The sequence below is a fragment of the Acidovorax sp. FG48 genome (assembly GCF_057809085.1).
Genome location: NZ_JBMDJH010000016.1, coordinates 1 through 113,514, shown reverse-complemented (window position 1 = coordinate 113,514; position 113,514 = coordinate 1). Strand labels below are relative to the sequence as shown.

Sequence of the window (113,514 nt, the reverse complement as noted above, 5' to 3'; positions counted from 1 at the left end):
ACTTACTTGTCTGGGCCTACCTTTTGGCAACGTGCACTTCGTTGTTTAAACCGCCCTTGGTCCAAGTCTGAACGGCTCAGCGAATACCGATTGGCCTATGACGTACTCGAGTCAGCGGGACCAAGGGCTGAGTGCACAGTCGACGCAGCTCGAGCTGCAATCCTGCTGTTGGCTGTGCTGACCAAGCGGCTGGAACCTGTTCCGGAGCAGTGCGCCAAGGTCCTCGGACCGTCTGCGTTGCATCCGTACGTGCAGTCGCTGCACTCTGAGCTTCGATTCTTTGAACAGCACGCAGGCGATTCCTTGCCCAGTCTGCTGCAAACGCTGTTGAAGCGACGAATCATCGACCGCCATCTGTGGGTCGCTTTCCAAAAGCTGCGCTTCCAACGGGGCTACACCTTCCTTCTCGAAAGCCAGGATGGTTTGCTGCGTACGCGGAAAGTGGACGGCCCAGTACTCACGAATCCTCGATTGGAATCAACCGTGGACTTTCTAAGGGACATAGGCTTGGTCCAGCGCAAAGGTCTTACTGCTGCTGGTCGTTCCCTGTTGGAGATGCTGTGAAGCTATTTAAGGCTTTCGAGGACAGGGGGTTCCATTCCAGCATCTGCACGACGTTCGACGTTGATTTTGGTGCTTATGAGACTGTGGCGCTGAGCCGCCTTCGCGGCGTCCTGTGCAACAACAATATCCTCCTCACCGACTCCAGAATGCTGACGTACTCAGTGGACGGTCGATACTTGCCCCGCTTGGCCGGGAACATGTACTCAGTCGTCGGCGTCACTCCGACTAGAGGAGGGGTATTTCATCCCAAGCTCGTTCTTCAGCTGGGCGAAAAGACCGGCCGACTGCTTGTCGCCTCCGCCAACATGACTTCGGCGGGCCTTGGTGGCAATCTGGAGGTCGTTGGCGAGGTCACACTGAGCACACCTGATGGACCTGAGGTAGGCCTGCTGCGCGCGGTGTTTGATTACCTGTGCGCGCTCATTCCGCCCGAGGAAGTGGCTGCGCACGAGCAGCTTAAGTGGGCTCTTTATAAGACGCCTTGGCTGAAAGATGTCGCACCCACTGCAAAATTGATGGACCCCGAAGGCGTTGTCTATGCCCGCTTCCTCGCGCATTCGCCGGCTGCAAGCATCGGCTCACGTTTTTTTGAGGCCGTCGGAGGCGAGGCGATTCGGCGGCTCATCGTGATATCACCTTTCTGGGACGAGAACCTGCAAGCGTTGAGCTGGTTGCGCGACGAGCTTCAACCGGAGCGCGTTGCAGTCCTGTTACAGCGCGAAGCCGCTCTCTTCCCTAAACAAGCCTTGAGCACGATGCAGCCGGTCGATGTGTACCCGTTGCTGGCGGGTGCTAGCGCCAAGGCTTCGCGATTTGTGCACGCCAAGCTCGTCATCGCACAATCCGACACAGCTGACCATGTGCTTTTTGGGAGCACGAACTGCACCATCGCCGCTTTAGGGGCGCCTTCGTTCAGCGGGAAAAATCAAGAGGCGGCCTTATACCGCAGAATGGCCCCAGGTGAGGCCGTGAGGCTCCTTGAACTGGATTCTTCGCTGGCTGCAGACCGAGCGGTTTCGCCGGACTCGTTGCCTAACCTTGAGGCACGTGACGAAATCCCGCTCGACGAGTGCTCCCGTAGGAGCTCTGGCCAATTCGAGCTGAAGAACAGCGTCCTGACCTGGCGGCGTCCAGGAGCACTTACCGCGGGAGAAGGAGCAATAGAGCTATTGGATTCATTTGGTGCACCGATCTCGTTCGCGCTGAAGCAGACTGACGAAACCGGAGTCGTCGCCAGGTACGCGTTAGAAGCAGTACAACAGCCGTCCTTTGCGCGGCTTATCCACAATGGAGAGCGCTTCGCGCCGTCAGTGGTGCAGTGTGCCGAAGCTTTGCGCTTCGCGAGACTTTCCGGATCCTCCCAATCGACCGAGACCACCATCCAGTACCTCGAAAGTCCCGAGGCAGTTGAAGACCTCAAGCTCCTCGAAATTCTTAGCGAGCTTGTGCGCCTTGACCAGGAAGCAGTGACTGCAGCCGAGGTTAGCGGCATTGTTTATAGCGCGCCGCCGAAGGAAGCAGATCCTGAACCGTCGAACGTCTTGTCCTACGATGAGTTCATTCGGCGTCGCAGCTGCTTGACGGGTGGCAGTCTTGCAGCAAGCTCGACGGAGTCGGGACTTTCCAACATCGTGCGGCAGATGCTCAATAGAACCTTGGATATCCGCGGCCTGCCAGCGCAAGGTCAGAAGACTGACGACGTCTTGGCAATTGGTGCCGTCTTGAACCTGGGTGATGAGACCGCCAAGCGCAAATCGGCCGTAGAGAATGGCCAGGAAGCCACCAATGCAAAGTCGAAAGAGCAGAGGCAGGCAGACAAACGACTCAAGGCAGTTCGCAAGATGCAAGAGCCCTTTAAGCAGACGCAGCGAACCATCGTTAACGCGGTGAACAAGTACAAGAATGATGAACGCAGGATTGCACTCACATCGGACTTGACACCAGTCAGCCTTTTGAAGCTACGTGTGCTTCTATCTGTCATCCTCGCCACCGGATGCACTTCGGAAAATCTAGAGGTCAGAGCAGCGGGCGGCCAACGCTTGGTAGCCGCGCTGCTCCCCTGCCGCGGTGAGAACAGCTGGCAATGGCTCGTAGGGCAACTGCTGTTCGACGTATTTCGCTGGCGTGCGCCCATAGCTGCAGAAATCGAACCTCAATATCGACCGCTCATTTCGTTTTTGAAACTGCCTGTACAAAATGGAGTCACAAAGCTCCCCGTCGACGTCGCAGAATGCCTCTTCCTTTGTCAATGGGCGGTTCAGTCGATTTGCTGCGGGACTGACGAGAAAGCAGCCACGGTGCCCCCTCCATCAAGAAACATAGCTCAACTCCGAGCCGATGTGTACATGGCCAGCGATAAACTCATTGGCGACGGCGCGTATGACACGATGCGCCAGCAGGCTTGGGATGGTCTTGACCGCAGATACGGTAAGCAGTTGGGAGTTGATGCCCACAAGATTCGCCTTCTCCACACTGAATCACTCAGGGCGCTAACCGCCGCATCCTTGGCCGCCGCCTAACGGCCCGCAAGGCCTGACCCACGTCTGAGCAGCACCCCAGGCGCCCAGCCAATGAACACGATCCTCGCCCAGTCGCGGGTAAAGCAGCGCCGCCACCTCATCAACCGTAAAACCGAGCGAATAGGCCTGCTCGGTGCGCAAGCAATAGCGCTTGCAATGGATTCCGCTCACGGACCTGGTCCAGCAACCGTGTGGCGAGTTTTATGACTGAATCTAGTACTGGATTTTATGCAGCCTGCATGCCATTGAACTAGGCTACGAGCCTCTTTCCTTGATTTCTTCGTGCCAACTAGACCGCAAGCGCCGGATAGGGCCTGCGGCTTGGTGCGGTCTACACTCTTTTAGGCGTCACGAAGCAGAAGCCAAGTGCCAGAGCTTTCAGAGGCCATTCACACCGAAATTCAGCGCCTGTCTGCCAAGGGTGACGCTTTTTGCCTGCGAGCAAAAGTATTCGGAAGCAATCCCCTTGTACTGGCAAGCCTGGGATCTCTTGCCTGAGCCAAAGACCCAATGGAACGCTGCTACCTGGCTGCTTGCAGCTATTGCCGATGCCAACTTTCTTGGCTACATCAGCGGTTGGGTCAGTGCCATCTCGATCTCGACGCTCTAGATCTTGCGGCCGAGGAGCTCATGCGTGCATATGTGGGTGCGGGAGCAGAGACCTTCAAAGACCAAGACACGAAGTACCTGCGCCTCTTGCAAAGCAAGGCCAAAGGTGTTGAAAGGCCGAAGAAACCGTGGCAGTTCTGGAAGTGACGCCTAACCTTTGCCTCGAGAGGACATCACAAGGGCTGAGCCCGTGCGCTGCCTCTCTTGACAGACGTTCGGCGCCATCACAAAACACCGGAAAATGAGTTAATCTTTAAGTCGAATAATTTTTCAACAACGCTCAAGTAGGAGGAGCACTTAATGGCAAAAAAGCCCGGCGACAACAATCATTCTCTCCGCGAGAAAAAGCATTTGGCACAGATCGAAAAGTTGAAGGCTGACGTGAATGCAGCAAAAGCACACACCAAGGTTGTGCAAGCTCAACTAAAGGAAACGTCCGCTAAGCTCAAAGCAGCACTCAGCGACGCAAAGACTGCGGCAAAACCTGCACCGAAGAAAAGCAGTTCCCCTGCAGCGAAAAAGACGAGCAAGTAGTCTTGTCGAGCAAACCCGCGTAGCCGCTTAGCTGGACGGTTAAGCGGACGCCAACAAGGGCCAACCTTTCTGCATGTTTATGGCCTTTGTTGGTGCCCCACGGACCCTCGGTGCTCCGGCGCCGCTTACCTTGGACATTCGGGCTCACAGCCATGTCACTGGAACGTCTCAACCGGGCCTTCGAACTGTCATATGAATGTCTGCGCCTGAAGATCAACGGCCAGCGGATTCGAGTCGAATCGGAAGCATCGCTACAGCTACAGTTTGCATCTATCTTGAAGACTGTCGGCGAGCTACTCGAAGTCGATCGTGACGAGTATTTCTCTATCGAGTTGGAGAAGCCTGTAGTTCATGCGGATAGTGTCTTCGGTAAGAGTGGATCAAAGAAGGCCAAGATCGACGTCTACTGCTCCTACACCAATCTGAGAACGAGAGAGTCAACAGGCTGTGCAATCGAGATTAAGTTTTTCAAGCAGAAGAATCATCGGGAGCCGAACAACAGGTATGACGTTTTCGCTGATCTGCACAACCTAGAAAATTACGGATTGTTTGCTGACTGTTGCTTCATGGTTGTAGCTACGGACCATGATCACTATGTGTCTCAAGCCGCATATTCGCCGGACACTGCAGACTTTGACTTTCGCGAAGGAACCAAGCACCAAGCTGGCACTGTCTGTACCTATCGAACATTGGAGCCCTACGGCCCGCCCATTGCGCTCGCGAGGTCGTACGACTTCAAATGGGACACAGCGGCAGGTGGCCTTCACTTTCTCCGGGTCCCAGTCCTGCCGCAACGGTGAGCCCTAACCCTTTGCTCGAGCTGCCCCGCTCCGGCGAGGCACGCTGGCCGCTCAAAGCCCAGTAGCATATTGCTCCGGTCGGCCTGGGCACCTTGCCTCCACGGTTGGCTTAGCTCAAACGTTGAGCGTCTGCTTCCATTCGCTTGCACAAGCTGCATATGGCCGATAGTACTAATTCGCGGGCGCGTCCCGTATGTCCACAACCAGCCTGAAGCCGCCGCGTTGGCGGTCTGTGGTGCAGCGGTTGCAGCCGGTATCAGCCGCAGATGATTTACTGCTTTCCGGCACGAAGCAGTCTTTCGCTCCGTCGATCCTCATCGCTTCAGTAGGAGCAATACGCACTTCGCCAAGCCGCGCATTTATCAGCGTGACTTTGAGAATTGTTGTTGCACAATGTTTCTGAACACGAGATTCAGGACCGGAGGGAGACATGGCTCGCACGAACACAATGTTCGCCTTGATCGAGGTCAATGGCGGGGTGTCCATTGGCAGGCAATCTTTGCAGACGCTCGGGTGATGTACGCACCTCGGGTTATGCTGGCCAGGCACCGCCTACTTCCCGATGGTCACATCGTTGTGACCGGAGCGGCCGGGGACTTTGCGTTCTTTGACAGTGAGGAATTTGATCGATTTTGCGCATCCCCGCAAAAGCTCGACCTTCGAAAACAAGCCGATTTGCGTGCCCGCTTTTTGCTCACTGATGGTGCTATTTCAAGGGGCATGCAACGCTTGCTAGCGTCGCGTATAGCCGCGAAGCGAGAGACTGTTACCGCAGGTCCATCGCTTCATATCATCGTGCCCACCCTGCAATGCGCCCACTCCTGCCAGTATTGCCAGGTAAGCAGGTCTCTCGACGACGAGGGGCATACGATGTCGCTCTCGGATCTGAATGCAGCATGCGACACCATTCTCGAAAGCAAATCCAATCAGCTCACCGTCGAGTTTCAAGGCGGCGATCCGCTGCTGCGATTTGACCTGGTCAAGCACACCATTCTACGCATCCGCGAGGGAGCAGCGGCGAATCGTCGAATTCGCTTTGTAGTCGCTTCAACGCTCCATCAGCTCGACGACGCGATGTGTGCCTTTTTCAAGGAACAAAACGTCTACATGTCGACCAGCTTGGATGGGCCTCGCGCACTACACAACGCCAATCGACCGACCCCAGGTCGAAATGCTTACGAACGTACCCTGGCTGGCATCCAACTGGCACGAGAAAAAATAGGTGCTGATGCCGTTGCCGCCTTGATGACGACAACCAAAGCGTCTTTGGCTTTCCCTGAGGAGATCGTGGATGAATATGTTCGCCAGGGGTTTCGGGAGATCTTTCTGAGACCGCTCAGCAGCTATGGGTTCGCCAAACGCAATCAAAACCTGCTTGGTTACTCTGTCCAGGATTTCCTGAACTTCTACCGGCGCGGTCTGGATCGCATCATGCACTGGAACCAGCGCGGTGTAGCGCTGCGAGAGGTCTACGCATCTATCCTGCTGAACAAGATGCTTTCCACCTTTGATGCGGGCTACGTGGATCTTCAAAGCCCCACAGGCGCAGGCTCAAGTGTCCTGGTCTATAACTACGATGGGTTCGTGTATCCCAGCGATGAAGCGCGAATGCTCGCAGAGACAGGGGATCGATCGCTGCGAATGGGTCGCATTGGTGAATCTTTGGACGACCTTCTGAACTCCCCGGTGCGGCACGAATTAGTAGAGGCCAGCGACGTTCGATCCATGAGCGATTGCCGCGACTGCGCCTACAACTTGTACTGTTCACCCAATCCCGTCGATGCCCAGGCTCAACACGGAACAATGACCGTCGCTGCGGGAGCAACCGAGCACTGCCAGCGGCATATGGCGCTCTTTGATGCCATGTTCTCTACCCTGCGCGCTGCCGACGAGGATACGTCTACGCGATTGCACGAGTGGGCGCAAGTGCGGGAGTCATGCGCCAATGCGTAGAGTGTCTGCCGACCTCGATGAGAGATGCGGTGCACGTGTGCGTCGGGTAGTGGATTTCGAGGGCTTTGCGGCTCAGTGGGAACCGTCTCTCCATTTCCTGGTGCGAGTCCAGAGTCCCGACGAAAGGCGTTCGATTGAGGACTTGCAGCACACAGGCCTCGACAACCTCGCCTGGGCCGTAAGCGATCAGCTGGAGATTGGTGACATCGTTGTCGCGCGCCCATTCAAGGGAGAGTTGATCGTCCTGCTACGTGAAGCTGATACCCATCACGCGCTGCTCCTCACAAATCGATGCAACAGCAATTGCTTGATGTGCTCCCAACCGCCGACCAAAGAAGACGACAGCTGGCTCGTTGAGGAAGCCCTGGAGGCCATCCGGCATCTGAACTGGCATCCTCGGACTATCGGTCTCACTGGCGGCGAGCCATTGTTGTTGGAAGCAGGCCTGCGGAGGGTTCTGGATGTCATTGGCAAGAGTCTTCCCCAGACAGCGGTAGAAGTCTTGACCAACGGCCGGTTGTTTGCAGATGCCTCTGTGGTGCAGAAGGTGTTGACCGGCCTCACTACGAAGGTCCGTTGGTTGGTGCCTCTGTACGGGCATGCCAACTTTTTGCATGACTTCGTGGTGCAGGCCCCCGGCGCCTTTGACGAGACCATTGATGGATTGCTCACGCTTCAGGAGTACCAACAGGAGATCCAGTTGCGCTCCGTGCTGATTTCTCCGGTCTTGGAGGTTCTGCCGGAGCTAGCCCTCTTCATCGCCCGAAACTTCCCATTCATCCGGGAGTGGGCATTGATGGGATGCGAGCCGATCGGATTTGCTATTGCCAATAGAGACGCATGCGAAGTGGACCTGGCCGCTTGGAGCACGACACTGGAGCAAACCCGCAGGGTGCTTCGCACCTACAGGATTCCCCACGTTTGGATGAACGCGCCTTTGTGCGCATTGCCTCAGCCTCTTTGGCCTCAGGCTCAGAAAAGCATTTCCGATTGGAAAAATGTTTTCGCACCCGAATGTGAGGGTTGCGCAGCAAAGAAGAACTGCTCCGGTCTGTTCGCCTGGCATGAGCGAGGTTGGAAACCGGCCCCCCTAAGAACAATGGAGACAACCGAGGTCAATTTATGAGCAAGTTCGTCCGAAACCTCTCTCTTTTCGTGGCGGGGTTGCCTTTACTGGTCACCAAGAGCGTATCAGCAGCACCCGCACCCAGAGCAGAGATGGAGCCGCTCGACTCGACCGGTGCCGTGCCGTTGCGCCCATTGAACTTGGAATCGGACAATCTTTTTGCAGGGCATCGCTCGCATTCCAGCCACAGATCGCACTCAAGCCACAGCTCTCACTACTCAGGCTCCAGTGGGAGCTCTAGCTACCGTGCCCCTGCGTATGTAGCGCCAAGCCCGGCTCCATCGTACGTAGCACCATCGCCTGCCCCAGCATCTCCTCCCGCGACGAACCGCTACGTTCCGGAGTCTGCGCCAGCCCCGGGAGCACCTCGACAGTTTCTGGATTCGAACAACGCATCGGGATCCAACACCCCTGCGAAGAATGGCGTGTCCCAGTCATCACAACTGGGCAAGCAGCCCCAAGCGTCAGATGAGCTGACTCATCCAGAGAAGCTGCGGCTCCAGATCATGCGAGTTCAGATCAAGCTTCGCAGCCTGGGCCTCTACGAGGGATCGATTGATGGGGTGATGAATGACGGCTTGCGTGAGGCGCTCCAGCACTTCCAAGAGCTGAAGGGATTTCCTAAGACTGGGACCATGACAACGCCTACGCTGAATGCTCTTGGCATACCTGCCGTGAACTGATGGCGCATGCAGACGGGCGCTTTGATGAACTACCTGCTAACCGTGCCTGTTGTGGCCAGGTCCGTCGACAACAATCGCAAATCATGAAACTCCCCTATCGCAGTTCGATCGCAATCATTGGTTTCTGTAGTACGTTCATTTCCGCATCGGCTATCGCGCAATCCAGCGTGGGCGCCGCGCCAAAGGGTGATGCGAAAGTCGTGGCTAGCAGGATCATCAAACACAATTTTCCGAGTTGCAGAACCGTCTCCAACGCCGTTAGAGCGCCTGATGGATCGATTCGTGCTCGGTGCGATACGAGCAACTACATGGTTTTCACGATCTTCAACGCGAAGGAAGGAAAGACCTCTGAGATCGCGTTGAACTGCACTGCGGCAAAGAAGCTCTTGAACATAGATTGCTGACGATTCGTGGCCTCGCACGTCCGCAGTCGATACAGCGAGTCCCGAGGCTAGCCGTCGCCAAGATACCGCTGAGCTTTCAGGCGCACCCACACTTGCTTCAAAAAAGAACCAACGCACGGGGAGGAAATCATGGCCAGACGCAAGAAAACCAGTCCTTTGGAAGACATCCTGGACTTGCTGTCCCTGCTTCCATGGTGGGTCTGTTTGGTGCTGGCTGCGGTCAGCTACATCGTGCTTAGCAACTTGGCAGTACCTATCAAACCCTCCGATATCCAAGGCCAAGGTGGCGCGATGGTGGGTGCCATGATGCAAAAGGCCATCATCCATGGACTAGCGACGATCGGCCAGTATCTCGTTCCCTTGATGTGCCTGATCGCTGCAGCGATCTCTGCCTGGCGACGCAAACAACGCAGGGAACTGATTGCCGGCGTTTCGGAAGCTGAAAGCGCGGATGCTCTGGACGGCATGAGCTGGAGAGAGTTTGAAATCCTCGTGGGGGAATCCTATCGACAGCAGGGCTACCAGGTTGCCGAGTTAGGGGGAGCCGGCCCAGATGGTGGGGTGGACCTCGTACTCACAAAAGGCAATGAGAAATTCTTCGTGCAGTGCAAACAGTGGAAGGCGTACAAGGTGGGGGTGACCACCGTCCGCGAACTCTACGGTGCCATGGCAGCCAAGGGCGCCACGGGCGGATTCGTGGTGACCTCGGGACGCTTTACAGCCGACGCAGTGGAGTTTACGCAAGGTCGAAACATTGAGCTGGTCGACGGTCCTCGTCTCTTCGCAATGATTCAGCGTGCACGGCGGACCGGAGCGTCTTTGACTCCATCAAATGCAGCGGATGCTCCGGCGCAGGCTCAGCAGCCCGAAGCCACTGCGGTCACCACGGCACAGACCTCTTCGCCGGACTGTCCACGCTGCGGTGCATCCATGCAGTTGCGCACCGCTCGTCATGGCGCCAACGCCGGAAGCAACTTCTGGGGGTGCACAACCTATCCGAAGTGCCGAGGAACGCGCGCTGCTGGCTGACAGTAGGTCATTGGGACGGAGCGAATATGAATCAGACAACACTCCACCCAGCTGACTGTTTGCGCGACAGTGCCACAGCCATGCTGCCGGACCCGCGCACGGTCACATGGGCAGCGCCGGCACCACCCTCGCTGCCTGCGCATCACGCTGGAGTTGCCGCCATCCAAATCAGTTCCGCCGTTCCTGAGCCGGTAGCGACTCAGTTTGAGAACGCTCGGAACCTCTACCTCTACGCCTGGTACGTATACCGCTTTTACATGCCAGCAACGGCGGCAGCATTGGCTGCGCTTGAGTTCGGTCTGCGGGAACGGCTGCGCACCATTCTTCCGGAAAAGGAACAGGGTAAGAAGCTCATGCTCAAAAGACTGCTCCGCATGGCGGTGGACCATGGACTGGTAAGAAACGAGGGATTTCGACGTTGGCACCACGCGGCACAGGTCAACGCGCGAGAGCGGTTGTCCATGGAAGCTTTGAAAGCAATGATCGATAACGAGCTGGACAGCCTGGAATACCTGATACCGGAGTTCCCCGAGATATTCCCTGAGGATCAGCAGTGGGATCTGGTAGGAGGACTTCCAGATGGCCTGCCAACTATTCGCAATGAGTTAGCGCATGGAAGTTCGATGCTGACCAGGCAAGTGTTGGGAATTATCGAGTTGGTCGCCGAGATTCTGAATCAACTCTACCCGGGTCCCCTCATGATGGAAAGCGCAGATCGGTTGTCTTGAGAATATTCCAGCCTTGATCAACAAGAGCGCCGGCGCTGTACGAAGGCCGCGATCAGGCAGAAGCAGTTGTTGCCGAGCCTGAGTAGTTGGAGGCTGCAATTGAAATCCTGGCCAAATGGCGCCCTATGCAACCACAAACAACGTGCATTGCGGAATTAGATGCTGTCCCCGTGTGTTGGGATGGCTTGTTCTTGCATGAACTGCAACACTCGCTCGTCGCCGTTTTCAAGAAGATCGAGAGGAGTGCGGTCTTCGTAGAACCTGTTTGGCTTGGTGAGCCATTTGAATGCCTTTGCTCTGCTCCCGAGGTGTTCCGTTCCCAATTCCAGGGCGCGTGCGAGCAGATCCGGACGGGCGTACCAAGACTCAGGTTTTGATATAGCGGCCTTCTTGCCATCAGGAATCACAAGCGGCAGTTGCGACGCGTGAAGTTCTGCGGCGGTGATGTGTGACCGAACCCAATGAGCATGCCGTGCCAGGCTGGTGTTTGGCTGCCGCTGGTGATCAGTCGTCGGAACGATAAGACCTACCGCAGTTTTGGTGTGCGCGCGGATCATCTTCAACGCCGGTTCAATGTCCGTGTCGTTCGTGACAATGACTACATGCTCAATGCCATCCGACAGGGCGTCCACGACCGCGTGCAGAGACAGATTCACATCACTCTGCTTTTCTTCCAATTTCCAGATAGGCGTCTCGATGCAATCGCGCGGCCACTTCTTTGGATCTTGCGCATCGATGACCTTAGCCCTAGCCTCCGTGAGGGAGTAGTACCCTTTAATGATCGCCATGCGGCCCTGCAGATGTTTGTTCAGCGCCTTGTGGTACTTCTCCTGGCAGCGAAGGGAGTCCTCCGCCTTGGCGGCCTTCTCAAGAATGGGCGCGGTGAAGAATTTGACGGCTAGCGGGTCTAGGTCACTCGTGAGCACACCGAGGTGGTCGATAGTTGCCGTGACGGTGAGAAGGATGCGCTCGAAGAGAGACAGCGGATCAAGCCACTTGTGGGGTGTACCCTTGAGACAGCCATAGTAGAGGTTGTACCCATCGACATAGACTCGCGTTCGCAAAATTCCCCCCAGAAACGAAAAAACCGGCTTGCGCCGGCTTTTCCCCCCGCGCTTCAGGTGGTCGAACCACACAGCCATCGCGGATTAGTTGTTGGATTGAATATAGCACCTTATTGACGGTATGGTCAATAACGGATTCAGCCTAGTTACGCTCGTTGGTTGACAGTTCAGTCGGCCCCCCTCAGCGCTCTTCCCTTCGAGGGTTGATAGTGCAGGAGATGTAGAGCTGGGAAGCATCGCCTCCAGCCGAATGTGCTGACCCACAGCAGTCTAAGCAGCGACAGTCGTGGCACCCAAAGTGTGTACCAATGAGTTAACCGACGATTGTGCCCAATCATCGCCCGCTAAAAGTGGCATGTCAAACCCAAAATCGATGGCGCAGGTGCCTCCTACAGATCGACAGAGACTACCTTGAGCTGCTGAAGCCGAATCGACATCGCTTGCTCGCTTACGACAAAGGTTTTAGCCAATGCTGCCACGTCGAACTCGTCCCTCATGTCGCGCTCCAGCGCGGCTCGCGTAACGAGAGGAGCTGGCATCAACAACGCAGCTGCGAACAAGTTCGCTTCCCGTTCCTGTCTAGCATCAGTGAGCGAGCCGGGATGGGAATAGGCGCTTGAGCTGGCTTCGCCAACGCGTTGGTACACGCGCATCTGGTGATCAATGAACATGCGGTCAGCATTGCTGTCATGCAATAGCAGGTGGCCGATTTCATGCGCGAGCGTGAATCGCGCTCGTTGCAGAAAATGATCTTTATTGACGAGTATGTGGCGCTGCTGTCCTTGGACTATGAGCACCCCCGACACATCATCTTCCATCTTTTCGTAATGAACCTTTACACCAAGCGAGGCTGTAACTTTCTCTAAGTCGACAGGCACAGCCAATGCCCCAGCCTTTCGCAAAGTTTCCTGAGCTGCAAGTTCCACGGTTTCAGTTGTGTGGAATGCCATTCTTCGTTCCTGTGTTCAACAACTCCTGCACCAATTTATGAACAAGCGGTGGCGTGTCGTACGCCTTTCCTCCCAAAAAGAAACTCTCCGTCTCAACCTCTCTGACTTCTTCAACTTCTGCCATCGAAGGCAAAAGCTCAACCAGCGTTGCACCCAATGCAATGCAGATCCTGTAGAGCACATGTAAGGGCACTTTTTGAGACCCACGCTCAATGTTCGTGATGGAAGTTCGCTCCAGCCCTACGCTAGCAGCAAGCTCAGCTTGTGTCATGCGCTTTGGCGTAGCCTGTTCGCGCAGATTCCGGATTCGCTCACCGATTAGCGCGTATAGACGCTCGTCGTCGATCATGTGTTCCTTAGAAAGTACAAGCAATTCTAATGCGTCGCAGCAAAAATGTCAACCGCAATGACATTTTAGGCTGATGAAAAGGCAGTAATGTCAACTTGGAAAACATTTCACGGATGGATTGTGGGATTTGAAAACATTCATGTACAATTTCAGCATCACCCACTCCAAGGAAGCATCTATGCATAACACAAAATAAAACAGGGGATCAATCCGTGAAGACTGACCCCCTGAGTGATCTTGCGCTTTCACGCTCGACCGGTTTGGCGACTGCGAGTTTGAGCCAAGGCTACACAGGTGTCAACTTTTTGCGGAAAACCTAGGAGCCGTCGGGGCACACCGTCGGCCTGGATTTTTTAGTCTGAGGACACACCATGCCTATTCAAAAAGTGGCTATTGAAGTTGATCGCCAAGCGCGGTCCATCGTCCCTGGTGCTGCGCGCGGCCAGGACATCATCGACCTTGCCGGTATCACTGGCACCGAACAGGTGTTGCTCGAAGTGCAGGGGGACGTAGATATCCCACTCTCGGCCAGCGACATCGTTTTCATCCGAGGCGGCGAAAAGTTCAGCGTCGGTGATGGCTCTCCCGTCGTCGATGACAACCCGTCTATCCGTAAACCCGTGCAACTCGCGCTGGACGATCAGGTTCTGACCTTGGGTGGCCCGCCTTTCAAGGCCAAGATCATCGTTCGCGATCTCAAGGCCATCATTGGCGCCGGCAACCACGACCTGTGGGCCGACCTGGACGGCTTGGCGGACGAATTGCTGGAAGACGACGACCGCCTCGTACTGCAGCCGCAGGATAAGTTTTTCACCGTCCCCTTGGGCGGCCAGGATCGCTTCTACGAAGTGACGGTGATTTTGGACGGTGAAGCTCGCCAACGTCGCTTCCCCTACAACATGACTGTCTTGGAGGCGACCCGCCGCAGCCTGCCGCCGCGTGACCGCAGCAGCGTGGCTGACTTCGACATGGTGGATGCAGATATCGGCACCGCACCACTCGCTCCAGCGCTGACCCTACAGGCGGCTGGCATTCGCGACGGGCACGTGCTGTCCATCACGAAAAAGAACGGCGGCGGCGGATGAACACGGCGGTCATCGTCCACCCGAAGCTTGCACAGGCCTGCTTCGAAAACGCGATCCGACCGCTTCTCACTACCCCGGAAGTGTTCGAGAAGCTGGGCATCAAACTGCTCAGTTTCTCGTTCCCGTTCCTCGACCTTCAGCTGGACTGGCATGCAACAAACAAGTCAATTTTGCTGAGGGTCGACGGAACGGATTTCCCGTACCGGCCAGTGGGAGGATGGTGGATCGATCTACAAGGAAACGTGCTGTTGCCAGGTGGTAGTGGCGTTCCAAATTCGCTGGGGTTTCATGTCCCCAATCCACCCCACCGACCCAACTGCTGGTTTTGCTTTCTTGGATGGCGCGAGTACCACGATCACCCTAGTCATCAGGACCGCTCATGGGCATCCCTCAGGACGGACCCACGCTATAGCGTGCTGCAGCTTGTGCTGCAACTCCAACGAGACCTCAACAAACCAGGCACAGGCGTCGCATGAAATACCGCAATTGGAAAATTCCGCAGAGTGTGATGAATCAAACCATGGCATCGTTCAAAGTTGGGCACCATGAAGTTTTCGCCATCTGGACAGCTGCCGTTGCCGACGATGCCGTCACGACCGCAGAAATCCAAAGATGCATCATTCCGCAGCAAACTCCTGGAGCCTCCCCAACCGGAGTCTGGGTGCATATCCCAGGGGCAGAATTGCAGCGAATCCAGCTAGACAATTTTCGCAACAAGGAGCGGGGCGTTATCCAACTTCACACTCACCCGGGCAGAGATGTCACCATGTCGGCACTCGACCGCGAGTGGGAGGTAGTGCGGCATGTCGGAGCACTTAGCATTATCGTTCCCCACTACGGCTTGCAAGGGCTGCAGCTCTATGAGGGAGCCAATGTCTATGAGCGCGAGGACGGTGACTGGCGTTTGTGGTCCAGGGCCGAGGCGAAGGCAAGGTTGGAGACTGTATGAGCTCGGCACACGAAAAGAATGCCCAGGCACTGAGGTCGCTGTTTGGCGACTCCGCCCTGGCCCATCGCCTGTCGTCCGCAAAACTGGCCGTCGTCCTTCCAGCGCAGGAGTGTTCGGCTAGTGCGAGGCTTCTGTACGCAGCACTCAGTGATTCGCTCGCAAGACTTTGGCCCAACATTGATTTCTCGGGTGCCGACGCCTTTGATGCACAACGCATCGCAAGAGACGCAGCAATTGCAGGCCAGGGCCCAACCGACTCATTGCAGGTCGGCTGGCATCCACCCTACGACGTCGTCGTGGCCATAGGATGTGACGTGCCAGAAGGCAGCAAAAAAATGCTGCGAGTCGGGGCAGACGGTTGGATGGCTGAGTTAGGCCCCTCTGCGGCATGTGGATCTGACGACAACCCTATTGGTCCAGCCTTCGCGGCAGCCCTCGCCGCAGCCCAGGTTTTCTATCATGTGTTTTCGACTGAACTCTCCGGAATGGATTGCACGCCGATCGAACAGTGGACTGGTGACCTGCGAGAGCTGTTCAGCGCAGTAGATCTGAAGGTGCAAGACATCGATGTTGGAGACTCTCATGTCTTTGGCGTCGGTGCGGTGACCCATGGACTCGTTTGGCTGATGGAACGTTGGCCAGCTGCTTTGGTTGGAAAGCTAAACCTCGTGGACCAGGACAAATACGGCCATTCCAATGGGCAGCGGTATTGCTTTATGCCCCCAGGCGCCGCAGGTCAGCTCAAGGTCGATGCCGTGAAAACCCGGCTCAACATCGCACATCCAGGCCTTGAGGTGCATGCGTGGCCGATGGACCTGAACTCGTATTGCGCCAGCCGCGGTTACGAAACACCGCTGCAGCGGGCAATAGTCGGTCTGGACTCTGCGGAAGCACGCAGGCATGCTGCGATGAAGCTGCCCACTACGGCCATCAACATGTGGACAGGAGGCGAACGTCTTGGGGCCGCCAGGTACTTTCCTTCAGAGGGGGCTGCGTGCCTCGCATGCGACTACATGGAAAAGAAGGAAATACTACTGGATGAGGTGGGACACCTGCACCAACAGACTGGTCTGGAGCCGAGGGTTATCCGCGACCTGTTGGACAGCGGGCGCGGAATGACAGGTGACGAAGCCCGCGAACTTGCAGCGAGATGGCAAGTTTCCGCAGCAAATCTTGTCGCAGAGCCGCTCAGGTCCGCACTACCACTTGTGTGTGCCACCGGAAGACTGGCGTTTCCTGGCAGTGGCGAAGCAGTAGATGTGCCGTTTTCCTTTGCCTCCTTTTTTGCAGGTATTGCAGGCTTCATCATGCTATTGAAGGATTTGCAGGCTCCTGCCCAGGCGAGCGAGGGTTGGACTCAGCACAATTTTAAGGCCCCAACCGTGCATCTCTACAGCACGCTGCACCAGCGCGCTGATTGTGTGCGGTGTGCCATGGAAGCCGACGCCGGGCTTATCTGATCCTCTAGAGGGCAGTTTGTAGGCTCTACCAGGGAGTCGGCTGGTGTATCCCCCGCACTAAGTAATTCGGGGGCTTGCAATCGACCATCTGCTCAAGCATCCTTCAGGCGACTACAACGAGACCCAGAGAGACACTCGCATGGCTACAGCTTCAGTCGCAACGATCACCCCAGCAGGGCAGCTTCTAGGTATCACATTACAGACGGGATGGAAACTGGTTCAAAAGCTCCAACGCGTTCCCGGCGGTTCTGGCTCAAATTTTGGTGTTGGCTATAAGGCCGAGCGCCAGGTAGGCAGTGTCACGGAGCGTGCCTTTGTCAAGGCGATTGATTTCGTGAAGGCGCTGAACGCGGCGGACCCATTCGTGGAACTGTTGAAGTTGACCACTCAGGCGGTATTCGAGCGTGAAGCGATGGAACTGTGCGAAGAGCGCAGGCTCTCTCGTTTGATCAAGCTGAAGTCCTCCGAGTACGTCAACCTTGATCCCGGGAAGAATCCTATGAACCAGGTTTTGTGCTTGGTGATGGAAGACGGGCACGGAGACATCAGACGTCAAATCACGCAGGTGGGCGGCCTTCCATCCAGTGTAGTGCTGCACGTGCTCGAAGACATGGCGCTCGGGCTGGCTCAGTTACATCGTCATGGTGTTGCTCATCAAGACGTGAAGCCCTCCAACGTCATCACGATGACCGACATGAACGTGGCTACGAACAACCTCTTCAAGGTCGCCGATCTGGGACGCGTAGTTAGAAAGGACAAGCTTGGACCATACGATCAAATGAGCTGGCCAGGCGACAAGAACTACGCTCCGCCGGAGCGGTGGTACGGGTTCGTTCCTCCGCAATGGTCAGATGCGCGTGAAGCGTCCGACGCGTACATGCTTGGAAGCCTCGCTTGCTTTTTATTTAGTGGCGTGACGATGCAGGCGCTCATGCATAGAGACTTGGCACCTGCGATGCATCCGAAGAACTGGTCAGGCTCTTTCAACGATTCACTCATTCAAGTGCTTCGCTCTCAGCAGTTCAAGATCATCGCGAATGACATTGCTCCAACGGTCCATTCCTCCGTTAGGGATGGAGTAGTCAGCATCATCAAGGACCTTGTTGAGCCTGATCCTATGAGGCGGGGTGACAAGCGCGCTCGGGCACAAGCGGGGGGCCCTGGCCTTGAACGCTTCCAGCCAAGATTCAAACAATTACGGCTTCGAGCCGCAATCAGTGAAAAGGTCAACGGACCATGAAACTCTCACTCCCCAAGCGAAGATTGATACCGAGATGGAGGCCAATCTCTCAAACCCTTGAGACACATGAAGTTGAGTCTCTTCAGGCTCAACCCACACGAAGCATCGCCTTCGATCATGAGCTCTTCAATGAGACGGTTGAGGCATGGCGAGAACACCCTACTGCTGGACATTTAGGCGACGTAATTTCCTTTTCTCCTGATGATGAGCTGCAGCCTCGAATTGCCCAGGTTGTAGGCGAAGCAATCCAGAAAGGGCACGCTGTCACAGAGACTCAGAAGTCAATATTTACAGATTTGCGAGCTGAAATTGAAGATCTGCGTGAGCCGAATACCGGCCTGCTCAAAGGTATACAGCCTCGTGTGGCTCAGTTGCGCAAGGAGCTTTTGGTAGCTCCTGACAACCTTCTGGCATTGCTTGACATGTCGCAACTACAACTTGCGTCGGGTAAACATGAAGCAGCGCAGAGGTACCTATTTACCGCACTCAACCTTGCGCCGAACGGCAGAATTGTGCTTCGTACTGCTGCGCGCTTCTTCGTGCACATGGGAGACTATGAGCGAGCTCATTCATTGATCGCTCGGCACCCGGCGACAAAAGAAGACCCCTGGTTATTGGCTAGCGAGATATCCCTCGCAGATACTGCGGGTCGCTCCTCTGTGCTCGTCAACGTAGCGCGCCGCATGATACGTTCATCCAAGCGCTCTGCCCGGCAGTTAGCCGAACTGGCAGGGGCACTTGCGGCTCTGGATCTTAGAGAGGGAAGTTACAAGGATGCACGTAGTCACCTGCGCCTGGCCTTGGAACAGCCAACAGACAACGTGATCGCGCAGGCATTTAATGATGCGCGCCTTCTCGGAATCAGTCTTGACGACCCCTCAATCTATAAGGCTGTATCTCGATCAGCAGAAGCGCAGCTACTCAGATCATGGCAATCGCTGGATGAGGAGTCTTCGGAGACACATGCACTGAAATGGCATGCGGAGGAACCATTCTCAAGCCGCCCCTTCTTGTTCCTGACAACACTTTATTCCCTTCAGGGAGATCACGAGAAAGCCTTGAAGTGGGTGCAGACGGGACTTATCGCAGATCCACTAGACCCCGGCCTTGCATCGAATCAGTGTTTTACGCTGGCTGCGACAGGAGACCTCGCGGGAGCTGAAGCAAGCTTAAAACGGGCGCGTGCACTGCGTAACCCCCCCCCCGAACCTTATTTGCAAGCAACTGAGGGATTGATTGCTTTGCAGCGACGGCAGTTCGACCATGCTGACATTCTGTACCGTGACTCGGAGCAGACGTTTATAAGACAAGGGCAAGACGATGTGGCAGCACTATGTATTGCTCACTACGCGAAGTTCGCGAAGCAGGTTGATGCTCCTAACGCAGCGGCCCTTCTATTGGAAGCAGAAACCTTAGTGAAAAAGGCTCCGACTGTTGACAGTGTAATTATGCTAGATCGCCTAGGTAGGCATGCTATTTCGCTGCCGGCGGAGGAAAACCTGCGCAAACTAAATCAGTGGCTTTTTGATCCCGTAAGCAACAAACTAATCCAAAAACAGGGAGTAACAGCTAAGGGTGCTTCTGGACTGGTGATAGTAGACCCCGCGAAGTGGAACCCCATCTCAGGAACTAGGCGTTAACCTAATTCAACCGGTATAGATTTCCGATTTTTGTGATCGAGCGGAGTTGGACATGGCAAGCTCATGGGCGGAGAGTTCCGCGGGAGCAATTTACTCCGTTGGCTGCGCACATTCCTGGCTCCCGTTCACCTGTAACCACATCTGGGGCATCAACTCCTGAGTGCAGAAAGTGTTCGGCGGTGATGTTGAAAGACGTTCTAAGAAAAAGCAGTCTTTCGCTAGCGACGGAACGAACGGCGGCTCACAGCCTGAAGCAGTCATGGCCTCTCAGACGCTCCTTGCGAGCACAAAGTCGCGATGCACAATTTTTAGTTGCCTAAAACTGCCCTCCATCTAAAGTACGGTCGTAGGAGGGGATATGCACGCCGCAATCGACAAGTCAGCCGTTCTTCGTCACGAGTCATCGCTTTCAGTGCGTTCTATCGTGCATCTGGTTTTAGTTGCTGCAGGTGTTCTGGTTCTCTCGAATGCGGCCACGGCCTTCCAGATTGCCCCCATGGGCTCAGCCTTTGAATCCAAGCTGACCAACGAAACAGAAAACTCTCTGGCGACGGTGGCAGGAAGACTGGGCGTCCTGATCAAGGGCCGCGTCCATGAAGAGATCACCCAGATCGGTATGGGTTGTCCTATAGAGCCAGGCACACTGGCCCAAGACGTCAGCTGCAGCTCCCGGGATCTTCCCTTTGCCACGCCCTACGTCATCTACGGTGTGCGTTGGAACGATCTACCCCCGTTCAAGCTTTCACCCGATGAGGGCAACTGCACCTACCTGGGCAAGTCCTGCAACGTGTCCCAGACCATCCGGTTCTCGACACAGCCACTGTGTTGGTACTGCCTCTTCAAAGATGCAGAGAAGAAAGCCCAGACCCAGCCGATCGTTGGGTGCAGCAAGACCAAGGGCAGTCTGCACGGCAATGTGATGACCCGCTCGCATTTTGGCGACTTGCAGTTCCTGCATGCCATGGCCAGTGAGGAGGGAGTACACCCTGGCGCCACCCGCGCCAAGGTGCTGGACTGGCTGGAGTTCGCCTGGAAGGTGTCCTCGCGCGAAATCAAGCCCGACACCTTTCTTCGAGACATCGACAACGCCACGCTCAAGGAACACTTCGGGTGCACACAGTGGCGAGTCTCGGACCTCTACATCCTGGGGCGTCAGGACAAGTTGCTCCCTTACTTGCACCACGTGGCATTCGGCTCGGTGCTCCATACAGTCCAGGACTCGTTTGCCGGAGCCCATGCCTCACGTGAGAACTCAGCTCCAAGTGGCATGTGCCAGGACACTGGCTTGGCCCAGCCCAGGCGGATCGTTGAATTCCATACCTATGGCGCGCAGGACGGAAGCCTGCACGACGAACAAGACAGCCGGGAGGCTATGACTCGGGTTAGCGCTGCAGACCGTTGGCCGGATGCTGTGGAGGCGACGCGCACTCTGTCGCGCTTCTATGAAGACCGCGCCCGATGGAGCGAAGTCCAGCCTTACATGCAGTGCCTGTTCGAACTGGCGGACGAGCGCAATGACTCATCACCGGGAGAGCATTACCGCCGCCGCTGAGTGTCTGGTGAGGCGGACCTGCCCACTGTTCCCGCTTACTACGGATTGAGCAATGCCAGCGCCTTGCGCTTGCCCAGTTTAAGCACTTCAGCAATGCGCTCCAACTGTGCGGCCCGGGGATGAACATGGCCCGTCTCCCATTTGTAGACAGATATCGAAGAAGCACCCAGCAGCTGAGCCATCTGCTTCTGAGTGATACCGAGTGCTGCGCGTTTGTCGATCAACACCTGAGCATCGAACTGGATCTGCCTTGACTTCTTGGGTGTGGTTTCTTCTGTCACGGCCTTGGCCTTGGGCGCGTCCGCTGCTTTGACCTGCCGTTGAGTTGCTTTGAGCTGGGAGGTCAGTGCCTTGACCTCGCGCTTCAGCGCTGCGATCTCCGAGCGATGGCCGGTGATCGCCTTGCGCATGCCCTGGAGTTCGGGTTTGAGCTCCTTGCGCGCCATGCGAACAACTTCAGCGCGAAAGGCATTAGAAAATGTATTCATATGCCCGATGGTAACTTTGACCACTTAACGCGCACTTAGGGGCTGGTGCACAGCGGGTTTTGCACTCCTTCTTCGCCCCCTCAAAAAACAAAAACCGCCAGAGGCCTAAGCCCATGGCGGTTTGCTCCGGTGGAGATCGAACGAGCGGTACTTACTTCCCGGCCTTGTCCGCCTTGCGCTTGGCAGCCTTGGGATCGACCACAGCCTTGAACTTCGCACCCGCCACAAACTTCGGGACTGTGCTTGCAGGAATCTTCAGCGCAGCTCCGGTCGAGGGGTTCTTGCCCGTGCGTGCTGCACGCTTGGCCGACTTGAAGGTCCCAAAACCCACCAGCTGCACGGCATCGCCCTTCTTGACGGCGGTCTGGATCGTGTCGATCAGCGTTTCCAGTACTGCATTGGCTGCAGTCTTGGACAGATCATTCTTGGAAGCCAGGATTTCAACGAGTTCTGCGCGGTTCATGGATGCTCACGTGTAGAGGTTGGAAAAGACCGATTTATACCGCCGCCGCTGACACGGTCCTTGCTGGAACTCAATGCGGCAGTGCACTTCTTGGCAAAAACTCCACTCCTGTGCGCTTCACCAGTTCCTGGTAGCTGATCGGCCGCCCAACCGTCTCCCCCTCCCGGTTCTCCTGCCAGTGCGCCCAGGCCCTTTGGCTGGTGGCGTCGTACACCAGCTTGTACAGATAGGTCGGCACCTTCACCCCATTGGCTCCAATGCGTGGCCCCGCATCCGTGAACACAGGCCCCGTGATCACAAACACATCCCCCTTGGCCCGCTTTACAAAGTGCCGTGTGGCCTGCTCAATCTTGTTCCAGGCGCCACCGTTGTGCTGAGCGTTTTGGGGAACCATGTTCGCCAAGCTGAAGCTCTGAGCCATCGCCGTAGGCGTTGGCATATCTCCTGCAGGGGCCATGTGCCCACGGCTGTACCCTGAGTTCTTGTAGTCCTCTAGCTCCGCCCGCTCGCCACTCGGGAGTCGCGCATCCGCAAAGAACCGCTTCGCCCGTTTTTCGTCAGCGTCCTCGATGAGCCTGCGGTTCAAGCGCTGGGCCACAAACACCGGTGTCTTGGTCGCCCCGGAGTGCAGCACCGCAAACGCTTCATAGCAAAGCTCGCGCAACTGGGGCCGGGACGTGATGGCCGGTGGTATGCCTTTCGCAAAGAACTGCGGGCACTGCGCAAACGAAGTGGGCTCGGGCGTGAGCAGCGCCGTACTGTCGAACTGCGGAAACCGCGCCCAGGAGAGATTCGGAAGAGCAACGCCAGCAAGAGACAGGGCCAGCACAGCTGCCAGGCGCACACGGCCTGGCCATGGGAACAAACGATTCACAGAAGGAGCAATCGGGTCGAACAAATGGGAGCCTGATTGGAGCACCGTTCACCGCTCGGTCACGTCCCGAATGCTCTGATTCCACAGGGTTTTACAGCTGCTTGCAGCCACGGGAACTCCAAGCGAACCGGGGTCCCACAGAGCCCAGTTTGCTCCACCAATGCTCGAGTGCTGCATTTGAATAAGCCCGTGCTTACGCTTGAGGTTCTGCAGAACGTGCGATTTTACAAATTATTGCAAATTCCCAGATGTGGTGGCACCGGCTACTTAAATGCAAGGGAAATGACATTCGAATTAGTCAGGAAAAATATTTCCCAGACAACTATGCGTGCAATTCATTTGAGAGCCTAAATCGTTGTACTGCTTTGGGATTCTTTGACCATCCGAATGTCTTTAATTGCTTGGGAGTTAGGAGTTCTGATGCAGATAAAACATTTGCGCAGCTGCAATTGAATTGACCAATCTGTAATTCAATGCTCAATTCAAATGCAAGAAATGTTACTGACCGAATGCGCGTCATCTGCTGATTTGGCATAAGCTCACGAAAAAACGGCGAGCAAGGTATGTGGAAGTCAACTGATTTCACTTGGGGTGAGTTCACTTTGCCAAGGCGGGGCCCTCCGCCTCAAACTGGCCTAATGACCGAAAGAAAGCTGAGAAATCTGATAGACGCCGGCTACGGTCAAGGGAGCTTTCAGCGATACAAGCCCTGGCTCCGAGTGACCAAGAGAGATTTTTCAACTCGTGGTGTCATGGGCCACCTCCCTGGCGTCAGTTTCGCTAGGCTGCACCATTTTCGCTCCATAGCTGAAAAGCGAACTATTCAGGCGGCCAAATGGCTTGGGGCGGTAGATGTCCGGGAGGCTTTTCCAGCTTGGCCATGGTCGCATCCTCATCCAGCCGGAGAATTACCTGGCTACGAGACTATGGGCGATGTGCCCGGTTTACTTGATGTAGCTCGCGATGCTGGTATTGATCACGGCACATATGTGGGCACTAACATCCCTTATGTCGGAACCATAGATGAAGTCACAACATGGCTCAGCTCCTCCGGCCACTACCGCTTGGTTGCGCTAGAGAACAAGCCGGAGTCAATCACAAATGCACCTGATCCAACACTAAGGGCGAAAGAACGTCTTGAGCTGATGCGCCGATATTGCAAGCGAATTAATATCCGACATGTCGTCATTGACGCACATCGTCTTCCAAGAGAACTTTGTGTAAACCTTGATCTACTTGAACCCCGACTTACATCAACGCAAATCGAGAAAATTGTCCAGTCAGCCCTTTATGCAGATGTACTAGAACTACTGAATCTTCGAGGATACGAGTGTTCAGCCGACGAGTTACTAGCAGTCATTGAGCGCAAAAGCTCGATTCAACCAGAAATAGTCAACGTAGCATTCCATTTAGCTCTTTGGCGGCAGGATGTTGATCACGATCTCAGTGCCCCCCTGCGCCCGTGGGAACCACTGATCCGTGGTGGAAGAGGCGTTCGAGAAGCTTTGCGCCAAGCTTGGGTCGGAGACTTGATGTGAAACTACCGTTTAACCTTCTCGACGTAATCGATAACACCCCAGGTAGTGCAGCACTGACCGGCACGGTGCGAATTCTCGGATTCGGCGAGCGTGATGGGATAAAGATCGTATGGGTTATTGACTTCGCACGGCGTCATCCTGAGAAGAAAACTCAGAGCAAAGCCTACGCTAGAAAACCCTACCAGCTTGAGGTCCAGTATCTTAGTAATCTAATAATAAGCAATCGTGCATATGTATTAAAGCTGCAGACCAATGCTGCGCTGTCAATGAAGGACGAGGACAGGTTGCTGGCATGCGCGAAAAAGTCCGCAGAACTGAAACTGCTAAAGCGATTTAAGGACCGGGATTTTCACTATGAAGCGATTCGGCCATTGGTGTGCCATACAAGTTCCTCAATCCCCCGATTGATTGATGAGTTGATGGCAGATGGGGCTTTCGCTTACGCTGTGAAAACACGAGCGAAAGAACTAAGTATCAGCGAAACCTCACTTAGAAGTTGGATCAACAAATTCTGGCAAGGTGGTTTTCAAAAAAATGCACTACTGAATGGATACGAAAACTGCGGCGGGAAGGGAGTGGAAAAAAAGCAAGAGAAAAAACTCGGTCGTAGTAATCGCTTGTATAAGGCAGGACTCATAAATAGCCGCGGATACCCTCTAACTAAAGAAGACAAGGAACGCCTGAAATGTGGATTTCTTCTGATAAATCGAGAAACTCCGCCTAGAGATGCCTTCTTATTGGTCAGTGGGGTGCACTGGGCAAATCACGTAGTTAACAAGGACGGCGTCGTTCGAGCGGAGCTTTACGAACCCCACCTTCGTCCGACTTTCGATCAATTTCTAAGATGGGGGGCTAAGCTTAACCAGAAGACTGTTTCGCAATATCTCCTTGGAACTTCCCGTTGGAGTCAGAGCACAGCGACGAAAGGCGGATCAGAAAGGGATTCCATAGTCGCAATCGGCCAACAATCTATGTTCGACGGAACTTCGAGCGATGTTTATTGCACATCGTTTTCCAGTCGACTAATAAAACTCCCGCCGATGACTCGCTTGATATTGAAAGAGTCTCGGGTTGGATTAATCTACGGGCTGTATCTCGGATGGGAGCCGGCTTCCCCGAAAACCGCGTTGCGGGCAATTCTAAACGGTGCGGATCCGAATAAAGACGCTTGGGCGCGACGCTGGTACCCTGATTATCCCGCTGGCGCTATGCCATCTATCCTGACACGCGCGGTCCTCACTGATAACGGTGAGCTCAAAGCGCAAGAGCCAACCGAGGCCGAGCAGCAGTTCGGCTTCAGCATTCTGTTCACGGAGGTTTATCGGGGCGACCGAAAAGGGGGCATCGAATCACAGCATCATGCAGATCACTCGCATGTAGATCGTCGGATCCCGGGGAGTACAAAAGGAAAACCGAGAAAACGAGGTGAGCCACACCCTGCTATCGAAGGCATCTTGAACTATGCCGAGTACATGCGGGAACTGCTTAAGCACATTGTTTGGCATAACTGCGAACAAGAAGTGCCCGATCTAGCCCCCGATGAAATGCTTTTGGAGCAGCCCCGTATTCCGCCGACGCGAATCAATATATACAAATGGCTTAAAAATAAACGACTGGATGTTTCCATTCCCGTTGACTATGAAGCACTTCGCGCATTCTGTCTACCTTACGTGGACGCCGTAATCAGAAAAAATGGTATTTATCTCGTCGCAAAAATTCATGGTCGTGAGATGCGTTTGCCGCGACTGCGATACTCAAGTCAAGAACTCATCGAAACTGGTTTGCTTGCTCAAGTGAAAATTTCCGGAAAAGATATTCGCACACGCATGAAGTTTGATGATTCAGACCTGTCACAAGCTTGGTTACCGACTCGTAACGGAATGATTAGGGTAACAACTTCTGAGCGCGACAGAACCATCCTTCAAAAAATGACGTTTGGGGACTGGATCTCTTATTGGAAAGAAGAAGTGCTTCAAATAGACCTGATGGCTGGGCAACGAGAACAAGCTGCTTTCAATCGGGTCTTGGAGAGGAGTGTGACTATTGCCCAGGCCAGGTCTGAAGAGGCGGCGGAACTCGCACTATTGCCAAAGAAGCCTTCAAAACGAAGCCTGATCTCTAATTTAGATAAAAATAAAAAGATGGAGTTGGAGCTTCTCCGACAGCAAGACAAAGCGATGACGACCGCGCAGATCGTCACGCCACAACCGCCTCACGGTGAAAAGGAGGCAACCGCTTCCGCGGCAGAGCTTGCAATGCAGGCATTTCATGCCTCGGCGATCCCAACTTGATCAAGCACATTGGTCAGACTTCCCCAAAGAACACCATGAATATCGAAATCCAAGCACGGCCAGAACTGCTCCATGGTCCCAATCCATTCATCGAAAGGGTACCAGGATTGATTCCATTTTCTGATCTCCCACGGAGGTTGAACAAAAGCTACTCAGTTGATTGGCAGAGCATACCGCCGGCTTATCGGGAGCCTCTCCTCGACGATATGAGTCAACGCTTTGTCTCGACAGCGCAAGTCTTAGAACCTGCTGCAGGTATCCAGAAGCTCTTTAGACAAGCTCTAGCTTCGAATAACCCTGTGCGGAAAGAAGAGCAGAGAAGAGTCAACCAAGTTGGTGTTTCTTTGTCCGTCGAATCGATCAAGAAGACGCAATCGATGAATGGCGGAGGGATGATATTAAAGGGCATGACAGGGTCTGGTAAAACAGCCCTGATTGAACGGACGCTTGAAATAATAGCGCCGCATCAAGTCATCGACCATGAAGATTGCGAAGCTTGGGGCATGTATGGTCTCAAGCAATGCGTGTACTTGCGAATTGACCATGCCAGCAATGGCACTCGAGGCGGTTTGCTTAAACGAATTTTGCATGGGTTGGACGAGGCCTTGGGAACCGGGTATTTCCAACAACACCAGCGTACCGGAAATATCGATTCCCTCTTAGTCGTGGTTTGCAAGCTCTTGGTCCACCATCGAGTGGCGCTGCTTTGCATTGACGAAAAGCAGCAGTCAAATTTTCAGGACAGCCCGTGGGCCCTGGAGTTCGTGCTGTTCTACATGCAACTAATGAATTTAGGTGTTTCCGTCGTCCTTGCTGGAAATCCTCTGGCGTTTGAGCAACTGGAAAGCTCGAGCCAGGTCATGAGACGGTTCAGCGTTGGCGGAGATCATGGGTTGAAGCCAGCAACTAGCGTCATCGACCCTTGGTGGGCGAGAGATTTTGTTCCCATGGCTAGGCAGTTCTCCGTTGTGGAGAGCTGGGCTATAGACCCTGAGCTCAGGAGTCAGCTTGAGTTTCGCTACAGCGGCGGCTTGGTTGGTTTGTTCGCCGTCCTTCACATTGAGGCGCAACGGTCTGCATTGCGCCGGGCAAAGTCCTCTGCGACGGTAACGGAAGAGGACTACTCGGTGGCCATCGATTCGCCACAGTTTCGGAATTTAAAAAAGATCGCTGAGGCCATTCGTCTGGAAGGACCCGCAAACAACCACTTCGTCGACATCCCCGACAACGTCGCGGCGCCAAAAGTCAAGATGCCTCCTGAGGCTTTTAAAGAAAATGTCAGCGGACTGTCGAAATCCCAGGTCAATGTGCTCGGTCGCCACCTGAAGAACTACAAATCTCAGGTGACGAGGAATGCGAACAAACTGCAGGCAAAACTAGAGCAGATAAAAAATCTTTCCGAAGACGATATACGAATGCTGGGAATCACTAAAAGTCATATCGAAAGTATGTATGAGACCTTGGAGGCTCAGAAAAAGAATCTGAAAAAGTGACTGGATGGTGCCTGTGCATTCATAGACCTTGGTGTAGCGCATGCCTTGCACATATGAGGGCAACCCGACGTTGCCTCTGATTCATCGCGACGAGACGCTCTATAGTTGGTGCGCCGCCGCCCACTTGATGGATGGAAGCCGGATGGCCTCACATACAGGGCTGAAGTTGCTGGGCACCCTGCATGCAGTTCGCCAGCACGACATACCGGCCTCGCTGCGCAATTTGCCACTTCTAAGGAAGGCAAACGCTAGTGATGCTCTGGAGGTTCTGCGTCGTCACACCATCTGCGGCTACTACCTTCCGTTCATGTCTCTGCAAGAACAAGAAAAAGTGGGAGAGCGTGCAATCTCAGGTGAGAGCCAACATTGGCGAAGGATGGCGAGCGGAGTATCGCGAACCAGGCCACTGAGCCACCCGCTTAAGTGGTGTGACAGATGTGCTACTTCTGACTTCGAGAACGGCGGAAGGGCCTACTGGCACACCGAGCACCAGTTTCCCACTACCTGGGTATGCCCCTGGCATCAAGTGCCATTGTTGGCTGAGCACAAAAGAAGCAAGCAATGGAGACTTCCACCGCTTGCAGCTTACGGTCCGATAGTGGCTTCGTGTCGAGAGATGCGGGTTCTCGCAATTCTTGCCGAGATCGGCTGCACTCTGAACCAAGTTGGCTCGGTACATACGGACGGGCTTAGGGCGTTTGCGCTCAATAGACTTTTCCAAATGGGTGTTATCCATTCGTCTAGCCGCGTACGTCATGAGCGTCTCATTCAGTGGTTCCTGAATCTAGAGGTTGCCTCAATTTGTATGAATGAGCGATTCGGATTGGGTTCTTTTGGATCGGGAGAGTGGATACCCGCAGTGCTCTGGCGCAAAAAGCTCAACCACCCAGTGCGCTGGATTTTGCTGTGGGCAACTTTGGACTGGTCCTCTGCAGCCGAAGCAGCCTCCGCATTTCTCAGCGCTTCGGCCGTCGAGACTCCGTCGGTACCAGATCAGCTACCGTTGTTTGAGCGCTTGGGGCCAACTTCGACCACCGCACCGAAAAAGGTGTACGAAGCATTTGATTGCTGTGACAGCTATGCTGAAGTAATGAAGCGACTTGAAGTCGGTCGATCCGATGTTGTCCGTTGGCTCGAGATGGATGAAGGTTTGCGAATCAGGTGGCGCCAACGTCTCAAAGAAGGGCGAGAAGCCGTATGCATAGAGCGAGTCAGGGAGGCTGTCTTAGCGGACCCCGACATATCAAGAACCCAGCTCGAAGGTCGTTGCAGTGCTGAGATTCGATGGCTGCGCGACCACGAGCCCGAGCGACTGCGCCAGCTACTCAAGTCTCTGCCGAGTCGCGGTGGACCACAGAGAGGACTCTTCGATCGGCTGTAGCGCTACGTCCGGGTATTCTGCAAGTCCCAATTGAGACGCTTCCAGACCGATTTCTGCCCCCTGCTATGGCAGGTACAGGCTGGTAGCAGCCGATCAAGTCACGGGCATCCAGCGGCAGCTATCGACCCATTCCTCCCGGTCGCGGCACCTACAAACAAAGCGGTCCTCCCTAGGCCGCTTGCATGTGCACATGTCCAGCGACGCGGCAGCAACTCATGGGCCATGCATGGTATTGCTGGTGTTCGCGCTCGCTGATTGACCTTCACCTGCGGCTGCCGGTGCCCATGCATCCCCAAGCGCCTTTGGCCGGCGTTAAGAAAGCCTGTGGAAAATGGCTCCATGCGCTCACCACCTTCCGCCCGCACCGCACGCTCCTCTCCCTTGTTGACCGGAACAGCCAAGCCATACCGGGCGCGCACCGCCGCCCTGTTACTGCTCTGTGCGCCGCTGCTGGCGCTGCCGGGTGCGTCGGCCACCGCGCAGCAACCCACACCGGAGTTGGCAGCACCCACGGCACCGGCAGCAGCCACAGCCTGGCCAGCCTACATGCCAGGCCTGAGCCCAGCCCTTTCGGAGAGTGCGGTGGCTGCCCAATTGCCCCCAGACGTGGTCATCACCCCGCCCAATACCGCGCTGCCTGCGGGCAAGGCCCGCTTCAGCGGCGTGTGGCAGGGCTCGGCCTGCATGGCGCGGGCTTGCGACATCCGCATCGCGGTCGAATCGGTCACCGCCACGGGCGCCACGGTGGTCTACGCCGGGGCGAACGAACAGCAGCCACAGGTAACGGACCGCACGCAGGCGAGCTTCGTCGGCAGGGAGTTGCACGCGCGGCTGCGTACCGGTGCGCGCCTGGTGATGCGCCTGCGCGAGGGCCTTGGCGAAAGTGGCGAGATGGAGATCGCCGCCTGGCGCCCCGAGACGCAACTGCTGCTGGCCGGCGTGCTGAGCAACCGGCCCATCGCGCCGCACTACACCCGCTCCGTTCAGCGCCTGCCCACACCCTGGGTCAGCGACGACGGTCGCGCCCAGACGCTGGAGGCAGTGGTCTACCGCCCCCTCGATGCCAGGGGTCCGCTCCCCACGGTGGTCTTCAACCACGGCTCCACCGGCGCTGGCAACCGGCCCGCGTGGTTCACCTTCACCTGGACCAGCCCAGAAGTGGCGCAGTACTTCACCTCCAAAGGCTGGCAGGTGGTGTTTCCCCAGCGGCGCGGGCGCGGCAAGTCCGACGGCCTGTACGACGAGGGCTTTGGCGCCACCCGCTCGGCCGGCTACTCATGCCAACCAGACCGCTCTTTGCCAGGCCTGGACAGGGCCATCACGGACCTGGACGTGGTGATGTCGCACCTGCAGCAGCGCCCCGACGTGGACAAGACCCGTCTATTAATCGGCGGCGTCTCGCGCGGGGGCATCCTCTCGGTGGCCTACGCGGGCACGCGGCCTGGCATGTTCCTAGGCGTCGTCAACTTCGTAGGCGGCTGGTTGGGCGAGGCCTGCAGGGAGGCCGGTGCCGCCGTCAACCGCACGGGCTTCGTGCGCGGCGCGGCCTTTTCCCGGCCCACGCTGTGGCTGTATGGCGAGCATGATTCGTACTACACGCTGGCCAGCAGCCGCGCCAGCTTCGAGGCGTTTCGCGCCGCAGGCGGGCAAGGCCGCATGGTGGACTATGCGCCGCCGCAGGGGCAAGACGGGCATGGCATCCACCAGTACCCCGCGCTCTGGCAGGCCGACCTGGACCGCTACCTGGCGCAGGTGCTGCCGCCCGCGACACCCGTGCCCTTCACGCCCCGCTCGCAATGAGTCCATGCCACCCAAACTGCCAGTTGAGCCAGCCCGAGAGCTTCGATGCGAAGGGATCGAGCTTGGAAGGACTGACCCGCTTGGCGTAGTGCGGCTCGGCCTCGCCTGCGCGCAGGTACTTGCGGATGGTGTTGCGCGAGAGGCCCGTGCGGTGGGCGATCTCCCTGATGGACAGCTGCTCTCGCAGGGCCCAGCGCCTGATGACACTCAGTGTTGCCACGTCTATCACTCCTGGTCTCCTGCTGCTCAACATAGCAGCAGGTTAGGGTTAGTACGTGGGTCAGGTTTGGATGGAAATCCCGGGGGTTAGTGGGTCACTTCTGCGTGGAAATCAACACGCGCTTGAATGACCGCTGTCAGACGGCCATTTGATTAGTCGCTACACCTGCTTTGGGTCGGCAGCACATATTCGCGATTGTCGAAACCGGACATTTGTGGCGTTGCCCTGATTCTGCCGGGCGAAAACGGCAGCTACCCACCAGATATCCGCCGTTTGATTGAATAAAGTACAGGCGCGGACAATGACCGCTTTGGGTTGGTCACCGTGCTGTGGAAGCGCGTCCGTGAATGGCAGCAATCGCTGCGAAGCAGCCGTCGAGCAGATGAGGGCAGCTTCAGGCTGATTGCTGACGTTGAGATTTCAGAGGCGAGCGACTGCCGCTCGCGAAACCATCAAGTCACGCTCGACAAGCGCGTCAGTCCGCTGGACATCCTTAACCGGTCAATCAGGGACAACTCGTCGCACATACAAGGTTGACCATCTGGCGCATGGCGGCGTCTGGCGGAAGTTTGGAGATTTTTGGGTGAACCCCGTCACAGCTTACGGATATCGTTCAAACCGGTTTAACAGATCAGGATCTGTCGAGTTGCTCAGCCAATGTTTTGAAGATGCCGTCCACATCGGACGGCGCGGCTAGATCTTCGCGAAACCAGTTGGACGTGATGGCTGAGGATTCGTCTTCGTCTTCCTCTGACTCTCGCTGCTTCGCGGCGCGTGCCTTGAGAGACGCCTTTTCATCGTCCAGTTCCAGGTCAAGGTCCAGGTCCATGATCACAAGGTCGAGTTCGTCGCCAGCGTTTCCGATTTCCTCTGCGCTCAAGTCACTGGGAAGTTCCTCGCAAAGTCTTCTGGTTCTTCCGATGAGCAGCGCACGCATTTGATCGTATCGCTCGGGCGATGACGACGTCAGTTCAAGAACGCGCAGCGCGGTCTCCCAAATGTTGCGCACATCGATAAAGTCGTGCGCAAGCGAGGGCCATTCTTGGATCTGGAGCGAGTTGCATGACGCCGTCACCCCCTCTGGATCGACCGATTTCAGCGCCTTCAGTACTGGCTCAAGAACTTGCGCGGCCCAGGTGAGATCGCCGCCGAACAACAACTTCGTGAACGCGTCAAGGTCTTTGCCGAAGAGGGCGATGCCGACTCTGTCCGTTAGGTCAGGCCGCGTCATTTCGGCAAACGCTCTGAACAAGTTATTAAGCCGCGAGATCTGACGGGCCGAAGCACTCCAGAGAATCGTCTGCTTGCCTGACAGCACAGTTAAGGCCGCATCGCCAACTGAGAGAAGGGTGATGGCCTTGGCTGCGATGGTGTCGGCGTGAACGGCAGCGAGAGCTGCAGCGGGCTTGCTGGTCACAGTGAGGCGGGACTCTCGCCAGAACAGGAGTTGCGTGAAGGAGACGGCTGATCTGAAGATGGCACCCAGACGGTCGCCCTCGCTGACCAGATCTGACATGACAAACTCCCGTACCGACGGATTGACGAACCGGACGAGACACGCTTCGCGCGCGGCAGATCTTCCAACTGCTGGGTACTTCTGAGAATGGGTGAATGAGCCTTCCAGTTCCCGCAAAACATCCGTGAAGGCTCGCTCGTTCGGGACCTTCAATTGGGCCTTTAGAGCTCGCCAAGCCTGCTCAAGCCGCTCGGTGTCGCTGTTGCCGTCGAGGCTGGCCAGCGCATAGGCCAGTAAACGGGCGTCGGGACTGAGCTGTTGGAATGGGCGAAGCCACACGCGTGCCGGGTCGTTAAGAACTTCGACGGCATTACTGATGAACTCCTGCGGGCTTCGCCCTTCGACTTCGCTGTCGGAGCAAATCTGCTCAATGATGCGCGGAAGGAAATTCGGGTGCTTGAGGATCTTCTCGTATGTGCGTTCGCTCACCACGGCCTGAAGATTCTCCCGACCGAGGTTCGAGAACTGCAGATGGTTTGCGAGTAGTCTCGCGCGGACGACGGGGCTGTAGTCGTCCAGAGTCACAGTAGAACTTTTGAGGTTGCTTCTCGCGCGATCCAGTGGTTCGTGCGCCCCCAACGCCTGGTCGAGGATGTAGTCGCGCGTTGTTAGGACGAAGCGCTTGTTCTTGCTGTTCTTGCAGTGCGTAATCAGTTCCAGTATTCGCCGGTCTTCGTTCTTCTCTAGCTTCTGAGAGAAAGTGACTTGTCCAAGGAAGTCGTCGTAGTAGACGATCTGCTTGGCGTCATTTGAGCGATTGAGCACTTTCCAGGCCTCCTCGACATCCCGCGACACCGAAACGACCTCGTATCCGTCTCTGAGATAGTGGGCAAGCAATAGGCGTGCTGCAGTTGTCTTGCCGACACCCGGAAGGCCGACAATGATGCAGTGGTGCGTTTGATCGAGGATCTGCAGGGCCCGGTCAAACCCTTGGTGCACGACGTACCGCGAGATCTCACGTTGCAGGACTTCAACCTCATGTTCGCTGTAAGCGAAGATACCGGCATGGAGAACCCGCTGCAACACGGCAGTCGAACCGAGCCAGAGCTTGAAGTTGCGCCGCTCAATGGCCTCGTTCTCAGCGATGAGGCGATTGAGTTCTGACGCTCCGTAGATGTCTGCCGAACTGCGGCAGTATGGTGCCAGGAGAGCGAGCAGCTTGCCCTTTTGGTCCGGATTCAATCTGCACGATGTGCAGACGACGTAACGCTGTGGGTTCAACCGTTTGACCTTCGCTAGTTCCTTTGCCCCGAGGTCTGAGTACAGGCGGGCGAATGCATCGGGAGCGTAACGCTTGCATTGGATGATTGTCGTGCGGTCTTTCGTTGGGGCGTGGCGCAAGTCGATTCCGCCGTCGCGCCCAGTCCGGAATGACTCGAGCTGCAGCCCTAACCGTTCCTGCATGAGATCGGCACAGAGCCGCTCAAAGTCGTCGAATGAAAGGTTCTGGAAATCGTACGGTCCGGACATATGCCGATTTTCACCTCAGCGTCGATATGTCTGGAAGCGTTGGCGGCGCGCGGCGGGGATTGTGTCCAGTGCTGAGGCGCCGCTCCAGTTGGCCCGAGCTGACAGCGGACCTTGAAGTGCCAGATTCTCAAGATTGCCGAGCGACCATGACTGGGATGTCACTGCCTGACGGGCCGCCCGCTGCGTCATGCCTCAGATCCCGCCGCCGACTGCTGGTCACACAACAATGGCAGAACGCGACCCCTAGCTGCTGCGACGCGTCTAGTTCGCTCCCCAAAGGACTGAGGCTTAAGCGCCCGCATACCCCTGGCGTTAGGGAGCGACGCAGAAGATCACTTTCGCCTCGCCTGGACTGTCGCCTTCCGGGACTCGACGGTTGCCCGCCAGGTCTCTAGCTTGTCAATGTCATCGCGTAGCTCGTCGGGGTGTGGTGTTGGGATTTGCGCGACCATCGCCGGGTCGTGCCCTGAGAACTTCGAGCTCTTGGTCATGCCGGCGTTCACCTCGTGGTAGTCCGCGTCTTCCACTACGACGCTTTTCAGACGCTGAGTCGAAACGCCCTCGTCGAAGCGGACGACGGTGTTGTCAAGCAAGACCTCCTCGACCCCGCGCTCCCATGCCATGCGCAGATGGGAGTAGGCTTCCCGGCTGAGGCGCGTTGCCGCAGCTTCGTCGTTAGCCTTGTGCGCCTTTGCCACTTCGACTTGCATCGCCCGCAACGCCTTCACACGCTTCGAAGTGCTCAGCGTGTCAAAGGGCAGGCGTTCGGTTCGGACTCCGAAGCCGGCAGGCCCTCGCCCGATGCACTGCGTCGAAATGCCTACGCGGGCCAGCTCGGCCTGCTGTTGGACGATGCGAAGAAAGTAGACGTCGTGCGTCAGCACGATGACTTGCCGGATCTTGGACTCCTCGACGAGTCGAGCGGCAACGTGCCATCGACGCCGATGGTCGAGTGACGAGACGGGGTCGTCGAAAACGACACCGCCGCGACCCCTACCCAGGCGGACCTCCGCTAGAAAGGATGCAATCGCGATGCTTCGCTGCTCGCCCTCGCTGAGGATCGCAGAAGGAGCACCACCGCCTGGTAGTTGCAGCCGCAGCTTGTACTGCGTCTTGCCTTTGGGGGACTCGGGCTTCATCGCAACATACAGCTCGTGGACATTGAGAGCGCGAAGCTCCTCATTGAGGGCGTCCACCACCTCCTGGGTTGCCATCTTCTCCGACAGGTCGGTCGATTTGCGCGAGATGCCTGTCACGACGATGCCGTCGGCGCAGGCTTTCAACTTCGCGTTGTGAACAAGCTTCTCAAGCGCTTCCAGCACGGAACTCTTGATTTCGGAGAGCTTCACGCGCGCGTCGAGCTCGGCCTGTTGGAGGACCATTTCCGCGCGCGCATTGACGTTCGCGGCGTCCTCGAGCGACTTCGCCTCCTCTGACAGCGCTTCGGCCTTGTCGCACAGGCCAGCGCTAGGACAGGCCGGCAGCGCAGCGATCGACTCCCAAGAGATAGTCGACCCAGACGCCTGCATCGCAGCGGCTCGGCGCTCTTGTGTGGCCTTCTGGAAGGCGGCGAAGTCGCCAAAGGTCTCGGGGAACGCCTCTTGCAACTCCTTGCCCAGCGCGTCGTCGATCCCGAGATCCAAGGCAGCATTCTGAACGGCGAGGTAGGCTTCCTTTGCCGTGGCCTTTGCGTTCCTCGCCGCCTTTTCGGCCTCTTGTTGGATGAACGTATCGAACACGACCAGTCTAGCAACGCCGCCGTCGCCGAGGGGCTGCTGGCAGAGCGGACAGAAGGCGTCGGCAGGAAGGCCTGGAAATGCGTGTCCTTCGTGCGAGATTGCCGCGTAGGCACGGGCAGCCTCGAACAATGCCTGCCAAGGCTCGCCGCCGGTTCCAGGCAGCAGACCGGGCGTCTCCCTGAATTGCTTGGAGGCGAGCTGTGCGGCTTCCTTGGCCAGATTGGACTTCGTCACGAGCTCGCGCAGCGATTGGACCTTGCGGTCATCCACCGAGGCGAGCGCGGCGTCTATGCGGTTCGCCAGCCCCACAAAACGACTGGCTCGGTTGCGAAGAGCCTGCGCCTTCTGCCTCGGATCTTGCTCCGCAAGGGCTTTGTTGAGGGCGGCGAACTTGGCCAGCTCATCCTCACTCAATGATGCAAGGTCTTCAATGTCCTTGGCATTGGTCGAATGCGACAACGCGGACAGCGTGCGCCCGACTGCGGTCGCTGTCCTGGCAAGCATCGCAAAAGGCTCGAGGTTGGGCTTGTGGGCCACCATCTCTTTGGTTGCCATCGCTTTCACTGCGCCGCAGGCCTTGACCAGGCCCTCAAGGATATCCAAGCCGTAGGGCACATAAGCGAAGTCGCCCTCGTTGTCGAGGTAAGCGCGTGCGCAGTGCGAATCGAAGATCGCGATCTCCGACAATTGCTCAGGAGCATCATGGCCGCCTACCCAAGCTAGCCGCGCCTGCGCGCCGTCGACAATGACGTCGAACTCCGCCCTTGGTGGCTCGGCCTTCGCGCCGGCCTTGCGGGCATCCGGCAGGATCGGCTCTGTCTGACTGCGGGCTCTGCACGCCTTCTTAAGTACACGGGAATAGCCCGACTTTCCTGCTCCGTTCTCGCCATAGATGACCGTGAGGCCTGTCTGTGCGACGGGGAGGCACTGACCTTCCGCCAACGCGTTGACGTTAACGAGATTCTTGATAGCGACGATCTGAACCAGACGTTCCGCCACAGGCGGTGCCGCGACCTCCGCCGTGCCCAGCTTGACGGCCTCGCGCCCCTCTGGGTCCTCAATGCCTTGGACAACCTTGGCCATCGCGAACAGGTCGTCGTGATCGGTCGCCGAAAGCTCCCTGTCGATGTAAAGCCTGCGGATTGCGTCCTGCTGCCAGTCAGGCAAGCTCTGGGACCACTTCTGGATCTCTTGAAGGATCGTCAACGTCTCTTCCTTTACCAATCTTTGAGATGGGCTCGGCCTTGCCTTCCAAGAGCCATCGCGGTTGTGTGCCGTCGACGTGCGTGACGTATCAAAATGTTAATCCAGTTTTGCCTCTTCGCGTCTTGAATGCTTTCTGGGTTACGTCATTTCAAGGTGGGCAGCAGCAACCGTGATTGACCAATGGCTGCTGCGCCTGCCGAGGCCATGGCTATGCCACGACCAAACTGCAGCATCGGAGCTCTCTCTTGAGCGACCAGTGCCAGTTCGCTTCGGATGCCAGCGGTCGTTGAAGCGCCATATTCTCGAGATAGTCGAGCGACAATGACAGCGATGACCGCAGCGCACTCCGGTGCGGTCGTTCGAGCAATGCGATCTGCGGAAGGTTCCGCGACTGCAGACTGGCCCCGACCACTCGTTCGCTGTTGGTGTTACAACGGCTCCAACCGCTGCATTGCCGCCGTACCTGTAAATCGAGTCTGCAAGAGCCGCAGCGCGCATCAGACCACGATCACATTGCTTCGCGCAGCGAAGCCCTGAGGATTTTGCCCACCGGCGACTTGGGCAGTTGATCGCGGAAGACGATCTGTCGCGGCACCTTGTAGGCCGTGAGCTGGGTGCGGCAGTGGCGCTCCACGTCCTCGACCGTGAGCGTGGGGTTGCGCGGCACGACGAAGGCGCGTACGGCCTCGCCGGTGGCGGCATCCTGCACACCGATGACGGCGGCCTCGGCGATGCCGGGGTGGGCGGCCAGCACGTCCTCCACCTCGTTGGGGTAGACGTTGAAGCCCGAGACCAAAATCATGTCCTTCTTGCGGTCCACGATGCGGATGTAGCCACCCTCTTCCAGCTGCGCGATATCGCCCGTGTGCAGCCAGCCGTCCTTGATCGCACTGGCGCTGTCGGCCTGCGCATGCAGGTAGCCGGCCACGACCTGCGGGCCCCGCACCAGCAGCTCGCCGCGCTCGCCCTGGGGCAGGTCGCGCCCCTGATCATCCACCACGCGCACGCGGCAACCAGGCATGGGCACACCCACGGTGCCCAGGCGCGGCGTGGCCGAGGGCGGGTTGCACGAGACGATGCAGGACGTCTCTGTCATGCCATAGCCTTCGATGATGGGGCAGACCAGCGCCTGCCAGGCCTGCGCGGTCGATGTACGCAAGGCCGTGCCACCCGAAAACGCGTAGCGCAGCTTCGGTGGGCTGGCCTGGAACCAGGGCTCGGCCATCAGGCCAGCGAACAGCGTGTCCACCCCGGCGGTCCACTGCACGTCGAACTGCTCGAAGGTCTTTTGCAGGTTGGACATGGGGCGCGGGTTGGGCACCAGCAGGTTGCGCGCCCCCACCTGGAAGAACACCAGGAAGTTCACCATGAAAGCGAACACGTGGTACATGGGCAGCCCGGTGAGCATGGTCTCGCCGCGCTGGGGGCCGTCGTAGGCATCCAGAAAATCGCGCGTGATGCGCAGGGTGGCCAGGATGTTGCCGTGCGTGATCACCGCGCCCTTGCTGCGCCCGGTGGTTCCGCCCGTGTACTGATACACCGCCACGGGGTGGCTGCGGTGGTCGACAGGTGCCAGCGCCTTGCCCTGCGCCAGCGCATCGACCATGCGCGGCAGCGGCACCGCGGCGGGGTCGGCAGGCCCCGCCATCTTGGCGCGGATGGCTGAGGCCACGGGTTCCTCAAAAAAGTCCCACAGGCTGGCCGTCAACACCGGCAATCCCAACTCTTCTGCAACAGGCCGCGCCACCGGCAGGAACATGTCGCACACCAACAGCAGCCGCGCGCCGCTGTCTTCGAGCTGCAGGCGCAGCTCGCGCCCGGTGTACAGCGGGTTCACGTTGGTCACGATGACCCCGGCCTTCCACGCACCGAACACCGCGATGGGATAGTGCAGGCTGTTGGGCAACTGCAGCGCGAGCACATCGCCCACCTGCAGGCCCTGCTCGCGCACCAGCCAGACGGCGAAGGCGTCCGACAGGGCATCGATCTCGCGAAAGCTGCGCACCACGTTCGCGCCCGTGGGCAGTACGAATGTGAATGCGGGCTGGTCCCCGTGGTCCGCCGCGGCCTGCGTGGCCAGCTGCGCAGCATTGGCGGGCAGCGCCGCCAAGTCGAGCTGGTAGTTGCGCAGGGCTGGCGGGTAGGAACTCTCCCAAGGCGCGAAAGTTGGCGGTGCGGTGGTGGCGGTCATGGGCTTTGTCTCCTGTCTTTTCTTTTACGAACGCTTCAAGCCTTTGCCTTGAAGGCCGGAAGCTTGTCGCCCAGCCGCGCCCCCATCTCGGCACCCAGGGCCTGCAGGCCGCTCAAAGGGCGCACCATGACTTCGAACTCTGTTATCTGGCCTTGCTCGTTGAAGCGCACCAGGTCGATCCCCTTGAGCTGCTTGTCGCCCACGCGGGCGCTGAACTCCAGCACGATGTTCAGGCCGTCGTCGGTGGCCAGCTGGCGGTGGTAGGTGAAGTCCTCGAACACCTGGATCACCGTGGACAGGGCCAGCATCAGCGCCGGGGCCGAGGTGTAAGCCGTGTTCGCCATGGGCGAGCGGAACACCGCGTCGGGATGCACGATGGAGAGCAGGTTCGACAGGTCGCGGCTGGCCACCATGTGGTGCCAGGTGTCGAGCGAGCGGGCGACGGCGGGGTGGATGTTCTTCGGTGCTTCGGTCATGGTGTGTCTCCTGGGGATAAATCGAAAATCAGTCAGATGGATGCGGCGAGCGTCGTGCCCTGCAGGATGGCGCGCTTGGCGTCGAGTTCGGCCGCCACGTCGGCACCGCCGATGAGGTGGGAGCTCTGGCCCGCGGCCACCAGCGCGTCGTACAGCGCGCGCAGCGGCTCCTGGCCGGCGCAGACTACGATGTGGTCGACGTCGAGCACCTGGGGTGCGCCGCCATCGATGGTGATGTGCAGGCCCGCATCGTCCACGCGCTCATAGGCCACGCCCGAGCTCATGCCCACGTTGCGCGCCTTGAGCGAGGTGCGGTGGATCCAGCCCGTGGTCTTGCCCAGCTGATCGCCGACCTTGCTGCTCTTGCGCTGCAGCAGGTGCACCTGGCGCGCGGGGGCTTCCACCTGTGCAGGGCGCAGACCGCCGGCCTGGGCATAGGCGGGGTCGATGCCCCACTCCTCATTGAACTTGGCAGGTGCCAGCGCGCCGCTCTCGCCTTCGTGCGTGAGGTACTCGCCCACGTCGAAGCCGATGCCGCCCGCGCCGATGATGGCCACGCGCCGGCCCACCGGCTTCTTGTCGCGCAGAACGTCCAGGTAGCTCAGCACCTTGGGGTGGTCGATGCCTTCGATGTCCGGGGTGCGCGGCTTTATGCCTGTGGCCACCACCACCTCGTCATATCCCTGGCCCGCCAGGTCGGCAGCTTCTACTCGGGTGTTCAGGCGCACCTCCACACCGTGCAGCTCCAGCTGGCGGCGGTAGTAGCGCAGGGTTTCGTAGAACTCCTCCTTGCCCGGCACCTGCTTGGCGATGTTGAGCTGGCCGCCGATCTCGCTGCCCGCATCGAACAGCACCACTGCATGGCCGCGTTGGGCGGCCGTGACAGCAAAGCTCAGGCCGGCCGGACCGGCGCCGACCACGGCGATGCGCTTCTTGGCGGCGGTGGGGGCGATGACCAGTTCCGTCTCGTGGCATGCGCGGGGGTTGACCAGGCAACTGGTGATCTTGCCGCCGAAGGTGTGGTCCAGGCAGGCCTGGTTGCAGGCGATGCAGGTGTTGATCTCGTCGGCCCGGCCCTGGCGCGCCTTGCGCACGAAGTCGGCATCGGCCAGCAGGGGCCGCGCCATGGAGACCATGTCGGCAAAGCCCTCGGCCAGAAGGCGCTCGGCCACCTCGGGCGTGTTGATGCGGTTGGAGGTGATGAGCGGTATGCCCACCTGCCCCATCACCTGCTTTGTCACCCACGCATAGGCCGCGCGCGGCACCTTGGTGGCGATGGTGGGGATACGTGCCTCGTGCCAGCCGATGCCGGTGTTCAGGATGGTGGCGCCCGACGCCTCGATGGCCTGGGCCAACTCGATCACCTCGGCCAGCGTGGAGCCGCCCTCCACCAGGTCGAGCATGGACAGGCGGTAGATGATGATGAAGTTCGGCCCCACGCGCTCGCGCGTGCGCCGCACGATCTCCACCGGAAAGCGCATGCGGTGGGCGTAGCTGCCGCCCCAGGCGTCATCGCGGTGGTTGCTGCGCGCAGCGATGAACTCGTTGATCAGGTAGCCCTCGGAGCCCATGACCTCCACCCCGTCGTAGCCCGCGTGCTGGGCCAGCGCGGCGCAGCGCGCGAAGTCTTCGATGGTCTGCTCCACCTCATCAGCGGTGAGCGCATGCGGCACGTGGGGGTTGATGGGTGCGCGCAGCGCGCTCGGGGCCACCAGGTCGCGGTGGTAGGCATAGCGACCGAAGTGCAGGATCTGCATCGCGATCTTGCCGCCCTCAGCATGCACGGCCTGGGTCACCTTGCGGTGCTGCGCGGCCTCGTGCTCGTTGACCAGCATGGCCCCGCCCTGCATGGGCCGACCGCGCTCGTTGGGTGCAATGCCGCCCGTGACGATGAGCCCGACCTCGCCGCGCGCGCGCTCGGCATAGAAAGCTGCCATGCGCTCGAAGCCGTTGGCCACCTCCTCCAGCCCCACGTGCATGGAGCCCATGAGCACGCGGTTCTTCAGCGTGGTGAAGCCCAGGTCCAGCGGGGCATGCAGGTGTGGATAGGGGCTATTGCTGTCAGCCGGAGATTTCAGCGGGGCCGGGGCGGGTTTCAGGATGGCGTTCATCGCAGGTCTCTTTCTTGTTTATGCAACCAGTTGCACAAATATAGTCAGTATCCCGCATTTATGCAACTGGTTGCATAAACAATGAAGAACCCTCCCGATTCAGGCAAGATGGCGGCCTTTGCAGTTTCCTCCCGGCGCACCCTTTCGATGTCCCTGCCCCACGCCCTTCTCACTGCCCTTGTCGAGCACCCCTGCTCGGGCTCGGAGCTCGCCGAGCGCTTTGACAAGTCCATCGGCTACTTCTGGCACGCCACGCACCAGCAGATCTACCGCGAGTTGGCACGGCTGGAGGAAGCAGGATGGATCGAGGCTTTGCCCGCGGAGACGGGCCGCGGCCGAAAGCGCCAGTTCCGCCTGCTGCCTTCAGGTCGCAAGGAACTCCGGCGCTGGATCGCCGAGCAGCAGGACCCCACGCCCCTGCGCGACGAGCTCATGGTGCGCCTGCGCGCCGAGGCTGCGGTTGGCCCCACGGGGCTTGAGAAGGAAATCGCCCGACTGCAGGCGATGCACCAGGCCAAGCTTGACATCTACCAGCGCATTGAACGGCGCGACTTCATCGGCAAGGAGCCTAGTCGCGAACGTCGTTTGCAACACTTGGTGCTAAAGGCTGGGATTCTTCATGAGGAACTCTCGCTGGCGATTGCGAAAGAGGCTCTGGAGATTCTGGAACAGCAGTAGGCAGCTTAGGCAGTCCGAGACCAACGATCCTAGGAAGTGCCATGTCAAGTTGCTGTACGGCATCGAACATTGCCCAAGCTTCGATGTTGCTCAGGCCGGATTGGCTCGTCTTAGTCAGCTAGAAAGTTTCGTTCGAATGCAAACAGAAGTTGACGACATCCAACCCTGAACCTTCAGGCGTGGCGGCTTTAGGCTGGTTGCTGTCGCTCGATCCGATGTCGCTGAACGACTACTGCTACCAAGAGCAGACAGCGCACAATATCGCCGGACGCCTTTCTGCCATGCTATGGCTGACACAGCCATCGAGGATGCATCTGTCGTCACGAATCCACTGCTTGTGGCCACCACGATCACGTAGTCAATCCACCAACAGCATCTCAGCGACTTGAGTCGGCATTGAAATCATCGCGTCATGCCCAGTGCGCAGCTCCGAGTATCTCCACCCGTGCTCACGGGCATACCTTCCCGAGGCCTCAATATTGGGGAGTGCAGGTTCGACACATCGAATAAAGCGCTTCGGCTGCCCTCCCCCTGGCGGCCCTTTCAGCGTGAGCGGCGTTTCGTAGGCCCTCAGTGGCATCGGCGTCATTCTGCGATTGACCCACGCAACTTGCGCCGCCTCGGACAATCCAAAGGCGGTGGAAGATGGCGGTGCAATAGCGCGGGTGCCGTTCAAATCCACCGCTGCTGCAAGGCGTGCCTGCCTGACGTCTGCCGGAGCCTCGCCCAGCACTGACACTCCGTTGGAGCCCATGGGAGCGTCGAGGTAGATGGCTGACGCAATGCGTCCCGGTATGCGGTCAATGACGCCGCTGGCGACGTAGCCGCCGAAACTGTGCGCCACGAGCGTGATCCGCTGCAACTCCTCCATTTCCACGACGGCGATGACGTCTTGAATGAACGTGTTCAGATCAACGGTTGGATTCAGCAAGTGGGCGCGTTCGCCAACGCCGGTAAACGTTGGAGTGAAGACCCGGTGCCCTTCAGCTCGCAAGCGCTCGGCCACGGGCGACCAGCACCAGCCGCCGTGAAATGCTCCGTGTAGCAGAACGAAAGTCTTCGCGTCGGTTGCGCGAGCTGCAGCGGGGCCCAACAGGCCTGCGGCAGCAGATGCGCTGACTGCCAGATTGAGGATGGTTCGTCGCTTCATACGATGTCCCTGTCAGTAAAGTAAGTCGTCAATTTCTGAGGATGATCAAGGTCATGATTTCCCTCGCCGGATCAACGGCCCGAGGAGAGCGCATCACTCGCTCACACGCCGAGTAAAGGTGAGCGAGGGCCCGAAGGTCAGCAGCGGTGCCAGCTCTCTCATCACATCGGCAACATGGGCATTGCCGGCGTGTGCATCCACAGCCGCTTGGTTGACCCATCCGTCGATGATGAGGAACGTGTTGGGATCGTCGCGCTTTTGATGTAGCTGGTAGTACAGGCAGCCTATTTCTGCCCTGGCGGGTTCTACGAACTGCAGCGCCAGTTCCCGCACCCGGTCTCGGTTGGCCGTCTCGCAGCGCAGCTCGCATACGATGTGGACTTCGTCCCGTTGGCTTGCGGTCATAGTTCTGGCTCCTTCAGTTCTTGCCGGCGTAGACCCTGGTCATGCCACCGTCCACGACCAGATCAATGCCACGGATGTATGTGCTTGCGTCGGACGCCAGGAACACCAGCGCGTCTCCGATGTCTTGCGTTGAGCCCACGCGGCCCGCAGGTATCTCTGCCGAGACGCGCTCTACATAGTCCGCCACCTGCTGCTCGGTCATCTTCTGCTCTTTGCCGTATCCTTCGGTGGGCACGACACCCGGACTGATGGTGTTGACGCGGATGTCACGGTGCTTGAGGTCCGTCGTCCAGCTGCGGGCGAGCGAGCGCACTGCCGCCTTCGTCGCCGCATAGACTGCAAATCCCGACAGGCCCATGTCCGCAGTGATCGAGGCGTTGAGCACCACAGAGGCGCCGTTGCGCAGCACGCCCAGCATCGTCTGCATGGTCAGAACTACGCCCTTGATATTGATGGACAGTTCGCTGTCGATCTGCTCTTCGGTCAGCTGCTCAAGAGGGGTGGCGTGACCGCCGCCAGCGTTGGCGAACAAAATATCCAGCGTGCCGTGGGTGGCCTTGATGGTGTCGGCTACGCGCTGCATGTCGGCTTTGTTGCTAACGTCTGCCTGGAGGCCACGGGCACCGCTACCAAGCCTAGCGACTGCTGCTTCGAGCACCTCTTGCCGGCGGCCAGTGATGTAGACGGTTGCCCCATGTTCAAGCAAGCGCTTGGCCGAGCCGAAGCCAATGCCGGTCGTGCCACCGGTGACAAGCGCGACGCGTCCATTGAGTGTTTGTGCGTTCATACCTGGCCCTCAACGGTTGACCGTCTTCATCATCTGGGCGTTGTAGCGCTCGCCCGTGACGGGGACCTTGGCCATCACATCAGACAGCTCCTTCAGGTCGGCAGCCGTCAGTTCGACGCTGGCGCCGCCAATGTTTTCTTCCAGGCGATGCAGCTTGGTAGTGCCGGGGATCGGAGTGATCCATGGTTTTTGTGCCAGCAACCACGCCAGCGCGATTTGCGCTGGCGTGGCGTTCTTGCGCTTGGCTACTTCGCCAATCAACGTAACCAGGTTGTGATTGGCCTCACGGGCTTCGTCGGCAAAACGGGGCAGATTCTTGCGCACGTCGCCTTCGGCGAAGGTCGTGGAGGCATCGATCTTGCCTGCCAGGAAGCCCTTGCCCAGCGGGCTGAAGGTTACGAAACCGATGCCCAGTTCTTCCAGGGTTGGGATGATTTCATGTTCAGGCTCACGGGTGAACATCGAGTATTCACTCTGCAGTGCAGCCACGGGCTGGACCGCATGCGCAGCGCGGATGGCATGTACGCCAGCTTCGCTCAGGCCGAAGTGCTTGACCTTGCCTTCCTGGATGAGATCACGGACTGTGCCCGCCACGTCTTCCATTGGTACGTTCGGGTCTACGCGATGTTGGTAGAAGAGGTCAATGCGATCCGTCTTCAGGCGCTTGAGCGATTGCTCAGCCACTACCCGGATGCGCTCGGGCGTGCTGTCAAGGCCGGCCGTGGCGATGCCGTCCTTGAATCCGAACTTCGTGGCCAAGACCACCTGGTCGCGAAAGGGAGCGACGGCTTCTCCGAGCATTTCTTCATTCACCGCGCCGTAGGCTTCGGCGCTGTCGAAGAACGTAATACCGCGTTCGTATGCGGCTCGGATCAATTCAACGGCGGTCGATTTTTCCGTCGCCGGTCCGTAGCCAAAGGTCAGGCCCATGCAGCCCAGGCCGATGGCGGAGACTTCTGGGCCATTTTTGCCCAGGGTTCGCTTTTGCATATCAAGCTCCTTCAGAGTTGTTGTTGCCCTCGTTGGTGGGTGCCGAATTGGCGGGTTCGGAAGGCATGCAGCTACTGTAAAAACTTGAGGGTCATGTGAGAACCCGGCATACTTGACTAAACGATATGAATTCCTCTCATGGCAGATCGCGTTGACCTCAACACCCTCTCGTCCTTCATCGTCGTGGCGCGAGAGCGGAGCTTCACACGTGCTGCGGCCCAGTTGGGCGTCACCCAATCAGCGTTGAGCCACAGCATGCGAGCGCTGGAGGAGCGCTTAGGAGTGCGTCTTCTGGCCCGAACTACGCGGGGCGCTTCGCCGACCGAGGCTGGAGAGCGCCTGCTCTTGAGCCTGGCTCCGCACTACGAAGGCATCGCGACAGAACTGGCGGCCATTAGCGAGTTGCGCGAGAAGCCCGCAGGCACGATACGCATCACCACGCATGACCATGCAGCTTCGACGATCCTCTGGCCCAAACTGTCAAAGCTGCTGCCCGAATACCCGGACATCCAGTTAGAGATCAACATTGGTTATGGGTTGATTGACATCGTGGCCGAGCGGTTCGATGCTGGCGTGCGAATCGGCGATCAGATTGCCAAGGACATGATTGCGGTCCGCATCTCACCGGACTTTAGGATGGGCGTCGCCGCAGCTCCGGCCTACTTTGCGAATCGGCCCAAACCACGGACACCCCAGGATCTAACATCGCACAACTGCGCCAATCTGCGCATGGCGACGCATGGGGGACTGTATGCATGGGAATTTGCGCGCGACGGAAAAGGATTGAACGTCCAAGTGCCCGGTCAGATCATTTTCAACACGTCGGCGCAGCTCCTCAACGCGGCACTGGAAGGGTATGCGCTGACCTACGCGCCTGAGGACGTCCTTCAGCCTCACGTAGAGGCCGGCCGCTTGGTGCGTGTGCTGGAAGATTGGAGCCCGACCTTCCCGGGCTACCATCTCTATTACCCCAGCCGTCGTCAATCCTTGCCCGCGTTTGCGCTCATCGTAGAGGCCCTGAAATTACGGGCTTGAGCGCTCTAGGGCTGGCGTTATCCCTGCGAGAAAACGGCTTTGATGGTTTCTGAACCTGGAGGTCGGGAGAAATCGGGTGCCCACTGTGCTACCAAGCTGAGGACCGAAGTCGTCGTTCCGCCCGCCATCTCTATCTGCCGAATTGAGGGGGCCTCAGTGCGCTCCGATTGGCTACCGACGGCATCCAAGGGCACCTGTACTTTATATCCTGCCGCGATGCCGTCCATCGCCGCCTGGAGTACGGCCACTTCAGCCGTGAAACCAGCGATCACCAGTGTTCTTCGGCGATTGGCGGCAAGCCGGGCCACAATGCCGGGCTCCATGAATGGGCTGGCAACCACCCTACTGAAAGTGATGTCCGGAGTCGCATATTCGGCGAGCTCGTCGATCAATTTTCCAGCCTGGCCAGCCAACGGAACCACGGCGAACGTCATGGGAATACCTAGGATCCGCGCTGACTTGGCCAACGCGCCTGCACGGGCACAAAGAACATGAGGGGGGACTGTGCGGCTGCTTTGAATCAGTTGAGGCTGCAGGTCGGCGAACAGCACTTGAACATCCTGAACACTGGTCCCATAGCCCACATTGACCTTGCTTGTGTCGATCCCGGGCTTTCCTGCAGAGGCAAGAGGTGCCAGCGACGCCAAGAGCGTTCCCGCCGCCAGGGCGGGCGTTACGCGCAGAAGCATTCTGCGTTCATGGCTGAGGGCTTTTGTCATTCAACGCTTTCAAATTTTCGCGGATATTCGCGGAGGTTGGGCTGGCCGCTCAGCAGAAGCCTTCGGCACATTTGCTTTTATCTATTTGCCGTACTGCTCATCTGTGACTCTTTCCAGCCATTCGACCCGTTTGCCGTCTAGCGCTTCCTGTATTGCAATATGACTCATGCCTGTGGTCGCAGTGGCTCCATGCCAATGCTTCACACCAGGCGGCGTCCAGATCACGTCGCCGGGATTGATCTCCACGCGAGCGCCGCCCTCCTGCTGCACCCAACCTTTTCCTGACGTCACCATCAGCGTCTGACCCAGAGGATGGGTGTGCCATGCCGAACGGGCGCCTGGCTCGAAGGTGACCAATCCACCCGATGTCCGCGCCGGTGGCACGGCGTCGAACAACGCTTCGCTGCGCACCGAGCCTGTGAACGTTGCGGCGGATCCTTTGACCGACGGTTGTGAACCGTTGCGCTTCACGACAATGTCTGCTGCTTGTACGCCTGCGACCAAAGCGAACGACGCGAGAGTTAATGTGAGGGTTTTCATTGGTTCCTCGATCAATTGTGGGTTGGGTGGCTTACCTAGATGTCCTGGTGGTCAGGTGTCGCTTGATAGCGTCGGCAATTCGAGTCCCGGCATCAGCATTGACCTGCTCAGTCACTATCTGAGCGACTTGTTTCAATTGGGACTCCGTGATCCCGATGTTCATGCTGATACCCACGTGGGACTGCAACTGCGGGTCCACCCCCTGGAGGGCGGAGAGCATGCCCACCGTAGCCAGCTCGCGGCTTTTCCAGTCGAGGTTGTCTCGCTCGAAGATGTCTCCAAACAGATGGGACTTGAGGTATAGATCGGCAGCTGGAGCAAATTCGAACAGCGGCCCCTTGACCGGAGCACCAAGGAGCTTGGTTTGGTTGGCGGTGCCAGCAGCTAGCAGCGCGTCGCCCGTGGGGATGGTGCGAGTCGGCACACGGCCAATCGCGTCGATCAAGCCGCGCTTCTTGCGGTCTTCCACAACCCTCATCAGCTCACCCAGGGCGTTGAGGGAGCGTGGAAAGCCCGCATAGGCATAGAGCTGGACCAGAATTTCCTTCGCGTCATTCACCGTCAGGCCAGTATCGAGACCTTGGTTGATCGCGATGCTCAGTCTGGCCATATCGCCGACTGCGGCGTGGGCGGCTATGGGAACGATGGCCTGTTGACGAGATGAGAGCGTATCGGCGGTGGTTTGCAGATTCGTCATGGGTGAAGAGTCGGTTGCAGTGGCTGCAGATGCCGATGAAGCGAAGCAGCAGGTCCATGCAAGGAGGGCCGCTGAGATGAGCTTTTGCATTGGTGGTCTCGCTGAGGCTTATTGAATTTAAGTGGTCGTGAGTTGACCAGCCTGGTATCGCTCGTCATTGACGAGTTGACCCACTCGGATTCCTCGCGGTAAGAATGGTGCATACACCGCGTATGACTTAGTTGGTCTGTCGAAGCCTCGTGTCTGTGGGCGTCAATGCAGGAACACCAGATCCCATCCGACGCAAACCGTTGGTTGAGTCCAACTTGTGCTTGGATCTCACAAACAGCACCAAGGCATGCTCTGCCCGAAAGAAGTGCTGGGTCGTGTGTAGTGGGGCGGCTCTGAATTGAATTGGCGTCCAACGAACAGATTTCGCCGTCGCTCCGACCGATATGCACACATCGAGGTCGTGGTTACTGACGCTTCGGATGTCGCCACAGATCGACCGAGACACCAGCGTTTGATGTTCATAGAGGGGCCCTAAGTTTTTTGCAGGAAGGCACGTTGCTACAACTCTTCCGGAAACTATATGAATTCGTCTATACAGGCGGTAGGCTCTTTTTGTTCCACACGCTTATGAGCTGCATTCATATCGGGTCAATGCCAACCCAGTTCGATACGTCCCTCATCCCTAGCCATGGCCCCAACTGACGGGGCACCTTTTGGTGCGCCCAAAAAACTGAACACGTGGGTATCGGAAGACAGCGCAGCCAATAGAGAGACGGCTTCTCCGCAATGACTAGGGCGCATCCGCATGGGTGCATATGGGATCCAGATACCTGCTTGAAGTTGGGCTTCTTATTCACCCAGCGAGGAAACGATCACTCACGCGATGAGGGCATGACCTTGCGGGTACCGCAGCCGTACCTCGGGGAGCATCTGGTCAGAATAGGCGACGAACGTCCAAACCAATGACTGCTTGGTGCTATCGAGCGAGAGTACATTCCGCCGAACTGAGCGACAGCAATCGCTGCGTCGCGGTCGCACGACTGTCCGAGCGCGTAAATAAATGAGACCGCCGATGACATGAAAGGCATTGTCAAGGTGCCCAAGCGTCGACGGTTGGATGCTGAAGAACGCGCCCTGATGATTGCCGCTCCTGTCGAGAACCACTGATCTGGTGAGCTGGCGCTCAGGAGGAGCAGCGGAACTCCAGCTCAATCTTCCCCGGCCGTTGCCGGACCGTTTTGGTCACCAGGATCGTCACATCGTGGCCGAGCATCGAAACAGGAGTAGCCGTCTCCCTTTCTTCACCGTGCCCGCAGGGGCACTTGATTGCCAACACGGAAAAGAAGCTGCGGAGCTAGGAGCTAGAAGTAACGGATGTACTGAAGATCTGCGAGTTTCATGGGGCGTAGAGGGGTCAATAGCCCTCAGCACCCGCCACTTCAATTGCACGGGCCAGATGACCCTGCTCTATCGCCTGACGCGGTGTCCGGCCGCCCAAAGCGCCCGATGGTGTCTCCAAGAAGGAGAGTAGCGCCCAGCCCTCAGTCGTTCCCAAGGCTTTTGAAAGTTTGGGCACTGCATCCCATAGGGCAGGTTCAAACTGCCAACTGGGCAACTTGAAAGCATGCCGAGTTTGAGTCAATCCGATAGCCCGCCCTCTGGCGATCCACGCATTGATTGTCGCTGGGGTGGTACCGACCAGATCCGCAGCCATGTCTGTGCTGAGCATGTCATTGGCTTCCAAGCGAACCATCCGGGCGGCCAGGCTGCCAGCCAGAAAGGCCTTGGTCTCAGCAGCAGACGCGTAGGGCGACGGATTTCCAACTGCGCTTGGGGTGTTGTTTGTTCGGTGGCGAGTCGTTGAGGTTGATGTTGTCGAGGCTTTTTTCATGGGGACTTCATCACTGGCGCCCTATGGCGCGTTGCGGCCGCCGACCTTGCTGCTGAAAAAGGAAGTGCGGGGCAAGTTCAAGGCAAAAGCCTGCTTGAGCATGGCCACCGGACGTGAGAGCAAGGCGAAGACCTCGGCGCTGTGGCGAACTGGCGCTTCGAGAACCAACGGGCCGATATCCAAATCCATGAGGTCGATACTGGCTGTCCGACGGCTGACCAAATTGGCCAAGATCGGGAGTGCGTGGCGACGCTTCACGATGCCAGCGACAGATTGCAAGACCGCGAGGATGTCTGAGTGGCGTCGCATCATCGGTTAGTTGTTTTCAGAAACTACGAGAGTTGGGCGGACAACCCCGCATGGCAGCCGCGCAGTTTTTCCCTCAGCTCGTGTTGAACTACAGGGTTGGACAAGCCGGTAGTTCCTTCGCACGCGACCAAATTTTCCCGACACGAGTCGGGCCACCCCTCCAAATCGTCATCGAGAGCTATCCACTGCCGGGGCTTTCGGCGTTGCGCGTCTTCTTGAATTTGCCTACCCCGGGGTGTGGTGCGAAACATGGACAGGTTCCAGGGGTCCACGCCATGGACACGCTTGTGGTACGTCCCTCCAATGAACCGAGCACGCAGGGAGGCCGGAAGCCGTTTGAGGGTTGCGCTGTATCCGGGGCGGATGCACCAGGTGCTACTTAGCACCAGGGCAACTGCCGGGTACGGTTCAAGCACCGATTCCAAGATAGGAATCCATTCGAAAAGAGTGTGCCCTGCAGCCTCATACGGGCTCATGTAGATGCCCCTAGTTGGATGCCAGAGCACTTTTTCATGGTGGACAACACCATCGAGGTCGAGGTACAGCACCACGTCCGCGCTCCGGGGAGTAGACGCAGGGAGATACGGAGAGTTCTGGCTACAGGGCATAGCCATAGGTATTCTGCATGGTGTCAATTGGTCAGTGGGGATGGCGACCGGTCCTGATCAGACACGTGACTAGCCAACTCCCTGCCTTTGCTCACGAGTACGCACCAGATTGGGCTCGCGAGAGCAAGCTCTTCACTACCTCCAGGCCATCGGGCTCGTTGAGCACATCGATGGGTCTCCGATTTCCCAATGCTGGGACCATACCAGTAAGCCAACGGTCCAGCCACGCCCTTGCATCAAAACCGGCTTTCTCTCCTGACTCAGCGAGCATGCCCTGTACGAGCACGGTGAGAGTGGCGATGTCGTCTTCAAGGGCCATGGCTTGCTCCGTGGAAATGGATGGGGATCAGTACGCAACACTGATAGTGCAATTCTTGTGATCGAGCGTCAAATTTCGGCCTCTGCCAAAGGCTTGTCCGAACGGTACTTGTCATTGACGAGACCTACCGGCGATTTCAAGAACGACGCCTTCCTTCAGTTCACGGACTTCTTGGAGGATGCGTTTTCGGACCTCTGGTGGCAGAACAGCGGTCATTGGGGACGCTTGCCTCAGTTCCTGCGCTCGGTGGGTTCTCCCCAGTGCCTTACGCCACTTGCGATGCTCCAGGATGTCTTTCCACTCAAGCCACAGGCTTGCCGAACGTAGGTCTCCAGCATCCAACCACTTTTGAAGAACTGCCTGGGCCTGCTGCAACAACGCAGGCTCAGCGCGAACGCGTCGCACCGCTTCTTCATGGAGGGCGAGACTTTGCAGATCCTGGATCCGGTGACGGGAGGTGTCGGCGGAAACGACGATTCGAGCCAACGGCGCTTCAAGGCTTACGCCAGCCGCCCGATTGTTTGGCGTGACCGGTTGTGTCACTTCATCCACCAGCAACGCCAAGTCACCCAAGATGCCTAACGCGGACATGACTATTAAGTAGGTGCCGATGGACGGCGTGGGATCTCCCGCTTCGACCGCTCTCAGTGTTGCCCGCGAGATTCCCAGGCGGCTCGCCGTCTCCACCGTGCTCAGGCCTTGGGACTCTCGGAGGCGCCGGAACCTGTCGCCCAATTGGAGGAGCAAGTGGAGCTGTATCACGGAGGAATTGCTTGAGACGAGCATCTGTTCGGTTTACTTGGCAACACGAGTATTAATAAAGCAAGCTGAACATGGAATGACATTTCGTCAGATTGAGTACTTTGCCGCACTTAAGGATGTCCTGCCACTTCCCTCAGAAGCCGGTCGATCGCTCAAATGACCACCTTTCGGCCGTCACGCTTCTGTTTCATCCTGCGTACGCGCACTGAGAGCATTCGCCTCCTATACAAATGCAAGGGGCGCTCCCTAAATACACACTGCCCTTCCTTCTCATCTCGAACCGAGAAGTACGCGCGTTTTTCGCCCTTCTAAGAATTGGGAACCTGAAGGGATCATCTATCACGATGTCTGCGGAACAAAGGGCTCCGCAATCGAGGTTCCTGGGTTCAATGGCACGGCGAGTACCTTCCAAATTGGTCACAGCAAACTATATGGCGGCGGAATCTGAACTCCATGCCTCCCAAAGTAGGACATAGCGCTAGCGAAACCCGCTCCGGCGGCAGAAGTACGCATCTCGCGATCACCCCTGAAACGCCCATGGGCCATACTCACATAACCGCTTCCGGCAACCGATCTCAACAGCCCCAGAACCAAATGCTGCAAGCATTTCACACATCCAGAGAATTGACGTGTGAGCCCGATCCCCAGGAGGCAATGAAAGCCTTTCGCCGAATTCAGTAAAAGCGACGAAATTGAACAAAGCAAGCCTCCTGTGCGACCTCTGCGCAAGCATGCTCCGGGGCAACGTTTTGGCGCATGCTCTGGCGTATGTGCCGACGCAACTGATTTACTAGGAATGTGGTCGACAGCAAACCTTGATATCGCATGGAAGAACTTTCTTCATTGCGTCATACACAACGATTTTTTTCCATGTGGCAGAGGAGTTGTATCTGTCCTTAACGACTAAGCCAAGAACTTCGGGCACCGAGATGGCCCAACCCCAAGCGCTCCCAATCGACTCAGCAAACGGCAACTCCCAATCCTTGCACAGTTGCTTCTCAATAGCATCGATTGCTCTGGCTTCCGATCCAAAACAGCCAACAAATTCCAAGACGAATCGGGTCCAATTTTCGTGGATGAAAGTCGATGGTTGCTCATGAAAAGCTTCCGCGCATAGTTTCACAAATCGGCGGTAGGCGTTTCCTGTAGGGACTGCCAGCTCGACTGGTTCAATTTTGTGGCAGGTATGACATCTCTCGCCTGGAAGTCGCAGCTTGATAGGGTCGCGGTCATAGCATTGACATAGGCCGTCTACGGTGACGAGCGGAGTGCAATGTGTGGGGCACATCAACACGAACGGGAGCTGATGAAACACATGCCATGAGGCAAACCCAAGCTCACCGGACTCCGCATCAGCGCAAATTGGGCACCAACGTAGCACAGCACCTCGCACGTGTACTTGAGTGCTTGCTTGAAGCTCACCGCAAAGTCGGCGCCCCCCTATAAGGCTACTGCTTGCCCTTTCGGCATCCAAGCTAGACAACCCCAATCTGGCGAAGCCAAAGACAGTGTGCTTGACCAGTACGTCTTGCGGCGTGACTTTGCCAGCAAAGTAGTTTCTACTCACCCAACCAGCCCCGACTCCAAAGGCGTTAATTGAGTGTGCGTTAAACCCGTAGAACTCACGTCTTGTGTAAACCCTTGTCCTCGCAGCTTGCGTTCGAAGAGTTAGTACAAACGCCGTGTGAAGGCTAGCTCCTACCGGTAGACAGGTTCCTGAGCTTCTCAGATTATTTCGCAACTCTATTCCCTTGGCACTGCATACTCGCTAAGCTCAAATTCCAGTTTTTGCAAACTTTGCATGGCTTTCTGAAACCCTGTTCACAACGGCCTGCACAGGTAAAAATGACAACTCCAATTCAAAACTCTATTCAGGCACACCAGGGCGAGCAAGGTGGACAGCGAAGGCGTAACGGCAGCGGGCATGAAGCAGGCATTCAGTGAAAAAGACGGGGCCAAGTTTACGGACCCCGCCAAATCCTCCCCCGACCTAGCTTGCTTCGTTCAACGCAAGCTCAGCGTTTCGCGCTTCCATGCCGGGTCTTGCCAGCGCTGGAACAGGGGCAGCGCGGCAACATCGCCGGTCACGCGCTCCGTGGTCAGGCCCTCCAGCCGCACCACTTCAAAGCTCTTGCGGTAGCGGCCCTGGCCCCGGGCTTCGCGGGCCACCAGCATTTGCTGGCCGCCGGGTACCCAGCCCGCCCATTCGGCCACGCCGGTCTCGGGCGTGGTGGCAGCGGGGGGCAACACATCGGCCAGCCAGCCGCCTTGCGTTTTGCGCAGCACCCACAGCTCGCGCCAGCCTTCCATGGGTTGTACCGCCAGGGCCACGGCCGTGCCTTCGCGGTTGGTGCTGGCCGATGCGGCCCATACCACGCCGTAGGTGCAGCGGCGCAGTAGCGGGGCCTTGGCGCTGTGTTGCGCGTCCACCAGCAGCACGCAGGTTTCGCCAGGGGCACCGGGTTCGGTCAGCAGTGTGGGGCGGTTGCCCGTAGCCGCCACCGGGGCCGCAGCAGGCACCAAGGCCCAGCGCACAGCACTCACGCGCATGGCGGCGTCGTTGTAGGCGGCCTGGTCTTCGTCGGGCAGTTCGGCCTTACTCACGCCGCTGAGTTCCGTCAATGCACGGGCCGCGGCAGCGGCCACTGCTGGGTCGGCAGCGTTCTTGCGCGCCTGCTGAAAAGCCGCAGCGCCCCACACGCTGGCGCGGCGCATTTGCACGCGGTTGCGCAGGTAGCCGGGCAGATTGGCCACGTCCACGCGCTCCAGCACGTCAGCCTGCCAGGTGGTGACCTTGGCGCGCTCATGCGCAGGCAGGTCGGGGTTGATGCACTCGGGGCGGGTCAGCGCCAGGGCGGCGCGGGCGCGCTGCTCGGCATCGGCCACGGGCATGGCCAGCAGGCGGCGAAAGGCCTCGCCCTCGTAGCAGACCTGCATGCGACCTTCAACCTCGTAGGTGGCAAAGCGCACGCCGTAGCCATTGGCCACATCCAGGTGCGCCGACAGCGTGGCGCCTGACGCCTTGCCCGGCACGGCCACCGAGGCACGGCGGGCCAGCCGGTCGGCAAAGGTGCCCAGCGCATCAAAGGCCTGCGCGCCCTCCACACCGGCCAGGGCCTTGGCGGGCGCGGCTTGCAGGTAGGCGGCAGTGAGGCCAATGCCCAGCGCCTCGGCGCCCGGCGTGTCTTGCACAAAGCGCATGACGGCCAGCAGCGCGGGGCCTTCGGCCTCGGTCAGGGCCACGCGGCGCACATCGCTGGCGCGGATGAAGCCACCGCGCTCGCGCTTGTGGTCCCACACCTGCAGGTAGTCGAGGCGCTCGCCGCGCACTTCCAGCACTTCGCCCTGCCACAGGCTGGCCTGCTGCTGGGCGCCGTCGCGCGGGGCTGCGCGCAGGCTGGCCTGGTCTTGCACCACGATGGCGCTGCCCTGGGCGCTGGGCGATGGCTGGGGGGCGGCCTCGGCCGCCACGGTCACTGCGGCGCTGGCGACGGCGGCCAGCAAGGTAGCGAGGGTGGCGTTCATGTTCATTGCTCCACAGCTTGGGTGGTGGTGGCCTCGTCGGCCACGGCCGCAGCCTGGGCTGCACCGGCCTGGGCGTTGCGGTTGCCGCCCAGCAGCGCGGCACCGATGAAGTCGCCATTGGTGGGCGGGGGCGCGATGATGACCTGGATCTTGTCTGAGAGCTTGTCGGCCAGCGTCTTCTGGATGAGCAGCGGGTGCTTGGTCACCAGCGCGCCTTCGCGGGCCATTTGTTCGGCGTTGACCTTGCCCACGCGGTCCATGCGGTAGGCCTCGGCTTCGGCCAGTTTCTGGCGGGCGTCGGCCTCGCCACTGGCTTCGATGCGGCGGGCCTGGGCGGCGCCTTCGGCAGCCTTCACACGGGCCACTCGCTCGGCTTCGGCCTCCAGCTGGCGCTGCTCGATCTGGCGCTGCTTGAAGGGCAGCACATGCTTCATGGCCTCTTCCTGCGCCTTGGCGGCAATGACCTGCTCGCGGGCGGCGGCTTCGGCGGCCACTTCGCGGCGCACCTTGTCTGCGTTGGCGTCCAGCTCGGTTTCCTTCACGCGCTTGTCCTTCAGCTCCAGTGTGTAGCGCATTTTTTCGGAGGCCAACTCTTCGGCCAGCAGGCTATCCATGCCCCGGCGGTACTCGGCGGGCAAATCCACCTTGCCGATCTGCAGGCTGCGCAGCGTGACGCCATCGGTCGCCAGGCGGGTACGCAGTTCGGTTTCGATAATCTGCGCGATCTCGGCCCGTTTGGACGAAAAGATTTCCCGCACCGTGTAGCGGGCAAACACCTTGTAGACCAGGCCCTGCACGGCAGGCTCGACGATGTCAGCGCCCACGTTGTCGGGCAGGTTGCCCGCCTTCACAGCGGGCGAGTTGGGGTCCAGCGCATAGCGCACGCTCAGATCCAACCCCAACGACAGGCCTTCGACCGACTGCAGCGGCGCGCTGCCCGTGGCCTGGCGCATGGCTTCGGGGCGGTAGCTCTGGTCGCGCAGAGAGAACACGCGCACCGTGTGCAGGCCGGGCACCACCCACACGCTGCCATCGCGCCACAAGCTCACCGCGCCGGTGAACTGGTTCAGGCGCACACCCAGGTCGCCTTGCGCCAGGTGTTGCACGGGCGGGTTGCGGTACACCATCAGGCCCGCCGCAGCCACCACGGCACCAGCGGCCAGCCAGCGCACGGTGCGGGCGGTGGGCAGCAGGTAGGCCCAGTTCAACGGGGCGGCCGACGCGGGTGTAATGTCTTGCAGATCAGCGTCCAGCACGGGTTCCGTGCCCTCTTTGGACGAGGAGGTAGAGGGACGGCCCTTCAGGGTCTGCACGATGCGGTTCCAGGTGGCTTTCATGGTGTTTCTCTCTCAGGTTGGGTTCGGTGTTGTTGTCGGTTCTGAGCGGCCGCCGTGGCTGACTCATTGAGGACCGATTGTTCGAATCCACCCCGGAAGCAACAATGCAGCGCGGCCCCCAATGCGCTCACACCGCACGCGCGAACCTTCCGGCCCCGGAAGAAAAACTCACACCGCCCGACGCGAGCCGCCGGGATAATCCGCCCATCCCACGCCCCTCCACTGCCCGCCCTGCCCATGACCCGCATTGCCGTGATCGAAGACGACCTGCCCACCAGCAACCAATTGGCCGGGTGGATACGCAGCGCCAAGAGCGGCATCGTCATCGACCAATGGTTCACCCGCGACGAGGCAGAGGCCGCGCTGGCCCGCGAGCACTACGACGCGGTGGTGCTGGACATCGAACTGGGCCGCGAGCGCCATGCGGGCGTGGCCCTCATCAACGCCATCAACAAGCTGCGCCAGGGCACGCCGGTGCTGGTGGTGTCGGCCATGCCAGCGGCCATTTACCGCAGCATCATGAAGGCGCTCGATGCGTGGGACTACCTGCAGAAAACCACGTTTGAAGAGGCCGATTTCATCGAGACTTTTCTCGACATCCTGCGCACCACGCAGGTGCAGGCCCCGGCCAGCACAGCCGCTTCATCGGTGGGCGATGCGCTGGTGCTGGACCCGCTGTGGCAACGCACCCCCACCTGGCGCGGCGAGCGCATCAACCTGCCGCTCACAGCCCAGCGCATCCTAGCCACGCTGCACCAGCGCAGTGGCGAAGTGGTGTCGTACGACGAACTGTTCGAGGTGGTGAAAAGCGGCCGCAACCGCGACAACGTGCGCAAGCATGTGAGCACCATCCGCGAGGCGCTGCGCGAAGTCGATCCCAACTTTGAAGGCATCGAAAACGTACCCATGCGCGGCTTCCGCTGGGTTGGCAAATGAAACGCCTGCTGCGCCCAGCACTCGATATCCCCCGCCTGGGACTGCCCGCGTTTCGTCTGCGCATCTTGGTGCGCAGTGTGTTTGTGCTGCTGGCCCTGGCCACGGTAGCCCTGAGTGTGGTAGTGCTCAAGGACGAAAAAGAGCGTGCCTGGCAGGCCTACCAGCACGGCTTTGTGCGCAGCCAGGCCGAGGTCATGGCGCGGCTGCGCCACCCCTCGGGCCAGTTGGCGCTGCTCAACGCGAGCCACCTGGGCCAGGGCGTGACGCCGCTGGCGCCGCTGCTGCTGCCCTACGCGGCCATCGACTTTGACGACCCGCAAAAATCGCAGCAGGCGGTGGAGATGGCGGGCTGCGCGGTGCAGTATCCCGACGGGGCCTCGGTGTGCGCGGCGATTGGCAACAACCCGTACGCGGGCGGCTTCATTTACCTGGTGGGCAGCTTTTATGCGGGCGAGTTGACGCCCCGCGAGCGCGGCGCACTGGTGCCCGCCGAGGCGCACCGTGCGCGCATCAGCCTGGACATGCGCGGCGCCACCTACCGCTGGATTGCGCCGTACGAAGCCATGCCCCCACAAGGCAGCGCGGCGGTGCGCGGTCGGCTCACGGGGTTTGTGGACACCGGCGCACCGCAGCTCGATGCCCGTGCACGGCCCGTGCGCGACTTTCGCGGCTGGCTGTGGCAAAACGGCCAGTGCCGCGATCTGCCGCCAAAGCCCACCAACCAAACCTCCACTGGCACCTCTGCTGGCGCCCTCACTGGCGATGCTGCAGCGACAGACTGCCTGCGCCGCACCCACTACTCCATCCGCCTGCCCGTCGAGCTGTTCCGCGAGGCGCTGTTCCGCAAAGACGAGCGCCTGGTCTGGCCGCCGGAAGACCTGGGGCAAATGCGTGTGCGGGTGGAGATGCTGGCGCCGGGCGAAGACGCCAGGCCGCTGTTTGACAGCAACGCGCCCGGCGCGCAGTTGGCTGCATCGTTGGGTGACCTCTCGCGCAGCCTGCTGCCGGGCGAACGGGTGCATATCCGCAAAATGGGCAGCGACGAGGCCAGCGCCATCACCCTCAAGGGCGTCGAGGTGCAGGCCGAGCCCTCAGCGCCCTGGCTGCTGCGCCTGATCCGCTGGCTGCCGCTGGAGGCCGCAGGCGTGGGCCCGGCAGCCACGCCACCAGAGGCCCCCACAGGCCTGGACATTCTGGACACGCCCACCGGCAACTACGTGGTGAACTTCACCGGCCACCTGCGCGGTGTGGAGCAAGGCCTGGCCGCCGTGGCCACGCGCCTGTCGTGGTACCTGGGCGCCATGCTGGGCGCCATTGCGCTGGCCTGGCTGGTGGTGGAGGTGGGCCTGATCCGCCGCGTGACAGCCCTCACCCGCCGCGCCGCAGCGGTGTCGTACAACGTGCAGCCTGGCCACACGGGCCCCAGGCTGGGTGATCTGGACGTGTCCGACCTGCGCGGATCGGACGAGCTGGGCATTCTGGCCGGGGGCCTGGCCGACCTGCTGCAGCGCGTGAAGGACGACCTGCAGCGTGAGCAACTGCGCGCCCAGCAAGAGCGCGACATGTGGCACGCCGTAGGGCACGAAATCATGTCGCCCCTGCAGTCGCTGATGGCGCTGAACGGCCCGCAAGACCCCGGCCACCGCTATGTGCAGCGCATGCAGCAGGCCATCCATGTGCTCTATGGCACGGCATCGCCCGCCGAGGCGCTGCAGGCCGCCGATGTGCCCGAGGGGCGGCTGGACCTGGACGCCTTCTTGCGCAACGTGGCCAACAACGCACACTTTGCGGGCATTCTGAATGTGGTGTATGCCCCGGGTTCGAACAACTCAAGCCCGGTGATCGTGCGCGCCGACGAGTTTGCACTCGAAGACGTGGTGACCCATATCTTACGCAATGCCGACCGCTACCGCCCCGCAGGCAGCCCGATCACACTGACGCTCACAGCATCAGAATCCACCGCCAGTGCCACGCTGCACAACCAGGGATCGACGATTGCCGAAGACCTGCTGGAGCGGATTTTTGAACTGGGTGTGTCCGACCCCGGCAGCCCCACCCCGCTGGGCGAGGGCGAACACCGGGGCCAGGGCCTGTTCGTAGCCAAGACCTACATGGCCAAGATGGGCGGCACCATCAACGCCCGCAACACCGAGGGGGGTGTGGCATTCGTGCTCACCTTCCAGCGGCTGGGCTGACGCGGGGCGCCGAAAAACACACCCCAGGCGGACAGGGAGGCTGCGCGCCGTCCGACACGGCGTTGCAGGGATGGAGCGCTACGCTGCGGTCACGCCTTCGGGCAATGACGACAACAAGGAGCCCTCCCATGAAACGTCCCGGCTTTTTTCCCTCCGCACCAATGTCTTTGGCACTGGCCAGCGCTTTGTTCGCCGCCAGTACCCTGGCCATGGCACAGCCATCACCCGCCACGGATGTCCACGCACGCTACGAGCAGGAACGTCAGAAATGCATGACCAACAATACCCAGGATTCGCTCGCCACCTGCCTGCGCGAGGCTGGAGCCGCCCAGGACGCAGCACGCAAGGGCCAGCTCAGCAACCCGGGGCCACAGGCAGCTGACAACGCCACGCAGCGTTGCTCCGCCTTTCAGAATGCCGACGAGCAGGCCGAGTGCGTGCGCCGTGTAAATGCCCCCGCCAGCGGATCGGTATCTGAAGGCGGTGTGCTGCGCGAGTCCGTCACCACCACCGTGTTGCCGCAGTAAGAGCGGCTAACAAAACTCTTCTGGCGTCGTTGCTGTGTCTTGTCGTACTGCTCGTACTGCCTGCGACACAGCGCCTAGCCAGAACCGCTTCGCTGAGTTTTGTTAGCCGCTCTAAGCAGACTCCCTGGGCTCGTGATCAGCCCAGTTGCGCGCGCATGGCGTTGATCACGCCCTGGTAGTCGGGCTTGCCGAAGATGGCGCTGCCCGCCACAAACGTATCGGCGCCGGCATCGGCCACGCGGCGGATGTTGTCGGTCTTGATGCCGCCGTCCACTTCCAAGCGGATGTCTTTGCCCGAGGCGTCGATGCGCTTGCGCACGGCTTCGATCTTGCGCAGGGCCGAGTCGATGAAGCTCTGGCCGCCAAAGCCGGGGTTCACGCTCATGATCAGGATGAGGTCGATGTCGTCGATCACCCAGTCCAGCACATCCAGAGGCTCAGCGGGGTTGAACACCAGGCCGGGCTTGACGCCCTTGGAGCGGATGGCCTGGATGCTGCGGTGCACGTGGCCCGAGGCATCGGGGTGAAAGCTGATGTAGTCCGCCCCCGCGTCGGCAAACGCAGCGGCCAGAGCGTCCACCGGCTGAATCATCAGGTGCACGTCAATCGGCACGGCCGCACCCGCAGGCGTTTTGGCGTGAGGCTTCAAGGCCTGGCAGACCATGGGGCCAAACGTCAAGTTGGGCACGTAATGGTTGTCCATCACGTCGAAATGGATCCAGTCGGCGCCAGCGGCAATGACATTGCGCACTTCTTCGCCCAGGCGGGCAAAGTCGGCAGAGAGGATGGAGGGGGCGATTCGGAATGTGCGGCTCATCCCCCGATTGTCGCAAAGCGCAGAACCCCTGGGGTTTTTGGCGCCCGGCAGTGACCCACATGCAGGGCCGCACGGTTACCATGCGGCCCATGCCAAAGTACCAGTTTGACGTGGAAGTGCTGCCCGAATACCTGCCCGAGCAGTCTGCGCCGGACACGGGGGTGTTCAGCTTCGCGTACACCATCACCATCACCAATGCGGGCGATGCACCCGGCCAGCTGATCTCGCGGCACTGGATCATCAGTGACGCGCGCGGCCACACCGAAGAGGTCAAGGGCCTGGGCGTGGTGGGACAGCAGCCCCTGCTCAAGCCCGGGGAGTCGTTCCAGTACACCAGCGGCTGCCGCCTGCGTACATCCAGCGGCACCATGCACGGCACCTTCCATTGCGTTGCCGAGGACGGCGAGCCGTTTGACACGCCCGTGCCCCTGTTTGTGCTCGAGGCGATCAGCCACGGCCCATCGGGCGAACCCCTGAGTGGCCGGGTGCTGCATTGAAGAACCATTCCCACAGCCCCCACGCTCATCCTTCCGTGGGGCCGTTTCCCATTGGAGGAGCTGCTTTGCTGCTGAGAGCAGTCCGACCATGAAAAATTCCGCCGAGCCCAAAGACCTCGCCGACCTGCTGGCCGCACTGGACCCCACCGCCGATCTAGCCCATCGCCATCTGTGGCTGATCTACCTGCTGAACTGGGTGCGCGGCAAGCGGGATTCCGTCCCTGCCGCTGTGGGGCGGGTGCAGCTGTTCGTAGAGGCGGTTGCAGCGCGCCCCGATATTCAGGTGCGGCTGCGTGCCTGGTGGGCGACGCTGGTGGACCAGGTGGACATCACCACATTGCTCGCAGACTTTGGCTTTGCGCCCCGCACCGCCCTGGTGAGCGAGATCGCCGAACGCCTGCGCACCAAGCTGCTGCCGGGCAGCCCAGAGACCATCGATGCGTCTGAACTGTTCATGGTGGCCTTGCCGAGTGCGTTCGACGCGCAATGGCTGGCCGCGCTGGATGAAGCCACCCTGAACCGCCTGGTGATGTTGCTGGCCCAGGACAACTCCGATGAGCGCCCAGGCGGCGCGACACGCTGGCACCGCGCCTTGCTGGACGCCATCACCTACTGTGCAGGGCAAATCCTCTCGACCGGCTTTGCACCCGAACTGCGGCTGCGCATGAGCGAATCTGCACGGGAGGCACAACCCTTCCACGCCCTCATCCGCGACGTGGAAAGCCTGCGGGTCGAGGTGCTGCACGCACTGCGCACCCCCGACCGGCTGGACGCATCCGCCCAGCGCCTGCGCGAACGCCTGGAGGCCTGCCGTGCGGCGGCTGCCACCGTCTATACGCATTTCGAGGACAACGGCATTTCGGTGGGGCTGGTGTTCCGGCTGCGGCAGCTGCGCGAGCGCATCTTGCGCGTGCGCGTGTTGCTCGACTGCCTGCTGTCCGCGCAGCCCGCAGTCACTGCGGCGCAACTCATGGCACAGCTGGTGATGGTGGGACAGGAGCGGCGCAGCCTGCGCGCGCTGCTGGCCTCCAACTCCTCGCTGCTGGCAGCCAAGGTGGCCGAGCGCAGCGCCGAAACGGGCGAGCACTACATCACCCGCACCAGTGCCGAATACCGCTCCATGCTGCGCAAGGCGGCAGGGGGCGGTGCGCTGATGGCCTTCACCACACTGATCAAGTTTGGCCTGTATGCGCTCGCGCTCTCGGCCTTCTGGGGCGGTTTCATGGCGGGCATCAACTATGCCGTGAGCTTTGTGCTGATCCAGTTGCTGCACTTCACGGTGGCCACCAAACAACCTGCCATGACCGCGCCTGCCATGGCGGCCAAGCTCAAGGAGCTGGGCACCGGCGATGCGATCGAGTCGTTCGTGGACGAGATCACGCACCTGGTGCGCTCGCAGGTGGCTGCTGTGCTGGGCAATGTGCTGGTGGTGTTCCCGGCCGTGCTGGCGCTGGCTGCTTTGATTGCACTGGCCACGGGCCACCCGGCCATCAGCGAGAAGCAGGCCGAGCATGTGTTCGAGTCCCTGCACCTGCTGGGGCCGTCGCTGTTCTTTGCCGCCTTTACCGGGGTGCTGCTGTTTGCCTCCAGCATCATCGCGGGCTGGACAGAGAACTGGTTTGTGCTGCACCGCATGGACTCGGCCTTGCACTACAACCCGCGCATCACCGGGCTATTGGGTGCCGAGCGCGCCGCGCGCTGGGCGCGCTTCCTGCGCGAGAACCTGTCGGGTTTTGCAGCCAACATCTCGCTGGGTTTCATGCTGGGCCTGGTGCCTGCTTTCGCTGCGTTTTTCGGCTTGGGGCTGGATGTACGGCACGTCACCCTCTCCACCGGGCAGGTGGCGGCCGCTGGCGCCACGCTGGGTCTGCAGGTGCTGCAGTTGCCCGCGTTCTGGTGGGCGGTAGCCTCGCTCCCGTTCCTGGGCGCACTGAATGTGTCGGTGAGCTTTTATCTGGCCTTCAGTCTGGCGCTGCGTGCACAGAACGTGAGCGGCGTGGACCGCTCGCGCATCTATGCCGCCATCCGCGCCCGCCTGCGCACCGCGCCGCTGAGCTTTTTTGTGCCCGAGCGGCGGGGGCCGCTGGCGACAACGGCACAGGGCTGAGGCGAAACCGCCGCCTCTGTCCTACAAGGGCGGAGTGTTTCCGCCTGTAAATTCAAGGGCCCAACGCCCCAGCGCACCCCGTCCCATCTGCGGAGGGCCTGTGCGCCGGGGCCTCCACTCCAACGGGCAGCGCCCGTCTGACGCAGAGGTCCGATGACATGAATGAAATCCTGAGCTTTTGGGCGCAGTGGCTGCGCCCCTCGGCCGGGCTGCCCACGGTGCAATGGTCACTGCTGCTGGCGGTAGCCGCCATGGCAGGCTATCTCACCCAACGCCACACCGGCCTGCCCAAGGTAGTGGGCTATTCGCTGGTGGGCACGGCAGCCGGCCTGGCAGGCTTCAGCGGCGCGGTCTGGCCGCTGCAGGGCATCGGCCTGTTCCTGCTGGAGCTGGGCGTGGCCATTGTGCTGTTCGAATGTGGCGGCCGTATCCCGCTGCGCTGGTTCCGCCACAACCCCATGGTGCTGGTGCAGAGCATTGCCGAATCGGTGCTGACCTATTTCGCGGTGTACTGGGTGCTGGTGTGGCTGCAGCTGCCGCCCCAGGCGGCTGGCCCGCTGGCCCTGGTGGCGCTGGCGGCATCTCCTGCAGTGCTGACCCGTGTGGTGGCCGACACCCGTGCCGCCGGCCCGGTGACCGAACGCGCCATTGTGCTCACGACACTCTCCACGCTGTATGCCCTGACGCTGGGCAGCGCCAAGGCAGAACTCATCAACCGCCAGAGCCTCACCGTGCTGGAGGCCGTGTCGCCCGTGGTGGTGGTGCTGGGCGTATCGATCGTGGTGGCCGCCGTGCTGGCCCTGGTGCTGCGCATGGCGCTGCGCTTCATGAGCCCCACCAGCGAAAACACCTCCATGCTGTTCCTGGCCCTGGTGGCTGCAGGCACGGCAGTGGCCGCACACATGGGGGGCTCGGCACCACTGGCCGCGCTGCTGGGGGGCATGCTGCTCAAGCAGCTCAACCCGCGCCCCTGGGCCTGGCCGCGGCAACTGGGCAATGCATCGTCCCTGCTCACCATGCTGATGTTCGTGCTGGTTTCCACCGTGGCAGCGCAGGCCGACTGGAGCGCGCCCGTGGCCGGCGTGGTGCTGGCCCTGATTGCCGTGCGCCTGCTGGCCAAGGCCACCGGCGTGGCGCTGGGCAATGTGGGCAGCGGCGCCAGCTGGAAGCAGGCGCTGTGGGTGGGCTGCGCGATGACCCCCATGTCCTCCATCGCCCTGCTGATCGCCTCGCAGTTTGTGCTCGCGTCGCCTTCCACCGGCCATGTGATCGCGGGTGTGGCGCTGCCCGCCATCTTGCTGATGGAGGTATTTGGTGCCGTCATTGCCACCGTGGCCATTTACCGTGCGGGCGAAAGCTCCAAACCCTGGGCACCCCTGACCCGCAGCAACAACAACGGAGAGTCCCCCCGTGAGTCTTGAAGCCTTCACCCATTCCGAGCCGCTGACGCTGGGCGTCGAGCTGGAGCTGCAGCTGGTCAACACCAACGACTACGACCTGGCGCCCTACGCCGAGGACATGCTGCGCCTCATGAAGAAAACCCCGCTGCCCGGTAGCGTGGTGCCCGAGATGACGAACAGCATGATCGAAATCTCCACCGGCATCTGCCACTCGGCCAGCGAGGTGCTGGGCCAGCTCACGCCCATCCGCGATGCACTGGTCAAGAGCGCGGACAAGCTCAACATTGCCGTGGTGGGTGGCGGCACGCACCCGTTCCAGCAGTGGCACGAGCGACGCATCTACGACAAGCCGCGCTTTCGCGAGCTGTCTGAGCTGTACGGCTACCTGTCCAAGCAGTTCACCATCTTCGGACAGCACGTGCACATTGGCTGCCCGGATGCGGATGCGGCGCTGCTGATGCTGCACCGCATGTCGCGCTACATCCCGCACTTCATTGCGCTGTCGGCGTCCAGCCCCTATGTGCAAGGGCAGGACACGGCATTTGACTCGGCCCGGCTCAACTCGGTGTTCGCGTTCCCCTTGTCGGGGCGCGCACCGATGGCACTGACCTGGGACGACTTCACGACCTACTTCAACAAGATGACCCGCACGGGCGTGGTCAAGAGCATGAAGGACTTCTATTGGGACATCCGCCCCAAGCCCGAGTTCGGCACCATCGAGATCCGCGTGTTCGACACGCCGCTCACCATCGAGCGCGCTGCGGCCCTCGCGGGCTACGTGCAGTCGCTGGGCGCGTGGTTCCTGGCCGACCAGCCCTTCATGCCCGAAGAGGACGACTACCTCGTGTACACCTACAACCGCTTCCAGGCCTGCCGGTTTGGCATGGACGCGGTGTATGTGGACCCGGCCACGGGCGACCACATGCCGCTGCGCGAGCACATCCTGCGCACCATGGACAAGATCGCAGGCCACGCGGCCGTACAGGGCGCATCAAGCGCCATGCACATGCTGCGCACCGAGGTCGAGGCGGGGCAGAACGATGCCCGCTGGCTGCGCCAGCGCCAGAGCGAAGAGCAACTGTTGGCCGAGGTGAGCCGCCAGGCGGCGCAGCGCTTTCGCGGCGCGGCGGCCTGAGCTTATTTGCGTGTTAGCGCCAGCTCAACCTCACCCCTCTTGCCGATAGCACGCTCCGCATCTATCAGTTCAAGCTCGACTTGCGTGTCCTTGCAACCCTGAACTGCTTCGGAATGCCTTACAGATAGTTTGAGGGTCTTTGTGTCAACAGCACGGATTTCCACCGGAGCTTCCCGCCCGACACAAGGATCATCCCTGCTCTGAGAAAACGTTTTCCACGTACCACCGGACTCCGTGATCACCAAATCTGCCTGGAGGGGCCTACTTTTTCCCTGCCAAATTACCGTCCACTTCCCAACAAATGGGTTGGCATTCTGACCCCAAGCTACGGCAGGCAGCGCAAGGCCGAGCATCAAAAGGGATGAGATTGCCGCTGCAGAAAAAAGCCTAGGTGTAGAACTCATACCGTGCCCCTAAAAAAGCAAAATGCTATCTGTTTAGTTTTCTGTTTCCAAGCAAAGAAGGCACCGGCATCCAAGAACAGGGGCACTGCAGTCCGTACCCACGAATGCCAGTGCTTTTGTCTACATACATGACCGAGTTCGACCTGATTGCCCGCTATTTCACCCGCCCCGTGAGCAAGGCGGCCCTGGGTGTGGGCGACGACTGCGCGCTGCTGGCGCCCGCACCCGGCACGCAACTAGCCATCTCCAGCGACATGCTGGTGGAGGGCCGTCACTTTTTTGCCGACGTGGACCCCGAAGCCCTGGGCCACAAGGCGCTGGCTGTGAACCTGTCGGACCTGGCAGCCTGCGGCGCCAAGCCGCTCGCGTTCACCCTGGCCCTGTCACTGCCCCGGGTGGATGAGGCCTGGCTCGCAGGCTTCTCGCGTGGCTTGCTGGCGCTGGCCGATGCGCATGGCTGCGAGCTGGTGGGCGGCGACACCACGCAGGGCCCGCTCAACATTTGCATCACGGTGTTTGGCGAGGTGCCCACTGGCCAGGCCCTGCTGCGCAGCGGTGCGCGGCCCGGTGACGACATCTATGTGAGCGGCACGCTGGGCGACGCCCGGCTGGCGTTGGAGGCGCTGCTCGGGCACATTGCCCTGCCCGCCGAGGTGCTGGCCCGCGCGCGCCAGCGGCTGGAGCGCCCCACCCCGCGCGTGGCCCTGGGCCTGGCGCTGCGCGGTGTGGCCAGCAGCGCGATGGATGTGAGCGATGGCCTGCTGGGCGACCTGTCGCACATCCTGAAAGCCTCTGGCGTGGGGGCCCGCATCGACACCTCATTGACTACTGATTTGATAGCAGAAAAGGCATATTCGACTAGCGCATCTGGCGTATTCGACGCCAAACTGCTCCACCAATGCACGTTGGCTGGCGGTGACGACTACGAACTGGCCTTCACCGCCCCACCCGCGCGGCGCGATGCCGTGGCTGCCGTGTCGCAAGCCAGCGGCACGCCCGTCACCCGCATTGGCACGGTGCTGGCCGAGCCCGGCCTGCAGTTGGTGGATGCACTGGGGCACGTGGTGGAAAACCGCTATGCCTCGTTCGACCATTTCGGGTGATGGGTGGTGGACGGCAAAAATTTTTTCAACCCATGAATCCTTTTGCGCAAATAGTGGCTCTTGGTGGTGAAGGCGCCCTGTGCTGGCACCTTCGTCACCCCACCAAGGAGCTTTTCACCATGCTGTACCGCAAGAACATTACCCGCCCCGAAAGCCTGCTGCGCGTTGTCGGCGGGGTCGCCCTCATCGCCGCCGGGCTGTGGTGGATGTCCGCATCGCCCCTGGGCCTGGTGCTGGCCGCCTCGGGCGTGGGCAGCATCCTGAGCGGGGCGTTCGGCTACTACCCCGCCTGCGCCATGGTGGGCCGCAAGCCGGTCGAGTGAGCGGCGCCCCATGACAGCAACGTCCCCGCCACTCACCGTGGCCCAGCTGCTGCCCGCCGCACGCAGCGGCGATGCCGTGGCGATGGAGCAGCTGCTGCGCCTCACCCGTCCTGACATCCGCCGCTATGCGCTGCGCCACTGCGCAGCCACCACAGCCACCGATGACGTGGTGCAGGAGGCCCTCATCATCGTCTACCGCCGCGTGGGCGCGCTGCGCGAGGTGGCGGCGTTTGGCGGCTGGGTGGTGCGCATCGTGCAGCGGCTGTGCATGCGGCCCATGCTGGCCTGGCTCAAGGGCGAGCCGCTGGCGCAGGTAGAGGACAGCCTCGCCTGCTCCCACCGCCCCGACCACGAACTGCGCCACGACCTGGCCCTGGCCATCGACTCGCTGCCGCCCCTTTACCGCGAATCCCTGCTGCTGCGCGACTTCGAGGAGCTGACTATCGAAGAAATGGCGCAGCGGCTGGGCGTGACATGCGAGGCCGCCAAAAGTCGCCTGCACCGCGCGCGGGCCCTGGTGCGCGAATACCTGGTGCCCACGGACCAGCACCCGACAAGCTAGGCCACGGACAGGTGCAGGGCCTCTGCCCTCAACGCATCTGGAACAACTCCTGATGAAAGCGCGCAGACGAGCGCCCCAGCTGCTGCATGCCCTGCCGCACGGCTTCGGCAAATCCCTGCGGCCCGCAGAACCACACACTGGCCGCCGGGCTGGTGCCTGCCAGCAGCGTGGCCGGAGTCACGGGCCCGGCATCGTCGCTGTAGTGGATCTCCAGCGTCACGCTAGGCAGACGCGCGCACAGCGCGGCCATGCGCTCGGCAAACACGGCCTCGCCCGCATGGCGCACACAGTAGTGCAGGTGCACCCGGGGCGCCAGCGCGGGCGTGGACTGCAAGGATTCAAGCCAGGCCATGAACGGCGTGGCGCCGATGCCCGCAGCCACCCACACCTGCTCGGGCGCGCTGTCGCGGCGGAAGTCGAAGCGCCCATACGGCCCCTCGATGTCCACCCGCTGGCCCGGCTGCACTTGCAAAGGCAATTGCCCCGTGTGATCGCCCAGCGCCTTGATCGCAAAACGCAGCGTGCCGTCGCCCTGGTCGGCATTGAGCAGGGTGAACGGATGCGCGCCTTCGGCCTTGCCAAAGGTGACAAACGCAAACTGCCCTGCCGTGTGCCGCCAGGCGCTGGCGGGACTTACCTGACAGGTCACCTCCAGCACACTGGCCCCTCGTGGCGCCACGCTCACCACGCGGGCCACATGGCGGCGGCTGCGCCCGATGGCCCCGGCCAGCGAGCGCACGGCGCACAACACCCCCACCAGCGTGCACAGGCCCACCAGCACGCCCGCAGGCTGCGCCCACCAGGCGGGCGGCGTCAGCACCACGGCATGAAACGCCAGCACCAGGTACACAACGGCCAACAATTTGTGCAGGTAGCGCCAGACGTGGTACGGGAAGCGCTGCCACAGCGTGATGACCAGCATGGCCGCGAGGAACCACACGGCCCATTCCCCCATCTCCTCAGCCAGGTGGCGGAAGGTGTTGAGCCACCAGTCCGCCCGCGGCGCACGCACCGGACGGCCCACCCAGGCCGCCAGCAGGCTGCGCGACAGTTGCAGCCCATAGTGCAGCAGCGCCAGCACGATGGCCCCGATGCCCGCCCACTTGTGCAGGCGGTAGCTCTTGTCCAGGCCGTCCAAGGGCTTTTCCAGCCACGCGGGACGCACTGCCAGCACCATGATCAGCGACATCAGCGCCCAGGCCGCCACGCCAGTCAGCAGCATTAGCTGGTTGCGCCACCACCAGACATCGCCCCACGCAGGCGGCGCTGGCTGCGGCCCCCACAGTGCCATCAGCCAAGCCGCACCTGCCAGCGCCAGGGCGCCCCCCAAAACCTTCTTCCACATCGCCAGTCCAACATTTGTTGCAATGCAGCAACTGTAGGAAACTGCGATGAACGCCACCTGAACGGTGTGTGAAGCGGCGGCAAAGCGCGCCAGCTTGTAGCCGGAGGTTGATCTGCATCAGCCCTCTGCGCAGAGGACAGCCGGACTCGAACTCACGTCCGTACAAATTTCGCAAGCGGCCTGCGCGGCGTGGCGGGCGCCGGGTCGGGTGCGTAGCCCATGCGGCAGAACATCTGCACCGTGGCATCACGCGGCGTGCTCGGCGCGGGCTGGTCCAGCACCAGCTGGTGCACCCGTTCGTAGTGCGGCGCCATCTCGGCAAACTCTTGCAGGGCCTGGCTCATGGGGTGCATGCCCACGCCCAGCGCGGTGGCCTGCAGCTGCAGACGCACATAGGCACGCCCGGCCTGGACCTGGTCGCTGCGCGTGTTGGGGCCGGTGATCCACACAAACCCCATGGCCGTACGGCTGTGGCCCTCAAAGCGCCCCATCGCGCTTTTGTAGGCGGCGCTGCCCTCAGCCGGGGGCTGGGTGCGATCGAACAGGCCCAGCGCGGCCACGGCGCGCACAAAGGGCGAGTTGATCGAGATGCCGTCGCGGTGCTGCAGGATCTCGGACGGTCCCACGCGGGTGAGGTGGATGCTTTCCATCATGGTGCGCGGCGTGAGCAGCTCGACCTGGGCAGACTCCCAGCACAGCGTGCGCAATGCGGGCAACTGCTCGGCCGCCACGGTGCCGCCCACGCGCAATGCGGTCTGCCCGGAGGCTGGGGCGCTGGCCAGCAGGCGGGCCAGCAGTTCGGGCGCCACGGGGCGGGTGGTGTCGAAATCGGTCTTGGGCGTGCGGCGCAACAGCACCTGGGCAAACAGCGGGTCGGGCTGACCACCGGGCTGCAGCGTGATGCGCGCCACCGGGCGGTCGTCCCAGTCTTTCGGCGCCAAGGGCAGCTCACCCTGTGGCCACAGTTGCACCTGGCTGGCCACGCCCTGCTGGGCCAGTGCCATCACCAGCAGTTCCAGAAACGCGCCGTGGCCGATCAGGATCTGGCGGCCCAGCGGGTCGGTATGGGGCAGCACGCGCTCACGGTCGGTGCGCAGGGTGATCACGCCCTGCTCGCGCAGGTCCACTAGCCAGGGCTGCAGGTTGTGCGGGTTGGGCGCGGTGATGGCGTAAGCCACGGCGCGGCGGCGCAGGTCGGTCTCGCCCACCGGGCCGTTCCAGGCCTCCACCGCCTCGGCGGGATAGTGCGAGCCCAGTGCGCCACAGGCAGCCAGCGAGCCTGCCGTGGCAGCGGCGATGGTGCCGCCACCGGCCAGGCGGATGAAGTTGCGACGGTTCATGGGAGTGCTCCAAAGGGTCAAAGTGGGTGGGGCCCGGCCAGCGCGGCGCGGGGCGTGTGAATGGCCACCAGCCCTAGGTCCGCCAGCGCCTGGCGCACGGCCTGGTCAAACGGGGTGTGGACTTCGTCGCCGATCAGGGCGCGCAGGCGGGTTTTGTCCAGCCGGTGCGGCGTGCTCCACAGGTAGCGCATGTCCGCCAACGCGGCGAACGTGGGTGCCACCAAGCCGGCCAAGCGCAGCAAGGGCCAAGGCAACTGCCCCACCCGCAGCGCCCCCGTTGTGGGCAGCCAGCCCTGCTCCGCCGCAATGGCCGTGAAGCTGCGCAGCCACTGCTGCGCGGTGACGTGGTGGCCCGCGAAGTGCAGGCACTCGAAGGCGGCCAGCCGGTGCCGCTCCTGCGCCACGCGCACCAGCGTGCGGGCCAGATCGGGCAGGTACGCCCAGGGCGTGGCCACGGCCAGCGGGCCGGGCCAGGTGATGCGGCCCCGGGGCAAGTCCTTGGCGATGGCCTGGTCGATCCAGCTGCCGGTGTCGCTGCCAAAAAAGTCCCCGGCGCGCAGCACCACGGCGCGCATCTCGCCCGCTTGCGTGGCGGCCTGCAGGCGCTGCTCCAGTTGCACCCGCATGCGGCCCTTGAAGCCCTTGGCGGCCTGGGGCGTGTCTTCGCGCAATACGGGCGGCATGGCTTCGCCAAAGTTGTAGACATTGCCCGGCAGCATCAGCGTGGCGCGCAGCTGGCGGCTGACGGCAATGGCCGCCTCCATCAATGCGGGTGCCTCTTCGCGCCAGGCCTTGTGGGTGTAGGCGGGGTTGAGCGCATGCACCACCACCTGCACCCCTTGCGCCTGAGCAGCCAGCGCGGCGGTGTCGTCGACCGCCACGGGCATCCACCACACCCCGGCGATGGCAGGCAAGGTGGCGCGCTGCGCGCCGGGCCGCACCTGGGCCAGCACCTGCCAGCCTGCCTGTGCAAACGCACGGGTGGCAGCCAGGCCCAGGCGGCCGCGAGCGCCCAGGATCAACACGGTAGGCGGCTGTTCGCCAGCGGTGGGAAGCAAGGGTTGAGGGGTCATGCCAGGGCTCCATTCACAAGGGATGGAGCGATTGTGGAAACGCAGACACCGTTACACAATTGGTTAAGTATTCATACCAGCAATGCAAATATGAATACCCCTAACCACCCCGCTGTGGCCCTTTCGCAGGCACGCTATCGCCATGAACCAGACCTTTGACTGGAGCCTCGTGCAGTCCTTCCTGGCCGCGCTCGACCAGGGCAGCCTGCTGGGCGCCGCACGCGCACTCAACGCCAGCCAACCCACCATCGGCCGCCACATCGCCGAGCTGGAATCGCAGCTGGGCGTGGTGCTGTTCGAGCGCACCGGGCGTGGCCTGCTGCCCACGGCCACAGCGCTGCGGCTGGCCGAGTCGGCCCGCGCCATGGAGATGGGCGCCCACCAGCTGGCACGCAGCGTGTCGGGCGCCGAGGAGGGGGTGACCGGCACCGTGCGCATCACCGCCAGCCAGCCCGTGGCCTGCGTGCTGCTGCCGCCCGTGCTGGCGCGCATGCGCCAGGCCCTGCCCGAGGTGCAGGTGGAGCTGGTGGCCAGCAACCAGGTCACCAACCTGCTGCGGCGCGAGGCCGACATTGCGCTGCGCATGGTGCGCCCCGACCAGGCCAGCCTGGTGGCCAAGCGCATCGGCGCGGTGACGCTGGGCGCCTACGCCCACCGCGACTACCTGCGCCGCAAGGGCACACCCCGCCAGCCGCCCGACCTGCTGCAGCACGAGCTGGTGGGCAACGACCGGCACGAAGACATCCAGCAAGGCTTTGCCGCCATGGGCTACCCGGTGGAACGCGGGCACTTCGCGTTCCGCACCGACGACCTCATGGCCTACTGGGAGGCCGTACGCGCCGGGCTGGGCATTGGCTTTGTGGGCAACTACATGGCCCGCACCGACCCGAACGTGGTGGCCGTGCTGCCCCAGTTGCCGCTGCCTGATCTGCCCATCTGGCTGACAGTGCACCGCGAGATCCGCACCAGCCGCAAGATCAGGGCGGTGTATGACTTTCTGGCGGCAGAGGTGCCCTTGGTGCTGTGAAACCCGGTCAATCCAGTGCGCGGCTGCTAGCATGCCAGTCCCTTTGTCTCTCGCGCCCAAGGAGCCCCATGCGCCCCGTGAGCCCACCATTCCCCGTCCCCTTCCTGAGTCTTGCAACGCCCCCTGCCCTGCTGGCCCTGGGACTGACCATCCTGGCCCCGCTGCCCGCAGCGGCCCAGGACACCTCCCGCATCGCCCGCGTCACCGTCTACCCTGGCAGCGCCACGGTAGAGCGTGTGGCCAAGGTGGCGGCGGGCGCGCGCAGCCTCACGCTGGCCTGCCTGCCCGCATCGCTGGATGTGCAGAGCCTGCAGATCAACGCCGACGCCGCCGTGCGCGTAGGCGAGTTCAATGTGCTCACCGAGGACCGCGATGTGGCCGCAGGCTGCGCCAGCCCGCTGGACGGCCGCATCCGCGAGCTGGAGGATCAGATCGCCGGGGTGAAGGCCGAGGCCTCGGCCCTGCAGCTGGTGGATGGCTACCTGCGCAGCGTGGCCCAAACCGGCGCGGGATCGGAGGCGCCAGCGCCTGCCAGCACCGCCGCCCGAGCCGCCACGCCAACGCCCGCACAGATTACCGCCACCGCCGAGGTGCTGCGCAAGTCCGGGCAGGACAGCGCTGCGCGCGCGCACCAGCTTCAGCGCAAGCAGGAGGCGCTGGAACTGGCCCTCAAACCCCTGGTAGCAGAACGTGACCGCGTAGCCAGCCAACGCGCGCGGGTGGTGTCGGTCACCATCAACCTGGCCACGGAGCGCGAGGCCGAGCTGCGCCTGTCCTACCAGGTGCGCGGCCCTGGCTGGCAGCCCAGCTACCGCGCCACGCTCGATGCCAACAAATCCACGGTGCTCATCGAGCGGCAGGCGCTGGTGGCGCAAAACAGTGGTGAAGACTGGGGCAACGTGCAGCTGACCTTGTCGACGGGCCAGCCCGGGCGCGCTACACAAGGACAACTGCCGCGCCCCTGGTGGCTGAACGTGGCGCCACCGCCTCAAGGCTCGCCTGCACCCGCCATGGCGATGGCACCAGCGCCCGCACCGACCGTTGCGTCGCTGTCCCGGTCGCGCAATGCCGCCGAAGAGGCCATGCCCACGTTTGACGTGAGCGCCCTCGACAAGGGGTTTGCCACCGAGTTCGCCGTGCCCCAGCGCATCACCGTGCCTTCCAGCGGCCAGCGCGTGACGCTGGCGCTGGGCAGCCACAGCGCCCCCGCCACACTGATCACACGCACGGCACCCGCCGTGGAAGAAGCGGCCTACCTGGTCGCGCAGATTGCGCAGCCGCCCGGTGTGTGGCCTGCGGGCGCAGCGGGCCTGTACCGCGACGGCGCCTTTGTGGGCAACGGCCGCATCGACTTTGGCACGCCCAGTGCGGGTGCCCCGGCCGGCAGCACCAGCCTGTCGTTTGGCCGCGATGAACTGGTCACCGTGCGGGCCGAGCCTGTGCAGGACCTGACGGGCAGCAGCGGGTTTACCGGCTCGCGCGTGGAGCGCAAGACGCGCCGGGCCTACAGCGTGGAGAACCGCCACAAGACGGCCGTCACGCTGCAGGTGCTGCATGCCGCACCGGTCTCGCGCAATGAAAAGATCGAGGTCGAATCGCGCTACCAGCCCCAGCCGGCAGACACGGCCTGGAACCGCACGCCCGGCACCGTGGCCTGGCAGCAGCCAGTGGCCGCAGGGGCCACCGCGCAGTTCAGCGCCGAGCACACCATCCGTTACCCCAAGGACGTGGAGCTGATCGAACGCCAGTGACCTTGGAAACACGGTGACTGGCCCTCTGAACGCCCCGCGCAACAGCGGGTCGGTCACAATCCGTCACAGCGCCCGCCAAGGCGCCACCGAGCCCCCAGGAGCCCGCCACCATGAGTTACCAACACCTCCTCGTTGCCGTTGACGGCAGCCCCACTGCCGACCACGCCGTGAACGAAGCCACGGGCCTGGCCCAGGCCACGGGCGGACGCATTCGCCTGCTGAACGTGATGGACCCTTTGGCCCACATCAGCGGTTTTGAGCGGCCCGAGGTGTACAGCCAGGAGGTGCTGCCCCGCCTGCGCCAGGCGGGCGAGGCCTTGCTGCGCCGCGCCCAGGAGCGCGTGGCGCAAAGCGGCGTGCCGGTGGACACCGTGCTGATCGAAAACCTCGACGCCCGGGTGGCGGACCTGGTGGTGGAACACGCCAAGGCCTGGGGCGCCGACCTGATCGTGCTGGGCACCCACGGGCGCCGTGGCCTCGCCCGCGTGCTGATGGGCAGCGATGCCGAGCAGATCGCCCGCACCGCCCCCGTGCCCGTGCTGCTGGTGCGCCTGCCCGCCGGGGCAGACGGCAGTGCCGCCAATGCCGCCAGCGCCGCCAGCGCCTGACCCTTTTTCTTCCGTGCCATGACCGTTTCCGAGCCCCAGCCCAGCCTTGCCCCCCTGCGCCCCAGCGTGCGCTTCATGCTGTCCCACCCCGCCCACTTCATGGCGCTGGGCTTTGGCGCGGGCCTGGCCCCCAAGGCGCCAGGCACCGTGGGCACGCTGTGGGCCTGGCTGGCCTACCTGGTGCTGCAGCAGTGGCTGAACCCGCGGCAAATGGGTCTGTTGATCGTGGTCAGCACTGTGGTGGGCTGGTGGGCCTGCACCACCACGGCACGCCACATGCGCGTGGCCGACCCCGGGAGCATCGTGTGGGACGAGGTGGTGGCCTTCTGGCTGGTGCTGTGGCTGGCCATGCCCATGGGGCTGTGGGGGCAGGTGGTGGCGTTTGGGCTGTTCCGCTTTTTTGATGCTGCCAAACCTGGCCCGGTGGGCTGGGCCGACAGCCTGTTCAAAGGCTTTGGCTGGCGCGGGGGCTGGGGTATCTTGTGGGACGACTTTGTGGCAGCCTTCTGTACCTTGCTGGTCATCGCACTGTGGAGGTTCTGATGGCACCCACATCACTATCAAAAAGTGAGCTATTAGCGCAAGAAGTACAAGCGCTTAAGGCCAATTTGACGCAAATATCGCTGCGTTTGCTGGCCCGCCGCCACATGCTGGCCACTGTCGAGAGCTGCACCGGCGGCATGATCGCCGCCGCCTGCACCGACCTGTCGGGCTCCAGCCAGTGGTTCGAGCGCGGCTTTGTGACCTATTCCAACGAGGCCAAGGCTGAGATGCTGGGGGTGCCCCCCGGCCTGATCGAGCAGCACGGTGCGGTGAGCGAGCCTGTGGCACGCGCCATGGCCGATGGTGCGCTGACCCACTCGCGCGCGCAGGTCAGCCTGGCCGTGACCGGCGTCGCGGGCCCCACAGGCGGCACCGAGGCAAAGCCGGTGGGCACCGTGTGGTTTGCCTGGTGCGTGGGCGGCGAAACCCACAGCGAGATGCAGCACTTTGCCGGGGACCGCGCCGCCGTGCGCACGGCCACGCTGCGATACGCCGTGAAGCGGCTGCTGAGCCTGCTGCCTGCCTGACCTCGCTGGCAAGATCCCCGGCCCCGGCCCCGGCCCCGGCATGGGCGGCCGCTGTCGTCCACAAGACAGGACTCCACCCGCCCCTTGCCACACCATACGGCCATGACAACGACACCCTCCTGGTTTGACGGCTTTGCCACCCGGCGCATCACCACCTCGGGCGCGGAGATCTTTGTGCGCACCGGCGGCACCGTGGGCGCGCCCCCGCTGCTGCTGTTGCACGGCTTTCCGCAAACGCATGCGCTGTGGCACCGCGTGGTGCAGCAATTGGCACGCGACTACTGTCTGGTGCTGCCGGACTTGCGCGGTTATGGCGACTCATCCCACGCGCCCGGCCTGCCCGACCACAGCAACTACAGCAAACGCGCCCTGGCGCAGGACATGGCCGAGGTGATGACCACGCTGGGCCACAACACGTTCTACCTGTGCGGCCACGACCGGGGCGGCCGTGTGGCCCACCGCCTGGCGCTGGACCACGCCGCGCGTGTGAAGAAGCTGTGCGTGATCGACATCGCCCCCACGCTCGACATGTACGCGCGCACCGACATGGAGTTTGCGCGCGCCTATTACCACTGGTTCCACCTGATCCAGCCCGCGCCGCTGCCCGAGACCATGATCGGCGGCAACGCCCGCGCCTACCTGCACGCCAAGCTGGGCGGCTGGGGCAGCGCGGGCCTGGCCCACATCGAGCCTCAGGCCCTGGCCGATTACGAACGCTGCTTTTGCACACCCGAAGCCATCCACACCTCCTGTGAGGACTACCGCGCCAGCGCGGGCGTCGATCTGGACCACGACCGTGACAGCCGCGCGCGCGGCGAGAAGATTGCGTGCGACACCCTGGTGATCTGGGGCGCGCACGGTGTGGTGCACCGGCTATTTGACCCGCTGGCACTGTGGCAGGCGCAGTGTGCAGGCGTGGTCACGGGCCAGGCCGTGCCGGCGGGGCATTTCATCCCTGAACAATTGCCCGGCGAAACCGCCGAGGCACTTCGCAGCTTCATGCGCTGACGGCCCGGTCCCATTCGGCCCGAAGGGGCAATCGAAAGGGCCTGCCGTGCATTTGTTCACGCGCTGCGCAGGCGCCATGCTCCGTGCAGTGCGCACAGGGGCCCTTGCGTTCCTAGAATCCGCCGCTTCGCACGCTGCGGAACCTTGGCCAGCACCGGTGGCTGTCCAGCCATCACCTTTCGCAGCGCCTTCACTGTGCCTTGCCGATTGCGTGACCATGCCTCCCTTTACCGCGACCCAGAACCAACTGCTCACCGAGCACCTGCGCAACTTTCTGCCAGGCATCGAGCCTGAGGCGCTGGAGCTGCTGCGCGCCCAGCTGGAATGGGTGGAGGTGCCTGGCGGCAGCACGCTGATGACCCAGGGCGAGCCCGGCGAATCGATGTACCTCACCGTCAGCGGCCGCCTGCGCGCCTATGTGCGCAGTGACGACGGCCACAGTGGCACACAGCGCCGCGTCGCCGACATGGGCCGGGGCCAGGTGATTGGCGAGATCAGCCTGTTCACCGACGCCCCCCGCGCCGCCACCGTGGTCGCCGTGCGCGACTCGGTGCTGGTGCGCCTGACCAAGGACGTGTTCAAGACTCTGCTGGCCAGCAGCGCCCAGGTGTCGATTGCCCTCACACGCCAGATCATCCAGCGCCTGCAGTCGGGCACCGCCGCCCACACGGCCGCGCAGGAGCGCCCCGTGGCCATGGGCCTGCTGCCCGTGAGCAGCGGCGTGGACCTGCAGGCCTTTGGCCAGCGCCTGGCGCGCCACCTCGGCACGGTGGGCCGCGTGCGGGTGGTGGACTCGACCACCGTGGATGCCGAATTGCACGAACCCGGCATTGCCCAGCGTGAAGGTGCCGACGCCACGGCCAACCGGCGCATCGCCATGCTGCTCGACGAGATCGAGGCGCGCAATGACTTCGTGCTGCTGCTGGCCGACCCCGAGCCCACGCCCTGGACGCGCCGCGTGAGCCGCCACTGCGACGAGTTGCTGCTGCTGGCCGACGCACAGGCCGAGCCCGCCATCCACCCCATTGAAGAAAACTGCCTGCTGCGCCGCGCGCCCCTGGCCGAGGCCGCCGAGATTTTGGTGCTGCTGCACCCGGAAGGCACCCAGTGCCCGCGCGGCACCCGGCAATGGCTGGACCGCCGCCCCGTGGCCGACCACGTGCATGTGCGCCCTGCCCTCGACCGCGACATGGCGCGCCTGGCCCGTATCCAGAGCCGCACCGCCGTGGGCCTGGTGCTGGCCGGTGGCGGCGCGCGCGGGTTTGCGCACCTGGGCATCTACCGCGCGCTGCAGGAAGAAGGCGTGGAGATCGACTGCGTGGGCGGCACCAGCATCGGGTCGGTGATGGCCGCGTATGTGGCGTCCGACCAGCCGCTGACCACGGTGATGGACAACGCCCGCGAGGCGTTCCGCACCAACCCCACGGGCGACTGGAGCCTGCTGCCGCTGATGTCGCTCATCAAGGGCCGCCGCCTGCGCCACATCCTGCACGACGCAGTGGGCCAGCTGGTGGGCTTTCCGGCGCAGGTCGAGGACCTGTGGAAGAACTACTACTGCGTGGCCACCAACTACTCGCGCGCCAGCGAACAGGTGGTGCGCCGGGGCAGCCTGGTGAAGTCGCTGCTGGCCAGCATCTCCATCCCCGGCGCACTGCCGCCCGTGGTGCACGAGGGCGACCTGCTGTGCGACGGCGGTACGTTCAACAACTTTCCCGTGGACGTGATGCGCAGCAGCATGCGCGGCATAGGCACCGTGATTGGCGTGGACCTGAACTTCCGCAAACCGCGCCGCATCGAGCTGGACGACATCCCCAGCAGCTGGGCCCTGCTGCGCGACAAGCTGCGGCCGCGCGCGCAGCGCCGCTACAAGCTGCCCTCGCTGGCCAGCTACCTCATGCAGGTCACCATCCTGTACAGCATGTCGCGGCAGCGCCAGTCGCAGCAGCTCACCGACCTGTACTTCAACCCGCCCATGGACCGCGTGGGCATGCTGCAGTGGAACCGGTTCGAGCAGATCGTGCAGCAAGGGTATGCGCACGGCATCCAGGTGCTGGACGCCCTGGACGACACCCAGCGGCGGCGCATTGGCGGGCTGCGCACCAGCTGAAAGCACGTTGCCGCGCCGGTCCCGCAGGGGGCAGGCAGCGCAACGGCCCCGGTGTAGCATGGGCGCCCTTGAGGAGGAGAACCCGTGCACCCCAACGCCCAGACCCTGCAACGCTTCTACACCGCGTTTGCGCAACTGGACCATGCCACCATGGCCGCCTGCTATGCCCCCGACGCCACGTTTGACGACGAAGCCTTTTCCCTGAAAGGCCGCGAGCAGGTGGCCGGCATGTGGCGCATGCTGTGCACCGCAACAAAAAAGCCTGGCGCCGCCGAGCACTGGAAGCTGGAGTTCAGCGGCATCGACGCCGATGCGCAGGGCGGCAGGGCCCACTGGGAGGCGCACTACCTCTTCAGCGCCACGGGGCGCAAAGTACACAACATCATCGACGGTACCTTCACCTTCACCCCCGACGGGCTGATCGCCACCCACCGCGACCGCTTCAACTTCTGGCGCTGGGCGCGGCAGGCACTGGGCGCACCCGGGCTGCTGCTGGGCTGGTCGCCATCGCTCAAGCGCAAGGTGCGCAGTACGGCGGCGGGTAATCTGAAGAAGTTTCTGGCGCAGGGGTGAGGGATGGCTTTGCGGCGGCGCTAACAGCTCGGCGCTGTTGGGCTACGGCTATCTGCCAAGCGTAGTCGATGTCTACCAGATAAGTTTCCATTCAACATGACGTACCAGGCGCGCAAGGTGCTTCACATCACTTTCCATCGCAGTACTTTGTACCCGTTGAATGTTCGAAACGAAACGTACACCGATCTAAAACAACCTAGATCTTTGACATCAACTTGCGCCCACTTCTTTTCGACTAACTCCATTGTGTCGGAGCCAAAGAAGGGATAGTGAATGGAGACAAGCAAGTACCCGGGACCGTACCTTTCTCGAAAAGGAACGTAACCCTGCTTCTCGAGCTTTGACTTCACCGAATGGATGAATCTCGCTGCAAACTCGTCGTCCATGTTCATGAACGGACCATTACCTATAGGTACATGAGTTTCGCCTAGCGTCGCATAGGAGTTCAAATCCTTCGCATAGGCATCGTTCCAATATGCTGTGACGACCTCAATCCACCGCGTCGTTTTTCCCGATCGAATGATTGCCTCAGGTGGATCTGGCTCTGCAATGACTCGGTATTGCGAGCGATGCCGACGATCTAACTCACTTATGAGCAGCGCGACTTGAAAGCACTCGTGCTTCTCCTTGACCATGCTCCGCGAGTTCGGCATTGCAAGCCCTATTTGACCGCTAGCGCTTAATCAATAAGCGCTAGGGAAGCTCTTCACGAATCGGTTTTGGCTGTGGCGTAGCGCTATGCAAACCAAAGCGGTACCCGCTTTGGCCAGTTGGTCACGCCCAGCAGTCGCTGCGCGAGGGCAATTGCCCGGTTTGGCGGGGCATTAGGCCCGTTGCAGGCGCATCTGTCCCTGACAGGCCAGCAACTTGTGCCTTGCCATCCACAGGTTTGACAGCGCAAACAGCGTGACGATCTGCGCCGTGTTCTTCTTGAGCCCACGGTAGCGCACCTTCACGTACCCGAACTGCTGCTTGAGCACTCTGAATGGGTGCCCCACCTTGGCCCGGATGCTGGCCTTAGTGCGTTCAAGTTGATCGATTAGCAACCCCACAGGATTGCCCTTGTCCAGAGCCCGGCGCAACCCCGGGCGCATGGCCGCATGCCAGCGCACGTTCTTGTTGGCATCGGGCCGCCTGTCCACCCCTTGGTAGCCCGCATCACCAAAGGCATCTGTCTCCTGCCCATGCAGCAGACTGTTTGCTTCAATCACGTCGTTCACATTGCCGCTGGTGCCTCGAACGCTGTGCACCAAGCCAGAATCAGCATCCACTCCAATGTGGGCCTTCATACCGAAATACCACTGGTTGCCCTTCTTGCTTTGGTGCATCTCAGGGTCGCGCTCGCCGCTTTGGTTCTTGGTGGAGCTGGGTGCGGCAATGAGCGTGGCATCCACCACCGTGCCCGCTTTGAGTTGCAGCCCTTTGGCCTGCAGCAGGGCATTGACGGTGGCGAGGATCTGATCGGCTAACTTGTGGCGCTCCAGCAGATGCCTAAATCGCAAGATGCTCGATTCATTGGGGATGCTCTCGGCCCAGTGAGACAGGCCGGCAAAGTCCCGAAAGGCAGGAACGTCGTGCAAGGCTTCTTCCATGGCCGGGTCGCTGAGCTTGAACCACTGCTGCATGAAATGGATGCGCAGCAGGGTCTGCACCGGAAAAGGCTGCTGGCCCCTGCGCCCAGCTTCGGGTGCGTAGGGCTCTATCAGCGAGACCAGTTCAGCCCATGGCACCACCAGTTCCATGGCGTCAAGGAATTCACGCTTGCGCGTGCGCTTGGTGGTGTTGCTCAGGCCCAGGCTGCTTTGCGTCATGTGCTTATTGTCTGGGCTTCAAGCCTTCGTCAGCACATCACGCAGGGATTCGTGCAGAGGGTCCCTAGCAGCTATCAAATAAGTAGTATCGGCGACCTCAAGCCCCGTGGCACTTCTTGTACTTCTTGCCGCTGCCGCAGTGGCAAGGGTCGTTGCGCCCGGGCTCGGGCGCCTTGCGCACCGTCTCCACGCGCGGGCCCATGCTCTTCCATAGCTGGCGCAGGTCGTACACGGCCCAGATGGCTTCGCCGAAGGCTTCCACGCGCGCCTGGCTGGTGCTGGGTGGGCCGTCTTCGTCGTACATGCAGACTTCGGGTTTGCCGGTGTCGTCTTCGGTCAGGGCCACGATGCGCTCCAGCGCATCGTCCAGCCACTTGGCGGCTTCCTTGTCGCGCGGGGCGGCCCAGTCTTCAGGCCAGTTTTCCACCGCAAACATGAAGCCCAGCGCCCACACTTGGCCGAAGGATGGAATCTCCTGGTCGTCGCCCATCTCGGCGCGCTGTTCGTCAGTCAGGCTGGCCACCGCGCCGCGCATGTCCATGGCTTCGGGCTGGAAGGTGCGGTCGTCGTCCAGCGTCTTCACGTCGGTGTCGAGCTGGGCCACGATCTCGTTCCAGCGGCGCATCCACAGGTCCATGAAGCGGGCTTGCTGGGCAGCGTCGGCAAACGCGGGCAGCAGGGGCAGCGGCTCGCCCTCGGCCACATCCAGTTCGGCACCATCGCCCAGCAGCATGGGCAGGTATTCGGCCGGGCCGATGGGGCGGCGGCTGCAGATCAGCGCGGTCATGAAGCCGTCGCAGAACTCCCACTGCGGGATTTCCTCGCCGCGCGCGCGCAGGTCGTCGAGGATGTTGTCCATCTCCTCCAGCTCGTCGGGGCCCAGTGCGGCAGCGGGCGCAGCGGAGGCGTCGAGGTCGTCGTGAGCGGGAGTGGGCGATGTGGGTTCGGTCATGGGAGGCTCCGGTCGTCAAGCGAGAAAGCGGGGGCAGTAAAGCGATGTTTTACTTTTATGATGCGCTGGCCTTGTGCTGTGGCGCTCGTCAGCGGCAGATGCAAGGCGGCCCAGGCAAGGCCAGGGCGTGAAAAAAGAGCCGCGCGCAACATGGCAACCCGATAAAAAGGCGGTCAGTGTAGCCCTCCCGCGCCACCGCCCAGAACCAGGACCCCCATGATCCACCAACTGAACTCCCTGTACCCGGTGCGCTACACGGCCTTTGCGCTGTGCGTGTTCGGGCTGCTGCTGTCGCTGTTTGCGCTGGTGGCGTTTGGCGTGGGCCTGCCCGTGGTGCTGGTGTTTGCAGCGCTGGTGGCCCTGGGCGTGTACGACCTGCAGCAGACGCGCCACGCCATCCTGCGCAACTACCCGGTCATCGGCCACATCCGCTTCATGCTCGAATATGTGCGGCCCGAGGTGCGCCAGTATTTCATCGAAAGCGACAGCGAGGCCGCGCCCTTTTCGCGCGCCCAGCGCTCGCTGGTCTACCAGCGCGCCAAGGGCGACCCGGACAACCGCCCCTTTGGCACGCACCTGGACGTGGGGGCGCAGGGCTACGAATGGGTGAACCACTCGCTCGCGCCCACGCAGCTGCCGTCGCACGACTTCCGCGTGTGGATCGGCGGCAGCCCCGATGCGCCTTCGCAGTCGGTGTCGCCCTGCACCCAGCCCTACCACGCGAGCGTGTTCAACATCTCGGCCATGAGCTTTGGCGCGCTGTCGGCCAACGCCATCCTGGCGCTGAACCAGGGCGCAAAAAAAGGCGGCTTTGCACACGACACGGGCGAGGGCAGCATCAGCCAGCACCACCGGGTGCATGGCGGCGACCTGATCTGGGAGATCGGCTCGGGCTACTTTGGCTGCCGCAACCCCGATGGCACGTTCAGCGAAGAGCGTTTTGCGGCCAATGCCACCGACCCGCAGGTCAAGATGATTGAGCTGAAGCTCAGCCAGGGCGCCAAGCCCGGCCACGGCGGCGTGCTGCCCGGCGCCAAGGTGACGGCCGAGATCGCCGCCGCACGCGGTGTGAAAGAGGGCGAGGCCTGCATCTCCCCTGCCAGCCACAGCGGGTTTCGCACACCAGTGGAGATGATGCATTTCATCACCAAACTGCGCACGCTGTCGGGCGGCAAGCCCACGGGCTTCAAGTTCTGCCTGGGCCATCCTTGGGAGTGGTTTGCAATCGTCAAGGCCATGCTGGTCACGGGCATCACGCCGGATTTCATCGTGGTCGATGGCGCTGAGGGCGGCACGGGCGCGGCGCCGGTGGAGTTCAGCGACCATGTGGGTGCGCCGCTGCAAGAAGGCCTGCTGCTGGTGCACAACACCCTGGTGGGCGTGAACCTGCGCGACCGCGTGCGCATTGGCTGCGCGGGCAAGGTGATCAGCGCCTTCGACATCGCGCGCATGATGGCGCTGGGGGCCGACTGGTGCAACGCGGGGCGCGGCTTCATGATGGCGCTGGGCTGCATCCAGGCGCAGAGCTGCCACACCGACCACTGCCCTACCGGCGTGACCACCCAAGACCCGCTGCGCCAGCAGGCGCTGGTGGTGCCCGACAAGGCCACGCGCGTGGCGCAGTTCCACCGCAGCACCTTGCACGCGCTGCAAGAGCTGGTGCAGGCCGCCGGGCTGCGCCACCCCAAGGACATCACGGCCCACCACATCGTGCGCCGCATCAGCGACACCGAGGTGCGCCTGCTGTCCAACCTGATTACCCGCATGCAACCTGGCGCGCTGCTGGGCCCGCTGGATGCGCAGCACAACGTGTTTCGCCTGTACTGGCCGCTGGCCAATGCCCACAGCTTCCAGGCCAGCGAGCCTGCGCTGGAGCCCTCTGTGCCCCACCATGTCGAGCTGGCGCAGGCCGCCGCCGTCGGCACCGCCGCCGCAGTGGCTGGGGATGCCCCCGTATGACTTTGCCGATGGACAGCACCACCGCCGCCCCCGACTACGCCGCCTTTTTGCAGCAGCAACTCGCCACCCAGCCGCACAACGTGATGGCCCATGTGCTGGGCGACGAACAGATCTGGATCAAGCGCGCAGGCGCGCCCCACGGCACGGGCCGCTACCGCGCCATGGCCGTGCTGGCCGCCCTGCTGAGGCTGGACGCCCTGCGCCCTGTGCCCAACCCCGGCGGCCCTGCGGCCATCGCCACCGAAGTGCAGCGCCTGCGCGACCTGGCCGCGCGCGGCATCCGCGTGCCTGTGGTGCTGGCCGCATCCACCCATGGCTTCGCCATGCGCCACCTGGGCCACACGGGTGAAGAAATCCATTCGCTGGGCAACGAGATCGACCACGCCGTGCAGGCGGGCGACACCACCAGCGTGCTGGCCCTGTGGCAGCAGGGGCTGGATACCTTGGCCCATGTGCACCGCCAAGGCACCTGCCTGAGCCAGGCCTTTGCGCGCAACCTGGTGCGCTGCCCTGATGGCGAGGTGGCCTGCATCGACTTTGAAGACGACCCCGCCGCCGTGCTGCCCCTGGCGGTGTGCCACGTGCGCGATGCGCTGTGTTACGCGCACTCCACCGCGATCTACCTGCACACCAGCGGCAAGCTGACCGAGGGGCGCGCGCGCTGGGCGGCGTGGGTGGCGCAGGGGAGCGCGGAGATGCGGGCGGTGCTGGCCACCAGTGTCCGGCGGATGGGGTGGATGCGGCATCTGCCCACGAATCGCAAGCTGGGGCGGGATTTGCAGCGGGTGCGAGCCGCGTATGACTTGCTGGCCTGATTGAACGACTGAGCGTCAATAGGCGCCGAACAGTGCGTCCAGAGCGCTGACGATCAGATCGGCCTGAGCGCGGAGATTACCGACGGGGCTCTTCAACATGGACAGGGGCACAGCACCGATGGCTGCCGCGTCCAGAATGACTGCAACGCCTTCCACCTCCAGCGCGGGATTGAGGTCACGGAGCGGAATCGCCACACGCTCGGCGCTGCGCAACGGCAGCACTACGCGTGTCTGCAAACCGCTGATGTACTCGTTTTGCACATCCAGCAGAAAGGGCGTGGTGACACGCTGTTTGGCGTCGGGGTGCCGATAAACGTCAAACCGCGCCATCGCTCAGAAGCTCCTGTACTGGGCCAGCGGCAGGCCTTCGCTCTCGATGCGCGCGTTGTAGGCTGCAATGGCCTCTTGGTTGGTGGCGTTCCAGCGCTCCCAGTAGCGGCGCTGGACTTCGGCAGCGAGCAGTTCGTCCACGGTTTGGGAGATGTTCATGCCCATATCGCGTGCGGCTTCCAGCACCTTGCTGTTGAGCGACAGGTTGGTGGACTTCTTGGGGGCGTTGTCAAAACGAAGCATGGCGGTGTCTCCAGCAGAGCATATGCGCAGATTTTATGCGCATACCACATCGACACCCAGTACGACTTCCGTCGCCACATCCGCCCCCAGGTTCACCAGCCGCTTGCGCATACAGATCACCGCCTTGTCCTTGCTCAGCAAGATCGCCCGGTGCGCCGCCGCCAGGTCGATGAACTTCTGGTCGTCCGCGTCCTTGCACACATAGGCCACCTTGGCAGCGATCTCCACCAGGCGCGCCTGCGCATCGAACGCCGCCAGCACCTGCGAGGCATCCACGCGGTAGTAGTTCATGCGCTCAACGATGTGCGGGTAGGCCAGCACACGCTCTAGCTCGTCGCGCATGACTTGGGTGGCGATCCAGGCCAGGCGTCCCTGGGCCAGCAGCGTGCGCAGGGGGGCGGTGCGCGGGTCGCTGAAGATCAGCAGGTCGAGCGCGACGTTGGTGTCCACCACCACGGGGCGCGCGGGCTCGTTCGCTGGCGCCTCGGCGGGCAGGCGCAGTTCAACCTTCATGGCGCGGGCCGCCGTCGGGGACGGCCTTGGCGGCCCGGTCGCGCACGGCGCCCTTGATCATGTCGAAGCGGAACATGCGGCATTCGATGGGGCCGTTCCACATGGGCACGCGGCGCGATTCCTTCAGGCGCATCTTGCCGGGCAGTTTCAGGTCGGGCGTGAGCATCCAGGCCGTCCAGCCGCTGTAGTTCTTCTTCCAGTGCGTGGCCAGCTGGCTGAAGAACTCGCCGCCGTCTTCGGTCTGCGCCTCTTCGCGGCCCACAGCCAGGCCCTGGGCGCGGTCGGCGGCGCGCTCGCTGGCGTTGCGGCCGGCGGTACCGGCTGCAGCAATGCGCTCGCCATAGGGTGGATTGAGCAGCATCACGCCGGGCTGGTCGCAGGGCGGCATGCGCTGAAGGGCGTCGCCCCCGCGCAGCTGCACGGCCTGGGCCACGCCCGCGCGCTCGGCGTTGCGCTGCGCAAAATCAACCATACGGAAGGCCACATCACTGCCAAATATGGGTACAGCGCTAGTACATATTGCGCCTTCAGCTTCGTTTTTGATAGCACCCCAGACATGTGCCTGGAACGGCAGCAGCTTTTCAAACGCAAAGCGCCGCAGCATGCCTGCGGGGATGCGGCAGGCGATCTGCGCGGCCTCGACCACGATGGTGCCGCTGCCGCAGCAAGGGTCGTACAGGGGCTGGGGGTTGTCGCCGTGCGGGTCCCACCCGCTGGCGGCGATCATGGCGGCAGCCAGGGTTTCCTTGAGCGGCGCGTCGCCCTTGTCCTCGCGCCAGCCGCGCTTGAACAACGGCTCGCCCGAGGTGTCGATGTAGATCGTGGCTTCGTCGGTGGTCAGGTGCAGGTGGATGCGCACGTCGGGCCACTGGGTGTTCACATCGGGGCGCACGCCGCTCTTGTGGCGGAAGCGGTCGGCCACGGCATCTTTCACCTTGAGGCCTGCGAAGTTCAGGCTCTGCAGCGGGCTGTGCTGGGCCGTCACTTCGACCTTGAAGGTCTGGCGCGTGGTGAACCAGATCTCCCAAGCCACATCGCTGGCCATGTTGTAGAGGTCGTTTTCAGAACGGTAAGGACGGTGCGCCAGCTGCACCAGCACGCGCTGGGCCAGGCGGCTGTGCAGGTTGAGCTGCATGGCCTGGCGCCACGAGGCGCGCAGCAGCACGCCGCCCCGCCCCACCAGCAGGTCTTGCCCCGTGAGGCCTGTGATGCCATGCACCTCGTCGGCCAGAAAGCCCTCGACGCCCGCGGCGCAAGGGAGGAAAAGTTGGAGTTGGTTCATGTCGATGGGGAGGATACGCGCTCGGGCACGGCGGGGGAACCGGGCGCCCCCGCGCGGGCCAGCAGCAGCTGGCGGATGGAGTCGGGGATAGGGGCGACCTTGCGGCTGGCCTTGCCGATGAAAACGATGCCGATCTTGCCGCGCGCTACTTCGCGGCCCGAGGCTTTTTCGGTCATGCAGAACACCAGGTCGAAGCCGTAGCGGTTGAAGTCCGCAGGCGCCATCTCCACGCGCATGGTTTCGCCGTGGAAGCCTTCGGACTTGTACTGCGCCACGATGTCGCCCACCACGATGGACAGGCCGCCCACATCGGCCTCCGGGTATCCCAGCGACTGGAAAAAGCGCACGCGCGCCTCAGACACCAGGCTGAGCAGTTGCGCGTTGTCCAGGTGCCCGCCCTGGTTCACGTGGCTGATGTAGATCTGCAGTTCGGTGGCAAAGCCGAAGTGCGGGGGAAGGTCAAAGACGATGCGGGCCATGGTGGGCTGCGGTGGGTAATGCGGAAACAACAGAAAAGACTACGGCGGCGCTGGCGGGCAGAGCGCCACCTGCCGCGCGTCTACAAAGCCTTGCGCAGATTCGCTGGCGCGATCTTGAGCGCCTCGCGGTACTTGGCCACCGTGCGGCGTGCGCATTCGATGCCCTGCTCCTTGAGCATCTCGGCAATCTGGCTGTCGGACAGCGGCTTGGCCGGGTTCTCCGCCGACACGAACTGCTTGATCAACGCGCGCACCGCCGTACTGGAGGCGTTGCCGCCCGTTTCGGTGCCCAGGCCGGAGCCAAAGAAGTACTTCAGCTCGTAGGTGCCAATCGGCGTGGCCATGTACTTGGCGGTGGTGACGCGGCTGATGGTGGACTCGTGCAGGCCCAGTTCGTCGGCAATGTCGCGCAGCACCAGCGGGCGCATGGCCAGTTCGCCGTGGGTGAAAAAGTTCTTTTGCCGCTCAACGATGGCGCGCGAGACGCGCAGGATGGTGTCAAAGCGCTGCTGGATGTTCTTGATGAACCAGCGCGCCTCCTGCAAGCGCTGCTGCATGCCCTGGTGGCCTTCGCCGCCCTTGTGGCCGCGCAGGGCGCCTGCGTAGATGTCGTGCACGCGCAGGCGGGGCATCACGTCGGGGTTGAGCTGCACGATGAAGTTCTGCTGGCCACTGCCATTGGCGCGACCGGCTTTGCGCACGATGACGTCGGGCACGATGATGTTGCGCTCCACGTCGGCAAACTTGCGGCCGGGGCGCGGTTCCAGGCGGGCGATGAGTGCCATGGCAGCGCGGGTGCGCTCTTCTCCAGCCACGCCACCTTCGCTGCACAGCTGCGTCAGGCGGCGGATGTCGCGGCGGGCCAGCATCTCCAGCGGCTGCTGGCAGATGCGCAGAGCGGTCTGCACGGTCTCGGGGTCGGCGTCGCTGTCTTCGTCGGCCGCCAACGCCGCGAGCTGCAGCGTCAGGCATTCGGACAGATTGCGCGCGCCCACGCCCACAGGTTCCAGGCTTTGCAGCAGGCGCTGGGCCACCGTGAAGCGGTGCACCAGCTCTTCGATCTGTTCCAGGTCGTCGGGCCCGGCGAGGCTGATGGCGAGTTCTTCCAGCGGCTCTTCGAGGTAGCCGTCGTCGTTCAGCGATTCGATGAGGAAACGCAGCGCGGCCGTGTCCACTTCGGACAGGCGCAGCGACAGCGCCTGGCGGTGCAAAAAGGCCGTCAGCGATTCGTGCGAGCGGGCCAGCTCGGTGGCATCGGCCTCGTCGCCTTCCGCGTCGTTGCGGGTGCGTGCCGGGGCGTCGCCGCCCCACTCGGCATCGTTGGGCGCCATCTCGACGGTGCCGTCGCCGCTCCAGTCGGGTTCGTCCGAGCCCCCACCGGAGATTTCAGCATCGTTTTGGCTTTCAGTGCTGGTGCTGCTTACGCTGGAAGCTCCTGAAAACATAGCATCATCGGCGCTGTAGTCGTCGGCCTGTGCCGGCGTGTCGGCGGCTTCCAGGCCAAATTCCTCGCGCGGGGCTTCGTCGGCATTGCGTTCGAGGAACGGGTTTTCGTCGAGCATCTGCTCGACTTCCTGCGACAGTTCGAGCGTGGACAACTGCAGCAGCCGGATGGACTGCTGGAGCTGGGGGGTCAATGCGAGATGCTGCGAGACGCGCAGCGACAGTCCAGGCTTCATCACATGCGGAAGTGTTCGCCCAGGTACACCCGTCGCACTTCTGCGTTGTCCACGATCTCGGAGGGCGTGCCCTGCGCCAGCACGCGGCCGTCGCTGATGATGAAGGCGTGGTCGCAGATGCCCAGCGTCTCGCGCACGTTGTGGTCGGTGATGAGCACACCAATACCGCGTGCCTTGAGGAAGCCAATGATGCGCTGGATCTCGATCACTGCGATGGGGTCGATGCCCGCAAAGGGCTCGTCCAGCAGGATGAAACGCGGCTGGGTGGCCAAGGCACGGGCAATCTCGACGCGGCGGCGCTCGCCGCCCGACAGCGCCAGGGCAGGTGAAGCCCTCAGGTGGTCCACGCGCAGCTCTTGCAGCAGGGCCGTCAGGCGCTCTTCGATGGCATCGCGCGACAGCGGCTGGCCGTCATCGGCGCGCTGCAGTTCCAGCACGGCGCGCACGTTTTCTTCGACGGTGAGCTTGCGGAAGATGGAGGCTTCTTGCGGCAGGTACGACAGCCCCAGGCGCGACCGGCGATGGATGGGCATGTGGGCCACGGACTGGCCGTCGATACGGATGTCACCCGCATCGCTGCGTACCAAGCCCACGATCATGTAGAACGAAGTGGTCTTGCCCGCGCCATTGGGGCCCAGCAAACCCACGACTTCGCCTTTTTGCACCTCCAGGGACACGTCCTTGACGACCTTGCGGCTGCCATAGGACTTGGCCAGGTGCTGCACCTCCAGGCGGCTGCCCGACTGCGAATCAGGCCCCAGACGGCTGTTCGCAGGGGTCGCCGGGGTCTCGGGACCAGTACTCACCACGGGCCCGCTCACTTGGCGCCACCGCCAAGGGTGTTGCTGGGGCGCAGCGCCGGTGCGGGCGACTCGGGCGCCTTGGCGGGGGCTGCTGCGCCAGGCGGCGGGTCCTTGGGTGCCAGCACGGCACGCACACGGCCACCGGGCGCAGGGGTGTCGCCGACCGCAGCCGAAGACGCAGGCGCCTTCTGGCCATCGACGGTGAACACGTCGGTGAGGTTGTTGTAGACGATCACGGCGCCGGTGATCTCATCGTTCAGCACCGACCCACGGTAGCGGCGCAGTTCGGCGCGGGTGATGAAGCGCACGTTGTCGGCCTTGCCGTCGTATTCGATGACTTCGCTTTCGCCTTCGATGAACTCGTCCGGCGCCCCCGCCACGGTGTCGCGCTTCTGGCGGAAGAACGCTCGTTTGCCTGCCTCGGCCGTGACCACGCCGTACTGGTAGCCGTCAGCGTCCTGGCGCACATCCAGCCGCGCGCCGCGCAGCACGATGGTGCCCTTGGTCATCACCACGCGGCCCGAGAACACGCTGGTCTGCTTGAGTTCATCGTGCCGCAAGGCGTCGGCCTCGATGTTCATGGGCTTGGCACGGTCTGCCTTTTCGGCATGTGCCATGCCCGCAAGGCCGGTCAGGGCTGCGAGCACAAGGAAGGGGAGTAGGCGGTGGGTCATAGGGCACGAATCTTGCAATGATTGTAGCCATCCGATGGTACCCACCCCGAAAAAAAGCCCGCATCCGCGGGCCTTTCGGACAACTTGCCGACAGGGTCGGCAGATCGTCAGGCTTTGCGTGCCGTGGCCGCCAGGTATTCGACCACCTGCAACACGGTCTGCATGCTGCCGGCCATCGTGCCGTCGGTGTAGTACTTGCCCGCCACACCCATGGAAGGCACGCCCTCAACACCGTACGAATCTTGCAGCTGCGAGGCGCGACGCACCTGGTTGGCCACGCTGAAGGAGCCGTAGACCTCCTTGAACTTGGCCGCATCCACGCCCTGCTGGGTCACCCAGGCCAGGATTTCGTCGTCCTTGGCGAGCTTGGCCTTTTCCACGTGGATGGCACGGAAGACCTTGGCGTGCAGGGCTTCGAGCTTGCCCATGCCTTCAAGCGTATAGAACAGCTTTTGCTGGGGCACGAAGCTGGCGTTGAATGCCACGGGCACACGGCGGATGGAGAGGTCCTTGGGCGCGGCCTTGACCCAGGCGTCCAGCGTGGGCTCGAAGGCGTTGCAGTGGGGGCAGCTGTACCAGAAGAACTCGATCACATCGACCTTGCCAGCGGGGGCGTCTGGGGCGACGGGCTTGTCCAGCCGCTTGAAGTCCTTGCCCTCCTTGAACTGGCGGGCTTGCGCCATGGCAGGGTTGGCCACTGGCAGCGTCAGGGCAGAAGCGGCAACCGCCGAGGCGGCGGACAAAGAAAACTCACGGCGTTTCATGACAAAGACTCTCCTGGTTCAGGTATGCGGGATGTGAGACATCCCTTTACAAAAAGTTCAGCCCTGGCGGTGGCGCCGTTTTTGCAAGCGCTTCAGCGCTGCACGCGCACGAGCGCCGATTCCAGCCCGGCGCCGTCGAGTTTCTCTTTGAGCACCTCGGCATCGTCCCGTTTGGTGAAGGGGCCGATGCGCACCCGGAACACCGCCCGGCCATTTTGCTCACGCTCGCTCACCCGGGCCTCCCAGCCCAGCATGGCCAGCTTGGCGCGCTGGGCGTCGGCGTCGGCCTGGGTGCGGAAGGCACCAGCCTGCACAAAGTAGTCAAACGGGTCCACGCTGCCCTTGGCGGCTGCCTTGGCCACGGCCAAGTCGCCCAGCGGGTCTGCGCCCGGCTTGCTCTCTGCCTTGGCCTCGGCTTTGGCGTCTGGCTTGCTCGCGGCAGGCTTGGCGGCCGATGCGGCGGCGCGCACCTCGGGCGCCGGTGCCGATGCAGGGGCTGACGCAGCCGCGGCCACCGGGGGCGCCGCGGGGCGGGCCGGGTTCTTGCCATACAGCGGCGAGTTCGGGTCCCAGTTCTTGTTCTTCTGGGACTCCGCAGCGTCCATGTCCGCGCCGCGGCCGTTGCCCTTGTTCAGGAACGGCACCGGCACCTTGGTCACGTACACGGCCACGGCCAGCGCCGCGCCCAGGCCCACGATGACCCCGACGATGAAGCCGACAATGGTCCCGCCCGTCTGTTGCTTTTTCATATTGGTAGTAACTGCTTACATTCTGGCCGGGGCCGACACGCCCAGCACCGCCAGGCCATTGTGCAATACCTGGGCGGTGGCAGCGACCAGCGCCAGGCGCGCCTTCTTCACCACCTCGTCGTCCACCAGGATGCGCTCGGCATCGTAATAGCTGTGGTAGCTGGCGGCCAGATCGCGCAGGTAAAAGGTCACATCGTGCGGCGCCTCGCCCTCGGCAGCGGCCGTGAGCATCTCGGGGTACTTGGCCAGTTGCAGCATCAGGGCCTGGGCCTGGGGGCCTTCAAGTGGAGAAAGATCGGCAGCACTGAGGTCCAGCAAATCGCACACGTTGGCTAGGGACGAATCGCTGACCTGCCCACCGACTTCATTCAGCGCATCCGCATTGGATAGCTTTTCAAGCTGCCCACCAGTCACTTCCGGGGTGTCACCACGGGCATGAGCCAAAGCAGCGCGCAGCACCGACTGGATGCGCGCATGCGCGTACTGCACGTAGTACACCGGGTTGTCGTTGTTCTGCGCCACAGCCAGGTCTACGTCAAAGGTGTACTCGGTGTCGGGCTTGCGGCTGAGCAGGAAGAAACGCACCGCGTCCTTGCTGGTCCACTCGATCAAATCACGCAGCGTGACATAGCTGCCCGCCCGCTTGCTGATCTTGACCTCTTCACCGCCCTTGACCACGCGCACCATCGTGTGCAGCACGTAGTCGGGGTAGCCCTTGGGGATGCCCACATCGGCCGCCTGCAGGCCGGCGCGCACGCGGGCGATGGTGCCATGGTGGTCCGTGCCCTGGATGTTGACGACCTTGGTGAAGCCACGCTCCCACTTGGCGATGTGGTACGCCACGTCGGGCACAAAGTAGGTGTAGGTGCCGTCCTGCTTGCGCATGACGCGGTCCTTGTCATCGCCGTAGTCGGTGCTCTTGAGCCACAGCGCGCCGTCCTGCTCGTAGGTTTTGCCGTTGGCGATGAGCTTGTTCACCGTGGCCTCGACGCGGCCGCTGGTGTACAGGCTGGACTCCAGGTAGTACTCGTCGAACTGGAGGTTGAACGCCTGCAGGTCCTTGTCCTGCTCGTTGCGCAGGTAGGCCACCGCAAATTGGCGGATGTTGTCATAGTCGTCCACGTCGCCATTGGCGGTGAACTCGCGGTCATCGGCCTTCACGGTGGCCTTGGCCTTGAAGGCCTCGGCAATGTCGGCGATGTAGTCGCCGTTGTAGAAGTTCTTGGCCAGCGGGTTCTCGCTGTCGGTGGGCCAGCACTCGTCGCCGGGCTTAAAGCCTTTGGCGCGCAGCTGCGTGCTTTTGGTCAGGGTGTCGATCTGCACGCCCGCGTCGTTGTAATAGAACTCGCGGTGCACCTTCCAGCCCTGGGTGCTGAACAGATTGCAAATCGCATCGCCCAGCGCGGCCTGACGGCCGTGGCCCACATGCAGCGGGCCCGTGGGGTTGGCCGACACGAACTCGACCAGCACCTGCTGGCCGTTGCTGGCCTGATAGCCGAAACGTTCACCGGCCGTCAGCACCTCACGCACCACTTGTTGCTTGGCGGCAGGTTGCAGGCGGATGTTCAGAAAGCCCGGACCCGCAATTTCAATGGCGGACACCCAGCGTTGAAAAGCAGGCGTGGCTTCGAGCGCAGCCTTGAGCTGCTCGCCCAAGGCGCGCGGGTTGAGCTTGAGCGGCTTGGCCAGCTGCATGGCCGCAGTACAGGCAAAGTCGCCATGGGCCGCCACCTTGGGGGATTCAAAGGCTGCCTTGGCGCCAGCGCCGGGGGACAGGTTTTCCAGCTCGGCTGCGAGCGCAGCGAGCAATTCATTTTTGGCTGTGAGCATCGGCGGATTTTACGGGCCCGCCAGCGGCGGGGCGCCAGACGCACCGCCGGGGTAGCGTCCCGCAGCCAAAGGCACAATAAGTCGCTGTGCCCTTTCAACGGGAGATTGCACATGCCGCCCCAACCCATCCTGCTCTACCGGCGCCGCTGGACCCTGGTGTTTCAGGTGCCTTTTGTGCTGCTGATGGCGATATGCCTGGCGTTCTCGCTCTATGGGGCTCTGGCATCGAACGACCGGCTGTTCACGGCCCTCTGCCTGTGTGCCGCGTTGGTCACATTCTGCGTGGGCGGAACCCTGGGCCGGTCTGCCCTGGAGGCCTACCGGGAGCAAGACCCGGCAATCGTCATTGATGCCACCGGCATCACCGACCTGCGCCAGGACGACCCGCACACCGTGCCCTGGGAGGCCATGGAACGTGTGCACCTGGACAACTACGAAGGCGTGATCCTGGTCAAGTTGCGACCTGGCCACAAGGACTCTGCGCTGGGCGTGATCATCAAGACACTCAAACGCTGGCAGCAACGGGGGGATGTGGTGTTTGCCCTCGGCGGGCTGGCGCACGACCCCCGGCAGATCCAGACGACACTGAAAGCCTTTCACGCGGCAGCGGCCACCAAGCCCCGCACAAGGTTGTCATGACTTGTGCGCGTTGTCGCACGCCATGTTCTATGGTGCAATGCCGTCGGGACCCCCCATAACGCATTCACACCAGGAGATTCCATGAAAAAGCTTCTTTCCCTGACTGCACTCGGCCTGGCCCTCACACTGGGTGCGGGTGCTCACGCCGCCGAAGACGCCAAGGCCCCCACCAAACAGCAATCGAAGATGGCGACCTGCAACAAGGACGCTGGAGACATGAAGGGCGACGAGCGCAAGGCCTTCATGAAGACCTGCCTGAGCAACAAGCCCGCCACCCAGCAGGACAAGATGAAAACCTGCAACGCCGACGCCAAGGCCAAGACGCTCAAGGGCGATGAGCGCAAGGCCTTCATGAGCGAGTGCCTGAAGAAGTGAAGTAAGTTCACACCCGGTGCACCCTCACCGGGCTCGATAAGCAAAAGCCCGCCGGCATCCAGCCAGGCGGGCTTTTTTATGGGGGGGTGTTTGCGCTTACCAGCCGCGCGCCCAGAACACCGCGATCACGGCCACCACGGGCAGCACATGCGACTGGATCATCACCAGACGGCGCACCCGCGCGACTTCTGCGGCGGGCGGCAGGGCGCCAGTGCTGCGCAGGTTCTGGCGCCAGCGGCGAAACGCAGCCGAAGGCACAAACGACAGCACGACCATGGCCAGCACCAGGGTGATCTTGATGTGAAACAGGGGCTGCGACAGGTACCACGAGGCGCCCTTCACGCCCCAGATCAACCGGGCCAGGCCGCTGCCAATCATCACGGCCCCGGCCACACCGTAGATCACATCCAAGCGGGCCAGGCGCTCGACCACGGCAGCATTGAGCCACTCGATACGGCACAGCGCCGCCTGGCTGGATAAAAAAACCACAAAGGTCAGGATGGCCAGAAGGTGAAAGGCGGCCAGGATGGCTTCGAGGGTCATGGTGCAGATTCCTTGTAGCGCCCGAGGCCCCTGCGCTGCGCCAAGCGCTCACAGTGCCATCCGGCAGAGCCACCATTGTGCGCGATGGCGCGGGCCTGACCGCTCCAAAAAGAAGCGGCGCGGGCACGAAAGCCCGCGCCGCTGGCAGCGCTGATTCAGCAAGTACCCGCCATCAAGCCACGGTGCGCGCCACCGTCGCCACAGGCACATCCGCCGGCACCACAGGGGCTGAGGCCGCAGACACCGCGAGCGGCAGCGGATGGCCGTTCATCGCCGCGTCCAAGCGGTCCTGGTCCAGCGCGTTTTCCCAGCGGGACACGACCACTGTGGCCACGGCATTGCCGATGAAGTTGGTCAGCGATCGGCATTCGCTCATGAAGCGGTCCACGCCCAGAATCAGCGCCATGCCGGCCACCGGCACTTCGGGCACCACGGCCAGGGTGGCGGCCAATGTGATGAAGCCCGCGCCCGTCACGCCCGCCGCGCCCTTGGACGACAGCATCGCCACCAGCAACAGCGCCACCTGGTGGCCCAGCGTCAGTTCGGTGTTCGTCGCCTGGGCAATGAACAGTGCGGCCAGCGTCATGTAGATGTTGGTGCCGTCCAGGTTGAACGAGTAGCCCGTGGGCACCACGAGGCCCACCACCGACTTGCTGCAACCCGCCTTTTCCATCTTTTCCATCAGCGATGGCAGGGCGGATTCGGACGACGAAGTGCCCAGCACCAGCATCAGCTCGGCCTTGAGGTAGCGGATCAGCTTGAACACCGAGAAGCCACACAGGCGCGCCACCAAGCCCAGGATCACCACCACAAACAGCAGCGAGGTGACATAGAACGAGCCCACCAGCCACGCTAGGTTGACCAGCGAGCCCAGGCCAAACTTGCCAATGGTGAACGCCATGGCACCAAACGCACCCAGAGGCGCGGCCTTCATCACGATGCCCACCACCTTGAACACAGGCGTCGTCAGCGCGTCCAGAAAGTTCAGCACCGGGCGGCCTGCCTCACCCACCATGGCCAGGCCAATGCCGAACAGCACGGCCACCAGCAGCACCTGCAGGATGTTGTCGCCCACAAACGGGCTCACCAGCGTCTTGGGGATGATGTCCATGGCAAAGCCCGTGAGCGTCATCTCGTGCGACTTGGCCACGTAGCCCTTCACCGCCGTCTGGTCCAGGTCGGCCACGTTGATGTTCATGCCTGCGCCGGGCTGCACCACATTGGCCACCACCAGGCCCACCACCAGGGCCAGCGTGGAGAAGAACAAAAAGTACGCCATGGCCTTGCCGAACACGCGGCCCACGGTGGAGAGCTGCGACATGCCCGCGATGCCGGTGACGATGGTCAGAAAGATCACCGGGGCGATGATCATCTTGACCAGCTTGATGAACGCGTCGCCCAGCGGCTTGAGCGCCTCGCCATAGGACGGCTCAAAATGACCCAGCAGCACGCCCAGCACGATGGCGAACACCACCTGGAAGTACAGTTGCCGATAAAAAGGCAGCTTCAAGGTCGAGGCTGCGGGAGCGGAATGGTTGTGCATGGAACGGGTCTCCTGGAGTCTTGTGACTGCACCTCCGGAGTGCACCGGCGCGCTGTCAGGGTGCCGTTTGTACCGCTGCACTTTGTTTCAGCCGATAACCTATTGGTATTAGTCGCCCGACGCCCCAGAGGAGAGCATCGGCGCACCATAAGGGTAACCACCTAGCCCCTGGAGCCCCCTGGAACCGGTACGGCACACTCCCCACCTGCACCAGACTGGTTTCAGAACTCCGTTTTTCCATGCCCACGCCCCGCCTTCGCCAGTTCTGGACGCTGCTCCTCCTGCTTGCAGGCACAGCGGCCAGCATGTTTGTCGCCGGCCAGTGGGCCTGGCACCGGTCCTTGCTGGACGAAAGCGACAGCGTGCAGCGCCAGCTGGCCCTGTACGGCCAGACGCTGGCCCAGCGCATCGACCGCTACCGCACCTTGCCCGAGGTGCTGACCCTGGACGCGCAACTGCAGGACGCCCTGCGCCGCCCCCTGAGCCCGGACGAGGTGGCGCAGCTCAACCGCAAGCTGGAGCAGGCCAACGGCGCCAGCCAGTCGTCCACCCTCACCCTGCTCAACCGCGACGGCCTGGCCGTGGCAGCGAGCAACTGGCGCACGGCCACCAGCAATGTGGGTGTGGACTACAGCTTTCGCCCCTATGTGCAGCAGGCGCTGGCCCAGGGGCGCGGCAGCTTCTACGGCATTGGCGTGACCACGGGCGAGCCGGGCTACTTCCTGTCGCAGGCCATCCGCGACGACAGCGGCCACATCCTGGGGCTGGTGGCCATCAAGATCGCGCTGCAGGAGCTGGAGCGCGAATGGCTGCAGACCCCCGACATCGTGCTGGCGTCGGACGCACATGGCGTGGTTTTTCTGGCCAGCCAGGACGCCTGGCGCTACCGCCTGCTGGAGCCGCTGGACGACGAAGAGCGCCGCGAGCTGAACGCCACGCGGCAATACTCCGACCAGCCCCTGCGCCCGCTCGACTATCGGGTGGACGACCACCTGGACAACGGTGGGCGGCTGATGCGCGTGCAGCCTTCCGCCGACATGCCCGCCCCACCCGGCCGCATGCTGTGGCTGACCCAGCCCCTGCCCGGCACGCCCTGGCAACTGCACCTGGTGCACACCACGCACAGCAGCATTGCCGACAGCCGCTGGGCGGCCGCAGCCGGGGGCGGCGGCTGGCTGGCCCTGTCGCTGCTGGTGCTGTTTGTGCGCCAGCGCCAGCGCCTGGCCCGCCTGCGCCAGCGCAGCCGCCAGGAGCTGGAGACCGTGCTGCAACAACACGCGCAGGAGTTGCGCACCGCGCAGGACGGCATCGTGCAGGCCGCCCAGCAAGCAGACATGGGCCTCTCCCGCAGCCTGGAGCACCTGCCCCAAGGCGTGGTCATCATCGACGCCGACCTGAAGCTGGTGGCCTGGAACTCGCGCTACGTGCAGCTGTTTCGCTACCCCGCCGACCTGATGCAGGTGGGCCGCCCCATCGAAGACCTGATGCGCCACAACGCACGCCGGGGCCTGCTGGGCCCGGGCCCGGTGGAAGAAGCCATCGAACGCCGCCTGGCCCACCTGCGCAGCGGCACCCCGCACCTGCACGAAAGCGCCAAGGAAGACGGCACGGTGCTGGAGATCCGGGGCAACCCCCTGCCCGAGGGCGGCTTTGTGACCAGCTACGCCGACATCACCAGCTACAAAAACGCCGCGCGCGAGCTGCGATCGTTGGCCGATGCCCTGGAGCAGCGCGTGGCCGACCGCACCCGCGACCTGGACGCTGCGCGGCGCGAGGCCGAGCAGGCCAACCGCTCCAAAACCCGCTTTGTGGCCGCGGCTGTGCACGACCTGCTGCAGCCCCTGAACGCCGCGCGCATGTTCACCTCGCTCTTGCGCAGCCACCTGCCGGGCGACGCCGAACGGCACGCCGTGGACAGCATCGACGGCGCCCTGGCCGCGCAGGACGCCATCCTCAACAGCCTGCTCGACATCTCGCGCATGGAATCGGGCCAGTTCGACGTGCACATCCACGACGTGGCGCTGGGCCCGCTGCTGCAGGTGCTGGGCCACAACTTCGGCGTGCTGGCCGAAAGCCAGGGGTTAAAGCTGCGCTGCGTGCCCACCCGCGCTGTGGTGCGCACCGATGAAAACCTGCTGCGCCGCATCCTGCAGAACTTTGTCTCCAACGCCATCCGCTACAGCCGGCGCGGGCGCATTGTGGTGGGCTGCCGCAGGATGGGCGACCACCTGCGCATCGAGGTGCACGACCAGGGCCCCGGCATCCCCGAAGCCTTGCAACGCGAGATTTTTGAAGAATTCCGCCGCCTGGACGAAGGCCGCGCGGACGACCGGGGCGCGGGCCTGGGCCTTGCCATCGTCGAACGCCTGGGCCGCCTGCTGGGGCACGAGATCGGCTTGCGCTCGCAACTGGGGCGCGGCAGCGTGTTCTGGGTGTGTGTGCCGCTGGGCAACCCCGCCGCCGCACAGCAGGCTGCGCCCCCCGCCACCACGCTACAGCCCAGTGACGACGCGCCTCTGCAAGGCAGCAGCGCCTGGGTCATTGACGACGACGGCCCCACCTGCGCTGCCACGCAGGCCCTGCTGCAGCGCTGGGGCTGCACGGTGCCGCTGGCCGCTGGCGCACGCGAGGCCCTGGCAGCCGCCCAGCCCGGCCAGGCACCGCAGCTGGTGCTGCTGGACGTTCACCTGGGGGCGGGCCTCCACGGCCCCGAAGTGTTCGCGCAGCTGTGCCAGCGCTGGGGCCAGACACCCGCTGTGATCCTGGTCACCGCCGAACGTGACGCCACCCTGCGCCGCCAGGCGGCCGAGCGCGGCTGGGGCTTTCTGGCCAAGCCGGTGCGCTCCCCGGCGCTGCGGGCGTTGATGAGCCAGACATTGCTGCGGCTGGGGGAAAGCAATAGAAAGTAAGCCCTGTCGCGTGCAGACAGGCAAGCCGGCTGGCAAAAGACCAAGACAGCGCCCAAAGCAGCGCAGGCTCTCGTAAAGTACCTTGCCACCAGAACACCCGAGGTGCCGCCCGCGCCACGCAGACACTGCAGGACGGCCACCCCCCACACCGAAGCGGAGGACGGAAAGATGAGCGAAGCGATTCTGTATGCGATGGATGCACCGCGTGTCAAAAGCGCAGATGCGGCGGCAGACTTTGTGGAGAAATGGCAGGACAGCAAAAAGCCCCCCACTGCGCGCATCGCGGCCTTCTTTGAACATCTATTGCAAACCTGGCCGACAGACGGCACCGGAAGCGCCATCTGGTACGAAGGCTTTGACAACAACCCGCCCACAGGGCCGGTGCTCGCCATGGCGTTCGAGCTGCGCGAGTTCAACACCGACCGGCTGCAGCAGCTGCGCGCCATGGCCCAGGCCCATGGCGTGCACATCTTCGACCCGGAAGGCCATGTGCTGTACCTCGCCAATGGCAGCGAAGCTCGGGCGCCGTCGTTGGCCACCCCGGAACCCGGCGCCCCCGTCCAATGCCCATCTGGCTTGCGCTTTGACGGCGTTTACGAGACGAAGCGTGAGAAGGGCTGGACCTACCTGTGCTTCACGGCCGACGGAAAGATCTTCTGGCAAAGCACCGGGGGCCGCTTCCAGGCCCGCGCTGCGATGGAGAGCTTTGGCACTGGCGACTCCTTCATCGTCAAGGGCACCTACAAACCTGGCGACAACGCGTTCAGCGCACGGCTCAAAGCCTCGTTCGGCGCGTTCAAGATGAACGGAGTGCTGAAGGAGGACGGCTTGCACGTCCATTCGGAGCGCACCAACGGCAGCTACCCGTTCGACTCCGTGTACACGTTCCTTCCGCTGTAGCACGCCATCGATTCGGATCTGCGCCACGCACTTGGCGCAAACACGCCCGGCCGCTCACGCGGTGGACTCTGTCTCCAGGCTCTTCACCAGCACCGCCGCCTGCGTGCGGCTGTAGCACTCCAGCTTTTTCAGGATGGCGGTGACATGGACCTTGACGGTGTTCTCGGCCAGGCCCAGCGTGGCCGCGATCTGTTTGTTGAGCAAACCATCGGCCAGGCAGAGCAGCACGCGGAACTGCTGGGGCGTGAGCTGCGCCAGCCGCGCGGCCAGCTCCGCATCGGCCTCAGAGCGTTCGGCCGCCATGGGAGGGAACCAGCTGCCTCCGTCCAGCACGGACTGGATGGCGTCGCCCATGGCGTCAGCGGGGGCGGACTTGGGGATGAAGCCGGCAGCGCCAAACTGCTGGGCACGGCGGATGACGCGGGGGTGGTCGTTGGACGAGATGATGACCACGGGCAGCTCGGGGTATTCGCCGCGGACATGCAGCAGCGCCGAGAAGCCGCGTGTGCCGGGCATGCTCAGGTCCAGCAGCACCAGTTCGACCTCGGGGTGGTCCTGCAGCGCCTGGCCCAGCGTGGCGGCGCTGGCGGCCTCCAGCGTGCGGAACTGGGGCAGCCGCTCGCGCAGCACGTGCAGCACGGCCGCACGGAACAGCGGGTGGTCGTCAGCGACGAGGAGCGTGGGCGCGGTGGACATGGAGTGTGTGCAGTCTGCCACGGGGGCCATCAGCCGCCGGCCTGCGGGCCTTTCCAGAACGCGGGCTGTGCGTACTGGTGCTTGAGGTGCTCGATCCACAGGCGCACCCGCAGCGGCATGTGCTTGCGCTGCGGGAACACCACATAGATGCCGTTGGGCGGCGCGGCAAAGTCGTGCAGCACCTCCACCAGTCGGCCCGCGGCGATCTCGGACTCCACCTCCCAGGTGCTGCGCCAAGCGATGCCGTAGCCCGCCAGGCACCAGTCGTGCAGCACCTGCCCGTCCGAGCAATCGAGCGGGCCGCCGGGCTTGAGGTGGATGACCTCGGTGCCACCGCCTTCGACCGGCATGCGGAACGCCCAGCCCCGTGTTTGCGAGGCCTCGCTCGACAGCGTGAGGCAGTCGTGTTGCACCAGCTCGCTGGGGTGGCGCGGCGTGCCGTGGCGCTGCAGGTAGGCGGGTGTGGCCACACACAGGCGGCGGTTGTCGGCAATGCGCACGCTGACCAGCGACGAGTCGGGCAGGTCGCCCACGCGCACGGCACAGTCATAGCCCTCGCCCGCCAGGTCCACCACGCGGTCGCTGAGGTTGAGCGAAATCGTGACATCGGGGTGCGCCGTGCGAAAACGCGGCACTAGCGGCGCCACATGGCGGCGGCCAAAACCGGCGGGCGCGGTGATGCGCAAATGGCCCGTGGCCTTGACGCCGCCTTCGGACACGCTGGCCTCGGCATTCGCCACGTCGGACAGCAGGCGCTGGCAGTCTTCCAGAAACGCGCTGCCTTCGTGCGTCAGGCTGATGCGGCGCGTGGTGCGCACCAGCAGCTTCACGCCCAGGTGTTCTTCCAGCGCATCGAGCCGCCGGCCCATGATGGCCGGGGCCACGCCCTCGGCCTTGGCCGCAGCGGTGAGGCTGCCGCGCGTTGCCACCGACACAAACGATTCGAAGGCCTTGAGTTTGTCCATGGGCGCTGATTATGGGGATAAAGCGGCAAAGGGCCTGGTGGCGGACCCGGGCGCGGCCTGTGATCGATTTTGAAGCCAAACAGGCCGCTTGCGCTAGTGCAAAGTGCCTGAGCAGCTACATAAATGATAGTAAACCAGCATCACACCCCACGTTACACCAGGCGCGACTTGAGGAACCCCACGGTGCCATAGCGCTTGACCTCGGTGTAAAGGTCGCGCGTGAGGCCCTGCACCATGACGGTGTAGGCGTCGGCCAGGTCGGGGGCGATGGTGAAGTGGTCGTAGTTCACGATCACGCCCACGCGCTCGCCCTGTGCGGCCAGCGGTGCGAGCAGGCGGCGCACCTCCTGCTCGATGGCGTCGATGGTGCTGGCGGTATTGATCTGCAGGCCCGAGAAGTCGATGTGCAGCAGCTGGCGCGCGGCGTCCAGCTCAAAGCGCTGCACCAGCGGGCGGTTAAGCAGCTGCTCTCGCAGGCCCAGCGGGCGGGGCTCGAACAGGCGCAGGTCCATGGTCTGCAGGCCGGGGCTGATGCGCGGCGTGAACGCCATGTGGGCGAGCACGTCGCGCTGCAGGTCGATGCCCGGCGCCAGCTCGATGAGCTCCAGCGCGCCGCCGCCCTCCGCATCGCCCGAGGGCACCAGGCGGAACACGCAGCGCTCCGTCACATACAGCACGCGCTGGCCGCGCTTGAGCGCCTCGGCGCCGCTGAAGGTGCGGTGCTCGACCTCACGCACTAGCTTGCGCGCGCCGCCTTCGTGCAGGATGTGCAGGTGGCCGTCCACCGCCTCGACCTGCAGCGCGCCAGCGGTGAAGGTGCCGACAAACACCACGGTCTTGGCGTTCTGGCTGATGTTGATGAAGCCGCCCGCACCCGCCAGGCGCGGGCCAAACTTGCTCACGTTGAGGTTACCGTGCTGGTCGGCCTGCGCCAGGCCCAGGATGACGATATCGAGACCACCGCCGTCGTAGAAGTCGAACTGGTTGGGCTGGTCGATGATGGCCTGCGGGTTCACGGCCGCGCCGAAGTTCAGGCCGCCGGCGGGGATGCCGCCGATCACGCCGGGCTCGGCCGTGAGCGTGACGAGATCGATGATGCGCTCTTCAGCCGCTACGTTGGCCACGCCCTCGGGCATGCCGATGCCCAGGTTGACCACCTGGTGCGGGCGCAGCTCCAGCGCCGCACGGCGGGCGATGATCTTGCGCTCGGTGAGCGGCATGGCCTCCAGCGTGTCCATGGGCACGCGCAGCTCGCCCGCAAACGCGGCGCTGTAGGGCTCGGCAAAGGTCTGGTGGTGGTGCGCGGGCTCGGTGGCCAGCACCACAGCGTCCACCAGCACTCCGGGCACCTTCACCTGCCGGGGGTTGAGCGTGCCGCGCTCGGCGATGCGCTCGACCTGGGCGATGACCACGCCGCCCGAGTTGCGCGCGGCCATGGCGATGGCCAGCGCTTCGAGCGTGAGCGCCTCGCGCTCCATGGTGAGGTTGCCGTCGGCGTCGGCCGTGGTCGCGCGGATGATGCCCACGTGGATCGGAAAGGCCTTGTAGAACAGGTAGTCCTGCCCGTCGATGGGCAGGATGCGCACCAGGTCTTCGGTGGTGCGCGCATTGAGCTTGCCACCGCCGTGGCGCGGGTCCACAAAGGTGTCCAGGCCCACGCGCGTGAGCGTGCCGGGCTTGCCCGCAGCGATGTCGCGGAACAAGTGCGTGATCACGCCCTGCGGCAGGTTCCAGGCCTCGATCTGGTTGTCCACCGCCAGCTTCTGGATGCGGGGCACCAGACTCCAGTGCCCGCCGATCACGCGCTTGAGCAGGCCCGCGTGGCCCAGGTGGTTGAGGCCGCGCTGCTTGCCGTCGCCCTGGCCTGCGGCGTAGACCAGCGTGAGGTCGCGCGGGGTTTGGGTCGTTTCCCAGCGCTGGGCCAGCGCCACCGCAATGCTCTCGGCAAAGCCGATGCCCACAAATCCGCCCGTGGCCACGGTGTCGCCGTCGTGGATGAGCTGCACCGCGTCGGCGGCGCTCACGATCTTGTTCTTGTGGGCCGCGTTGAGCGCGCTGGCGTCCAGGGGTGCCTGCATGGGTTTGTCTCCCGGTGGGTTTGTTGTGCGCGCAGCGTAGTGGGTAACGGGCGAAAGCACCATTCAGGGTGACTACGGACTGTCACCAGTTTTGCGTAAAAGTCACTGGTTTAGAGATTTTCAGCGTATTTATGTGGACAAACATTTGCAATACAGTGTGCCCATGGCCTGCTGCTGCGGGCACCGTTTTTCATTGATTCCCGTTTCCACCACTCTTCTCTAGGCACCCCATGACCGATCGCACCCAAGTTCACGGCCTGCAAGTGGCCACCTCCCTGTACCGCTTTGTCGAAGACAAGGTGCTGCCCGGCACGGGGGTGGATGCCGCCGCCTTCTGGAAGGGCTTTGACGCCATCGTGTCGGACCTGGCCCCGCGCAACATCGCCCTGCTGGCCGAGCGCGACCGCCTGCAGACCGAGCTGGACACCTGGCACAAGGCCAACCCCGGCCCCATCAAGGACATGGTGGCTTACCGAGGCTTTCTGGAAAAGATCGGCTACCTGGTGCCCCAGCCTGCCGATGTGAAGGCCACCACCGCCAACGTGGACGACGAGCTGGCCACGCAGGCTGGCCCCCAGCTGGTGGTGCCCATCCTGAATGCCCGCTATGCACTCAACGCCGCCAACGCGCGTTGGGGGAGCCTGTATGACGCGCTGTATGGCACGGATGCGATCCCCGAGACTGACGGCGCCGAAAAGGGCAAGGGCTACAACCCCGTGCGCGGCGCCAAGGTGATCGCGTTTGCACGCCAGGTGTTGGATGACACGGCGCCCCTGGCCTCGGGCTCGCACAAGGACTCCACCGGCTATCGTGTAGAAGGCGGCCAGTTGGTCGTGTCGCTCGCCAACGGCAGCACCACGGGCCTCAAGGACGCGTCGCAATTCAAGGGTTACCAGGGCAATGCCGCCGCACCGTCGTCGGTGCTGCTGCAGCACAACGGCCTGCATCTGGACATCCAGATCGATCGCAGCACGCCCATCGGCCAGTCCGATGCCGCGGGCGTGAGCGACCTGGTGCTGGAAGCAGCCCTGTCCACGATTCTCGATCTGGAAGACTCCGTGGCCGCCGTGGACGCCGAGGACAAGGTGCTGGGCTACAGCAACTGGCTGGGCATCATCCAGGCCACGCTGACCGAGCAGGTCGCCAAGGGCGGCAAGACCTTTACGCGCGGCCTGAACCCCGATCGCATCTACACCGGCCCCCAAGGCGGTGAAGTGCGCCTGCATGGCCGTTCGCTGATGTTCCTGCGCAATGTGGGCCACCTGATGACCAACCCGGCCATCCTGTGGAAGGACGCCCAGGGCCAGGTGCGTGAGATTCCTGAAGGCATCATGGACGCAGTGGTGACCACGGCGATTGCGCTGCACGACCTGCAAGGCCATGGCGCGAACGGCATCCGCAACAGCCGCAAGGGCAGCGTCTACATCGTCAAACCCAAGATGCACGGCCCCGCCGAAGTGGGCTTTGCTGCCGAGCTGTTTGGCCGCGTCGAGAAGCTGCTGGGCCTGCCCGACAGCACCGTCAAGCTGGGCATCATGGACGAAGAGCGCCGCACGTCCGTCAACCTCAAGGCCTGCATCGCCGCCGCATCGAGCCGCGTGGCGTTCATCAACACCGGCTTCCTGGACCGCACGGGCGACGAAATGCACACCGCCATGCACGCCGGCCCCATGGTGCGCAAGGGCGACATGAAGACCAGCGCGTGGATTCAGTCGTACGAGAAGAACAACGTGCTGGTGGGCCTGAGCTGTGGCCTGCGTGGCAAGGCCCAGATCGGCAAGGGCATGTGGGCCATGCCCGACCTGATGGCCGAGATGCTCAAGCAGAAGATCGCCCACCCCAAGGCCGGTGCCAACACCGCCTGGGTGCCCAGCCCCACCGGCGCCACCCTGCACGCCCTGCACTACCACCAAGTGAAGGTGAGCGACATCCAGATCGAGCTGGAAAAGACCGACGTGAACGCCGAGCGCGATAACCTGCTGACCGGCCTGCTCACCGTGCCGGTGGCCGCCGCTCCCAACTGGAGCGACGCCGAAAAGCAGCAGGAGCTGGACAACAACGCCCAAGGCATCCTGGGCTATGTGGTGCGCTGGGTGGACCAGGGCGTGGGCTGCTCCAAGGTGCCCGACATCCACAACGTGGGCCTGATGGAAGACCGCGCCACGCTGCGCATTAGCAGCCAGCACATGGCCAACTGGCTGCACCACGGAGTGGTGACGGAAGCGCAAGTGCGCGAGACCTTTGAGCGCATGGCCGCCGTGGTGGACCAGCAAAACGCGGGTGACCCGTTGTACCGCCCCATGGCCGGCCACTTTGACACCAGCATGGCTTACAAGGCGGCGTGCGACCTGGTCTTCAAGGGCATGGAGCAGCCTAGCGGCTACACCGAGCCACTGCTGCACGCCTGGCGCCTAAAGCTGAAGGCAGCGCAAGCAGCCTGATTCCCGATGGCAGGCGGCGCCATGTTCGTGGCGTCGCCTGCTCCATTTTTGATAGCTGCTGGTGCAATCAATATATGCGCTAGCGGCTATTTTTGTTTGGGCGGCACTGTAGCTCGCCTCATTGACCTAGATGGGACGTAGCGGCCGCGCGGACAGCGCCGCGCCGTACACTGGCACAGGCGCCCACGCGCTCCTCCCCATGCCAGCAGCCCTCTCCACTCCTTTCTCCTCTTCTGTCTGCCCGCTGTGTGGGCAGTCCAATGAATGCGCCATCGCAGCGGGTCGCCCAGCAGAAAGCTGCTGGTGCATGACGCAGGCCATCAACCCTGCGGCCTTGGCCGCTTTGCCACAGGAAGCACGCGGCAAGGTCTGTATCTGCGCGACATGTGGTTCGCCGACGCCAGACGCGCAGCAACCCTCCGCCGCCCGCAACCCGCCTTCGCCGATATGATTTGGGCTTTTCGCTGTCTTCACAGCGCGCGAAGGAACAAGACATGCCCACGTACCACATCGAAATGATGGAAGGCCGCACGGTCGAGCAGAAGAAGAAGCTGGTGGAAGAGATTACCCGTGTATCCGTCGAGATCCTTGGGGGCTCGCCCGAGTCGGTGGACATCCTGATCACCGATGTGAAGCGCGAAAACTGGGCCACTGGCGGCAAGCTGTGGCTGGAGCGCACGTCCTGAGTGATGCGCCCCGTCCTCATTGACCCCGTGGTGTTGCTTCACCATTTGATCGCTTCATGAGCACCACCTCGGGGTCTTTGGCTGTATTGCGCGAGCGCTATGGCGAGCGCTACCGGTGGCTGCTGCTGCTGTCTGTCATGGTCGGCACCATGGCCTCCATCATGTCCTCCACCATCGTCAACGTGGCAATCCCGGACATGAGCCATTACTTCGCGCTAGGCCAGGAGCGCGCCCAGTGGGTCACGTCCGGCTTCATGGTGGCCACCACCGTGTCCATGCTCACCACCCCCTGGCTGTTGTCTCGCTACGGTTACCGCGCGACCTATGTGGGCGCGATGTTGCTGCTGCTCGTTGGGGGTGTGGGTGGTGGCCTGGCGCGCGACTTCGGTCTGGTGCTGGCTGCACGCGTCGCCGAGGGACTGGCAGCCGGTGTCGTGCAGCCCATCCCGGCCGTCATCATCCTGTATGCCTTCCAGCCCCATGAGCAGGGGCGCGCGAGCGGCATCTTCGGCATGGGCGTCGTGCTGGCCCCGGCCATTGGCCCAAGCATGGGCGGTTTGCTGGTGGATTGGTTTGGCTGGCGCTCCATCTTTTTCATGGTGGTGCCGCTGTGCCTGGCCTCACTCTGGCTGGCCTACAAGTTTGTGCCGGTCACCGCCCCCGGAGGGGTCGAGGCCAACCGGCAAGGCCAGGCGCTGGACTGGCGAGGCCTTCTGCTGGGCACGGTCGGAACGCTGTGCCTGCTGAACGGGCTGGTATCGCTGCATGGTGGCTCTCACGTCGAGGCGGCGGGCCTGCTGATCGGTGCGGTGGTCGCCGTCGCGTGTTTCATTGCCTGGCAGCGCAGGCTGCTGCGCACGGGGCGCAAGCCGCTCATGGACCTGCGCCTCTTTCAATACCGCCAGTTCGCCATGGGCAGTGTGGTGGCGTTCATCTATGGCACGGCCTTGTTCGGCTCTACCTACCTGTTGCCGGTATTCATGCAACTGGGGCTGGAGCTGTCGGCGTCGCACGTGGGCACCCTCATGCTGCCAGCAGGGTTTGTATTGGCCGCCACCATCGCCGTGGTGGGCCGCCTCGCGGACCGGCAACCGACCCATTTGCTGGTCAGCACCGGTCTGGGTTTGCTGGCCTTGTCGTTCGGGCTGATGGTGTTTGTGGGCCTTGGCTCATCGCTGTGGATGCTGGTCGCTTTTGCGATCCTTGGACGCATCGGACTCGGCTTCATTCTGCCGTCCCTGAATCTTGGCTCCATGCGCCCGCTGGACAAGTCGCTGATCTCGCAAGGCTCTAGCGCCATTGGTTTCTTGCGCATGCTGGGCGGTGCCGCCGGGGTGAGCCTGTGCGGTATCGTGCTTGAATGGCGACTCGGCGCGCATGGCACCTCGTTGACTGCCGGGGCCAGCAACCCGGCGCGCATTGCAGCGTTCGGTGAAACCTTTTTGATGCTGACTTTTCTGTGCGGTCTGGCGCTGGTAGCAGCCTGGCAGTTGCGCGAGCGGCAGCCAGATTGACGTGACGGCGGGAATACCTTGTGCTGATGCTTGAAGGCAGAAGCACGCAGTACCCCATCAAGCCTTTCAAAAAATCAAAGAAACGGACCTCCGCTATGTGCCAACTGCTCGGCATGAACTGCAATGTGCCCACGGATGTGACCTTTAGCTTCACAGGTTTTGCGCAACGCGGCGGAAAAACCGACCACCATACCGACGGCTGGGGCATCGCGTTTTTTGAGGACAAAGGGCTCCGGCATTTCGTAGACCATCTGGCAGCCGTGGACTCTCCAGTGGCCGAACTCATTCGCCGCTACCCCATCAAGAGCCGGAACGTCATCGCCCACATCCGCAAAGCCACCCAGGGCATGGTGAGCCTGCAGAATTGCCACCCGTTCGTGCGGGAGCTGTGGGGTCGCTACTGGGTCTTTGCCCACAACGGGGATCTGAAAGATTTCCGCCCTCGCCTGCATTCGCATTTCCGACCCGTAGGAGATACCGATAGCGAACACGCGTTTTGCTGGATCATGCAAGAGTTGGTCAAATCGCATGCCAGCGTGCCTTCTATCCCAGAGCTGACGCTAACGCTCAAAGAACTCGCTGCGCGCATAGCGCCCCACGGCACATTCAACTTCCTGCTCTCCAATGGCCAGGCCTTGTGGGCACATGCCTCCACCCATCTGCACTACATAGAGCGCCGTCACCCCTTTGGCGCCGCGCATCTGAGTGACGAAGACCTTCAGCTGGATTTTTCGAAGGAAACTGGCGAGAACGACCAGGTGGCAGTGATCGTGACCAGTCCTCTCACCACAAACGAAACGTGGACCGCCTTCGGAATAGGCGAACTGCTAGTGTTTGAGCAAGGTCGGCGGCTGCCTGTCTGATGCAGGCGATGCATCGACACGGGGGAAGCGGCAAATTGCACGCGCCATAGGAATGAACTCCGCCTCTCGCGAGGTTCTGAGGTTCTCCCGATCGGTTCACTCTGTGTTCGATGGGAGGGAATGGGTCTGTCCCAACTCGTCGGCGCTGATCTCAACGACCCGAGTAGCTTAGGTATGCGCGCGTCTTGCAGCCCGATGAGGCACAGCCCCCTCGACTAGACCGTGTCACCCTTGGTGCTGATTAGCGCCTATTGCTGTTGACGCAATTTCGGTACCTGCAAAGCAAAAAACCCCAGTCTTTATGAGACTGGGGTTTTCTGGGCTGTAAGAGCC

Annotated in this window: 102 protein-coding genes and 2 pseudogenes; 53 read left to right on the top strand and 51 right to left on the bottom strand. The window is 62.0% G+C overall.

What is annotated here, in order from left to right; translation table 11 throughout:
* The 4 genes and pseudogenes from ACODSU_RS19485 to ACODSU_RS19470 form a co-directional block, all read left to right on the top strand.
* Positions 1-564: pseudogene (locus ACODSU_RS19485) on the top strand (hypothetical protein); the annotation flags it as partial.
* Positions 561-3,083, top strand: a complete 2,523-nt coding sequence (locus tag ACODSU_RS19480; protein WP_488844091.1) for a phospholipase D family protein — start codon at positions 561-563, stop codon at positions 3,081-3,083. The pseudogene ACODSU_RS19485 and the gene ACODSU_RS19480, both read left to right, overlap by 4 nt.
* Positions 3,084-3,992: 909 nt before the next feature.
* Positions 3,993-4,226 (top strand): hypothetical protein, encoded by a 234-nt coding sequence (locus tag ACODSU_RS19475; RefSeq protein ID WP_488844089.1) that lies wholly within the window; start codon positions 3,993-3,995, stop codon positions 4,224-4,226.
* 152 nt (positions 4,227-4,378) lie between these two features.
* Positions 4,379-5,026, top strand: a complete 648-nt coding sequence (locus ACODSU_RS19470) for a hypothetical protein (protein ID WP_488844087.1) — start codon at positions 4,379-4,381, stop codon at positions 5,024-5,026.
* Positions 5,027-5,197: 171 nt separating this feature from the next.
* Here ACODSU_RS19470 and ACODSU_RS19465 read toward each other — a convergent pair whose 3' ends face one another.
* On the bottom strand, positions 5,198-5,512 hold the full coding sequence (locus tag ACODSU_RS19465) for a hypothetical protein (RefSeq protein WP_488844085.1): 315 nt from the start codon (positions 5,510-5,512) through the stop codon (positions 5,198-5,200).
* A gap of 48 nt (positions 5,513-5,560) precedes the next feature.
* On the opposite strand from ACODSU_RS19465, the gene hxsB reads away from it, so the two are divergent.
* From hxsB to ACODSU_RS19435, 6 genes are all read left to right on the top strand, one after another.
* Entirely contained in the window at positions 5,561-6,979 is a 1,419-nt protein-coding gene (hxsB, locus tag ACODSU_RS19460; RefSeq protein WP_488844083.1) for a His-Xaa-Ser system radical SAM maturase HxsB, read from the top strand.
* A complete protein-coding gene (gene hxsC, locus ACODSU_RS19455) occupies positions 6,972-8,105 on the top strand; it encodes a His-Xaa-Ser system radical SAM maturase HxsC (protein ID WP_488844081.1) in 1,134 nt (377 codons plus the stop codon). The genes hxsB and hxsC overlap by 8 nt, the downstream gene beginning before the upstream one ends.
* Positions 8,102-8,788, top strand: a complete 687-nt coding sequence (gene hxsA, locus ACODSU_RS19450; RefSeq protein ID WP_488844079.1) for a His-Xaa-Ser repeat protein HxsA — start codon at positions 8,102-8,104, stop codon at positions 8,786-8,788. The genes hxsC and hxsA overlap by 4 nt, the downstream gene beginning before the upstream one ends.
* An 83-nt stretch (positions 8,789-8,871) precedes the next feature.
* A complete protein-coding gene (locus ACODSU_RS19445) occupies positions 8,872-9,192 on the top strand; it encodes a hypothetical protein (RefSeq protein ID WP_488844077.1) in 321 nt (106 codons plus the stop codon).
* A gap of 129 nt (positions 9,193-9,321) precedes the next feature.
* Positions 9,322-10,221 (top strand): restriction endonuclease, encoded by a 900-nt coding sequence (locus tag ACODSU_RS19440; protein WP_488844075.1) that lies wholly within the window; start codon positions 9,322-9,324, stop codon positions 10,219-10,221.
* Positions 10,222-10,247: 26 nt separating this feature from the next.
* Positions 10,248-10,949 carry a hypothetical protein gene (locus ACODSU_RS19435; RefSeq protein ID WP_488844073.1) on the top strand — a complete coding sequence of 234 codons (702 nt, stop codon included), beginning with the start codon at positions 10,248-10,250 and terminating at the stop codon, positions 10,947-10,949.
* A gap of 155 nt (positions 10,950-11,104) precedes the next feature.
* Here the strand turns inward: ACODSU_RS19435 and ACODSU_RS19430 are convergent, their stop codons facing one another.
* The 3 genes from ACODSU_RS19430 to ACODSU_RS19420 form a co-directional block, all read right to left on the bottom strand.
* A complete protein-coding gene (locus ACODSU_RS19430) occupies positions 11,105-12,091 on the bottom strand; it encodes an NYN domain-containing protein (RefSeq protein WP_488844071.1) in 987 nt (328 codons plus the stop codon).
* 311 nt (positions 12,092-12,402) lie between these two features.
* Positions 12,403-12,963: an ImmA/IrrE family metallo-endopeptidase gene (locus ACODSU_RS19425; RefSeq protein ID WP_488844069.1), complete on the bottom strand. Its 561-nt coding sequence runs from the start codon at positions 12,961-12,963 to the stop codon at positions 12,403-12,405.
* On the bottom strand, positions 12,944-13,312 hold the full coding sequence (locus tag ACODSU_RS19420) for a helix-turn-helix domain-containing protein (RefSeq protein ID WP_488844067.1): 369 nt from the start codon (positions 13,310-13,312) through the stop codon (positions 12,944-12,946). The genes ACODSU_RS19425 and ACODSU_RS19420 overlap by 20 nt, the downstream gene beginning before the upstream one ends.
* Positions 13,313-13,683: 371 nt before the next feature.
* On the opposite strand from ACODSU_RS19420, the gene ACODSU_RS19415 reads away from it, so the two are divergent.
* From ACODSU_RS19415 to ACODSU_RS19385, 7 genes are all read left to right on the top strand, one after another.
* A complete protein-coding gene (locus tag ACODSU_RS19415; protein ID WP_488844065.1) occupies positions 13,684-14,397 on the top strand; it encodes a hypothetical protein in 714 nt (237 codons plus the stop codon).
* A complete protein-coding gene (locus ACODSU_RS19410) occupies positions 14,394-14,873 on the top strand; it encodes a hypothetical protein (RefSeq protein ID WP_488844064.1) in 480 nt (159 codons plus the stop codon). The genes ACODSU_RS19415 and ACODSU_RS19410 overlap by 4 nt, the downstream gene beginning before the upstream one ends.
* Positions 14,870-15,346, top strand: a complete 477-nt coding sequence (locus ACODSU_RS19405) for a hypothetical protein (RefSeq protein ID WP_488844062.1) — start codon at positions 14,870-14,872, stop codon at positions 15,344-15,346. The genes ACODSU_RS19410 and ACODSU_RS19405 overlap by 4 nt, the downstream gene beginning before the upstream one ends.
* Complete coding sequence (locus ACODSU_RS19400; protein WP_488844060.1) at positions 15,343-16,806, top strand: ThiF family adenylyltransferase; 1,464 nt, start codon at positions 15,343-15,345, stop codon at positions 16,804-16,806. Before ACODSU_RS19405 ends, ACODSU_RS19400 begins: the two co-directional genes overlap by 4 nt.
* Positions 16,807-16,945: 139 nt before the next feature.
* The gene (locus ACODSU_RS19395; RefSeq protein ID WP_488844058.1) at positions 16,946-18,046 is read left to right on the top strand and encodes a protein kinase domain-containing protein; all 1,101 of its coding nucleotides are present in this window, start codon (positions 16,946-16,948) and stop codon (positions 18,044-18,046) included.
* Complete coding sequence (locus ACODSU_RS19390; protein WP_488844056.1) at positions 18,043-19,686, top strand: tetratricopeptide repeat protein; 1,644 nt, start codon at positions 18,043-18,045, stop codon at positions 19,684-19,686. The genes ACODSU_RS19395 and ACODSU_RS19390 overlap by 4 nt, the downstream gene beginning before the upstream one ends.
* Before the next feature lie 358 nt (positions 19,687-20,044).
* Positions 20,045-21,238, top strand: coding sequence for a hypothetical protein (locus ACODSU_RS19385; RefSeq protein ID WP_488844054.1), 1,194 nt, complete (start codon positions 20,045-20,047; stop codon positions 21,236-21,238).
* A gap of 38 nt (positions 21,239-21,276) precedes the next feature.
* Here the strand turns inward: ACODSU_RS19385 and ACODSU_RS19380 are convergent, their stop codons facing one another.
* The 3 genes from ACODSU_RS19380 to ACODSU_RS19370 form a co-directional block, all read right to left on the bottom strand.
* Complete coding sequence (locus ACODSU_RS19380) at positions 21,277-21,726, bottom strand: helix-turn-helix domain-containing protein (RefSeq protein WP_488844052.1); 450 nt, start codon at positions 21,724-21,726, stop codon at positions 21,277-21,279.
* 151 nt (positions 21,727-21,877) lie between these two features.
* A complete protein-coding gene (locus tag ACODSU_RS19375; protein ID WP_056057356.1) occupies positions 21,878-22,189 on the bottom strand; it encodes an HU family DNA-binding protein in 312 nt (103 codons plus the stop codon).
* 70 nt (positions 22,190-22,259) lie between these two features.
* Positions 22,260-23,087: a DNA/RNA non-specific endonuclease gene (locus ACODSU_RS19370; protein WP_488844050.1), complete on the bottom strand. Its 828-nt coding sequence runs from the start codon at positions 23,085-23,087 to the stop codon at positions 22,260-22,262.
* Between the two features lie 614 nt (positions 23,088-23,701).
* Between ACODSU_RS19370 and ACODSU_RS19365 the strand changes: the two genes are divergently transcribed.
* The 5 genes from ACODSU_RS19365 to ACODSU_RS19345 all read left to right on the top strand — a co-directional run bounded on the left by ACODSU_RS19365 (position 23,702) and on the right by ACODSU_RS19345 (position 31,566).
* A complete protein-coding gene (locus tag ACODSU_RS19365) occupies positions 23,702-24,601 on the top strand; it encodes a hypothetical protein (protein ID WP_488844048.1) in 900 nt (299 codons plus the stop codon).
* A complete protein-coding gene (locus tag ACODSU_RS19360) occupies positions 24,598-26,892 on the top strand; it encodes a hypothetical protein (protein WP_488844046.1) in 2,295 nt (764 codons plus the stop codon). Before ACODSU_RS19365 ends, ACODSU_RS19360 begins: the two co-directional genes overlap by 4 nt.
* A gap of 35 nt (positions 26,893-26,927) precedes the next feature.
* Complete coding sequence (locus tag ACODSU_RS19355) at positions 26,928-28,385, top strand: AAA family ATPase (protein WP_488844045.1); 1,458 nt, start codon at positions 26,928-26,930, stop codon at positions 28,383-28,385.
* A 40-nt stretch (positions 28,386-28,425) separates the two neighbouring features.
* On the top strand, positions 28,426-29,766 hold the full coding sequence (locus ACODSU_RS19350) for a TniQ family protein (protein ID WP_488844043.1): 1,341 nt from the start codon (positions 28,426-28,428) through the stop codon (positions 29,764-29,766).
* A 339-nt stretch (positions 29,767-30,105) separates the two neighbouring features.
* The gene (locus tag ACODSU_RS19345; RefSeq protein ID WP_488844041.1) at positions 30,106-31,566 is read left to right on the top strand and encodes an alpha/beta hydrolase family protein; all 1,461 of its coding nucleotides are present in this window, start codon (positions 30,106-30,108) and stop codon (positions 31,564-31,566) included.
* A gap of 25 nt (positions 31,567-31,591) precedes the next feature.
* On the opposite strand, the pseudogene ACODSU_RS19340 reads toward ACODSU_RS19345, so the two are convergent.
* The 6 genes and pseudogenes from ACODSU_RS19340 to ACODSU_RS19315 all read right to left on the bottom strand — a co-directional run.
* Positions 31,592-31,795, bottom strand: a pseudogene (locus ACODSU_RS19340) (winged helix-turn-helix transcriptional regulator); the annotation flags it as partial.
* A 622-nt stretch (positions 31,796-32,417) separates the two neighbouring features.
* Positions 32,418-34,772 (bottom strand): nSTAND3 domain-containing NTPase, encoded by a 2,355-nt coding sequence (locus tag ACODSU_RS19335; protein WP_488844039.1) that lies wholly within the window; start codon positions 34,770-34,772, stop codon positions 32,418-32,420.
* A gap of 332 nt (positions 34,773-35,104) precedes the next feature.
* Positions 35,105-37,717: an AAA family ATPase gene (locus ACODSU_RS19330; protein WP_488844037.1), complete on the bottom strand. Its 2,613-nt coding sequence runs from the start codon at positions 37,715-37,717 to the stop codon at positions 35,105-35,107.
* Between the two features lie 508 nt (positions 37,718-38,225).
* Positions 38,226-39,908 (bottom strand): AMP-binding protein, encoded by a 1,683-nt coding sequence (locus ACODSU_RS19325; RefSeq protein ID WP_067511704.1) that lies wholly within the window; start codon positions 39,906-39,908, stop codon positions 38,226-38,228.
* A 35-nt stretch (positions 39,909-39,943) separates the two neighbouring features.
* Positions 39,944-40,384 (bottom strand): nuclear transport factor 2 family protein, encoded by a 441-nt coding sequence (locus ACODSU_RS19320; RefSeq protein WP_007854945.1) that lies wholly within the window; start codon positions 40,382-40,384, stop codon positions 39,944-39,946.
* 32 nt (positions 40,385-40,416) lie between these two features.
* Positions 40,417-42,495: an NADPH-dependent 2,4-dienoyl-CoA reductase gene (locus ACODSU_RS19315; protein ID WP_066788834.1), complete on the bottom strand. Its 2,079-nt coding sequence runs from the start codon at positions 42,493-42,495 to the stop codon at positions 40,417-40,419.
* 147 nt (positions 42,496-42,642) lie between these two features.
* Between ACODSU_RS19315 and ACODSU_RS19310 the strand changes: the two genes are divergently transcribed.
* Entirely contained in the window at positions 42,643-43,173 is a 531-nt protein-coding gene (locus ACODSU_RS19310; protein ID WP_066788839.1) for a PadR family transcriptional regulator, read from the top strand.
* Between the two features lie 358 nt (positions 43,174-43,531).
* On the opposite strand, the gene ACODSU_RS19305 is transcribed toward ACODSU_RS19310, so the two are convergent.
* From ACODSU_RS19305 to ACODSU_RS19290, 4 genes are all read right to left on the bottom strand, one after another.
* Positions 43,532-44,323 (bottom strand): alpha/beta fold hydrolase, encoded by a 792-nt coding sequence (locus ACODSU_RS19305; protein WP_488844033.1) that lies wholly within the window; start codon positions 44,321-44,323, stop codon positions 43,532-43,534.
* Positions 44,324-44,416: 93 nt separating this feature from the next.
* Positions 44,417-44,728: a putative quinol monooxygenase gene (locus tag ACODSU_RS19300; RefSeq protein WP_056057384.1), complete on the bottom strand. Its 312-nt coding sequence runs from the start codon at positions 44,726-44,728 to the stop codon at positions 44,417-44,419.
* A 13-nt stretch (positions 44,729-44,741) separates the two neighbouring features.
* Positions 44,742-45,515, bottom strand: a complete 774-nt coding sequence (locus ACODSU_RS19295; protein ID WP_056057387.1) for an SDR family NAD(P)-dependent oxidoreductase — start codon at positions 45,513-45,515, stop codon at positions 44,742-44,744.
* Positions 45,516-45,524: 9 nt separating this feature from the next.
* On the bottom strand, positions 45,525-46,505 hold the full coding sequence (locus ACODSU_RS19290) for an aldo/keto reductase (RefSeq protein ID WP_056057390.1): 981 nt from the start codon (positions 46,503-46,505) through the stop codon (positions 45,525-45,527).
* A gap of 138 nt (positions 46,506-46,643) precedes the next feature.
* Here ACODSU_RS19290 and ACODSU_RS19285 point away from each other — a divergent pair, with 138 nt between their 5' ends.
* Positions 46,644-47,540: a LysR family transcriptional regulator gene (locus ACODSU_RS19285; RefSeq protein ID WP_056057393.1), complete on the top strand. Its 897-nt coding sequence runs from the start codon at positions 46,644-46,646 to the stop codon at positions 47,538-47,540.
* A 17-nt stretch (positions 47,541-47,557) separates the two neighbouring features.
* Here ACODSU_RS19285 and ACODSU_RS19280 read toward each other — a convergent pair whose 3' ends face one another.
* The 11 genes from ACODSU_RS19280 to ACODSU_RS19230 form a co-directional block, all read right to left on the bottom strand.
* Complete coding sequence (locus tag ACODSU_RS19280) at positions 47,558-48,259, bottom strand: cysteine hydrolase family protein (RefSeq protein ID WP_488844030.1); 702 nt, start codon at positions 48,257-48,259, stop codon at positions 47,558-47,560.
* An 81-nt stretch (positions 48,260-48,340) separates the two neighbouring features.
* The gene (locus ACODSU_RS19275; RefSeq protein WP_200938886.1) at positions 48,341-48,736 is read right to left on the bottom strand and encodes a (R)-mandelonitrile lyase; all 396 of its coding nucleotides are present in this window, start codon (positions 48,734-48,736) and stop codon (positions 48,341-48,343) included.
* A gap of 94 nt (positions 48,737-48,830) precedes the next feature.
* Entirely contained in the window at positions 48,831-49,496 is a 666-nt protein-coding gene (locus ACODSU_RS19270) for a carboxymuconolactone decarboxylase family protein (RefSeq protein WP_488844028.1), read from the bottom strand.
* Positions 49,497-50,901: 1,405 nt separating this feature from the next.
* Positions 50,902-51,378: a hypothetical protein gene (locus ACODSU_RS19265; RefSeq protein WP_488844026.1), complete on the bottom strand. Its 477-nt coding sequence runs from the start codon at positions 51,376-51,378 to the stop codon at positions 50,902-50,904.
* Positions 51,379-51,399: 21 nt separating this feature from the next.
* A complete protein-coding gene (locus ACODSU_RS19260) occupies positions 51,400-51,690 on the bottom strand; it encodes a hypothetical protein (protein WP_218386779.1) in 291 nt (96 codons plus the stop codon).
* 20 nt (positions 51,691-51,710) lie between these two features.
* The gene (locus tag ACODSU_RS19255) at positions 51,711-52,295 is read right to left on the bottom strand and encodes an HAD domain-containing protein (RefSeq protein ID WP_218386768.1); all 585 of its coding nucleotides are present in this window, start codon (positions 52,293-52,295) and stop codon (positions 51,711-51,713) included.
* Between the two features lie 91 nt (positions 52,296-52,386).
* A complete protein-coding gene (locus ACODSU_RS19250; protein ID WP_218386689.1) occupies positions 52,387-52,614 on the bottom strand; it encodes an antitoxin Xre/MbcA/ParS toxin-binding domain-containing protein in 228 nt (75 codons plus the stop codon).
* Positions 52,615-52,725: 111 nt separating this feature from the next.
* Positions 52,726-53,400 (bottom strand): helix-turn-helix domain-containing protein, encoded by a 675-nt coding sequence (locus ACODSU_RS19245; RefSeq protein ID WP_218386690.1) that lies wholly within the window; start codon positions 53,398-53,400, stop codon positions 52,726-52,728.
* Between the two features lie 766 nt (positions 53,401-54,166).
* Positions 54,167-54,943, bottom strand: a complete 777-nt coding sequence (locus ACODSU_RS19240; protein WP_218386691.1) for a TniQ family protein — start codon at positions 54,941-54,943, stop codon at positions 54,167-54,169.
* A 437-nt stretch (positions 54,944-55,380) separates the two neighbouring features.
* Entirely contained in the window at positions 55,381-56,901 is a 1,521-nt protein-coding gene (locus ACODSU_RS19235) for a hypothetical protein (RefSeq protein WP_488844023.1), read from the bottom strand.
* Positions 56,902-56,903: 2 nt separating this feature from the next.
* Positions 56,904-58,238, bottom strand: a complete 1,335-nt coding sequence (locus tag ACODSU_RS19230; RefSeq protein ID WP_488844021.1) for an SPFH domain-containing protein — start codon at positions 58,236-58,238, stop codon at positions 56,904-56,906.
* 237 nt (positions 58,239-58,475) lie between these two features.
* On the opposite strand from ACODSU_RS19230, the gene ACODSU_RS19225 reads away from it, so the two are divergent.
* The 3 genes from ACODSU_RS19225 to ACODSU_RS19215 all read left to right on the top strand — a co-directional run bounded on the left by ACODSU_RS19225 (position 58,476) and on the right by ACODSU_RS19215 (position 61,896).
* Positions 58,476-59,174, top strand: a complete 699-nt coding sequence (locus ACODSU_RS19225; RefSeq protein ID WP_488844019.1) for a response regulator transcription factor — start codon at positions 58,476-58,478, stop codon at positions 59,172-59,174.
* The gene (locus ACODSU_RS19220; protein ID WP_488844017.1) at positions 59,171-61,369 is read left to right on the top strand and encodes a sensor histidine kinase; all 2,199 of its coding nucleotides are present in this window, start codon (positions 59,171-59,173) and stop codon (positions 61,367-61,369) included. Before ACODSU_RS19225 ends, ACODSU_RS19220 begins: the two co-directional genes overlap by 4 nt.
* 128 nt (positions 61,370-61,497) lie before the next feature.
* The gene (locus ACODSU_RS19215; protein ID WP_488844015.1) at positions 61,498-61,896 is read left to right on the top strand and encodes a hypothetical protein; all 399 of its coding nucleotides are present in this window, start codon (positions 61,498-61,500) and stop codon (positions 61,894-61,896) included.
* Positions 61,897-62,032: 136 nt separating this feature from the next.
* Here ACODSU_RS19215 and rpe read toward each other — a convergent pair whose 3' ends face one another.
* Positions 62,033-62,713, bottom strand: a complete 681-nt coding sequence (gene rpe / locus ACODSU_RS19210) for a ribulose-phosphate 3-epimerase (RefSeq protein WP_295942999.1) — start codon at positions 62,711-62,713, stop codon at positions 62,033-62,035.
* A gap of 89 nt (positions 62,714-62,802) precedes the next feature.
* Here rpe and apaG point away from each other — a divergent pair, with 89 nt between their 5' ends.
* From apaG to ACODSU_RS19190, 4 genes are all read left to right on the top strand, one after another.
* Entirely contained in the window at positions 62,803-63,210 is a 408-nt protein-coding gene (gene apaG / locus ACODSU_RS19205) for a Co2+/Mg2+ efflux protein ApaG (RefSeq protein ID WP_015016065.1), read from the top strand.
* An 88-nt stretch (positions 63,211-63,298) separates the two neighbouring features.
* Positions 63,299-65,317 (top strand): site-specific recombinase, encoded by a 2,019-nt coding sequence (locus ACODSU_RS19200; RefSeq protein WP_488844013.1) that lies wholly within the window; start codon positions 63,299-63,301, stop codon positions 65,315-65,317.
* A gap of 158 nt (positions 65,318-65,475) precedes the next feature.
* On the top strand, positions 65,476-66,738 hold the full coding sequence (locus tag ACODSU_RS19195) for a cation:proton antiporter (RefSeq protein WP_056065273.1): 1,263 nt from the start codon (positions 65,476-65,478) through the stop codon (positions 66,736-66,738).
* Positions 66,728-67,852 carry a YbdK family carboxylate-amine ligase gene (locus ACODSU_RS19190; protein WP_056747835.1) on the top strand — a complete coding sequence of 375 codons (1,125 nt, stop codon included), beginning with the start codon at positions 66,728-66,730 and terminating at the stop codon, positions 67,850-67,852. Before ACODSU_RS19195 ends, ACODSU_RS19190 begins: the two co-directional genes overlap by 11 nt.
* Positions 67,853-67,854: 2 nt before the next feature.
* Here ACODSU_RS19190 and ACODSU_RS19185 read toward each other — a convergent pair whose 3' ends face one another.
* On the bottom strand, positions 67,855-68,256 hold the full coding sequence (locus tag ACODSU_RS19185; protein WP_488844010.1) for a hypothetical protein: 402 nt from the start codon (positions 68,254-68,256) through the stop codon (positions 67,855-67,857).
* Between the two features lie 128 nt (positions 68,257-68,384).
* Here ACODSU_RS19185 and thiL point away from each other — a divergent pair, with 128 nt between their 5' ends.
* The 3 genes from thiL to ACODSU_RS19170 all read left to right on the top strand — a co-directional run bounded on the left by thiL (position 68,385) and on the right by ACODSU_RS19170 (position 70,244).
* Complete coding sequence (gene thiL, locus ACODSU_RS19180; RefSeq protein ID WP_488844008.1) at positions 68,385-69,359, top strand: thiamine-phosphate kinase; 975 nt, start codon at positions 68,385-68,387, stop codon at positions 69,357-69,359.
* Positions 69,360-69,478: 119 nt separating this feature from the next.
* Positions 69,479-69,682: a YgaP family membrane protein gene (locus ACODSU_RS19175; RefSeq protein ID WP_488844006.1), complete on the top strand. Its 204-nt coding sequence runs from the start codon at positions 69,479-69,481 to the stop codon at positions 69,680-69,682.
* 10 nt (positions 69,683-69,692) lie between these two features.
* Entirely contained in the window at positions 69,693-70,244 is a 552-nt protein-coding gene (locus ACODSU_RS19170) for an RNA polymerase sigma factor (RefSeq protein ID WP_488844004.1), read from the top strand.
* 28 nt (positions 70,245-70,272) lie between these two features.
* Here the strand turns inward: ACODSU_RS19170 and ACODSU_RS19165 are convergent, their stop codons facing one another.
* From ACODSU_RS19165 to ACODSU_RS19155, 3 genes are all read right to left on the bottom strand, one after another.
* Entirely contained in the window at positions 70,273-71,589 is a 1,317-nt protein-coding gene (locus ACODSU_RS19165) for a ferredoxin reductase family protein (RefSeq protein WP_488844002.1), read from the bottom strand.
* 152 nt (positions 71,590-71,741) lie between these two features.
* Positions 71,742-72,929 (bottom strand): Acg family FMN-binding oxidoreductase, encoded by a 1,188-nt coding sequence (locus ACODSU_RS19160; protein WP_488844000.1) that lies wholly within the window; start codon positions 72,927-72,929, stop codon positions 71,742-71,744.
* A 17-nt stretch (positions 72,930-72,946) separates the two neighbouring features.
* The gene (locus ACODSU_RS19155) at positions 72,947-74,002 is read right to left on the bottom strand and encodes an NAD-dependent epimerase/dehydratase family protein (RefSeq protein ID WP_488843998.1); all 1,056 of its coding nucleotides are present in this window, start codon (positions 74,000-74,002) and stop codon (positions 72,947-72,949) included.
* Positions 74,003-74,144: 142 nt separating this feature from the next.
* On the opposite strand from ACODSU_RS19155, the gene ACODSU_RS19150 reads away from it, so the two are divergent.
* The 8 genes from ACODSU_RS19150 (at position 74,145) to ACODSU_RS19115 (ending at position 82,146) form a co-directional block, all read left to right on the top strand.
* Positions 74,145-75,029: a LysR family transcriptional regulator gene (locus tag ACODSU_RS19150; protein ID WP_488843996.1), complete on the top strand. Its 885-nt coding sequence runs from the start codon at positions 74,145-74,147 to the stop codon at positions 75,027-75,029.
* Positions 75,030-75,097: 68 nt separating this feature from the next.
* Complete coding sequence (locus ACODSU_RS19145) at positions 75,098-76,780, top strand: DUF4139 domain-containing protein (RefSeq protein ID WP_488843994.1); 1,683 nt, start codon at positions 75,098-75,100, stop codon at positions 76,778-76,780.
* Positions 76,781-76,890: 110 nt separating this feature from the next.
* Positions 76,891-77,388: a universal stress protein gene (locus ACODSU_RS19140; protein WP_488843992.1), complete on the top strand. Its 498-nt coding sequence runs from the start codon at positions 76,891-76,893 to the stop codon at positions 77,386-77,388.
* An 18-nt stretch (positions 77,389-77,406) separates the two neighbouring features.
* Entirely contained in the window at positions 77,407-77,931 is a 525-nt protein-coding gene (locus ACODSU_RS19135) for a phosphatidylglycerophosphatase A family protein (RefSeq protein ID WP_488843990.1), read from the top strand.
* Entirely contained in the window at positions 77,931-78,458 is a 528-nt protein-coding gene (locus ACODSU_RS19130) for a CinA family protein (RefSeq protein ID WP_488843988.1), read from the top strand. Before ACODSU_RS19135 ends, ACODSU_RS19130 begins: the two co-directional genes overlap by 1 nt.
* Before the next feature lie 102 nt (positions 78,459-78,560).
* Positions 78,561-79,466, top strand: a complete 906-nt coding sequence (locus ACODSU_RS19125; protein WP_488843987.1) for an alpha/beta fold hydrolase — start codon at positions 78,561-78,563, stop codon at positions 79,464-79,466.
* 217 nt (positions 79,467-79,683) lie between these two features.
* On the top strand, positions 79,684-81,573 hold the full coding sequence (locus ACODSU_RS19120) for a patatin-like phospholipase family protein (RefSeq protein WP_488843986.1): 1,890 nt from the start codon (positions 79,684-79,686) through the stop codon (positions 81,571-81,573).
* An 84-nt stretch (positions 81,574-81,657) separates the two neighbouring features.
* Positions 81,658-82,146 (top strand): nuclear transport factor 2 family protein, encoded by a 489-nt coding sequence (locus ACODSU_RS19115; protein ID WP_488843984.1) that lies wholly within the window; start codon positions 81,658-81,660, stop codon positions 82,144-82,146.
* An 824-nt stretch (positions 82,147-82,970) separates the two neighbouring features.
* On the opposite strand, the gene ACODSU_RS19110 is transcribed toward ACODSU_RS19115, so the two are convergent.
* Both ACODSU_RS19110 and ACODSU_RS19105 read right to left on the bottom strand, forming a co-directional pair.
* Positions 82,971-83,957: an IS5 family transposase gene (locus tag ACODSU_RS19110; protein ID WP_488843982.1), complete on the bottom strand. Its 987-nt coding sequence runs from the start codon at positions 83,955-83,957 to the stop codon at positions 82,971-82,973.
* Between the two features lie 97 nt (positions 83,958-84,054).
* A complete protein-coding gene (locus tag ACODSU_RS19105; protein ID WP_309828380.1) occupies positions 84,055-84,909 on the bottom strand; it encodes a UPF0149 family protein in 855 nt (284 codons plus the stop codon).
* Positions 84,910-85,125: 216 nt separating this feature from the next.
* Between ACODSU_RS19105 and ACODSU_RS19100 the strand changes: the two genes are divergently transcribed.
* Together ACODSU_RS19100 and ACODSU_RS19095 are read left to right on the top strand one after the other, a co-directional pair.
* On the top strand, positions 85,126-86,868 hold the full coding sequence (locus ACODSU_RS19100) for an FMN-binding glutamate synthase family protein (protein WP_488843980.1): 1,743 nt from the start codon (positions 85,126-85,128) through the stop codon (positions 86,866-86,868).
* A gap of 8 nt (positions 86,869-86,876) precedes the next feature.
* Positions 86,877-87,683, top strand: a complete 807-nt coding sequence (locus ACODSU_RS19095) for a BUD32 family EKC/KEOPS complex subunit (protein WP_309828376.1) — start codon at positions 86,877-86,879, stop codon at positions 87,681-87,683.
* 15 nt (positions 87,684-87,698) lie between these two features.
* Here the strand turns inward: ACODSU_RS19095 and ACODSU_RS19090 are convergent, their stop codons facing one another.
* From ACODSU_RS19090 to argS, 11 genes are all read right to left on the bottom strand, one after another.
* Positions 87,699-88,013: a CcdB family protein gene (locus ACODSU_RS19090; protein WP_060986242.1), complete on the bottom strand. Its 315-nt coding sequence runs from the start codon at positions 88,011-88,013 to the stop codon at positions 87,699-87,701.
* A 3-nt stretch (positions 88,014-88,016) separates the two neighbouring features.
* The gene (locus tag ACODSU_RS19085; protein ID WP_116748177.1) at positions 88,017-88,256 is read right to left on the bottom strand and encodes a type II toxin-antitoxin system CcdA family antitoxin; all 240 of its coding nucleotides are present in this window, start codon (positions 88,254-88,256) and stop codon (positions 88,017-88,019) included.
* 33 nt (positions 88,257-88,289) lie between these two features.
* The gene (locus tag ACODSU_RS19080) at positions 88,290-88,769 is read right to left on the bottom strand and encodes a putative toxin-antitoxin system toxin component, PIN family (RefSeq protein ID WP_422847979.1); all 480 of its coding nucleotides are present in this window, start codon (positions 88,767-88,769) and stop codon (positions 88,290-88,292) included.
* Positions 88,759-90,051 (bottom strand): THUMP domain-containing class I SAM-dependent RNA methyltransferase, encoded by a 1,293-nt coding sequence (locus ACODSU_RS19075; RefSeq protein WP_488843977.1) that lies wholly within the window; start codon positions 90,049-90,051, stop codon positions 88,759-88,761. Before ACODSU_RS19075 ends, ACODSU_RS19080 begins: the two co-directional genes overlap by 11 nt.
* The gene (locus tag ACODSU_RS19070; RefSeq protein ID WP_488843975.1) at positions 90,048-90,530 is read right to left on the bottom strand and encodes an acyl-CoA thioesterase; all 483 of its coding nucleotides are present in this window, start codon (positions 90,528-90,530) and stop codon (positions 90,048-90,050) included. The genes ACODSU_RS19075 and ACODSU_RS19070 overlap by 4 nt, the downstream gene beginning before the upstream one ends.
* A gap of 80 nt (positions 90,531-90,610) precedes the next feature.
* Positions 90,611-92,209 (bottom strand): RNA polymerase factor sigma-54, encoded by a 1,599-nt coding sequence (locus ACODSU_RS19065; protein ID WP_488843973.1) that lies wholly within the window; start codon positions 92,207-92,209, stop codon positions 90,611-90,613.
* The gene (lptB, locus tag ACODSU_RS19060) at positions 92,209-92,970 is read right to left on the bottom strand and encodes an LPS export ABC transporter ATP-binding protein (protein WP_110961889.1); all 762 of its coding nucleotides are present in this window, start codon (positions 92,968-92,970) and stop codon (positions 92,209-92,211) included. The genes ACODSU_RS19065 and lptB overlap by 1 nt, the downstream gene beginning before the upstream one ends.
* 56 nt (positions 92,971-93,026) lie before the next feature.
* Complete coding sequence (lptA, locus tag ACODSU_RS19055) at positions 93,027-93,686, bottom strand: lipopolysaccharide transport periplasmic protein LptA (RefSeq protein WP_488843971.1); 660 nt, start codon at positions 93,684-93,686, stop codon at positions 93,027-93,029.
* Positions 93,687-93,793: 107 nt separating this feature from the next.
* Positions 93,794-94,450, bottom strand: a complete 657-nt coding sequence (locus tag ACODSU_RS19050; RefSeq protein WP_488843969.1) for a thiol:disulfide interchange protein DsbA/DsbL — start codon at positions 94,448-94,450, stop codon at positions 93,794-93,796.
* 92 nt (positions 94,451-94,542) lie between these two features.
* Complete coding sequence (locus ACODSU_RS19045; RefSeq protein ID WP_015016095.1) at positions 94,543-95,199, bottom strand: SPOR domain-containing protein; 657 nt, start codon at positions 95,197-95,199, stop codon at positions 94,543-94,545.
* A gap of 15 nt (positions 95,200-95,214) precedes the next feature.
* Positions 95,215-97,029: an arginine--tRNA ligase gene (gene argS / locus ACODSU_RS19040; RefSeq protein WP_488843967.1), complete on the bottom strand. Its 1,815-nt coding sequence runs from the start codon at positions 97,027-97,029 to the stop codon at positions 95,215-95,217.
* A gap of 111 nt (positions 97,030-97,140) precedes the next feature.
* Between argS and ACODSU_RS19035 the strand changes: the two genes are divergently transcribed.
* Together ACODSU_RS19035 and ACODSU_RS19030 are read left to right on the top strand one after the other, a co-directional pair.
* On the top strand, positions 97,141-97,668 hold the full coding sequence (locus ACODSU_RS19035; protein WP_488843965.1) for a hypothetical protein: 528 nt from the start codon (positions 97,141-97,143) through the stop codon (positions 97,666-97,668).
* Between the two features lie 81 nt (positions 97,669-97,749).
* Positions 97,750-98,043: a PsiF family protein gene (locus ACODSU_RS19030; RefSeq protein ID WP_015016098.1), complete on the top strand. Its 294-nt coding sequence runs from the start codon at positions 97,750-97,752 to the stop codon at positions 98,041-98,043.
* Between the two features lie 96 nt (positions 98,044-98,139).
* Here the strand turns inward: ACODSU_RS19030 and ACODSU_RS19025 are convergent, their stop codons facing one another.
* Both ACODSU_RS19025 and ACODSU_RS19020 read right to left on the bottom strand, forming a co-directional pair.
* Positions 98,140-98,586: a DUF2214 family protein gene (locus ACODSU_RS19025; protein WP_015016099.1), complete on the bottom strand. Its 447-nt coding sequence runs from the start codon at positions 98,584-98,586 to the stop codon at positions 98,140-98,142.
* Between the two features lie 172 nt (positions 98,587-98,758).
* On the bottom strand, positions 98,759-100,129 hold the full coding sequence (locus ACODSU_RS19020) for a dicarboxylate/amino acid:cation symporter (RefSeq protein ID WP_291444437.1): 1,371 nt from the start codon (positions 100,127-100,129) through the stop codon (positions 98,759-98,761).
* Between the two features lie 239 nt (positions 100,130-100,368).
* Between ACODSU_RS19020 and ACODSU_RS19015 the strand changes: the two genes are divergently transcribed.
* Together ACODSU_RS19015 and ACODSU_RS19010 are read left to right on the top strand one after the other, a co-directional pair.
* Entirely contained in the window at positions 100,369-103,038 is a 2,670-nt protein-coding gene (locus ACODSU_RS19015; protein ID WP_488843962.1) for a hybrid sensor histidine kinase/response regulator, read from the top strand.
* A gap of 168 nt (positions 103,039-103,206) precedes the next feature.
* A complete protein-coding gene (locus ACODSU_RS19010; protein ID WP_488843960.1) occupies positions 103,207-103,938 on the top strand; it encodes a hypothetical protein in 732 nt (243 codons plus the stop codon).
* A gap of 54 nt (positions 103,939-103,992) precedes the next feature.
* Here the strand turns inward: ACODSU_RS19010 and ACODSU_RS19005 are convergent, their stop codons facing one another.
* From ACODSU_RS19005 to ACODSU_RS18995, 3 genes are all read right to left on the bottom strand, one after another.
* On the bottom strand, positions 103,993-104,634 hold the full coding sequence (locus tag ACODSU_RS19005) for a LuxR C-terminal-related transcriptional regulator (protein ID WP_488843958.1): 642 nt from the start codon (positions 104,632-104,634) through the stop codon (positions 103,993-103,995).
* A gap of 29 nt (positions 104,635-104,663) precedes the next feature.
* Positions 104,664-105,599 carry a LysR family transcriptional regulator gene (locus ACODSU_RS19000; protein WP_488843956.1) on the bottom strand — a complete coding sequence of 312 codons (936 nt, stop codon included), beginning with the start codon at positions 105,597-105,599 and terminating at the stop codon, positions 104,664-104,666.
* Between the two features lie 152 nt (positions 105,600-105,751).
* Entirely contained in the window at positions 105,752-107,677 is a 1,926-nt protein-coding gene (locus ACODSU_RS18995) for an acyl CoA:acetate/3-ketoacid CoA transferase (RefSeq protein ID WP_488843954.1), read from the bottom strand.
* A 230-nt stretch (positions 107,678-107,907) separates the two neighbouring features.
* Between ACODSU_RS18995 and ACODSU_RS18990 the strand changes: the two genes are divergently transcribed.
* From ACODSU_RS18990 to ACODSU_RS18970, 5 genes are all read left to right on the top strand, one after another.
* Positions 107,908-110,118 (top strand): malate synthase G, encoded by a 2,211-nt coding sequence (locus ACODSU_RS18990; protein ID WP_488843952.1) that lies wholly within the window; start codon positions 107,908-107,910, stop codon positions 110,116-110,118.
* 130 nt (positions 110,119-110,248) lie between these two features.
* Entirely contained in the window at positions 110,249-110,569 is a 321-nt protein-coding gene (locus tag ACODSU_RS18985) for a cysteine-rich CWC family protein (RefSeq protein ID WP_488843950.1), read from the top strand.
* A gap of 43 nt (positions 110,570-110,612) precedes the next feature.
* Positions 110,613-110,804: a 4-oxalocrotonate tautomerase gene (locus ACODSU_RS18980; protein ID WP_015016108.1), complete on the top strand. Its 192-nt coding sequence runs from the start codon at positions 110,613-110,615 to the stop codon at positions 110,802-110,804.
* Positions 110,805-110,860: 56 nt separating this feature from the next.
* Positions 110,861-112,318 (top strand): DHA2 family efflux MFS transporter permease subunit, encoded by a 1,458-nt coding sequence (locus ACODSU_RS18975; RefSeq protein WP_488843948.1) that lies wholly within the window; start codon positions 110,861-110,863, stop codon positions 112,316-112,318.
* Between the two features lie 95 nt (positions 112,319-112,413).
* The gene (locus ACODSU_RS18970; RefSeq protein ID WP_488844092.1) at positions 112,414-113,181 is read left to right on the top strand and encodes a class II glutamine amidotransferase; all 768 of its coding nucleotides are present in this window, start codon (positions 112,414-112,416) and stop codon (positions 113,179-113,181) included.
* The last annotated feature ends 333 nt before the right edge of the window (positions 113,182-113,514 follow it).

Coding starts and splice junctions, on each gene's coding strand:
- ACODSU_RS18975 (WP_488843948.1), top strand. CDS start 110,861: ATGAGCACCACCTCGGGGTCTTTGGCTGTATTGCGCGAGCGCTATGGC.
- ACODSU_RS19165 (WP_488844002.1), bottom strand. CDS start 71,589: ATGTGGAAGAAGGTTTTGGGGGGCGCCCTGGCGCTGGCAGGTGCGGCT.
- hxsA (WP_488844079.1), top strand. CDS start 8,102: ATGAGCAAGTTCGTCCGAAACCTCTCTCTTTTCGTGGCGGGGTTGCCT.
- ACODSU_RS19325 (WP_067511704.1), bottom strand. CDS start 39,908: ATGACCGCCACCACCGCACCGCCAACTTTCGCGCCTTGGGAGAGTTCC.
- ACODSU_RS19380 (WP_488844052.1), bottom strand. CDS start 21,726: ATGAATACATTTTCTAATGCCTTTCGCGCTGAAGTTGTTCGCATGGCG.
- ACODSU_RS19260 (WP_218386779.1), bottom strand. CDS start 51,690: ATGATGCGACGCCACTCAGACATCCTCGCGGTCTTGCAATCTGTCGCT.
- ACODSU_RS19390 (WP_488844056.1), top strand. CDS start 18,043: ATGAAACTCTCACTCCCCAAGCGAAGATTGATACCGAGATGGAGGCCA.
- ACODSU_RS19120 (WP_488843986.1), top strand. CDS start 79,684: ATGCCTCCCTTTACCGCGACCCAGAACCAACTGCTCACCGAGCACCTG.
- ACODSU_RS19270 (WP_488844028.1), bottom strand. CDS start 49,496: ATGACGAATCTGCAAACCACCGCCGATACGCTCTCATCTCGTCAACAG.
- ACODSU_RS19140 (WP_488843992.1), top strand. CDS start 76,891: ATGAGTTACCAACACCTCCTCGTTGCCGTTGACGGCAGCCCCACTGCC.
- ACODSU_RS19050 (WP_488843969.1), bottom strand. CDS start 94,450: ATGAAACGCCGTGAGTTTTCTTTGTCCGCCGCCTCGGCGGTTGCCGCT.
- ACODSU_RS19225 (WP_488844019.1), top strand. CDS start 58,476: ATGACCCGCATTGCCGTGATCGAAGACGACCTGCCCACCAGCAACCAA.
- thiL (WP_488844008.1), top strand. CDS start 68,385: ATGACCGAGTTCGACCTGATTGCCCGCTATTTCACCCGCCCCGTGAGC.
- ACODSU_RS19235 (WP_488844023.1), bottom strand. CDS start 56,901: ATGAACGCCACCCTCGCTACCTTGCTGGCCGCCGTCGCCAGCGCCGCA.
- ACODSU_RS19345 (WP_488844041.1), top strand. CDS start 30,106: ATGCGCTCACCACCTTCCGCCCGCACCGCACGCTCCTCTCCCTTGTTG.
- hxsC (WP_488844081.1), top strand. CDS start 6,972: ATGCGTAGAGTGTCTGCCGACCTCGATGAGAGATGCGGTGCACGTGTG.
- ACODSU_RS19285 (WP_056057393.1), top strand. CDS start 46,644: ATGGCAGATCGCGTTGACCTCAACACCCTCTCGTCCTTCATCGTCGTG.
- ACODSU_RS19245 (WP_218386690.1), bottom strand. CDS start 53,400: ATGCTCGTCTCAAGCAATTCCTCCGTGATACAGCTCCACTTGCTCCTC.
- ACODSU_RS19315 (WP_066788834.1), bottom strand. CDS start 42,495: ATGAACGCCATCCTGAAACCCGCCCCGGCCCCGCTGAAATCTCCGGCT.
- ACODSU_RS19010 (WP_488843960.1), top strand. CDS start 103,207: ATGAGCGAAGCGATTCTGTATGCGATGGATGCACCGCGTGTCAAAAGC.
- ACODSU_RS19220 (WP_488844017.1), top strand. CDS start 59,171: ATGAAACGCCTGCTGCGCCCAGCACTCGATATCCCCCGCCTGGGACTG.
- ACODSU_RS19130 (WP_488843988.1), top strand. CDS start 77,931: ATGGCACCCACATCACTATCAAAAAGTGAGCTATTAGCGCAAGAAGTA.
- ACODSU_RS19085 (WP_116748177.1), bottom strand. CDS start 88,256: ATGCTTCGTTTTGACAACGCCCCCAAGAAGTCCACCAACCTGTCGCTC.
- lptA (WP_488843971.1), bottom strand. CDS start 93,686: ATGACCCACCGCCTACTCCCCTTCCTTGTGCTCGCAGCCCTGACCGGC.
- ACODSU_RS19465 (WP_488844085.1), bottom strand. CDS start 5,512: ATGGACACCCCGCCATTGACCTCGATCAAGGCGAACATTGTGTTCGTG.
- ACODSU_RS19150 (WP_488843996.1), top strand. CDS start 74,145: ATGAACCAGACCTTTGACTGGAGCCTCGTGCAGTCCTTCCTGGCCGCG.
- ACODSU_RS19375 (WP_056057356.1), bottom strand. CDS start 22,189: ATGAACCGCGCAGAACTCGTTGAAATCCTGGCTTCCAAGAATGATCTG.
- ACODSU_RS19355 (WP_488844045.1), top strand. CDS start 26,928: ATGAATATCGAAATCCAAGCACGGCCAGAACTGCTCCATGGTCCCAAT.
- ACODSU_RS19080 (WP_422847979.1), bottom strand. CDS start 88,769: ATGAAGGTTGAACTGCGCCTGCCCGCCGAGGCGCCAGCGAACGAGCCC.
- ACODSU_RS19155 (WP_488843998.1), bottom strand. CDS start 74,002: ATGACCCCTCAACCCTTGCTTCCCACCGCTGGCGAACAGCCGCCTACC.
- ACODSU_RS19410 (WP_488844064.1), top strand. CDS start 14,394: ATGAACACGGCGGTCATCGTCCACCCGAAGCTTGCACAGGCCTGCTTC.
- ACODSU_RS19415 (WP_488844065.1), top strand. CDS start 13,684: ATGCCTATTCAAAAAGTGGCTATTGAAGTTGATCGCCAAGCGCGGTCC.
- ACODSU_RS19125 (WP_488843987.1), top strand. CDS start 78,561: ATGACAACGACACCCTCCTGGTTTGACGGCTTTGCCACCCGGCGCATC.
- ACODSU_RS19425 (WP_488844069.1), bottom strand. CDS start 12,963: ATGGCATTCCACACAACTGAAACCGTGGAACTTGCAGCTCAGGAAACT.
- ACODSU_RS19070 (WP_488843975.1), bottom strand. CDS start 90,530: ATGGCCCGCATCGTCTTTGACCTTCCCCCGCACTTCGGCTTTGCCACC.
- ACODSU_RS19445 (WP_488844077.1), top strand. CDS start 8,872: ATGAAACTCCCCTATCGCAGTTCGATCGCAATCATTGGTTTCTGTAGT.
- ACODSU_RS19320 (WP_007854945.1), bottom strand. CDS start 40,384: ATGACCGAAGCACCGAAGAACATCCACCCCGCCGTCGCCCGCTCGCTC.
- ACODSU_RS19295 (WP_056057387.1), bottom strand. CDS start 45,515: ATGAACGCACAAACACTCAATGGACGCGTCGCGCTTGTCACCGGTGGC.
- ACODSU_RS19470 (WP_488844087.1), top strand. CDS start 4,379: ATGTCACTGGAACGTCTCAACCGGGCCTTCGAACTGTCATATGAATGT.
- ACODSU_RS19430 (WP_488844071.1), bottom strand. CDS start 12,091: ATGGCTGTGTGGTTCGACCACCTGAAGCGCGGGGGGAAAAGCCGGCGC.
- ACODSU_RS18990 (WP_488843952.1), top strand. CDS start 107,908: ATGACCGATCGCACCCAAGTTCACGGCCTGCAAGTGGCCACCTCCCTG.
- ACODSU_RS19105 (WP_309828380.1), bottom strand. CDS start 84,909: ATGACCGAACCCACATCGCCCACTCCCGCTCACGACGACCTCGACGCC.
- ACODSU_RS19200 (WP_488844013.1), top strand. CDS start 63,299: ATGAAAAATTCCGCCGAGCCCAAAGACCTCGCCGACCTGCTGGCCGCA.
- ACODSU_RS19405 (WP_488844062.1), top strand. CDS start 14,870: ATGAAATACCGCAATTGGAAAATTCCGCAGAGTGTGATGAATCAAACC.
- ACODSU_RS19420 (WP_488844067.1), bottom strand. CDS start 13,312: ATGATCGACGACGAGCGTCTATACGCGCTAATCGGTGAGCGAATCCGG.
- ACODSU_RS19280 (WP_488844030.1), bottom strand. CDS start 48,259: ATGACAAAAGCCCTCAGCCATGAACGCAGAATGCTTCTGCGCGTAACG.
- ACODSU_RS18970 (WP_488844092.1), top strand. CDS start 112,414: ATGTGCCAACTGCTCGGCATGAACTGCAATGTGCCCACGGATGTGACC.
- ACODSU_RS19195 (WP_056065273.1), top strand. CDS start 65,476: ATGAATGAAATCCTGAGCTTTTGGGCGCAGTGGCTGCGCCCCTCGGCC.
- ACODSU_RS19335 (WP_488844039.1), bottom strand. CDS start 34,772: ATGTCCGGACCGTACGATTTCCAGAACCTTTCATTCGACGACTTTGAG.
- ACODSU_RS19230 (WP_488844021.1), bottom strand. CDS start 58,238: ATGAAAGCCACCTGGAACCGCATCGTGCAGACCCTGAAGGGCCGTCCC.
- ACODSU_RS19095 (WP_309828376.1), top strand. CDS start 86,877: ATGGACAGCACCACCGCCGCCCCCGACTACGCCGCCTTTTTGCAGCAG.
- ACODSU_RS19475 (WP_488844089.1), top strand. CDS start 3,993: ATGGCAAAAAAGCCCGGCGACAACAATCATTCTCTCCGCGAGAAAAAG.
- ACODSU_RS19035 (WP_488843965.1), top strand. CDS start 97,141: ATGCCGCCCCAACCCATCCTGCTCTACCGGCGCCGCTGGACCCTGGTG.
- ACODSU_RS18995 (WP_488843954.1), bottom strand. CDS start 107,677: ATGCAGGCACCCCTGGACGCCAGCGCGCTCAACGCGGCCCACAAGAAC.
- ACODSU_RS19265 (WP_488844026.1), bottom strand. CDS start 51,378: ATGAAAAAAGCCTCGACAACATCAACCTCAACGACTCGCCACCGAACA.
- ACODSU_RS19400 (WP_488844060.1), top strand. CDS start 15,343: ATGAGCTCGGCACACGAAAAGAATGCCCAGGCACTGAGGTCGCTGTTT.
- ACODSU_RS19135 (WP_488843990.1), top strand. CDS start 77,407: ATGACCGTTTCCGAGCCCCAGCCCAGCCTTGCCCCCCTGCGCCCCAGC.
- ACODSU_RS19185 (WP_488844010.1), bottom strand. CDS start 68,256: ATGAGTTCTACACCTAGGCTTTTTTCTGCAGCGGCAATCTCATCCCTT.
- ACODSU_RS19440 (WP_488844075.1), top strand. CDS start 9,322: ATGGCCAGACGCAAGAAAACCAGTCCTTTGGAAGACATCCTGGACTTG.
- ACODSU_RS19290 (WP_056057390.1), bottom strand. CDS start 46,505: ATGCAAAAGCGAACCCTGGGCAAAAATGGCCCAGAAGTCTCCGCCATC.
- ACODSU_RS19170 (WP_488844004.1), top strand. CDS start 69,693: ATGACAGCAACGTCCCCGCCACTCACCGTGGCCCAGCTGCTGCCCGCC.
- argS (WP_488843967.1), bottom strand. CDS start 97,029: ATGCTCACAGCCAAAAATGAATTGCTCGCTGCGCTCGCAGCCGAGCTG.
- ACODSU_RS19145 (WP_488843994.1), top strand. CDS start 75,098: ATGCGCCCCGTGAGCCCACCATTCCCCGTCCCCTTCCTGAGTCTTGCA.
- ACODSU_RS19075 (WP_488843977.1), bottom strand. CDS start 90,051: ATGAACCAACTCCAACTTTTCCTCCCTTGCGCCGCGGGCGTCGAGGGC.
- ACODSU_RS19175 (WP_488844006.1), top strand. CDS start 69,479: ATGCTGTACCGCAAGAACATTACCCGCCCCGAAAGCCTGCTGCGCGTT.
- ACODSU_RS19030 (WP_015016098.1), top strand. CDS start 97,750: ATGAAAAAGCTTCTTTCCCTGACTGCACTCGGCCTGGCCCTCACACTG.
- ACODSU_RS19250 (WP_218386689.1), bottom strand. CDS start 52,614: ATGGCCCTTGAAGACGACATCGCCACTCTCACCGTGCTCGTACAGGGC.
- ACODSU_RS19435 (WP_488844073.1), top strand. CDS start 10,248: ATGAATCAGACAACACTCCACCCAGCTGACTGTTTGCGCGACAGTGCC.
- ACODSU_RS19100 (WP_488843980.1), top strand. CDS start 85,126: ATGATCCACCAACTGAACTCCCTGTACCCGGTGCGCTACACGGCCTTT.
- ACODSU_RS19025 (WP_015016099.1), bottom strand. CDS start 98,586: ATGACCCTCGAAGCCATCCTGGCCGCCTTTCACCTTCTGGCCATCCTG.
- ACODSU_RS19310 (WP_066788839.1), top strand. CDS start 42,643: ATGTCCCTGCCCCACGCCCTTCTCACTGCCCTTGTCGAGCACCCCTGC.
- ACODSU_RS19385 (WP_488844054.1), top strand. CDS start 20,045: ATGCACGCCGCAATCGACAAGTCAGCCGTTCTTCGTCACGAGTCATCG.
- ACODSU_RS19350 (WP_488844043.1), top strand. CDS start 28,426: ATGCCTTGCACATATGAGGGCAACCCGACGTTGCCTCTGATTCATCGC.
- ACODSU_RS19305 (WP_488844033.1), bottom strand. CDS start 44,323: ATGAAGCGACGAACCATCCTCAATCTGGCAGTCAGCGCATCTGCTGCC.
- ACODSU_RS19015 (WP_488843962.1), top strand. CDS start 100,369: ATGCCCACGCCCCGCCTTCGCCAGTTCTGGACGCTGCTCCTCCTGCTT.
- ACODSU_RS19215 (WP_488844015.1), top strand. CDS start 61,498: ATGAAACGTCCCGGCTTTTTTCCCTCCGCACCAATGTCTTTGGCACTG.
- hxsB (WP_488844083.1), top strand. CDS start 5,561: ATGCTGGCCAGGCACCGCCTACTTCCCGATGGTCACATCGTTGTGACC.
- ACODSU_RS19395 (WP_488844058.1), top strand. CDS start 16,946: ATGGCTACAGCTTCAGTCGCAACGATCACCCCAGCAGGGCAGCTTCTA.
- ACODSU_RS18980 (WP_015016108.1), top strand. CDS start 110,613: ATGCCCACGTACCACATCGAAATGATGGAAGGCCGCACGGTCGAGCAG.
- rpe (WP_295942999.1), bottom strand. CDS start 62,713: ATGAGCCGCACATTCCGAATCGCCCCCTCCATCCTCTCTGCCGACTTT.
- ACODSU_RS19300 (WP_056057384.1), bottom strand. CDS start 44,728: ATGACCGCAAGCCAACGGGACGAAGTCCACATCGTATGCGAGCTGCGC.
- ACODSU_RS19255 (WP_218386768.1), bottom strand. CDS start 52,295: ATGCCCTGTAGCCAGAACTCTCCGTATCTCCCTGCGTCTACTCCCCGG.
- ACODSU_RS19090 (WP_060986242.1), bottom strand. CDS start 88,013: ATGGCGCGGTTTGACGTTTATCGGCACCCCGACGCCAAACAGCGTGTC.
- ACODSU_RS18985 (WP_488843950.1), top strand. CDS start 110,249: ATGGGACGTAGCGGCCGCGCGGACAGCGCCGCGCCGTACACTGGCACA.
- ACODSU_RS19005 (WP_488843958.1), bottom strand. CDS start 104,634: ATGTCCACCGCGCCCACGCTCCTCGTCGCTGACGACCACCCGCTGTTC.
- ACODSU_RS19045 (WP_015016095.1), bottom strand. CDS start 95,199: ATGAAAAAGCAACAGACGGGCGGGACCATTGTCGGCTTCATCGTCGGG.
- ACODSU_RS19110 (WP_488843982.1), bottom strand. CDS start 83,957: ATGACGCAAAGCAGCCTGGGCCTGAGCAACACCACCAAGCGCACGCGC.
- ACODSU_RS19365 (WP_488844048.1), top strand. CDS start 23,702: ATGACCGAAAGAAAGCTGAGAAATCTGATAGACGCCGGCTACGGTCAA.
- ACODSU_RS19065 (WP_488843973.1), bottom strand. CDS start 92,209: ATGAAGCCTGGACTGTCGCTGCGCGTCTCGCAGCATCTCGCATTGACC.
- ACODSU_RS19160 (WP_488844000.1), bottom strand. CDS start 72,929: ATGAACCGTCGCAACTTCATCCGCCTGGCCGGTGGCGGCACCATCGCC.
- apaG (WP_015016065.1), top strand. CDS start 62,803: ATGCCAAAGTACCAGTTTGACGTGGAAGTGCTGCCCGAATACCTGCCC.
- ACODSU_RS19020 (WP_291444437.1), bottom strand. CDS start 100,129: ATGCACAACCATTCCGCTCCCGCAGCCTCGACCTTGAAGCTGCCTTTT.
- ACODSU_RS19000 (WP_488843956.1), bottom strand. CDS start 105,599: ATGGACAAACTCAAGGCCTTCGAATCGTTTGTGTCGGTGGCAACGCGC.